110 protein-coding genes and 1 pseudogene (1 of these 111 only partly in view) are annotated in these 113,879 nt (G+C 70.6%); 50 read left to right on the forward strand and 61 right to left on the reverse strand.

Features of this window, described 5'->3' with window-relative positions:
* The first annotated feature begins 206 nt into the window (after positions 1-206).
* Positions 207-2,465 (forward strand): glycosyl hydrolase family 18 protein, encoded by a 2,259-nt coding sequence (locus tag JOD54_RS31805; RefSeq protein WP_204455623.1) that lies wholly within the window; start codon positions 207-209, stop codon positions 2,463-2,465.
* A 52-nt stretch (positions 2,466-2,517) separates the two neighbouring features.
* Here the strand turns inward: JOD54_RS31805 and JOD54_RS31810 are convergent, their stop codons facing one another.
* From JOD54_RS31810 to JOD54_RS31825, 4 genes are read right to left on the reverse strand one after another with little or no spacing between them, the layout of a single operon-like run.
* Entirely contained in the window at positions 2,518-2,664 is a 147-nt protein-coding gene (locus JOD54_RS31810) for a DUF397 domain-containing protein (RefSeq protein ID WP_204455624.1), read from the reverse strand.
* Positions 2,665-2,673: 9 nt separating this feature from the next.
* Positions 2,674-2,826, reverse strand: a complete 153-nt coding sequence (locus JOD54_RS31815; protein WP_204455625.1) for a DUF397 domain-containing protein — start codon at positions 2,824-2,826, stop codon at positions 2,674-2,676.
* A gap of 9 nt (positions 2,827-2,835) precedes the next feature.
* Positions 2,836-3,003: a DUF397 domain-containing protein gene (locus JOD54_RS31820; RefSeq protein WP_204455626.1), complete on the reverse strand. Its 168-nt coding sequence runs from the start codon at positions 3,001-3,003 to the stop codon at positions 2,836-2,838.
* Position 3,004: 1 nt separating this feature from the next.
* Positions 3,005-3,850 carry a helix-turn-helix domain-containing protein gene (locus JOD54_RS31825; RefSeq protein ID WP_204455627.1) on the reverse strand — a complete coding sequence of 282 codons (846 nt, stop codon included), beginning with the start codon at positions 3,848-3,850 and terminating at the stop codon, positions 3,005-3,007.
* A gap of 104 nt (positions 3,851-3,954) precedes the next feature.
* Between JOD54_RS31825 and JOD54_RS31830 the strand changes: the two genes are divergently transcribed.
* From JOD54_RS31830 to JOD54_RS31840, 3 genes are all read left to right on the forward strand, one after another.
* Entirely contained in the window at positions 3,955-4,155 is a 201-nt protein-coding gene (locus JOD54_RS31830) for a hypothetical protein (protein WP_204455628.1), read from the forward strand.
* A gap of 78 nt (positions 4,156-4,233) precedes the next feature.
* Positions 4,234-4,992 (forward strand): DddA-like double-stranded DNA deaminase toxin, encoded by a 759-nt coding sequence (locus JOD54_RS31835; protein WP_204455629.1) that lies wholly within the window; start codon positions 4,234-4,236, stop codon positions 4,990-4,992.
* Positions 4,989-5,405, forward strand: a complete 417-nt coding sequence (locus JOD54_RS31840) for an Imm1 family immunity protein (RefSeq protein WP_204455630.1) — start codon at positions 4,989-4,991, stop codon at positions 5,403-5,405. Before JOD54_RS31835 ends, JOD54_RS31840 begins: the two co-directional genes overlap by 4 nt.
* Positions 5,406-5,414: 9 nt before the next feature.
* Here the strand turns inward: JOD54_RS31840 and JOD54_RS31845 are convergent, their stop codons facing one another.
* Together JOD54_RS31845 and JOD54_RS31850 are read right to left on the reverse strand one after the other, a co-directional pair.
* Positions 5,415-5,837: an Imm1 family immunity protein gene (locus tag JOD54_RS31845; protein ID WP_204455631.1), complete on the reverse strand. Its 423-nt coding sequence runs from the start codon at positions 5,835-5,837 to the stop codon at positions 5,415-5,417.
* A gap of 134 nt (positions 5,838-5,971) precedes the next feature.
* Positions 5,972-7,105 carry a helix-turn-helix domain-containing protein gene (locus JOD54_RS31850; protein WP_204455632.1) on the reverse strand — a complete coding sequence of 378 codons (1,134 nt, stop codon included), beginning with the start codon at positions 7,103-7,105 and terminating at the stop codon, positions 5,972-5,974.
* 225 nt (positions 7,106-7,330) lie between these two features.
* Between JOD54_RS31850 and amcB the strand changes: the two genes are divergently transcribed.
* Both amcB and amcA read left to right on the forward strand, forming a co-directional pair.
* Positions 7,331-8,479: a cyclophane-forming radical SAM peptide maturase AmcB gene (gene amcB / locus JOD54_RS31855; RefSeq protein WP_204455633.1), complete on the forward strand. Its 1,149-nt coding sequence runs from the start codon at positions 7,331-7,333 to the stop codon at positions 8,477-8,479.
* Positions 8,421-8,612, forward strand: coding sequence for a multiple cyclophane-containing RiPP AmcA (gene amcA / locus JOD54_RS36120; RefSeq protein WP_372440373.1), 192 nt, complete (start codon positions 8,421-8,423; stop codon positions 8,610-8,612). Before amcB ends, amcA begins: the two co-directional genes overlap by 59 nt.
* A gap of 13 nt (positions 8,613-8,625) precedes the next feature.
* On the opposite strand, the gene JOD54_RS31860 is transcribed toward amcA, so the two are convergent.
* The 4 genes from JOD54_RS31860 to JOD54_RS31875 form a co-directional block, all read right to left on the reverse strand.
* Positions 8,626-9,282 carry a pentapeptide repeat-containing protein gene (locus JOD54_RS31860; protein WP_204455634.1) on the reverse strand — a complete coding sequence of 219 codons (657 nt, stop codon included), beginning with the start codon at positions 9,280-9,282 and terminating at the stop codon, positions 8,626-8,628.
* A gap of 371 nt (positions 9,283-9,653) precedes the next feature.
* The gene (locus JOD54_RS31865; RefSeq protein ID WP_204455635.1) at positions 9,654-10,952 is read right to left on the reverse strand and encodes a cytochrome P450; all 1,299 of its coding nucleotides are present in this window, start codon (positions 10,950-10,952) and stop codon (positions 9,654-9,656) included.
* Positions 10,953-10,974: 22 nt separating this feature from the next.
* Positions 10,975-13,548, reverse strand: a complete 2,574-nt coding sequence (locus tag JOD54_RS31870) for a fibronectin type III domain-containing protein (protein WP_204455636.1) — start codon at positions 13,546-13,548, stop codon at positions 10,975-10,977.
* 106 nt (positions 13,549-13,654) lie between these two features.
* Positions 13,655-14,806 carry a TetR/AcrR family transcriptional regulator gene (locus JOD54_RS31875; RefSeq protein ID WP_204455637.1) on the reverse strand — a complete coding sequence of 384 codons (1,152 nt, stop codon included), beginning with the start codon at positions 14,804-14,806 and terminating at the stop codon, positions 13,655-13,657.
* A gap of 144 nt (positions 14,807-14,950) precedes the next feature.
* Between JOD54_RS31875 and JOD54_RS31880 the strand changes: the two genes are divergently transcribed.
* Both JOD54_RS31880 and JOD54_RS31885 read left to right on the forward strand, forming a co-directional pair.
* The gene (locus JOD54_RS31880; protein ID WP_204455638.1) at positions 14,951-16,165 is read left to right on the forward strand and encodes an acetyl-CoA C-acetyltransferase; all 1,215 of its coding nucleotides are present in this window, start codon (positions 14,951-14,953) and stop codon (positions 16,163-16,165) included.
* 12 nt (positions 16,166-16,177) lie between these two features.
* On the forward strand, positions 16,178-18,328 hold the full coding sequence (locus JOD54_RS31885; protein WP_372440423.1) for a 3-hydroxyacyl-CoA dehydrogenase NAD-binding domain-containing protein: 2,151 nt from the start codon (positions 16,178-16,180) through the stop codon (positions 18,326-18,328).
* A 40-nt stretch (positions 18,329-18,368) separates the two neighbouring features.
* Here the strand turns inward: JOD54_RS31885 and JOD54_RS31890 are convergent, their stop codons facing one another.
* A complete protein-coding gene (locus tag JOD54_RS31890) occupies positions 18,369-18,926 on the reverse strand; it encodes a lipoprotein (protein WP_204455640.1) in 558 nt (185 codons plus the stop codon).
* A 100-nt stretch (positions 18,927-19,026) separates the two neighbouring features.
* On the opposite strand from JOD54_RS31890, the gene JOD54_RS31895 reads away from it, so the two are divergent.
* Together JOD54_RS31895 and JOD54_RS31900 are read left to right on the forward strand one after the other, a co-directional pair.
* Positions 19,027-19,440 (forward strand): 2-oxo-4-hydroxy-4-carboxy-5-ureidoimidazoline decarboxylase, encoded by a 414-nt coding sequence (locus JOD54_RS31895; RefSeq protein ID WP_204455641.1) that lies wholly within the window; start codon positions 19,027-19,029, stop codon positions 19,438-19,440.
* A gap of 432 nt (positions 19,441-19,872) precedes the next feature.
* Positions 19,873-21,819, forward strand: a complete 1,947-nt coding sequence (locus JOD54_RS31900; RefSeq protein ID WP_204455642.1) for an EAL domain-containing protein — start codon at positions 19,873-19,875, stop codon at positions 21,817-21,819.
* Between the two features lie 32 nt (positions 21,820-21,851).
* Here the strand turns inward: JOD54_RS31900 and JOD54_RS31905 are convergent, their stop codons facing one another.
* The 8 genes from JOD54_RS31905 to JOD54_RS31940 form a co-directional block, all read right to left on the reverse strand.
* Entirely contained in the window at positions 21,852-22,109 is a 258-nt protein-coding gene (locus JOD54_RS31905; protein WP_204455643.1) for a hypothetical protein, read from the reverse strand.
* Between the two features lie 185 nt (positions 22,110-22,294).
* Positions 22,295-23,293, reverse strand: a complete 999-nt coding sequence (locus JOD54_RS31910) for a LacI family DNA-binding transcriptional regulator (RefSeq protein WP_204455644.1) — start codon at positions 23,291-23,293, stop codon at positions 22,295-22,297.
* A 32-nt stretch (positions 23,294-23,325) separates the two neighbouring features.
* Positions 23,326-23,844: an ATP-binding protein gene (locus JOD54_RS31915; RefSeq protein WP_204455645.1), complete on the reverse strand. Its 519-nt coding sequence runs from the start codon at positions 23,842-23,844 to the stop codon at positions 23,326-23,328.
* A 339-nt stretch (positions 23,845-24,183) separates the two neighbouring features.
* Positions 24,184-25,491 (reverse strand): hypothetical protein, encoded by a 1,308-nt coding sequence (locus JOD54_RS31920; RefSeq protein ID WP_204455646.1) that lies wholly within the window; start codon positions 25,489-25,491, stop codon positions 24,184-24,186.
* Positions 25,492-25,623: 132 nt separating this feature from the next.
* Positions 25,624-26,217, reverse strand: a complete 594-nt coding sequence (locus tag JOD54_RS31925) for a TetR/AcrR family transcriptional regulator (RefSeq protein WP_204456913.1) — start codon at positions 26,215-26,217, stop codon at positions 25,624-25,626.
* A 22-nt stretch (positions 26,218-26,239) separates the two neighbouring features.
* A complete protein-coding gene (locus JOD54_RS31930) occupies positions 26,240-27,397 on the reverse strand; it encodes an acyl-CoA dehydrogenase family protein (RefSeq protein ID WP_204455647.1) in 1,158 nt (385 codons plus the stop codon).
* Positions 27,394-29,295 carry an acetyl/propionyl/methylcrotonyl-CoA carboxylase subunit alpha gene (locus JOD54_RS31935; protein ID WP_204455648.1) on the reverse strand — a complete coding sequence of 634 codons (1,902 nt, stop codon included), beginning with the start codon at positions 29,293-29,295 and terminating at the stop codon, positions 27,394-27,396. The genes JOD54_RS31930 and JOD54_RS31935 overlap by 4 nt, the downstream gene beginning before the upstream one ends.
* Positions 29,296-29,300: 5 nt before the next feature.
* Positions 29,301-30,899: an acyl-CoA carboxylase subunit beta gene (locus JOD54_RS31940; RefSeq protein ID WP_204455649.1), complete on the reverse strand. Its 1,599-nt coding sequence runs from the start codon at positions 30,897-30,899 to the stop codon at positions 29,301-29,303.
* A 128-nt stretch (positions 30,900-31,027) separates the two neighbouring features.
* On the opposite strand from JOD54_RS31940, the gene JOD54_RS31945 reads away from it, so the two are divergent.
* The 3 genes from JOD54_RS31945 (at position 31,028) to JOD54_RS31955 (ending at position 32,056) form a co-directional block, all read left to right on the forward strand.
* Positions 31,028-31,207, forward strand: a complete 180-nt coding sequence (locus tag JOD54_RS31945; RefSeq protein WP_204455650.1) for a hypothetical protein — start codon at positions 31,028-31,030, stop codon at positions 31,205-31,207.
* Between the two features lie 92 nt (positions 31,208-31,299).
* Entirely contained in the window at positions 31,300-31,632 is a 333-nt protein-coding gene (locus JOD54_RS31950; RefSeq protein ID WP_204455651.1) for a hypothetical protein, read from the forward strand.
* Between the two features lies 1 nt (position 31,633).
* A complete protein-coding gene (locus tag JOD54_RS31955; RefSeq protein WP_204455652.1) occupies positions 31,634-32,056 on the forward strand; it encodes a hypothetical protein in 423 nt (140 codons plus the stop codon).
* Here JOD54_RS31955 and JOD54_RS31960 read toward each other — a convergent pair.
* From JOD54_RS31960 to JOD54_RS31985, 6 genes are all read right to left on the reverse strand, one after another.
* The gene (locus JOD54_RS31960) at positions 32,035-32,202 is read right to left on the reverse strand and encodes a hypothetical protein (RefSeq protein WP_204455653.1); all 168 of its coding nucleotides are present in this window, start codon (positions 32,200-32,202) and stop codon (positions 32,035-32,037) included. The two genes, JOD54_RS31955 and JOD54_RS31960, sit on opposite strands and share 22 nt — an antisense overlap.
* Before the next feature lie 440 nt (positions 32,203-32,642).
* Positions 32,643-33,530: a polyprenyl synthetase family protein gene (locus tag JOD54_RS31965; RefSeq protein ID WP_204455654.1), complete on the reverse strand. Its 888-nt coding sequence runs from the start codon at positions 33,528-33,530 to the stop codon at positions 32,643-32,645.
* A complete protein-coding gene (locus JOD54_RS31970; protein WP_204455655.1) occupies positions 33,527-33,688 on the reverse strand; it encodes a hypothetical protein in 162 nt (53 codons plus the stop codon). Before JOD54_RS31970 ends, JOD54_RS31965 begins: the two co-directional genes overlap by 4 nt.
* 59 nt (positions 33,689-33,747) lie before the next feature.
* Positions 33,748-34,884: an acyl-CoA dehydrogenase family protein gene (locus JOD54_RS31975; protein WP_307860447.1), complete on the reverse strand. Its 1,137-nt coding sequence runs from the start codon at positions 34,882-34,884 to the stop codon at positions 33,748-33,750.
* On the reverse strand, positions 34,881-36,521 hold the full coding sequence (locus JOD54_RS31980; RefSeq protein WP_204455656.1) for an acyclic terpene utilization AtuA family protein: 1,641 nt from the start codon (positions 36,519-36,521) through the stop codon (positions 34,881-34,883). Before JOD54_RS31980 ends, JOD54_RS31975 begins: the two co-directional genes overlap by 4 nt.
* Positions 36,518-37,282: a TIGR03084 family metal-binding protein gene (locus tag JOD54_RS31985; RefSeq protein ID WP_204455657.1), complete on the reverse strand. Its 765-nt coding sequence runs from the start codon at positions 37,280-37,282 to the stop codon at positions 36,518-36,520. The genes JOD54_RS31980 and JOD54_RS31985 overlap by 4 nt, the downstream gene beginning before the upstream one ends.
* Positions 37,283-37,442: 160 nt before the next feature.
* On the opposite strand from JOD54_RS31985, the gene JOD54_RS31990 reads away from it, so the two are divergent.
* Positions 37,443-37,919 carry a GtrA family protein gene (locus JOD54_RS31990; protein ID WP_204455658.1) on the forward strand — a complete coding sequence of 159 codons (477 nt, stop codon included), beginning with the start codon at positions 37,443-37,445 and terminating at the stop codon, positions 37,917-37,919.
* On the opposite strand, the gene JOD54_RS31995 is transcribed toward JOD54_RS31990, so the two are convergent.
* From JOD54_RS31995 to JOD54_RS32020, 6 genes are all read right to left on the reverse strand, one after another.
* A complete protein-coding gene (locus JOD54_RS31995) occupies positions 37,916-39,268 on the reverse strand; it encodes a type I glutamate--ammonia ligase (RefSeq protein ID WP_204455659.1) in 1,353 nt (450 codons plus the stop codon). The genes JOD54_RS31990 and JOD54_RS31995 overlap by 4 nt on opposite strands.
* Positions 39,265-40,962: an IucA/IucC family protein gene (locus JOD54_RS32000; protein ID WP_204456918.1), complete on the reverse strand. Its 1,698-nt coding sequence runs from the start codon at positions 40,960-40,962 to the stop codon at positions 39,265-39,267. Before JOD54_RS32000 ends, JOD54_RS31995 begins: the two co-directional genes overlap by 4 nt.
* A gap of 41 nt (positions 40,963-41,003) precedes the next feature.
* A complete protein-coding gene (locus JOD54_RS32005; RefSeq protein ID WP_204455660.1) occupies positions 41,004-42,269 on the reverse strand; it encodes a lysine N(6)-hydroxylase/L-ornithine N(5)-oxygenase family protein in 1,266 nt (421 codons plus the stop codon).
* The gene (locus tag JOD54_RS32010) at positions 42,260-43,705 is read right to left on the reverse strand and encodes a pyridoxal phosphate-dependent decarboxylase family protein (protein ID WP_204455661.1); all 1,446 of its coding nucleotides are present in this window, start codon (positions 43,703-43,705) and stop codon (positions 42,260-42,262) included. The genes JOD54_RS32005 and JOD54_RS32010 overlap by 10 nt, the downstream gene beginning before the upstream one ends.
* Before the next feature lie 90 nt (positions 43,706-43,795).
* On the reverse strand, positions 43,796-44,752 hold the full coding sequence (locus tag JOD54_RS32015) for an LLM class F420-dependent oxidoreductase (RefSeq protein ID WP_204455662.1): 957 nt from the start codon (positions 44,750-44,752) through the stop codon (positions 43,796-43,798).
* A 146-nt stretch (positions 44,753-44,898) separates the two neighbouring features.
* The gene (locus JOD54_RS32020; RefSeq protein ID WP_204455663.1) at positions 44,899-46,971 is read right to left on the reverse strand and encodes a S9 family peptidase; all 2,073 of its coding nucleotides are present in this window, start codon (positions 46,969-46,971) and stop codon (positions 44,899-44,901) included.
* A 132-nt stretch (positions 46,972-47,103) separates the two neighbouring features.
* On the opposite strand from JOD54_RS32020, the gene JOD54_RS32025 reads away from it, so the two are divergent.
* Positions 47,104-48,048, forward strand: coding sequence for a S1C family serine protease (locus tag JOD54_RS32025; RefSeq protein WP_204455664.1), 945 nt, complete (start codon positions 47,104-47,106; stop codon positions 48,046-48,048).
* A 54-nt stretch (positions 48,049-48,102) separates the two neighbouring features.
* Here the strand turns inward: JOD54_RS32025 and JOD54_RS32030 are convergent, their stop codons facing one another.
* From JOD54_RS32030 to trpB, 3 genes are all read right to left on the reverse strand, one after another.
* A complete protein-coding gene (locus JOD54_RS32030; RefSeq protein WP_204455665.1) occupies positions 48,103-48,846 on the reverse strand; it encodes a GntR family transcriptional regulator in 744 nt (247 codons plus the stop codon).
* A 107-nt stretch (positions 48,847-48,953) separates the two neighbouring features.
* A complete protein-coding gene (gene trpA, locus JOD54_RS32035; protein ID WP_307860450.1) occupies positions 48,954-49,706 on the reverse strand; it encodes a tryptophan synthase subunit alpha in 753 nt (250 codons plus the stop codon).
* A complete protein-coding gene (gene trpB, locus JOD54_RS32040) occupies positions 49,703-50,893 on the reverse strand; it encodes a tryptophan synthase subunit beta (protein WP_204455666.1) in 1,191 nt (396 codons plus the stop codon). Before trpB ends, trpA begins: the two co-directional genes overlap by 4 nt.
* A gap of 318 nt (positions 50,894-51,211) precedes the next feature.
* On the opposite strand from trpB, the gene JOD54_RS32045 reads away from it, so the two are divergent.
* The 5 genes from JOD54_RS32045 to JOD54_RS32065 all read left to right on the forward strand — a co-directional run bounded on the left by JOD54_RS32045 (position 51,212) and on the right by JOD54_RS32065 (position 57,330).
* On the forward strand, positions 51,212-52,606 hold the full coding sequence (locus JOD54_RS32045; protein ID WP_204455667.1) for a CBM96 family carbohydrate-binding protein: 1,395 nt from the start codon (positions 51,212-51,214) through the stop codon (positions 52,604-52,606).
* Positions 52,607-52,686: 80 nt separating this feature from the next.
* Positions 52,687-53,931: an MFS transporter gene (locus JOD54_RS32050; RefSeq protein ID WP_204455668.1), complete on the forward strand. Its 1,245-nt coding sequence runs from the start codon at positions 52,687-52,689 to the stop codon at positions 53,929-53,931.
* Positions 53,928-54,902: a TolB family protein gene (locus tag JOD54_RS32055; protein WP_307860451.1), complete on the forward strand. Its 975-nt coding sequence runs from the start codon at positions 53,928-53,930 to the stop codon at positions 54,900-54,902. Before JOD54_RS32050 ends, JOD54_RS32055 begins: the two co-directional genes overlap by 4 nt.
* Before the next feature lie 125 nt (positions 54,903-55,027).
* Positions 55,028-56,260, forward strand: a complete 1,233-nt coding sequence (gene rocD, locus JOD54_RS32060; RefSeq protein WP_204455669.1) for an ornithine--oxo-acid transaminase — start codon at positions 55,028-55,030, stop codon at positions 56,258-56,260.
* 107 nt (positions 56,261-56,367) lie between these two features.
* Entirely contained in the window at positions 56,368-57,330 is a 963-nt protein-coding gene (locus JOD54_RS32065; protein WP_204455670.1) for a LysR family transcriptional regulator, read from the forward strand.
* Here JOD54_RS32065 and JOD54_RS32070 read toward each other — a convergent pair whose 3' ends face one another.
* Entirely contained in the window at positions 57,331-58,290 is a 960-nt protein-coding gene (locus JOD54_RS32070; protein WP_204455671.1) for a LysR family transcriptional regulator, read from the reverse strand. It abuts the gene before it with no gap.
* Positions 58,291-58,417: 127 nt separating this feature from the next.
* Here JOD54_RS32070 and JOD54_RS32075 point away from each other — a divergent pair, with 127 nt between their 5' ends.
* Complete coding sequence (locus JOD54_RS32075) at positions 58,418-59,422, forward strand: trypsin-like serine protease (protein WP_204455672.1); 1,005 nt, start codon at positions 58,418-58,420, stop codon at positions 59,420-59,422.
* Between the two features lie 205 nt (positions 59,423-59,627).
* Here JOD54_RS32075 and JOD54_RS32080 read toward each other — a convergent pair whose 3' ends face one another.
* Positions 59,628-61,262 (reverse strand): ABC-F family ATP-binding cassette domain-containing protein, encoded by a 1,635-nt coding sequence (locus tag JOD54_RS32080; protein ID WP_204455673.1) that lies wholly within the window; start codon positions 61,260-61,262, stop codon positions 59,628-59,630.
* 118 nt (positions 61,263-61,380) lie between these two features.
* Between JOD54_RS32080 and JOD54_RS35875 the strand changes: the two genes are divergently transcribed.
* A complete protein-coding gene (locus tag JOD54_RS35875; protein ID WP_204455674.1) occupies positions 61,381-62,070 on the forward strand; it encodes a phosphatase PAP2 family protein in 690 nt (229 codons plus the stop codon).
* 54 nt (positions 62,071-62,124) lie between these two features.
* Positions 62,125-62,298 carry a hypothetical protein gene (locus JOD54_RS32090; RefSeq protein ID WP_204455675.1) on the forward strand — a complete coding sequence of 58 codons (174 nt, stop codon included), beginning with the start codon at positions 62,125-62,127 and terminating at the stop codon, positions 62,296-62,298.
* Positions 62,299-62,306: 8 nt separating this feature from the next.
* Here JOD54_RS32090 and zapE read toward each other — a convergent pair whose 3' ends face one another.
* Complete coding sequence (gene zapE / locus JOD54_RS32095; RefSeq protein ID WP_204455676.1) at positions 62,307-63,332, reverse strand: cell division protein ZapE; 1,026 nt, start codon at positions 63,330-63,332, stop codon at positions 62,307-62,309.
* Positions 63,333-63,408: 76 nt separating this feature from the next.
* On the opposite strand from zapE, the gene JOD54_RS32100 reads away from it, so the two are divergent.
* The gene (locus JOD54_RS32100) at positions 63,409-64,125 is read left to right on the forward strand and encodes a pyrimidine reductase family protein (RefSeq protein WP_307860452.1); all 717 of its coding nucleotides are present in this window, start codon (positions 63,409-63,411) and stop codon (positions 64,123-64,125) included.
* Here JOD54_RS32100 and JOD54_RS32105 read toward each other — a convergent pair.
* Positions 64,076-64,666, reverse strand: a complete 591-nt coding sequence (locus tag JOD54_RS32105) for a DinB family protein (protein ID WP_204455678.1) — start codon at positions 64,664-64,666, stop codon at positions 64,076-64,078. The genes JOD54_RS32100 and JOD54_RS32105 overlap by 50 nt on opposite strands.
* A 50-nt stretch (positions 64,667-64,716) precedes the next feature.
* On the opposite strand from JOD54_RS32105, the gene JOD54_RS32110 reads away from it, so the two are divergent.
* On the forward strand, positions 64,717-65,814 hold the full coding sequence (locus JOD54_RS32110; protein WP_204455679.1) for an ATP-dependent DNA ligase: 1,098 nt from the start codon (positions 64,717-64,719) through the stop codon (positions 65,812-65,814).
* 341 nt (positions 65,815-66,155) lie between these two features.
* On the opposite strand, the gene JOD54_RS32115 is transcribed toward JOD54_RS32110, so the two are convergent.
* A complete protein-coding gene (locus JOD54_RS32115) occupies positions 66,156-67,691 on the reverse strand; it encodes an alpha/beta hydrolase (RefSeq protein WP_204455680.1) in 1,536 nt (511 codons plus the stop codon).
* Between the two features lie 116 nt (positions 67,692-67,807).
* Between JOD54_RS32115 and JOD54_RS32120 the strand changes: the two genes are divergently transcribed.
* On the forward strand, positions 67,808-68,671 hold the full coding sequence (locus JOD54_RS32120) for an EamA family transporter (RefSeq protein ID WP_204455681.1): 864 nt from the start codon (positions 67,808-67,810) through the stop codon (positions 68,669-68,671).
* A gap of 18 nt (positions 68,672-68,689) precedes the next feature.
* On the opposite strand, the gene JOD54_RS32125 is transcribed toward JOD54_RS32120, so the two are convergent.
* Positions 68,690-69,328, reverse strand: coding sequence for a DUF6319 family protein (locus JOD54_RS32125; protein ID WP_204455682.1), 639 nt, complete (start codon positions 69,326-69,328; stop codon positions 68,690-68,692).
* A gap of 114 nt (positions 69,329-69,442) precedes the next feature.
* On the opposite strand from JOD54_RS32125, the gene JOD54_RS32130 reads away from it, so the two are divergent.
* A complete protein-coding gene (locus JOD54_RS32130; RefSeq protein WP_204455683.1) occupies positions 69,443-69,679 on the forward strand; it encodes a hypothetical protein in 237 nt (78 codons plus the stop codon).
* Here the strand turns inward: JOD54_RS32130 and JOD54_RS32135 are convergent.
* Complete coding sequence (locus JOD54_RS32135) at positions 69,676-69,870, reverse strand: DUF8847 domain-containing protein (RefSeq protein ID WP_204455684.1); 195 nt, start codon at positions 69,868-69,870, stop codon at positions 69,676-69,678. The genes JOD54_RS32130 and JOD54_RS32135 overlap by 4 nt on opposite strands.
* A 202-nt stretch (positions 69,871-70,072) precedes the next feature.
* Positions 70,073-71,113, reverse strand: coding sequence for a DNA polymerase domain-containing protein (locus JOD54_RS32140; RefSeq protein WP_204455685.1), 1,041 nt, complete (start codon positions 71,111-71,113; stop codon positions 70,073-70,075).
* 89 nt (positions 71,114-71,202) lie between these two features.
* On the opposite strand from JOD54_RS32140, the gene hisS reads away from it, so the two are divergent.
* From hisS to JOD54_RS32170, 6 genes are all read left to right on the forward strand, one after another.
* Positions 71,203-72,456, forward strand: coding sequence for a histidine--tRNA ligase (gene hisS / locus JOD54_RS32145; protein ID WP_239575902.1), 1,254 nt, complete (start codon positions 71,203-71,205; stop codon positions 72,454-72,456).
* A 35-nt stretch (positions 72,457-72,491) separates the two neighbouring features.
* Entirely contained in the window at positions 72,492-72,839 is a 348-nt protein-coding gene (locus tag JOD54_RS32150; protein ID WP_239573575.1) for a hypothetical protein, read from the forward strand.
* Positions 72,840-72,873: 34 nt separating this feature from the next.
* Positions 72,874-73,317 (forward strand): peptide-methionine (R)-S-oxide reductase MsrB, encoded by a 444-nt coding sequence (msrB, locus tag JOD54_RS32155; RefSeq protein WP_204456928.1) that lies wholly within the window; start codon positions 72,874-72,876, stop codon positions 73,315-73,317.
* 158 nt (positions 73,318-73,475) lie between these two features.
* A complete protein-coding gene (locus tag JOD54_RS32160; protein ID WP_204455687.1) occupies positions 73,476-74,375 on the forward strand; it encodes a TIGR04222 domain-containing membrane protein in 900 nt (299 codons plus the stop codon).
* A gap of 49 nt (positions 74,376-74,424) precedes the next feature.
* Complete coding sequence (locus tag JOD54_RS32165) at positions 74,425-75,228, forward strand: MbnB/TglH/ChrH family RiPP precursor modification enzyme (protein WP_204455688.1); 804 nt, start codon at positions 74,425-74,427, stop codon at positions 75,226-75,228.
* The gene (locus JOD54_RS32170) at positions 75,225-75,560 is read left to right on the forward strand and encodes an SCO6045 C-terminal-like domain-containing protein (RefSeq protein ID WP_204455689.1); all 336 of its coding nucleotides are present in this window, start codon (positions 75,225-75,227) and stop codon (positions 75,558-75,560) included. Before JOD54_RS32165 ends, JOD54_RS32170 begins: the two co-directional genes overlap by 4 nt.
* Positions 75,561-76,008: 448 nt before the next feature.
* Here JOD54_RS32170 and JOD54_RS32175 read toward each other — a convergent pair whose 3' ends face one another.
* Positions 76,009-76,767 (reverse strand): VOC family protein, encoded by a 759-nt coding sequence (locus tag JOD54_RS32175; RefSeq protein ID WP_204455690.1) that lies wholly within the window; start codon positions 76,765-76,767, stop codon positions 76,009-76,011.
* Positions 76,768-77,045: 278 nt separating this feature from the next.
* On the opposite strand from JOD54_RS32175, the gene JOD54_RS32180 reads away from it, so the two are divergent.
* Complete coding sequence (locus JOD54_RS32180; RefSeq protein ID WP_204455691.1) at positions 77,046-80,231, forward strand: S8 family serine peptidase; 3,186 nt, start codon at positions 77,046-77,048, stop codon at positions 80,229-80,231.
* A gap of 48 nt (positions 80,232-80,279) precedes the next feature.
* On the opposite strand, the gene JOD54_RS34890 is transcribed toward JOD54_RS32180, so the two are convergent.
* The 8 genes and pseudogenes from JOD54_RS34890 to hemE form a co-directional block, all read right to left on the reverse strand.
* Entirely contained in the window at positions 80,280-80,510 is a 231-nt protein-coding gene (locus JOD54_RS34890; protein WP_239573576.1) for a hypothetical protein, read from the reverse strand.
* A gap of 10 nt (positions 80,511-80,520) precedes the next feature.
* Positions 80,521-81,591, reverse strand: coding sequence for a helix-turn-helix domain-containing protein (locus JOD54_RS32185; protein WP_239573577.1), 1,071 nt, complete (start codon positions 81,589-81,591; stop codon positions 80,521-80,523).
* Positions 81,592-81,981: 390 nt separating this feature from the next.
* On the reverse strand, positions 81,982-82,182 hold the full coding sequence (locus JOD54_RS32190) for a hypothetical protein (RefSeq protein WP_204455692.1): 201 nt from the start codon (positions 82,180-82,182) through the stop codon (positions 81,982-81,984).
* Positions 82,183-82,729: 547 nt separating this feature from the next.
* Positions 82,730-83,104, reverse strand: a pseudogene (locus JOD54_RS34895) (transposase); the annotation flags it as partial.
* Positions 83,105-83,615: 511 nt separating this feature from the next.
* Positions 83,616-84,872 (reverse strand): CoA transferase, encoded by a 1,257-nt coding sequence (locus JOD54_RS32205; protein ID WP_204455695.1) that lies wholly within the window; start codon positions 84,870-84,872, stop codon positions 83,616-83,618.
* 441 nt (positions 84,873-85,313) lie between these two features.
* Entirely contained in the window at positions 85,314-86,006 is a 693-nt protein-coding gene (gene hemQ, locus JOD54_RS32210) for a hydrogen peroxide-dependent heme synthase (protein WP_204455696.1), read from the reverse strand.
* Positions 86,007-86,025: 19 nt separating this feature from the next.
* A complete protein-coding gene (gene hemG, locus JOD54_RS32215) occupies positions 86,026-87,426 on the reverse strand; it encodes a protoporphyrinogen oxidase (RefSeq protein ID WP_204455697.1) in 1,401 nt (466 codons plus the stop codon).
* Between the two features lie 3 nt (positions 87,427-87,429).
* Entirely contained in the window at positions 87,430-88,497 is a 1,068-nt protein-coding gene (gene hemE / locus JOD54_RS32220; RefSeq protein ID WP_204455698.1) for a uroporphyrinogen decarboxylase, read from the reverse strand.
* A gap of 139 nt (positions 88,498-88,636) precedes the next feature.
* On the opposite strand from hemE, the gene JOD54_RS32225 reads away from it, so the two are divergent.
* A complete protein-coding gene (locus tag JOD54_RS32225) occupies positions 88,637-89,197 on the forward strand; it encodes a DUF3000 domain-containing protein (RefSeq protein ID WP_204455699.1) in 561 nt (186 codons plus the stop codon).
* A gap of 206 nt (positions 89,198-89,403) precedes the next feature.
* Positions 89,404-90,066, forward strand: a complete 663-nt coding sequence (locus JOD54_RS32230; RefSeq protein ID WP_204455700.1) for a fasciclin domain-containing protein — start codon at positions 89,404-89,406, stop codon at positions 90,064-90,066.
* Between the two features lie 26 nt (positions 90,067-90,092).
* On the opposite strand, the gene JOD54_RS32235 is transcribed toward JOD54_RS32230, so the two are convergent.
* A complete protein-coding gene (locus JOD54_RS32235; protein ID WP_204455701.1) occupies positions 90,093-90,530 on the reverse strand; it encodes a hypothetical protein in 438 nt (145 codons plus the stop codon).
* Between the two features lie 128 nt (positions 90,531-90,658).
* Between JOD54_RS32235 and JOD54_RS32240 the strand changes: the two genes are divergently transcribed.
* Complete coding sequence (locus JOD54_RS32240; RefSeq protein WP_204455702.1) at positions 90,659-91,429, forward strand: GntR family transcriptional regulator; 771 nt, start codon at positions 90,659-90,661, stop codon at positions 91,427-91,429.
* A gap of 53 nt (positions 91,430-91,482) precedes the next feature.
* Here JOD54_RS32240 and JOD54_RS32245 read toward each other — a convergent pair whose 3' ends face one another.
* Positions 91,483-93,936, reverse strand: a complete 2,454-nt coding sequence (locus JOD54_RS32245; protein ID WP_372440425.1) for a M14 family zinc carboxypeptidase — start codon at positions 93,934-93,936, stop codon at positions 91,483-91,485.
* 241 nt (positions 93,937-94,177) lie between these two features.
* Complete coding sequence (locus tag JOD54_RS32250; RefSeq protein WP_307860454.1) at positions 94,178-95,329, reverse strand: dipeptidase; 1,152 nt, start codon at positions 95,327-95,329, stop codon at positions 94,178-94,180.
* A gap of 257 nt (positions 95,330-95,586) precedes the next feature.
* Between JOD54_RS32250 and JOD54_RS32255 the strand changes: the two genes are divergently transcribed.
* Together JOD54_RS32255 and JOD54_RS32260 are read left to right on the forward strand one after the other, a co-directional pair.
* Positions 95,587-96,303, forward strand: a complete 717-nt coding sequence (locus JOD54_RS32255; protein ID WP_033400965.1) for a response regulator — start codon at positions 95,587-95,589, stop codon at positions 96,301-96,303.
* A 99-nt stretch (positions 96,304-96,402) separates the two neighbouring features.
* Positions 96,403-97,647: an HRDC domain-containing protein gene (locus JOD54_RS32260; protein ID WP_204455704.1), complete on the forward strand. Its 1,245-nt coding sequence runs from the start codon at positions 96,403-96,405 to the stop codon at positions 97,645-97,647.
* 9 nt (positions 97,648-97,656) lie between these two features.
* On the opposite strand, the gene JOD54_RS32265 is transcribed toward JOD54_RS32260, so the two are convergent.
* Positions 97,657-98,142: a nitroreductase family deazaflavin-dependent oxidoreductase gene (locus JOD54_RS32265; protein ID WP_204455705.1), complete on the reverse strand. Its 486-nt coding sequence runs from the start codon at positions 98,140-98,142 to the stop codon at positions 97,657-97,659.
* A gap of 151 nt (positions 98,143-98,293) precedes the next feature.
* Between JOD54_RS32265 and JOD54_RS32270 the strand changes: the two genes are divergently transcribed.
* The 5 genes from JOD54_RS32270 to JOD54_RS32290 all read left to right on the forward strand — a co-directional run bounded on the left by JOD54_RS32270 (position 98,294) and on the right by JOD54_RS32290 (position 103,512).
* On the forward strand, positions 98,294-98,959 hold the full coding sequence (locus JOD54_RS32270; RefSeq protein ID WP_204455706.1) for a TetR/AcrR family transcriptional regulator: 666 nt from the start codon (positions 98,294-98,296) through the stop codon (positions 98,957-98,959).
* A gap of 75 nt (positions 98,960-99,034) precedes the next feature.
* Complete coding sequence (locus tag JOD54_RS32275) at positions 99,035-100,261, forward strand: thiolase family protein (protein ID WP_204455707.1); 1,227 nt, start codon at positions 99,035-99,037, stop codon at positions 100,259-100,261.
* On the forward strand, positions 100,261-102,366 hold the full coding sequence (locus JOD54_RS32280; RefSeq protein WP_239573578.1) for a 3-hydroxyacyl-CoA dehydrogenase NAD-binding domain-containing protein: 2,106 nt from the start codon (positions 100,261-100,263) through the stop codon (positions 102,364-102,366). Before JOD54_RS32275 ends, JOD54_RS32280 begins: the two co-directional genes overlap by 1 nt.
* Positions 102,367-102,484: 118 nt before the next feature.
* Entirely contained in the window at positions 102,485-103,147 is a 663-nt protein-coding gene (locus JOD54_RS32285; RefSeq protein ID WP_204455709.1) for a DUF72 domain-containing protein, read from the forward strand.
* Positions 103,148-103,167: 20 nt separating this feature from the next.
* A complete protein-coding gene (locus JOD54_RS32290) occupies positions 103,168-103,512 on the forward strand; it encodes an HNH endonuclease (RefSeq protein WP_204455710.1) in 345 nt (114 codons plus the stop codon).
* Between the two features lie 158 nt (positions 103,513-103,670).
* On the opposite strand, the gene JOD54_RS32295 is transcribed toward JOD54_RS32290, so the two are convergent.
* Together JOD54_RS32295 and JOD54_RS32300 are read right to left on the reverse strand one after the other, a co-directional pair.
* Positions 103,671-104,798: a sensor histidine kinase gene (locus JOD54_RS32295; protein WP_204455711.1), complete on the reverse strand. Its 1,128-nt coding sequence runs from the start codon at positions 104,796-104,798 to the stop codon at positions 103,671-103,673.
* Positions 104,795-105,475 (reverse strand): response regulator transcription factor, encoded by a 681-nt coding sequence (locus tag JOD54_RS32300; RefSeq protein WP_204455712.1) that lies wholly within the window; start codon positions 105,473-105,475, stop codon positions 104,795-104,797. The genes JOD54_RS32295 and JOD54_RS32300 overlap by 4 nt, the downstream gene beginning before the upstream one ends.
* Positions 105,476-105,531: 56 nt before the next feature.
* On the opposite strand from JOD54_RS32300, the gene JOD54_RS32305 reads away from it, so the two are divergent.
* A complete protein-coding gene (locus tag JOD54_RS32305; protein ID WP_204456933.1) occupies positions 105,532-106,191 on the forward strand; it encodes a class II aldolase/adducin family protein in 660 nt (219 codons plus the stop codon).
* Here JOD54_RS32305 and JOD54_RS32310 read toward each other — a convergent pair.
* Both JOD54_RS32310 and dxs read right to left on the reverse strand, forming a co-directional pair.
* Positions 106,188-106,859: a hypothetical protein gene (locus JOD54_RS32310; RefSeq protein ID WP_204455713.1), complete on the reverse strand. Its 672-nt coding sequence runs from the start codon at positions 106,857-106,859 to the stop codon at positions 106,188-106,190. The two genes, JOD54_RS32305 and JOD54_RS32310, sit on opposite strands and share 4 nt — an antisense overlap.
* A 107-nt stretch (positions 106,860-106,966) precedes the next feature.
* Positions 106,967-108,871, reverse strand: coding sequence for a 1-deoxy-D-xylulose-5-phosphate synthase (dxs, locus tag JOD54_RS32315; protein WP_204455714.1), 1,905 nt, complete (start codon positions 108,869-108,871; stop codon positions 106,967-106,969).
* Positions 108,872-109,207: 336 nt separating this feature from the next.
* On the opposite strand from dxs, the gene JOD54_RS32320 reads away from it, so the two are divergent.
* From JOD54_RS32320 to JOD54_RS32340, 5 genes are all read left to right on the forward strand, one after another.
* A complete protein-coding gene (locus JOD54_RS32320; protein ID WP_204455715.1) occupies positions 109,208-109,852 on the forward strand; it encodes a hypothetical protein in 645 nt (214 codons plus the stop codon).
* A gap of 99 nt (positions 109,853-109,951) precedes the next feature.
* Positions 109,952-110,281 carry a hypothetical protein gene (locus JOD54_RS32325; protein ID WP_204455716.1) on the forward strand — a complete coding sequence of 110 codons (330 nt, stop codon included), beginning with the start codon at positions 109,952-109,954 and terminating at the stop codon, positions 110,279-110,281.
* The gene (locus JOD54_RS32330) at positions 110,272-110,637 is read left to right on the forward strand and encodes a hypothetical protein (RefSeq protein ID WP_204455717.1); all 366 of its coding nucleotides are present in this window, start codon (positions 110,272-110,274) and stop codon (positions 110,635-110,637) included. The genes JOD54_RS32325 and JOD54_RS32330 overlap by 10 nt, the downstream gene beginning before the upstream one ends.
* Positions 110,637-110,987 carry a hypothetical protein gene (locus JOD54_RS32335; protein ID WP_204455718.1) on the forward strand — a complete coding sequence of 117 codons (351 nt, stop codon included), beginning with the start codon at positions 110,637-110,639 and terminating at the stop codon, positions 110,985-110,987. The genes JOD54_RS32330 and JOD54_RS32335 overlap by 1 nt, the downstream gene beginning before the upstream one ends.
* On the forward strand, positions 110,987-111,322 hold the full coding sequence (locus JOD54_RS32340) for a hypothetical protein (protein ID WP_204455719.1): 336 nt from the start codon (positions 110,987-110,989) through the stop codon (positions 111,320-111,322). The genes JOD54_RS32335 and JOD54_RS32340 overlap by 1 nt, the downstream gene beginning before the upstream one ends.
* On the opposite strand, the gene JOD54_RS32345 is transcribed toward JOD54_RS32340, so the two are convergent.
* Together JOD54_RS32345 and JOD54_RS32350 are read right to left on the reverse strand one after the other, a co-directional pair.
* On the reverse strand, positions 111,319-112,536 hold the full coding sequence (locus JOD54_RS32345) for a class I SAM-dependent RNA methyltransferase (protein ID WP_204455720.1): 1,218 nt from the start codon (positions 112,534-112,536) through the stop codon (positions 111,319-111,321). The two genes, JOD54_RS32340 and JOD54_RS32345, sit on opposite strands and share 4 nt — an antisense overlap.
* Positions 112,533-113,879, reverse strand: partial view of an APC family permease gene (locus tag JOD54_RS32350; RefSeq protein ID WP_204455721.1) — the 3' portion only. The gene runs 657 nt beyond the window's last position; only the last 1,347 of its 2,004 coding nucleotides appear in the window; its start codon lies beyond the right edge, outside the window; its stop codon occupies positions 112,533-112,535. The genes JOD54_RS32345 and JOD54_RS32350 overlap by 4 nt, the downstream gene beginning before the upstream one ends.

Here is a 113,879-nt window from a genome sequence, read left to right on the forward strand (position 1 = left end):
GTGGACAACTACGCATTCGGCGCGCGGTTGGCACGAAGCGGTCATGACGCCCGAGGGGGCCGCGCAACCGCACCCCCGGAGAGCGCGACCAGGGCCAACTGGTGAATTCCGCCGGGTTATTGGTCTAGACCTAAACCGATTCACGCGCTAGATTCGAGTGTGGTCTAGACCACAGGGCCTACTCCGTCATCCCCTGGAGCCACCCCATGAGACGTACCCTCCGTCGTTTGTCCACCGTGGCGGCGAGCCTCCTGCTGGCCGCCTCCGCACTGATCGTCATCAACCAACCGGCCTCGGCGGCGGGCTCGCTGCGCGCCGCGCTCGTCATGACCGGGACCAGTGGCGAGTACACCGTCACCAACTCCGGCAGCGCCGCCGTCACCGGGTGGGCGATCACGTTCGAGGTCCCGGCGGGCGTGACCGCCACCGCGAACGCGAACGCGACCGTCAGCCAGACCGGTAGTCGCGTCACCCTCACCCCGGCCTACTACATCAACACGATCCAGCCGGGTCGCACGACGTACCCGTACAGCCCGTCGTTCCGGCTCAGCGCCGCGGCGACCCCCAGCAAGTGCCGGGTCGACAACGGCAACTGCGATGGCTCTCCCGACACCCCGCCCGCTGCCCCGGCGAACCTGCGCGCGACGGTGAAGACGACCAAGACCATCACTCTTGCCTGGGACGCCTCGGCGATGGGCTCGCTGCCGGTCGCGAACTACGAGCTCTACCAGGGCACCAGCCTGGTCGCGACCACGCCTGACCTTACGGCGAGCGTGAAGGACCTAACGCCGAACACGGCGTACACGTTCACCGTGAAGGCGAAGGACACCAATGGTCTCTCGTCAGCGGCCAGCGCGCCCCTGACCGTGACGACCAACAACCCGTCCGACGACACCCAGGCCCCCACGGTGCCCGGCGGTCTGCGCTCCACCGCGACCGACTCCGGCAGCGTCACCCTCGCCTGGAACGCCTCTACGGACAACACCGGCGTAGTCGCCTACGACGTCTACGTCAACGGCGCGGCAGGCCCCACCGTCACCACCACTACGACCAAGGTGACCGGCCTATCGCCTTCCACCGCGTACAGCTTCACCGTGCGCGCGCGGGACGGCTACGACAACGCGTCCGCTCAGAGCGCGGCGGTGTCGGCCACCACGAAGGACATCGTCGACGGGTACGCCCGCATCGGGTACTTCGTGCAGTGGGGCATCTACGGCAGGCAGTTCTTCCTCAAGAACCTCGTCACCAACGGGGCCGCGGCGAAGCTGACCCACCTGCTCTACGCGTTCGGCAACATCGACCCGGTCAACCTGACCTGCCTCACCGGCGTCACCAAGGGCACCACGGCCAACCCGCAGGACCCGAACCAGGGCGACGGCGCGGGCGACGCAGAGGCGGACTACTCGCGCCCGTTCTCCGCGGGCCAGTCGGTCGACGGGGTCGGCGACACCGGGTGGGAGACGCTGCGCGGCAACTTCAACCAGCTCAAGAAGCTGAAGGCGAAGTACCCGAACCTGAAGGTCCTGATCTCCCTCGGCGGGTGGACCTACTCGAAGTACTTCTCCGACGTCGCCGCCACCGACGCCGCCCGCAAGAAGTTCGTGGCGTCCTGCATCGACACCTACATCAACGGCAACATCAAGGCCTACGGCGGCGCGGGTGGCCCCGGCACCGCGGCGGGCATCTTCGACGGCATCGACATCGACTGGGAGTGGCCGGGCAGCGGTGACGGTCACCCGGGCAACCACTGGTCGCCCAATGACAAGGACAACCTGACGCTGCTGCTCAAGGAGTTCCGCGAGCAGCTGGACGCTAAGAGCAAGACCACCGGTAAGAGGTACGAGCTCCAGGCGTTCACCCCCGCGGACCCGGGCAAGGTCCAGTCGGGCTGGGACGTCCCGAAGATCTTCGACTACCTGGACGTCGCGAACGTGCAGGGCTACGACTTCCACGGTTCCGGTAGTGACAACTCGTGGGAGCCCAACCGCACCGGCCACCAGGGCAACCTGTACCCGGACGCGGAGGACCCCTACAACAACAAGTTCAGCGTAGAGGGCGCCATCAAGGCCTACACGGACAAGGGCGCCAACCCACGCAAGCTGACCCTGGGCCTAGCGTTCTACGGCCGAGGTTGGCAGGGGGTCCCCGACAACGGCAAGAAGGGCGAGTGGCAGTCCGCGACGGGCGCCGCTCCTGGCCAGTTCGCCGAAGAGGCGGGTACACGCGGGTACAGCAACCTGCTCGCTAGCGTGCCCAACTGCACCATCTACCACGACACAGCCTCTATAGCGACGGCCTGCCACACCGGCGGCACCAACGGCCAATGGTGGACCTTCGACGACGCGTGGTCGATCCAGCAGAAGATCACCTGGCTGAAGCAGAAGAAGCTGCTCGGCGTCATGGCATGGGAGATGTCCGGCGACCCGGGCGTGCTCATGACCGCGGTTGACAACGGCCTGAAGTAACCACCACCACTCGGATGGGGCTCCTCGTACGCGGGGAGCCCCATCCGCTGTGTTACTTGACGTGGCGAACCAGCGCGGCGACGTCGGCGGTGAGGAGGGCGCCGTGCGGGTTCTTGCTGTCCCGCAGGTGGCGGAGAGTGCTGGCCACCTCGACGCAGTCGGAGTTGTTGGCGGATCGGCTTGACTTCTTGAACCGCATGGTGCGCTCCTAGCGGGTCTTGGCGAACCTGATCAGGGCAGCAGCGTCGGCCGCGAGCGACGGCCCGTGGGGGTTCTTGCTGTCGCGCAGGCGATGAAGGGTGTTGGCGACCTCGACACAGTTCGAGTTGGCGGCAGAGCGGCTGGACTTCTTGAACCGCATGGTGCGCTCCTAGCGGGTCTTGGCGAACCTGATCAGGGCAGCGGCGTCGACCGCGAGCGGCGAGCCTGCGGGGTTCTTGCTGTCGCGCAGGTGGCGCAAGCTGTGTCCCACCTCCACGCAGTCGGAGTTGGCGGCGGACCGGCTGGACTTCTTGAACCGCAAGGGCTCGGTGGGCATGTCAATCTCCGAGAGGCAGTTGGTCGATCTCTCGCTTCAGCCTATCTCGGGTCTCCTCAGCCGACAAAGCATGCCTGAGCAGCCAGCGCTTTGCCTCGGTGTAGAGCTTGGTCTCCTGGTCGAACAGGAACGTCGACGAATCGTAGTGCTCGAACAACACCGCAGAGCCTGCGTGGTCGAAGTCCATCAGGTACCAGCCAGACACTGTCAGAACGGTCGGCTCCTCGACGATACGGAGCACAACGTTGTCCCGAAGGGACAAACGATGTAGATGCGCCAACTGGCTTGCAAACTCCTCGACCGCGCAGATCCTGTTGCGCAATGCGGCCACACCGATGAGTGCGATGTACTCGAAGTCATCTCGCGACAACAGACCCTGCCTCAGCTGCCGTGCCCGCAACCGTGGTGCGATCTCAAGCTCGGGCACTTCCCAGCCGCGTAGAGTCGCGCTCGCATAGGCCGAAGTCTGCAGCAGCCCGGGAATGATGGTTGGGCTCCAGTTCGTTGACCGGATCGCCTCGGCCTCGTAGGCCGCGAGGGCACCGAGTTCGCTCGGGACACCCGCAGGTGGCCGGTCCCACCACCCGAGGCTGGGTTCCTCCTTGGCCCAGGCGATCAGCCGGTCGCGGTCCTCGTGCGGGATCTTGTAGATCAACGCGAGTCCCATCACCGATTCGGGTGAAAGTCCGCGCAGCCCGCGCTCCACCCGGCTCAGCGTCGACTCCTTCCAGTTGAGCACCTCGCACACCGCCGCGAGGCTCATACCTGCGGCTTTGCGGATCGCGCGCAACTCCGCGCCCAGCGCGCGGTCCTTGGGCGACGCCGGTTTGTGGTTGCCGCTGAGCACGAATGTCCTCCTGGAGGTTTCTGTCACGGTGGGCAACGCCCTAGCTTCGGTGACCCGACGCGGAATGGCCGCGTTGTTGTGGCAAATAGTGAAGGGTCTCCCCAGTGACGCGCAATCCGGACATCGACGTCTACGCCACCATCCGCCCCGGCGCCGAAATCAGCTGCGAGGTAACCAAGACCGAAGTCCAGTTCCACTTCGGCAGCAAGGCCGACGGCTTCCACCTGATCATCGAAGCAGGCGCCCTGTCACAGTTTGTCACCCACATCCACAACGCCGCCGCACAGTACGCCCAAGCCGCCTGAGGCGCCGCTGGTGGGGACCGATCCGCGTCCCCACCCAGCCCCTCGGGCACCGCCCTGAACCCTTGTTAGGTTGCGCCAGTGCCGTTGCCCGATCAGATCGCACGACTGCGGCTGGCGCGGAATCGGCTGGTCGCACAGAAGGGGTGGACCCACGGGTTCGCGACCAAGATCGATGACGTTGCGGTCCAAGTGGTTGAACTACTCGGCCAAGCAGCCGGGCATGAGGGGATCTCAGCTTCTCTGGCGAGCGTGAGAAGCACTCTCGACGCGCTCCGCGCGGTGGTGACCGACGCGATCGCATTGCTGGACCAGTCGATCGCGCACCACTCAATGCCGCACAGCACGCCCCGATCGGCCACGCCTCCGGGACGGGACAGCAACACGCGCGCGAATCGCCACGGCGACCGCTATCCCGCAGAGGCTGTTCCCTACGACGATGCCCTCCCGCCTCGGGTACGCCGGGGCAAGCGAGATTCCCCACCGATGACCGGGTTCGTCATGCTCGATGGCCGGGACGCGGGTGAGATCACGGCCACGCGGACGGATATCTGGACGGATGAAGCTCGCGCGGGCCTAGTCGACTTGGGTCTGCTGCGCGCGAAGGGGTTGAGCAACCACGTGGAGATGAAGGCGGTGATCATGATGATCCGCACCGGAGCTACCGATGGACGCATCGTCATCAACCACGCGCCGTGCGGATCCGAACCGGGCGACCCCACCGGGTGTTCCGACGTGCTGCCCACCTTCCTACCTGAGGGTCGTAGGCTGACCGTCCTGGGAACCGACGTACGAGGCGCGCCGTTCAAGCGGACCTACCACGGAAGGGCATCGAGGTGACCGAGCCGCAATCGCCGCTCATCCACCGCGGCTTCATCGCCATGGACGAGATCCCGGCGGGAGTCGACCTGGTCGAGCAGGTGCGCGCGCTGAACGCGGCCGGGGTCGATGTTCCCTGGATGTGGTCGCTCAGCGGGACTCGGGTGGATCTGACCAGCACCGCCGCACCCATGCTGACCTTCGGCGTCAACAACACCGTCGGCATCCTGGAGTGGCAGGAGGGCACGTCGACGTTCACCCCGGCGGGTGGCGCGAACGAGGAGCGGCTGTCGTACTGGCTCGCCGGGTTCCACGAGACCGAGGTGGAGCGGTACACCGAAGTGCCGGTGGACCTGGTCTTCGCGGCGGTGGCCGAACACCTCCAAACCCGCGAACGCCCCACCTGCGTCGACTGGCGGGCATCGACCTCTTAAACCAGGCGCCTACTCGAACCTCGACAAGAGCGGCGCCGCCTCGACCCAGTCGACGCAGGTGGGGCGGGTTCTGGTGTCCACGAACTCAGCTATCGCGGCATAGACGGTGTCGAGCGGAACGTGCGCGTTCGGCGGTACATCGGCCGGGTGGGTCCCGGCGATCCAGTACTCGCTCCAGTCAGGGTGCACACCGCCAGCCGGAACGTGGCTGGTCCGGCCGTCGTTCCACTCCAGGATGCCGATGCCGTCGTTGACACCGAACGTGAGCGCGGGCCGCTCATCGACCTCCGGCAGCGGGCCACTGACAAGGTCCCACATCCACCCGATCGCGACCCCCGCGTCGTGATGCGCACGAACAGCGGCGACCAGGTCGAACCCCGGCGGGAGCTGATCCACCACGATCTGGCCGCGGTCCAAGACCGAATCAGTCACCTGGTCAGGGTACGACCTTGAGGCCGACGGTCCAGGATGACGGTGCGACACCCGGGCTAGTCGCCCGACCCCGGCAGGAGTCAACGCGTTGGCGCGCGGCGCGTCTGTCGCCTTCAGTCGTGAGCCCTCTAGATCTACGTGACCGTTCCGCCCACGGTTTCCTTCAAGGAAGCCAGTTGAGCCGTCACCCGTGTTGAACGAACGTCACGCAATGCCGCGTCTGCTTGGCTTGCGAGATCACGAGCCCGCTCACGTTCTCCCGTTGCTGCGTACACCTCGGCAAGGTCGATCATCCGCCCGGCCCGGCCTCGCAGTCGGTCAGTTCCCATGCGCGGCAACAGGTCTTCAAAGCGTCGGATCGCGTCGTGGTGTTCGCCGGCAGCCGCCAACGCCTGAGTGATGATCGAGTTGATGTGGTCCTGTGTCAGGAACCCCGCCCATTCGGGCACTTCTCCGCCACGAGACGCCAGCGTTTCCGCCTCCCGAATGTGTTGCAGAGCCTGCCCCCGGTCGCCAGAGCGAGCGAGATGCCCGGCCAAGCCCGCGTGGAGGTTCGCGCGCTCAAGGGAGCAGACGCGGCGGTCGGTGAGGGCGCCCTTGACCAGGTTCACGGCCTCGGACGGAAGCGCTTCCCCGATCTGCGCCGCGATGTTCAGCAGGACATGAGCGCGTAGGTCCGCGTCGGCGCCCGCGTCGGCGGTTCGCAGCGCCAAGGTCGAGAGCTGACGCGCGGAGTACGTCCGTCCCGCGTCGAAGTGCGTCCACGCTGTGCGATCTGCAAGCGCCCCAACGGCCCCGCACAAGGCAACTCGGGTGTCCTCGTGCATTCGGGCGTCTAGGAGGCTCACAGCCCACTTGAGGGCGCCTGCGGACAGGTCTGCGGCGACGGCGCCCCCAAAGCGCAGGTCCATCGTTGTGTAAACCGCTGTGGCTTGCTGGACGGCGGCCACCTCCGACCGCCCGACTATGCCGGGCTGGTCTGCTGTCGTCACGCCATCTAAGAGCCGCGCGAGAGGGTCTGTGGCCGAGGTGCCCGCGAGGACTGCTGCCGCCGCCGCGAGGAGTTCCCGTCGGTTCACGTCTTCCCCCAACCCTTGAACGCCAAGCGTTCGTTCGTAAGCGGCTATCAGGTCTGGCGTTGCTGTGCGCTCTCCAGTCTCGACCATGCCCAGCGTGGACTTGCTGTAGTGAACGCGGCTGGCGAGCGCGGACAGACTCAGCCCTGCGCCTAGTCGCGCTGCTCGCAGTACTCGCCCCGTCTCGTGCACGCGGACCGCTCCCCCTGGTTGTGGACGGCTGTGGACGCCCAAGCTCTACCGATGACACTCCGCAACAGTCACGCTACTCCCGGGGCGCAAGCCTCCCGGACGGGCTGGGGCCGGTGATCTCTCCGAATGCCGACCTCAGCCCCCGGCCATCCGATTCGGGTTGGCTATCCACTGGCCCGCTGGGGGTACAGCCGATGAGAACAACGGCCAGGTGAGGGGATCAGCGTGCGCACGACAAGAAAGGGTCTATTCCTTCGCCCGCGATCACTAATTCTGCAACCCGAGACGCTATGCAATCTCGATTGCGGATACTGCTATCTACCGTTTCGGCACGAGCGGAACACGATGCCCATTTCGGTGGCGCGGGCAGTAGCGGACTCCATTCGCCCTTGGGTCGCTTCTCGAACAGTCGATCTTTGTTGGCATGGCGGCGAACCGCTCGCAACAGGCAGGGACCACCTCGGAAGCCTAATCGACGCATTCGCCGGTCTGGACGTGAAGCACGGGGTGCAGACCAACGCCACCCTGATTGACAAGGCGTGGTGCGACTTCTTCAGCGAACATGACATGTACGTGGGTGTCAGTGTCGACGGATGGGCCTCAGACAATACGAACCGCGTGGATCGAGGTATGCGACCAGCATACGACAGGATCATGCGCGGGATTGAGCTCCTTCGCTCTCATGGACATGAAGTGTTTGCGATTGCAGTAGTCTCGGACCCATCTCCTGAACGTGCGCGTCGCCTCTACTCGTTCGCGGTCGACGCTGGAATCACATCGCTAGGCGTCAACATCGAAGAGCAGGAAGGGGTCAACTCGTCGGTAAGGGCGCACGACCGCCAGTCGGTAGAAGAGTTCTGGTCGGAGCTTCTGTGTGCATGGAAGGCCAATCCGGCGACCCGGGTGCGCGAACTGGACAGGGCGCTTGGCTACATTCGCGAAGTGATGGAAAGCGATACGGGGATTCGTCGCGAAAGGCCGTTCATAGACCCGCTACCAACCGTGGCCTATGACGGCTCGGTGACACTCATCTCGCCAGAGCTAGCCGGATTCAGTTCGGACGACGGAAGCTTCTCCAGCGGAAACGTCCTCACTGACACCCTGTCCGAGATAATCGAGCGGTCAGCCGCAGACACGCCCTGGATCTCCGCCTTCTCGCGAGGAGTTGACGGTTGCGAAAGGACGTGCCCCTACTTCGATTTCTGCGGAGGCGGGCATCCGGCAAACCGCTACTTCGAGCAAGGCCGCATGAGCGGCACCGAGACCGACTACTGCCGAAACAGCAAGATCGCACTATTTGAAGGGGTGCTGCAAGGTGTCCAACTCGATCCTGTTGGTACGTCGAATCCAGAGCCGCAGAACAGCGCTCGTTGACCTGCTGCGCCTGGCCGGTGCACTGCCCACGCCGTCCAGCAGATGGAACAACGATCCGACGTGGGACAACGTCACGGGGGGCGGCGGCTTCGACAATCGCCCCGGTTGGGACAACTGGAGCAACAAGCGGTAGCCATACGGACCGCCTAGGGCACGACGATCAGGCCGGCTTCTGTCGCAAGTTGAACTGCTAGGGCGCTGGCCTGATCGCCGTAGATTCGAGCTCCGTGTAGGGTAAGCAAGCCACGAACGCCCACCAGTCTTGATTCAGTGAGATCACAGCCGGTAGCGCGAGTGGCATCAAACTCGGTTTCAATTAGTTCGCAGTCGTCGAAGACAACATTGGACAAGTCACCCGCGAGTACGCTCTCACGAAACGAGCACCGTCGAAATATGACGGCGTTCTTCACTTTCTCGAACCTGACTGTTGCGTAGTCGAACCGACATTCCTCCGCGTACAAGTCAACTGCTTGGGCAATCGCGAGGCGAAGGCCGATCGCTTGCGAGCGGAAGATTTCCGTCCGCCTGGCGGTCTCCACGGAAACAGAAGCGTTCGAGAGATTGACATCCTCGCATCGGACATTTGAAAGTTCGACGGGGTCAAGCCGCGCCCCTGAAAGATCGATCTCCGACATGAGCACGGCCGACAGCGCCCCTTCACCGACAACGCCTGATTGGTCACTACGCGCGAGGCGCACATCCCGATAATCGAACTCTCCCCGAAAGTTGGGTGACTCATCGAGTAGGTCGTCGTCGATGGCCGCGCGCTGAATCGACTTGCCTGCGACTGTCAGGAACTCCATGCGGACAAGATAGCGCATCGTCGCCCCGCTCGGAGAGGTGACACGCGGCCGATACACAGAAAGGCCCTCCGCACATAGCGACCTTGGTTTCCGGGTAGTGACCCGTGGACAATGGCGGTGCCGCTAATTGTCGGGGAGCCGTTCCGGCTGTACATGCGAACTGCGGCAGGCCAGTCGCGCGTTCGAGTTCGTGAGCCAAAGGTGCCTTTCCGCTCGCCCAATGGCCGGTTCAGGTGGCCGGCTCCAATGCCGAGCGGATGACCTACTGGCTCGCCGGGTTCCACGAGACGGAGGTCGAGCGGAACACCTGCGAACCCGAGTGCGCCCCACCTGCGTCGACTGGCGCAAGAGCACGGGCGAGTAGTGCCCGGTCAGGTTCGGGTGAGGGTCATGGGGAGGTTGTCCATCGGGACGGGGAGGGCGGTGGGGTCCCAGCGAACTTCGTAGCCGGGGGGTAGGTGCCAGCGGCGGGACAGCAACAGCTGGTGCAGCAGGGTTTTCACCTCGTACATCCCGAACCGCAGGCCGATGCACTTGTGCGCGCCCGCCCCGAACGGCAGCCAGTTGTAGCGAGGGATCTCCCCGGCGAACCGCAGAGGATCGAAGCGGTGCGGATCCGGCCAGTACTCGGGGAGCAGGTGGTTGAGCCACAGCGTCACCGCGACCAGGGTCCCGGCAGGCACGAAGTGGCCCTGGATCTCGGTGTCGGCGATCGCCCGCCTGGCGGGTGACGGCACCGGGGTCACCAGGCGCAGGGACTCCCGGATGACCATGTCGAGCACCTCGAGCCGGTCGAGGTCGGCGACCGGCAGAGGGCCCGAGCAGACCGCGCGGGCCTCTTCGCGGGCCTGTTCCTGCCACTCGGGGTGCAGGCCGAGGTGGTACAGCACGGCGGTCGTGGTGATGGTGGCGGTGTCGTGCGCGGCCATCATCAGGAAGATCATGTGGTTGACGACGTCCTCCTGGCTGAACGTCGAGCCGTCCTCCAGGCGGGCGTGACACAGGGCCGTGAACAGGTCGTCGCCCACCCGCTCCTGGCTCATCCCGGCGCGGAAGTACTCCTCCAGCCGCCGCCTGCCGCGCAGCCCGGCCGACCAGCGGCCGCCGGGGACGGGGAAGCGGACGATCGAGGTGCCCGCGCGGACCACGCCGATGAACGCCTCGTTCAGCCGGGGATCGCTCGGCTCCCCCATGAACACCTCGGCGGCGACGTCCAAGGTCAGCGACTTGAGGGCGGGGTAGACGTCGAGGTGTTCCGGCCACGTCGGGATCTCCCGGTGGACGACCTCGGCGGTCCTGGCGACGTAGGCGCTGACGCGCGGGGCGGTGAACGCCTCCTGCATCAGCCTGCGGTGGAACAGGTGCTCGTCGAAGTCCAGCAGCATCAGGCCGCGGGGGAAGAACTTCTCCAGGAAGAACGCCCACCCGTCCTGCGAGAACGCCTTGTCCTTGTTGACGAACACCTCCCGCGCCGCCTCCGGCCCCACGGCGGCGACCATCTTGGTGCCGAACATGTTCGCCCACGACACCGGCCCGTACCTGCGGTACCGCTCGAGCTGCAGGTCCACCCCCCGCCGCAACATCGGCACCGTGTGCCCCAGCACCGGCCACCCGCTGTCCCCCATGACCGGCTTCAACCCGGCGGGCGCCACCGCCAGCTCACGCACCATCTCCCGAAACTAGCACCGACCGTCACGACCACACAGCGGGTGCGACGCTGAAGGAGCTGGAGCCGCTGGGGTTGACCGCGGCGATGCTGATCAGGCTTTCCGTGCCCAGGCCGAGCGCGTTGGCCACGGCCGCGGGCACCGTCATGCCCACGCCTGCCGCTCGGCCGAGGACGTACGGCAGGGGGCTTTCCTCGTTGGGGTCCGACACCACCAGCACGTAGCCGGTCACGGTGCCCGCGGGCGCCGTCCACGCGATCACGACGTCGCTGTTGGCGGCTCGGGTGACCGTCGCACCGGTGGGCGGCTCCGGGGCCAACGATCCTATATGGACAGTGGCGGTGCCCTCGGCGGCCGGGCAGTCACCGGTGGCGCTCTGCTTGACGACCACGTGGTCGACGGTGTGGGCGCCGCCCCTCGGTGGGGTGTAGCGGCCCGCGCTGTTGACGTTGCCCTTGCCGCCCGGGGCCAGTTCCCACCGCGTCGGCGGCCTATCCCCCGCACAGTCGGACAGGTGTCGGGAGGCGGTCAGCTGGACCGATCCGCGCGAGTCCGGTGCGACCAGCGTGGCGGGTGGGTCGACGGCCACGAGCGGGAACTCGCCGCTGGAGTGCCAGATGTTGTAGCTGGTGCTCCAGAGGTTCAGCTCGTACTCCAGCTTCACGATCTTGACGTCCAGCTTGAACTTGACCTTCGCGGCCAGGGTGAGGTCGATGGTGGCCCACGGGCTGGCCGTGGGCTCGGCGCGCAGGGTGAAGCCGGGTTCGAAGCTCAAACCCGGCCCCACCACACCGAACAGCAGCAGGTCGAGGCTGCCTTCGATGCCGAATCCAGTCTCGATCGAGCCGGTCATGGTCGGGTTGACCGCGAGTGCGGCGTCGGTGCCGAGCTTCTGGCCGTGCCAGGAGCCGTCGTAGGTCAGGCCGCCGCCGAAGGTCTGGTCGTAGGTCGCTTCGACGGAGAACGCGACCGAGGCGTCGAAGGAGGCCCGCAGTTCGACGGTCAGCGTCGGCACGAACACGATGGGCCCGATGGTGATCGCGCCGAGCCGCAGGTTCGCGATCGGCTTCTTCTCCGCGCCGACGTGCAGGTTGCCCTCCAGGTCGAACCCGACCGATGTCGCCACCCTGGTCGTGGCGGCGAACGACATCCGCGGCCGCAGCCAGCTGAACCACAGCTTGGCCTCGATGTGCGGCGTCAGGGTGTACTGCAGCACCCCCTCACCGGTGATGCCCGCAGACACCCCGCCGTCCTTGCTCTCCTCCTTGAGCTCGATGCCGAGGTTGACCGAGTGCTGGTACTCGGAGTCCTCGACCGTGACCCGCGCCCCGGGCAGCCGGGACTGGACCCGCACGTCGTCGAAGGACTCCTCGGGGATGGCGATGGTCATGTCGCCGTCGTCGATGGCGTCGTCGAGGCTCGCGTTGGCCGTGGTGAACGTCTTGCCGTCGGCGCTGACCGCGGTGACCGTGCGCAGGGCGCCGGTCGGCGCGTGGGTGGTCTCGCCGATCACCAGCACCTTGCCGACAGCGGGCGCCTCGGCGGGCGGCGCGGTGAACTCCACCGAGTTCGCGTTCAGGTCGACCAGCGTGGCCAGGGTCGCGTCGGACAGCACTACCGCGTTGTCGGTGTAGCTAAGAGCCGGACCTGCCGTGACGGTCTCGCTCGCGTCCCCTGCTCCTCGCGCGTCGGTCATAGGCGTGACGGTGATGGCGTAGTGGCCCGCCGGGGCGAGGTTGACGAGTTGGTAAGAGGTGGTGTCACGCCCGGACGCCGAGAACGATGCCTGCACACCGTTGTTGTCGGTCGTGTCGACGCGGTAGCCGGTGATGGGGGTGCCGCCGTCGTCCTCTGGTGGCACCCAGCTGACCTCGATCGTCTTGCCGTCGGTACCAACCGGGACGGCCATGACGTCGGTGACCGCCTTCGGCGTGTACGGGGTCGTGGGCGTGGCCTTGGGCCGGTGGTCCCGCAGCTGCGGTTTGCTGACGCCGACGTCGTTCTTGGCCTGCACGGTCACCGTGTACTCGGTGCCGTTCTCCAGGCCGGTAACGGTGGTCTCGTGCACGTCGCCCGCGGTGCCGACCAGGACGTGGCCCGGTTCGAGGATGACGATGTACTTGGTCACCGGGGAACCGCCGCTGTTGGCGGGGTTCCACCGCACGAACAGGCTCCGGTCGCGGCCGAACACGCTGTGGACGGTGGGCGCGAGCGGCTCGGTGGGCGGCCTGGGCTTGACGAACTCCGAGGGTTCCGAACTGGGCGACGTCACGCCGTAGCTGGTCTCCACGGCGGTGACCGAGTAGGCGGTGCTGTTGTCCAGGCCGGTGATGACGCCGTGCGCCGCGTCGACTCCGGGGTCGTTGACGCGCGCGACCGTGACCGTCTGACCGCCGGGTTGGGCGGTGAGCACGACCTTGGCCTCCGGGTCGGCACCCGCGCCGCGGACGAAGGAGACGTCCAGCGCGCCGTTGAGCGGGTAGACCTCGGTGATGGCGGGTGCCTGCACACCGACCGGCATGCCGGCCGCGACGGGAGCCGCGGTGAGCGGGAGGGCGATCGCGGCGAGTAGGCACAGGACGGTGCGGCTGGTGTGCACTGGAACTCCTTCGACGAGGATCCGGCACAGTCACCGTCGCGCGCCCGGGGTGCCCCGAGCGGGACCACCACCTGTCCGAGTGGTCAGAACCGCCCAACAGAGCCGGTCAAGCCTGGAGCACTGCGGCGACCAGGCCAGCCAGCTCAGCCGCGAGGCCGGGGCGGGTCGCGAGTCTGCCGGTTCGGGGGAGGTCGTTGACGATGGTTAGGGCGGCGTGGACGGTTACGCGGGCCGCCGCTTCCGACATAGGTCGGGTTTCTCGTAGTAGGCGGACCCATTCCGCTACATAACCCCGTTGCAGTGCGCGTAGTTCTTTGGCGTCGCGCTCGGAGAGGTTCATCAGTTGGGTCGTATAGACGGCGATGAGGTCGTCTGAGCGCATGACCGTGTCGACATAAGAGCGGGCGAGGCGTCTTAGGGCGTCGGCAGGGGTTGAGGCGGTTGAGAGGGAGTCCTCTAGGCCCCAGCGCAGGCGGTCGGCCATGCGGCGGCTGGCGGCCAAGAGGATGTCGGACTTTGAGGCGAAGTGCCTATAGACGCTCGGGCCTGCGATACCGGTCGCGGCGCCGATGTCTTCCATGCTCACCGAGGGGAAGCCGCGCTCGCGGAACAAGCGGGTCGCAGAGGTCAGCAGTTCTTCGCGCCGGGTTGGGGCTGGGCCGCCGCGCCAGACAGGGGCGGCTACTCCAACGGCTATAGGCGCTCGGATCACTGCTTCGGCAAGGGACGCCAAGAGCTCCGCGAACTCCTCAGTGGGCAGGTCGACCCGGTGGTCGCCGACGCTGCCGTACACGCTCAGGGCCGCGAAGCACAGGAGGTCGGCCTCGCCCGCGTCCAGTGACGGGCGCAACCGGCGGAGCCCGGTCATCCACTGGCCGAGCAGTGCACCCACCCGGCGGCGGATCTCTTTCTGGTCGCCTTGGTGCAGGTGTCGGCCCTGCCACCGCCACAGGGCGGTCAGCGCCCGTTGCTCGATCGAGACCTCGGCGGCGGTCAGCAGCAGCGGCCGCAGGGCCCGCTCCGGGTCGGCCTCGGCCAGCTCGACCGGTTCGGCGAGCCGCTCCGCGAGGCGGTCGATGCCGGTGAGCAGGACGAACCCGAGCACGTCCTGCTTGTTCTGGAAGTGCCGGTACAGCGCGGGCCCGGTCACCCCGGCCGCCGCGGCGATGTCGTTCACGCCGACCGCGTGGTAGCCGCGCTTGCCGAACAGCTCGGCGGCGGCCGAGGCGAGCTCGGCCTTGCGACTGCGCCGGGGCATCGGGCCTCCTCGCGGGGTTCGCGCTGGTCAGGGTGAGAGCGGAGTTACAACGGTAGGGCGAACCCCGATCGTTGACAACCAGTCGTTACCGGCGAGTATGTTAATAGGCATTAGCGCCAGTCAGCTCGAGAGAGGATCGGCAGAGTGAGTACCGAAGCCTTCATCTACGAGGCGATCCGCACGCCGCGCGGGCGCGGCAAGCAGAACGGCTCCCTGCACGGGGTCAAGCCCATCTCGCTGGTCGTCGGCCTCCTCCACGAGCTCACGGCCCGCCACCCCGGGCTGGACCCGGCCACCATCGACGACATCGTCCTCGGCGTGGTGTCCCCGGTCGGCGACCAGGGCTCGGTCATCGCCCGCAGCGCCGCGCTGGCCGCGGGCCTGCCCGACAGCGTCGCGGGCCTGCAGATCGACCGGTTCTGCGCGTCCGGCCTGGAGGCGGTCAACATCGCCGCCGAGAAGGTCCGCGCGGGCTGGAACCAGCTGATCGTCGCGGGTGGCGTGGAGTCGATGTCGCGGGTGCCGATGGGCTCCGACGGCGGTGCCTGGTTCAACGACCCCGAGACCAACTACGACACCTACTTCGTGCCGCAGGGCGTCAGCGCCGACCTCATCGCCACCACCGAGGGCTTCAGCCGCGACGACGTCGACTCCTACGCCGCCGAGTCGCAGCGCCGTGCCGCCGCCGCGTGGTCGGCCGGGTACTTCGCCAAGTCCGTGGTGCCGGTCCGCGACCGCAACGGCGTCACGCTGCTCGACCACGACGAGCACATGCGCCCCGAGTCGACCGTCGAGAGCCTGGGCAAGCTCAAGCCGTCCTTCGCGGGCATCGGCGACTTCGGCGGCTTCGACGCCGTCGCGCTGCAGCGCTACCACCACGTCGAGCGGATCGACCACGTCCACACCGCCGCGAACTCCTCGGGCATCGTCGACGGTTCCGCCCTGGTGCTCATCGGCAACGAGGCCGCGGGCCAGGCGGCCGGGCTGACCCCGCGCGCCCGCATCGTCTCCGCCGCGGTGACCGGTGCCGAGCCGACCATCATGCTCACCGGCCCCACCCCCGCCGCCCAGAAGGCGCTGCGGCTGGCGGGCCTCACCCCGGACGACATCGACGTCTGGGAGCTCAACGAGGCGTTCGCCGCGGTGGTGCTGAAGTTCATGCGGGACATGGGCGTCCCGCACGACAAGATCAACGTCAACGGCGGCGCGATCGCCATGGGCCACCCGCTCGGCGCGACCGGCGCGATGATCACCGGCACCGTCGTCGACGAGCTGGAGCGCCGCGGCGCCCGGCGCGGCCTGGTCACCCTGTGCATCGGCGGCGGCATGGGCGTCGCGACCATCATCGAGCGAGTCTGAGGAGCCATGAGCATGATCGGCTGGGACGTCGACGCCGACGGCATCGTCACGCTGACGATGGACGACCCGAACCAGGGCGCCAACACCATGAACGACCTGTTCCGCACCTCGTTCGCCGAGGTGGTGGACCGGCTGGAGGCGGAGAAGGACGCCATCACCGGCGTGGTCGTCACCTCCGGCAAGAAGACCTTCTTCGCCGGTGGTGACCTCAACCAGCTCATCCAAGCCCGTCCCGAGGACGCCACCGAGATCACCAAGCGCGTCAACGACATGAAGTCCGCGATGCGCCGCCTGGAACAGCTGGGCAAGCCGGTGGTCGCGGCGATCAACGGTGCCGCGCTCGGCGGTGGGTACGAGATCGCGCTGGCCACCCACCACCGGGTCGCGCTGGAGGTCAAGGGCAGCGAGATCGGCCTACCGGAGGTCACCCTGGGCCTTCTGCCCGGCGGCGGCGGCATTACGCGCACGGTTCGGTTGCTGGGCATCCAAAACGCGCTGCTCAACGTGCTGCTCCAAGGGCAGCGGCACAAGCCCGCGAAGGCGCTCGAGCTCGGTCTGGTCGACGAGCTCGTGTCGACACCGGAGGAGCTGCTGGCGTCCGCCAAGGCCTGGGTGAAGGCGAACCCGGAGGCCAAGCAGCCGTGGGACGTCGAGGGGTACAAGATCCCCGGCGGCACCCCGTCGAACCCGAAGTTCGCGGCGAACCTGCCCGCGTTCCCGGCGAACCTGCGCAAGCAGCTCAAGGGCGCGCCGATGCCCGCGCCGCGCAACATCCTCGCCGCCGCGATCGAGGGCGCCCAGGTCGACATCGACACCGCGACCCGGATCGAGACCCAGTACTTCGTGAACCTGGCGGTCGGCCAGGTCGCCAAGAACATGACGCAGGCGTTCTTCTTCGACCTGCAGGCGATCAACAAGGGCAACAGCCGCCCGGCGGGCCAGCCCCAGTACACCGCGCGCAAGGTGGCGGTGCTCGGCGCGGGCATGATGGGCGCCGGGATCGCCTACTCCAGCGCGCGGGCCGGGATCGAGGTCGTGCTCAAGGACGTCACCCAGGAGGCGGCGGACAAGGGCAAGGCGTACTCGGCGGGCATCCTGGCCAAGGCCGTGTCCCGGGGCAAGATCACCCAGGAGAAGGCCGACGAGGTGCTGGCCCGGATCACCCCGACCGCCGACGCCGCCGACGTCGCGGGCGCCGACCTGGTCGTGGAGGCCGTGTTCGAGAGCCCCGACCTGAAGAAGAAGGTGTTCGCCGAGGTCGAGGACCTGGTGGCGGCGGACGCGCTGCTGGGGTCCAACACCTCGACGCTGCCGATCACCGGCCTGGCCGACGGGGTGAAGCGGCAGGAGGACTTCATCGGGCTGCACTTCTTCTCCCCGGTCGACAAGATGCCGCTGCTGGAGATCGTGGTCGGCGAGAAGACCTCCGACGTCGCGCTGGCCAAGGCGTTCGACTACGCGCTGCAGATCAAGAAGACGCCGATCGTGGTCAACGACAGCCGCGGGTTCTTCACCAGCCGGGTCATCGGCACGTTCATGAACGAGGCGCTGGCGATGGTCGGCGAGGGCATCGCCATCCCGTCGATCGAGCAGGCCGGGGCGCAGGCCGGGTACCCGGCGCCGCCGCTGCAGCTGCTCGACGAGCTGACCCTCACCCTGCCCCGCAAGATCCGCGACGAGGCCCGCGCGGCCGTGGAGGCGGCGGGCGGCACGTGGCCCGCGCACCCGGCCAACCAGGTGCTGGACCGGATGGTCGTGGAGTTCGACCGCAAGGGCAGGTCCTCGGGGGCCGGGTTCTACGACTACGCCGACGGCAAGCGGACCGGGCTCTGGCCGGGGCTCGCGGAGGCGTTCGGGTCCGGCGGCACGGAGATCCCGTTCGCGGACATGCAGGAGCGGATGCTGTTCGCCGAGGTCCTGGAAACCGTGAAGTGCTTCGACGAGGGCGTGCTTCGGACGGTGCCGGACGCCAACATCGGCTCCATCTTCGGCATCGGCTTCCCCGCCTGGACCGGTGGCATCATCCAGTACATCAACGGCTACCCGGGCGGGCCCGCTGGCTTCGTCGCCCGAGCCCGCGACCTGGCCGCCCACTACGGCGACCGCTTCCTGCCGCCCGCCTCGCTGGTGGCCAAGGCCGAGAACGGCGAGACGTACGCGTGAGCGCGCGGGGTCCGGTCACCGCGGTGGCCGGGCCCCGTCGTCACGACCTGATCGACTTCTTGGCCAGCAGGTACACCGGCAGGACCGACTCCTCGTAGTTGTCCCGCTTGGCGCGGTCGACGAGCACCAAGATCGTCAGGTTGCCGTCGGTGCGCACGACGAAGGCGCGGTCGATGTAGTCGCCCACCCGCCACGTGGCCTCCGCCGCCGGGAAGCCGCCGATGGTGGCGTCGCGGATCTCGACGTCGGCGTGCTCGTAGCCCGAGTCGATGGTGTCGCGCAGGACCTCGCGCGGCTCCGGGTCCCCGGATCCCTTGTACACCTTGACTTCGCCGTCACTGAAGTTCCCGGTGCCGATCGTGCACTCGAGGTCGAGCCGGAACTGCCCGCCGCCCGACGAGTAGCTCTCCGGCCGCTGCGCCCGCCAGCCCGCGGGGACGTCGAGCACCGCCCCGCTCAGGCAGGACTCGGTGGTCCCGGCAGCAGCGGGGACGTCACCGTCGGCCCACGGATCCGGCGCGTCCGACCCGCACCCGGCGAGCACCACCCCGCCCACCACCAGCCCGACCACCGACAGCACGACAACAGCGGCACGCATACCGGCACCCTAGGGCACCAAGATCACCAGTGGTCGCCGGGCACCGATCAGCGCACTCGGGGGGCTCGATCCGCGCCGGTCGCGGGTGTCTACTGGGGGGATGGCGTCGCTGCTTGAGGTGGTGAACCGGGCGGATGAGGCCGATCTGCTGCGGTGTTGCGGGTCGGCGCGGTGGGTGCGGGAGGTGCGCGCGCAGCGGCCGTTCCGCTCGCTCGACGAGGTGGAGGAGGTCTCCGCCGCGGTGTTGGCCACTCTGGACTGGACCGAGGTGGTGCCGCTGCTCGAGCAGGTCACCCGGGTGCGGCGGCGGTGGCCGGACCTCGGCCGGGGCGAGCTGATCTACGAACACCGGTTCGGGCACCCGTTCGTCCTGTGCGCCGACCAGATGACCAGGGCCGCGGTGCTGGCCAGGCTGCGGCACCGCTCGGGCAACGGCCGGGCGGCGGAGCGGGCGGAGGCGGTCGCCGAATTGGCCAAGGTGGTCGCGGTCCGGTTGCGCGGCTTGGTGCTCTGACCGTCCACAGTGGCCCGTTCCGGGCCAGGTGGCGATCTGCCACGTGGCAGATGATGATCACTCTCGGTGCACCGGAACCGACCAAGGATGACCCGTTCGGACGCGGGGGTTTGTCAGTAATCTGAGGGGCACCATCGCTGAAGCAGAGGTGCTCTCCGTGGCCGAGTCCGCCAGATGGGTTCCCCCGGGCGTGAACGCCGAACCCGCACCGCCGCCTGTCCACCGCGCGCGACCGCCGGGGACACCGCGGGTAGTGCGGTCGGCGGCGTAGCACCGCCGGTGGTGGGGCGACCCACCCGTTTGGACTAAAAATCTCCGGGTTGACTTGGGCCGATGGGGTGGCGCTTGGTACACGTTCGGGTGCACAGTGGTACCTCTGATACCTCTCAGTCAGAACCGGTCGGAACGAATGCGGGCGAGGACTTCTCTGGCGTGGACCGGCTTGAGTTGGCCACCGAGTGGGCCGCCGCGTTGACCACGGTCGTCAGCGCGGGTCGGGCGATGCCCGCGCGCGAGCTCGACGAGCTGATCGCGGGCGTCGTGGCCGATCCGGCGCGCGCGGGCGAGGTCGGTGCGGCACTGGTCGCCGCCGGGTACCGGGACCCGAGGTCGCTGGAGGTCAGCGTGTCCGCGCTCGCCTCCGGCCTGCTCCGACTGACCACAGTGGACGCCACAGCGACCGCACTGGCCGCGTTGGCGAGCGGGTTCGCCGAGGCGGTCGCGGCCAGACCGTCAGACGCGCTGGTACTGGCCGACTTCGAGCGCGACCTGCGCGCCAGCGAGGGCCGTTTCCGAGAGCTGTTCACCACTTCCGCGCTGGGCATGGTGATCTCCGACCTCGACGGCGGATCGGTGCGGGCCAACGACGCGCTCGCGCAGATGCTCGGCCACCGACCGGGCGCGCTGGAGCCGGATTCGGTCGACGAGCTGTTCCACCCGCAGGACCGCGAGCACCTGCGCGAACTCTACGACGAACTCGCCGCTGGCGTGTGCGACTCGCTGCACGAGCGGACCAGGTTCGTCCGCGCCGACGGTGAGCCCACCTGGGTGCGCATCGGCGTGTCGCTGCTGCGCGACCGCGACGACCTGCCCGCGCACCACGTGACCATGGTCGAGGACATCTCCGACCTGTACCTGCTGGAGAACCGGCTCAGCTACCAGGGCACGCACGACCCGCTGACCGGCCTGCCCAACCGGCACGCGTTCCTCGGCAGGCTGGAGGAGGCGTTGAGCGCGGGCGCGGACGTGTCGGTGTTCCACCTCGGCCTCGACGACTTCGCCGTGATCAACGACGGGATCAGCCGGGACGCGGGCGACCACCTGCTGCGCGAGGTGGCCACCCGGTTGCGCGCGGTCGTCGGCGAGCACCCCGGCGTGGTCGCCAGGCTCACCGGCGACGAGTTCGGCATCATGCTCGTGCACGGCCCCGGCGACCTCGACGTCGGCACCTTCGCCGCCGAGATCAACGAGGTGCTCGCCGAAGCGACCTATGTGGACGGTGAAGGCGTCGCGGCGTCGGCCACCATCGCGGTGATGAGCCTGCCGTCGCCGACCAGCGACCCGGACGAACTGCTGCGCGCCACCGACATCGCCAGGCGCAGGCTGAAGCTGCACGGTCGCAGGCAGTGGTGCATGGTCGACCCGGAGCAGAACCTGCGCTACCGCGAGCACTACCGGCTGGCCGCGGGCATCCCCGGCGCCTGGGAGAACGGTGAGCTCGACCTGGACCTGTGGCCGCTGGTGTCGCTGGCCGACCGCGCGCCGATCTCCACGCAGGCGCTGCTGCGCTGGGAGCACCCCAAGTTCGGCACCCTGGGCAGCGACCGCCTCGAGCAGATCCTGCGCGACACCGGCCTGGGTGTCCCCTTGGGACACTGGGTGCTGCACCACGCCGCCCAGGTCGCCTCGGCCGCGTGCTCGGCGCTGTACCTGGAACTCACCCCGGAGCAGGCCGCCGATCCGGACCTGGTCATGGTGGTGCGCCGGGTGCTGGCCGAGACGGGCCTGGAGGCCGACCGGTTAGAACTGGGCATGCCGGTGCAGTCGCTGTGCGCCCCGGACATGCCCGCCGAGGAGAACCTCAACGTCCTGGTCGACATCGGTGTCCGCTCCGTGCTCACCGGCTTCGGCCGCAGCCGGGGCGACCTGGCCTGCCTGGAAGACCTCCCCATCCAGACCGTCCGGATGTCCGAACACGTGGTCCGCCGCCTGACCAAACCCGACCCGACCGCCCTGTTCACCCGGGCGACGCTGGAGCTGATCCCGATGGTGCGGGAAGTGGGGATCTCGGTCCTGGTGACCGGCTTGACCGACCCGGCCCAAGCGCAGTGGTGGACCCAGGCGGGCGCCGATCTGGCCTCAGGCCCGCTGTTCGCCTAGCGCCACGGGGAAAGTCGCGCGTGAAAGAATTGTCAGGCCGCGAGGACGACGCCGAGGGCGGTGGTGCCCGCGGTGGTGAGGGTCGCGGGGACGAGTTCGCCGAAGCGGCCGTGGGTGGCGGTGATCAGGCCGTCGTGGGTGAGCAGGTGTGCGGTGAACTGGTCGCAGCACGGCACGCCGTCGATGTAGAGGTCGGGCTCGCTGCCGCTGGCCAGGTGTCCCCGGCCCTCGGCGACCGCGCGCAGCATGGCGCGGGCCCGGTGGCTCAGCTGATCGGCAGGCTCACTCATGGTCTGTCATCCCCCTTGGCGGTGGAGTATCGGTCAACACCTCAGATGCTTGACCCCTTCACGGGGTTGCATCGGAATTGACCCCCACCGACGTTATTAACGTGACCTTATCGTGAGATAAGAGGAGGCAACCCGGCCGCTGGATACCACGTGACCGGTGGTGAACGGTCGCGTGCGGGGTGCGATCAGGTTGACGAGCGCTGCACCAGCTCCGTCGGCAGCAGCACCGACGGCGGCAGGACCTGTTCACCCGCGAGCTGCGCCAGCAGGTGCCAGGTGGTGGTGCGGCCCAACTCCTCGACGTCCTGGCGGACCGTGGTCAGTTGGGGGGCGGTGGTGGTGGCCAGGACGGAGTCGTCGAAGCCGACCAGGGCCAGGTCGTCGGGGACCCGCTTGCCGCGTTCGGCGAGGGTGCGCAGGGCGCCGACGGCGATGATGTCGGCCGCGGCGAAGACGCCGTCGGTGTCGGGGTAGCGGTCGAGCAGTTCGGCCATCGCGCGGGCGCCGCCGTCGACGCTGAAGTCGGAGTAGGCGATGCGGTCGGCCGGTTCGACCATCCCCGCCTGCCACCCGTTGAGCCGGTCGACGCCGGCCGCCATGTCCTGCGGGCCCGCGATGGTCGCGATCCTGCGCCTGCCGGAGCTGACCAGGTGCCGCGCCGCGGTGACCGCGCCGGTGAAGTTGTCGGAGTCGACGTAGGGGACCTTGACCTCACCGAGCGGTCGCCCGACGAGCACCACGGGTAAGCCCGCTTCGACGAGGCGGGCGGGCAGCGGGTCGCCGCGGTGCAGGCTGACCACGACGGCACCGTCCACGTGGCCGCCGCACAGGTAGGCCTCCAGGGCGCCGTCGTCGCGGTCCTGGTCCATCAGCAGCACCAGTTGCCTGCGGCTGCCCGCCATCCCGGCGTAGACGCCGCGCAGGATCTTGGCGAAGAACGGGTCGCTGAACACCCGGTCGCCGCGTTCGGACACCACCAGCGCGATCGAGTTGGTGCGCCGGGTGACCAGGTTGCGGGCGGCCTGGTTGGGCACGTACCGCAGTTCGGCGATGGCCCGGTCCACCGCCAGCTTCGCCCGCTTGCTCACCCCGGGCAGGTTGTTGATCACCCGCGACACCGTCGACCGGGACACCCCGGCCGCCCGCGCGACCGCCTCCAACGTCGGGGCCTGCGATCCTCGCATCCTCACTCCGATCAGTGCCCCACCCGTCCTGGTCAGCGGCGGTGCCGGTCCTGGGCTTTGTTGGCCAGGCCGAACAGGATCCGCTGCATCACGTCGTCACCGTCATCCGGGAGCGGGTCGCGCGCCGCCTCGATCGCCGCCGCGGGCGAGGGCCTGCGCTGCCGCCGGGGTAGCGGCACCGAGGACGCGCTCATGCCGCCCGGCAACGGGAGGCTCGCCCACAGCAGATAACGCCCGACCCCCAATTCGGTGACGCCCACCCGGGGGCCGTCCGGAATGGCCGGGGTGCGCACCACCCTGGGGGTCTCGATCTCGATGACCAGGTCCGGACCGGCGACCCTGATCCGCGCGGTGAGCATGCCCGGGTTGCTCGGGTCCGCGGCACCGACGACGGCTTGGGCCAGCGCCCGGCCCGCTTGCGCGGCGGCGTCGCGCATGGGGCGCAGGTTCCACTCGGTCGCCGAGAACCGCACGAACATCTCCGTGCACCCGACAGCGGTAGGCAGGGCGACCAGTTGCAGGTCGTCCATCTGTTCGGTCCGGTTGTTCATCGAGGCGTCCTTCCCGGTCCCCACGCGTGCGGAGATGGTGCCACGTCACCCATCGGTAGCGGCACCCCAGGTCGTCTCCTTTACGGAGAGTGCGCACAACCGGTCACGCGGTCACCCACCGCCGCGATCCCGGGCCCGCCAGGGGATGTGGGCCCGACTCCGCGCGTCAGCTCATCGACGACCGTACCGACAAGATCGGCCGGACTCCACGCTGTCCGCCCGCGACACCCCGAACGGCCGCGCGGATTCGTCGGCGCGGTCCGGTCTCGACACCGCCGTGAGACCTCGGGGGCGGCGGTTCCCGGCCCGGTGTCCCTTGCCCGGACCGGGAACCACCCCTCATCCCCGGGGCAGGTGGGCCCTCGGGTCGAGCGAGCCGGGGAACGGGCGGCCGCAGCCGAGTTCGTCGACGAAGCCCCAGTACCGGATCACCGCGCCGCGCGCGCACACCAGCCCGCCCTCGCCGAAGACCGGTGCCGCCTTCGCCGCCAGCGCCTTGGGAACCACGGTGTAGACGCCGTGGCCCAGGTGCGTCCGCTTGCCCGCCACCGGGTTCACCCCGCCGATCCGGCCGATCAGGGTCCGCGCCCTGGTGTCGTCGAACAGGGTGTTGACCTGGTCCACATAGGACTGGACGGAGAACGGGACGATGTCGCGGCGCCCGGTGAGCACGGTCCCGTCGTCGTGTTCGACGCCGCCGTCGCGCACGCAGGGGTAGACCGTCGACAGGTCGGGACGGTCCGGGATGCCCAGCCTGCCCAGGAACCCCTGCCGCACCCACGATCCGTACCGGGGCAGCACGGGGCTGTACGCGGTGTCCTGGCAGGTGTAGATCTTCCGGAGCTGAGCATCCGTCAGGTCTCGGTTGCCGCTCTCGTGCATGGCGTAGCTGATGGCCGTGGCCGGGATCTCCGGGTCTATCCGGACGCTGGAGATCTCGTCCAAGCGCCCGATGCCCGCGCCGCCGTTGTTGCCAGGCACAAGACCGTTGAGCTGGGCCAAGTAGCCCGGCACGCCATAGGGGATCAACTGGCTGGGCAGGGTCAGCTGCGCACCGTTGTTCTCCTCGATCGGCACGCCGTCAACGGTGTCCTGGATGCACGGGAATCGGGTCGTGAAATCGGGTCCGTCGTCGACGCCCCAGAACATCGACCGGATGAACTCGGTGCGGACGGTCGACCCGTAGCGCGGCAGCAGCGGCTTGTAGGGCGCGTTGGGGATCTGGCACTTGTATAGGGCGCCCAGGTACTGCGTGTGCAGGTCTTTCGGGACGATGGTGGTCTCGGCGGTCGCGTAGGTGATCGGGGCGAGGCCCATGGGGAAGTAGACGGCGTCCTCGGGGAGGGTGTTGTACGTCCCCGCCCGTGCAAATTGCAGGCAGCCGTCTTTGGCGGCGATGGTGTGGGTTCGCGGGACCACGCAGTTCGCGCGGGGAGTGATGGTGGGGCTACCGGTGGTGTCGTAGGACCCGATTATCTTGGTCCGGCTACGGGTAACCGCCTCGGAGAGGCCGTTGAACAGCCCTTCGGTCGCGGCGATCCCCGTCCCCGCCCACTCGCGGTAGGTCGGCGCGCCCACCGGGTCCGCCCCGGCGGCAGTGCTCGCCAGCAGAACCGCCGCCACCGCGACAAGAGCCGCCCTCTTCATGATCGCCTCCCCGGTCGGCCGCTCACGCTAGCGCCGTTACCAGGGGGTTTCCCGACGTGGGAAGAAGCTGCGCTGTTCACCGGACATACCACTGGCGCGTCCGGCCGCCCCACCACGGCAACCGGCGAAGGGCTACCCGTCGAGGGTCCTGCCCAACACGACCGCCCACTCGCCCAGGACCCGGCGCCTGCGCTTGGCGTCGTCGGTGAGCAGGTTGGCCAGGCCGAGCCCCCTGGCGAGGTCCAGGGTCGCCTGGACGACCTCCCGCACACCCGGGCGGGTCTCATCGGCCCCCAGGGCGAACACGGTCACCTGGTGCGCCTCGCGGCCAACCCTGGCCTCCAGCGGGACGACTTGGGCCAGCAACTGCTCGTCCGAGGCCGCCGCGACCCACAGCTGCAGGGCGGCCTTGAACAGCTTGCCCGCGTACATCTCACCGATCGCCTCGACCACGAACCGGGTGCGGTCCTGACCGGCGGGCAGGGTCGGCAGCGCGGAGCGCAGGAACGCCAACCGCTGGTCGGTCACGTAGCCGATGGCGGCGGTGAAGAGGTCCTCGCGGGTCGGGAAGTGGTGCTGCGCGGCGCCGCGGGAGACGCCCGCGCGTTCGGCGACCACGGCCACCGTGCTGCCGGTCCACCCGACCTCGGCGAGGCAGTCCACCGCGGCCTCCAGCAGCCGCTGCCGGGTGGCGCGGCTGCGGTCCTGGCGCGGTTCGCGACCCACCTCACCCACTGGCCCTCCTGCGCTAGTACGACTTGGGCAGCCCCAGGGTGAACTGCGCCACGAAGTTCAGGATCATCTCTCGGCTCACCGGGGCGATCCTGGTCAGCCGGGACGCCGCGACGAGCGCACCGAGACCGTACTCGCTGGCCAGACCGTTGCCGCCGTGGGTTTGCACGGCGGCGTCGACAGCCCGCACCACGGCCTCGCCCGCGGCGTACTTGGCCATGTTCGCCGCCTCGCCCGCGGCCATGTCGTCGCCCGCGTCGTAGAGCCAGGCCGCCTTCTGGGTCATCAGCTTGGCCAGGTCCAGTTCGATCCTGGCCTGGGCCAACGGGTGCGCGACGGCCTGGTGGGCGCCGATGGGCTGCTTCCAGACCTGCCGGGTCTTGGCGTACTCGACGGCCTTGTCCAGCGCGAAGCGGCCCATGCCGACGGCGAAGGACGCCGCCATGATCCGCTCCGGGTTCAGCCCCGCGAACAGCTGCATCAGCGCGGCGTCCTCGGACCCCACCAGGGCGTCCGACGGCAGCCGCACGTCGTCGAGGAACAGGCTGAACTGGTGGTCGGGGGAGACGATGTCCATCTCGATGCGCTGGTAGGTGAACCCAGGGGCATCGGTCGGCACGATGAACAGGACCGGCTTGAGGTTGCCGGTCTTGGCGTCCTCGGTACGGCTGACCACCAGCACGGCCTGCGATTCGTCAACGCACGAGATGTAGACCTTGCTGCCGGTGAGGAGCCACTCGTCCCCGTCGCGGCGGGCGGTGGTGGTGATGCGGTGGGAGTTGGACCCCGCGTCCGGTTCGGTGATGGCGAAGGCCATCCGCACGGTGCCGTCCGCGAATCCCGGTAACCACCGACGTTTCTGCTCCTCGGTGCCGTACCGGGCGATGATCGTGGCGCAGATGGCGGGCGATACGACCATCTGCAGCAGGGAAGCGCCTACGGCCGCGAGCTCCTCGCACACGGCGGCGAGATCACCGATGCCGCCTCCCCCACCGCCGAACTCCTCGGGCACGTTGACGCCCAGGTACCCGAGCGCGCCCGCCTCGTTCCACAGCTCGGTGGTGTGACCGCCCGACCGCGCCGCCTTGAGCACGTACTCGTGCCCGTACTTGCGGCCCAGGTCCCCGACCGCCTTGCGCAGCGCCTGCCGTTCCTCGGACTCGACGAAACTCACGACCCCTCCTCCACGACGGCCAGAACCCGACCCACGTCAACCTGGTCACCCGGGGCCACCGGCAGTTCGGTGACAACACCGGCCACCGGCGAGACCACCCGGTGTTCCATCTTCATCGCCTCCAGCCACAGCAGCGGCTGCCCGGCGGCCACCTGGTCCCCCGCGGCGACGGCGACCCGCACCACCGTGCCCGGCATCGGCGCCAGCAGCGACCCGGCCGCCACGCGCGTCGCCGGGTCGGGGAACCGCTCCGGCACCTCGAACGCGGCGGAACCCGCCGCTGTATCCACAAAGGACCAACCGGGTGCGCGGGCGACGGCGAAACTGTGCCGCACGCCGCCGACTGATAGTCGAACGAGATCGGGACGAGCCTCGACGAGGTGCACTCCGTCGAACCCGACCAGCTCGCCGCGGTCGACCCGGTAGTGGACCTCGTGCTCGCCGAACACCTTGACCTGCGGCTGCGAGGCGACGTTGCGCCACCCGCTCGGCAACCTGCCCAGCACACGCGCGCTCGCCCGGTTCGCCGCAGCGTCGGCGAGGGCCGCAGCGAGTGCGGCGAGTGCCTCGGCGTCGGGATCGAGCAGAGGCGCGGTGAGGTCGTGACGCGTCAGGAACGCGGTGTCGGTGTCGCCCGCGAGGAACGCGTCGTGGCGCAGTACCTGGACAAGCAGGTCGCGGTTGGTTCGCACCCCATGCACGCGCGCACGCGTAAGAGCTCCGGCGAGCACGCGGGCGGCGGTAGTCCTATTAGGAGCCCAAGCGATGACCTTGGCGAGCATGGGGTCGTAGTGCACGCCAACAACTGAGCCGGTCTCAACTCCAGAGTCGACGCGGACGTCCTCGGTCGGGATCTCGAACCTGTGCAGGGTTCCCGTTTGCGGACGCCAGTCGTTGGCGGGGTCTTCGGCATAGAGGCGGACTTCGATGGCGTGGCCGGTTGACGCAGGGGGCTCGCTGGGCAGGCGGGCACCTTCGGCGATGGTGAGTTGGAGGTGGACGAGATCCAGGCCGGTGACCATCTCGGTGACGGGGTGCTCAACCTGCAGGCGGGTGTTCATCTCGAGGAAGTAGAACCGGCCGGAGTCGTCCGCGAGGAACTCGACCGTGCCCGCCCCGGTGTACCCAACGGCCTTCGCGGCGGCCTTCGCGGCGTCGAACAGCCTTTCGCGCATTCCACCGATGCGCTCGACGAGCGGTGAGGGGGCCTCCTCGACGACCTTCTGGTGCCTGCGCTGGATGGAGCACTCGCGCTCGCCGACCGCCCAGACGGTGCCGTGCTGGTCGGCCATGATCTGCACCTCGACGTGGTGCCCGGTCTCCAGGTAGGGCTCGCAGAACACGGTGGCGTCGCCGAAGGCGGACAGTGCTTCCGAGCTCGCCGTGGCCAACTCGGCGTCCAGGTCCGCCAGGTCGCGGACGACCCGCATCCCGCGGCCACCGCCCCCGGCCGACGCCTTGATCAGCACCGGCAGGTCGGCCTCGGTCACCGGGTCGACCGCGGTCAGCACCGGCACGCCTGCCGCCTCGACCAGCCGCTTGGACTCGATCTTGGAGCCCATCCGCTCGATGACCTCCGGCGCGGGTCCGACCCAGGTCAACCCGGCGTCGAGGACGGCACGGGCGAACCCGGCGTTCTCCGAGAGGAACCCGTAACCCGGGTGCACGGCGTCGGCACCGGCGTCGAGCGCGGCCTGGACCAGCAGGTCGGCGCGCAGGTAAGTGTCCGAGGGGGCGGCGCCGGGCAGCCGGACGGCGGTGTCGGCCTCGATGACGTGCGGGGACTCGGCGTCCGGGTCGGAGTGCACGGCGACGGTGGTCAGGCCGAGCGTGCGAGCGGTGCGGAACACGCGACGGGCGATCTCGCCGCGGTTGGCGACCAGGAGGGAGCGGATCACGGCGCTCACATCCGGAAGACGCCGAAGCCGGTGGCGCCCTCGACCGGTCCGGAGTGGATGGCCGACAGGCACAGGCCCAGCACGGTTCGGGTGTCGCGCGGGTCGATGATGCCGTCGTCGTAGAGCATCCCGGACAGGAACATCGGCAGCGACTCCGCCTCGACCTGCCCCTCGACCATGGCGCGCATCGCGGCGTCGTGCTCCTCGTTGTAGGGCTGGCCACGGCGTTCGGCGCCTTGGCGCATGACGATGGACAGCACCCCGGCGAGCTGCGCGGGCCCCATCACGGCGGACTTGGCGCTGGGCCAGGCGAACAGGAAGCGGGGGTCGTAGGCGCGGCCGCACATGCCATAGTGGCCAGCGCCGTAAGAGGCACCAACCAGCACAGACAGGTGCGGCACCCGCGAGTTGGACACCGCGTTGATCATCATCGCGCCGTGCTTGATGATGCCGCCCTGCTCGTACTCCTTGCCGACCATGTAGCCGGTGGTGTTGTGCAGGAACAACAGCGGCGTGTCGGTCTGGTTGGCCAACTGGATGAACTGGGTGGCCTTCTGCGCCTCTTCGCTGAAGAGGACACCGCTGGCGTTGGCGAGGATGCCGATCGGGTAGCCGTGCAGCTGGGCCCACCCCGTGACCAGGCTGGTGCCGTAGAGGGGTTTGACCTCGTCGAAGTCAGAGCCGTCAACCACCCGGGCGATGACCTCGCGCGGGTCGAACGGGACCTTGAGGTCGGTCGGCACGATGCCGAGCAGCTCCTCGGGGTCGTGCACCGGCTCGGCGTAGTCGGCCGCGGGGGTGGGCCCCTGCTTGCGCCAGTTCAGCCGGGCCACGACACGGCGGCCCAGGCGGATCGCGTCCCGCTCGTCCTCGGCGAGGTGGTCGGCCAGACCGGACACCCTCGCGTGCATCTCGGCCCCACCCAGCGACTCGTCGTCCGCGTCCTCCCCGGTCGCCATCTTGACCAGGGGCGGACCGCCGAGGAACACCTTGGCCCGCTCGCGCACCATCACCACGTGGTCGGACATCCCCGGCAGGTAGGCGCCACCCGCGGTCGAGTTGCCGAACACCAGGGCGACGGTCGGGATCTTCGCCGCGGACTGGCGGGTGAGGTCGCGGAAGGTCCGCCCGCCGGGGATGAAGATCTCCTTCTGGGTCGGCAGGTCAGCCCCACCGGACTCCACGAGGTTGATGGTCGGCAACCGGTTCTGCGCGGCGATGTCGGCGGCCCTGAACCCCTTGCGCATGCCCCACGGATTGATCGCCCCACCCTTGACCGTCGGGTCGTTGGCGTTGACCAGGCACTCGACCCCCTCGACCACCCCGATCCCGGTCACCAGACTCCCCCCGACGGCGAAGTCGGTGCCCCAGGCCGCCAGCGGCGACAACTCGAGGAACGGCGAATCGGGGTCCAGCAGCAACTCGACGCGCTCCCGCGCGGTCAACTTCCCCCGCTCGCGGTGCCGGGCCAGGTACTTCGCCCCACCCCCGGCCACGGCCTTCGCCTGCTCAGCGCCGATCTCGTCGAGCTTGGCCAGCATGCCCTCGCGGTTCGCCTTGAAGTCGGCGGCACCGGGGTCGACCGAGGAGCGCAGCACTGTCACCACCCCACCGTGGCACGGGGGATCCCGCTTTTCAAGCATGCACGCTTGATTGTTTCCTGCGGGCGACCACGCGAACGAGAGCGCTCGGGTGCGGGCGGGACGAGCCCGCGCTGGCTTCGCCCTGACAGGTGTTCGCGCGCAGGTGCGCCGCGGCGTCGGCGACCTGCTCGCCGCCCGGTCGCTCGGCCTGCCCGCGGGGCAGGTTCGCGCACGTCTTCGAGGCGGCCGGGGACGTAGGCGGCCGCATGCGCACCTGCGCCGCCACCGAGATAATCGGGTGGGGCGACCACGCCCCGGAATCGGCCTGAGGCGTTCGCGCCCGCCGTGGGCGTGCGGGCGCGCAGCGGCGTCGGCGACCTACTCGCCACCCGGTCGCTCAACCCGCGCGCGGGGCAGGCCCGTGCACGTCTTCGAGGCGGCCGGGGACGTGGGCGGCCGCATACGCACCTGCGCCGCCACCGAGATAATCGGGTGCGGCGACCAGGCCAGGACGACCACGCCCCGGAATCGGCCTGAGGCGTTCGCGCGCGCCATGGGCGTGCGGGTGCACCGCGGCGTCTGCCTCGGCGACCTGCTCGCCACCCGGTCGCTCAGCCTGCGCGCACAGGACATGCCCGTGCACGCCTTCGAGTCGACCGAGGACGTCAACGGCCGCATACGCACCCTGCGCAGCCGCCGAAATGATCGGGTGCGGGCGGCCAGGCCGGACGACCACGCCCTGGTATCGGCCTGAGGTGTTCGCGCCGGCCGTGGGCATGCGGGCGCGCAGCGGCGTCGGCGACCTGCTCGCCACCCGGTCGCTCAGCCCGCGCGCGGGGCAGGTCCGCGCACGTCTTCGAGGCGGCCGGGGACGTCGGCGGCCGCATGCGCACCTGCGCCGCCGCCGAGATGATCGGGTGCGGGCGACCAGGCCCGGACGACCACGCCCCGGTATCGGCCTGAGGTGTTCGCGCGCCACAGGCGCGCAACTGCGCAGCGGCGTCGGCCCCGGCGATCTGCTCGCCGCCCGGTCACTCGGCCTGCGCGCGCGGGGCAAGTCCGGGCACGCCTTAGAGTCGACCGAGGATGTCGGCGGCCGCATGCGCACCTGCGCCGCCGCCGAGATGATCGGGTGCGGGCGGCCAGGCCGGGACGACTACGCCCCGGTATCGGCCTGAGGTGTTCGCGCGCCGTGGGCGTGCGGGCCGCGCAGGTGCGCAGCGGCGTCGACCTCGGCGACCTGCTCGCCGCCCGATCGCTCGGCCTGCGCGCGGGGCAGGTTCGCGCACGTCTTCGAGGCGGCCGGGGACGTCGGCGGGCGCATGCGGCACCCTGCGCCGCGGCGGGTAACTCGCCGACACCGACGCCGGGATGATCGGCCTCGCGGGCGGGCCGGGACGACCACGCACCGGTATCGGCCTGAGGTGTTCGCGCGCGCCGTGGGCGTGCGGGTCACGCAGGTGCGCCGCGGCGTATCTGCTCGCCGCCCGGTTGCTCGGCCGTGCGTGCACGGGCAGGTCCGTGCACGCAGGCCGAGGATGTCAGCGGCCGCATGCGGCACCCTGCGCCGCGGCGGGTACCTCGCCGACACCGGCGCCGGGATGATCGGCCTCGGGTGCGGGCCGCCAGGCGTTCGCGCACCTCGGCGGCGAACCCGGCGAGGTGATGGCGGCCCCCGGTCGCGGCTCGACGTCGCGTCGGGCTTCACGCCGGGGTCGGTGAAGGTGTGGCAAGCCCAGCCGAGGGGTGGATCGCCGGGCCGCGCTAGTGGTCGTGGCTGGATCGGGGGCCGGGGAGCTGGTCCGCACGGGTCCAGGCCTCCAGGGCGCGCCGGTGGGGGCTGTCGGGGATTTGGGCGAGGTGGGCGTGGGCTCGGTCGACGTAGTGCTCGGCCAGGTCGGTGGCCTGGTGCACGGCGTCGATGAGGACTTGGCCCCGGTGTTGGGTGAGCAGGACCGGCAGGGTCGGGCGGCGGGCTACCGCGCCGGTGGGGTGGTCGCCGTGGGGGCGGTGGGGGGCCAGGTCCTCGCGGATCTGCAGGGCCATGCCCAGCGCCTCGCCGAACCCGGCCAGCGCCGCAGTGCGCTGCGGGGCCGCCCCCGCGAGCAGCGCTCCCACCCGGCAGGCCGCCGCGGTCATTGCCGCCGTCTTGTAGTGGGCCATCTCCAGGTAGGTCGACACCGGGATGTCGGCCTCTTGGGCCATCGCCAGCTCCAGCGCGACCCCTCGGCACGCCAAGCGGCCCGCGTCGGCCTGCACCCGCATCACCTCGACCAGCGTGTCCGCGGCGGCCCCCGAATCGGCCAGTGCCTCGAACCAGGTGAACAGCAGCGCGTTGGCGGTGGCGATGGCCGTCCCCTCGCCGAAGCGGCTGTGCACGGACACGCGGCCGCGGCGGACGCCGCTCTGGTCGATCAGGTCCTCGTGGATCAGGCCGCCGACGTGCGCGCACTCCATCCCGACGGCGGCGGGAACGGCGTCCTCGACGGCGCCGCCGAGGGCCAGGGCGCCGCGCACGAGCAGCAGCGGGCGCAGCAGCTTGCCCGGCGGGAGCATGGCGTACCTGGCGGCGGTGGAGATCGGGTCGTCACCGGCCCAGCGGGCCGCGATGGCCGCCCACAGCCGCTCGGTCAGCTCCGCGTCGGTGGTCACCGGTACCACCGGCCCGCCGTGTCCCGGTGCCAGACCCCGCCGCGGCCGAACGCGCGGTAGCCGGGCGGGGCGGCCCGCTGCGGGTCGCGCCGCGCCGGGGAAACGCGCTTGGTCTCGGCTGCCGCCGGGGGCGGGCAGAACACCTTGGGATCGGCCACGTCCTCGATGGTTCGACGACGACACCCGCTCGTCGAGTCGAACCACCCGATCGGGAGGGTTACCCGGTGAGGCCGAGCCGCTTGGCCGCCAGCAGGGTCATGATCTCGGTGGTCCCCCCGCCGATGGCGAGGATGCGCATGTCGCGGTACTGCCGCTCCACCTCGGACTCGCGCAGGTACCCCTGCCCGCCGTGCAGCTGGACCGCCTCCCTGGCCACCCACTCCCCCGTCTCGACGGCGGTGTTCTTGGCGAAGCAGACCTCGGCGACGACGTCCTCACCGGCGAGGTGCCTGGCGGCGACCGACCGGGTGTAGGTGCGGGCGACGTCGATGCGGCGGGCCATGTCGGTGAGGGTCATCTGGACCGACTGGCGGGAGATGAGCGGGCGACCGAACGTCTCGCGGTCGCGGCACCACTGGACGGTGAGGTCGTGGGCCCGCTGGGCGGCGGCGTAGGCCTGGACGGCGAGGGTCAGCCGCTCGGCGGCGAAGTTGACCGCGATCTGGATGAACCCGGCGTTCTCCGCGCCCACCAGGTTGACCACCGGAACCCTCACGTCCACAAAGGACAGCGAAGCGGTGTCGGAGCAGTGCCAACCCATCTTCTCCAGTGTTCTGTCCACAGTGAACCCCGGCGTGCCCGCTTCGACCACCAGCAGGGAGATACCGTGCGCGCCAGGGCCTCCGGTGCGCACGGCTGTGGTGACGAAGTCGGCTCGGGCGCCCGAGGTGATGAAGGTCTTGGCACCGTTGACGATGTAGTGGTCGCCGTCGCGGACGGCGGTGGTGCGGATGCTCGCGACGTCGGAGCCGCCGTCGGGTTCGGTGATGGCGAGGGCGCCGATCAGCTCACCCGCCAGGGTCGGCTGGACCCAGCGGTCGAACTGGTTGGCCTGAACCAGGTGCGGCAGGGCGATTCCGCAGGTCAACAGGCCCGCGATGAGGCCGCCAGAACCGCCCGCGTAGTGCATCTCCTCGACCACCACCATGGCGTCGATGAGGTCTCCGCCACCGCCACCCGCTTCCTCGGGGAAGGCGACGCCGAGCAGACCAATCTTGCCCGCCGCCCGGTGCAGCGAGCGCGGCAGCTCACCTTCGCGCTCCCAGGTGTCCAGGTGTGGCAACACTTCCTCGGCCATGAAGCGGCGAACCGTCGCCCTAAGCTCACGGCGCTCGGGGGTGTCGAACGGGTTCACAGGAGCTCCTCCGGGACCTCGACGTGCCGGGAGCGCAGCCACTCGCCTAGGGCTTTTGCCTGCGGGTCGAACCTGGTCGACGCGGCAACGCCCTGGCCGAGCAGGTCGTGGATGACGAAGTTGACGGCGTTGAGGTTGGGCAGCAGGTGGCGGTCGATGGCGAGCTCCGCGGTCTCGGGCAGCAGCTCGCGCAGTCGATCGGCGGTCAATTCCGTTGCCAGCCAAGGGAAAGCGTTCTGATCGCGCACCCACACACCGAGGTTCGCGTCGCCGCCCTTGTCGCCGGACCTGGCGCCGATGACTGTCCCAAGTGGAATCCGCCTGGTAGCCCCGAACGTGACTCGGGGCGCTTCGACCGCCCGTTGCCGCGACGGAGAGCCTGGGGTCCAGGGGATCGACTGGCGGGTGCCGTCGGGCAGGACCGCGACGTGGTCGACCGCCTCCGGGGGGATGTGCACCGGGCGGTAGACGCCGACCGGGGTGCCGTCGGAGGGCGGCGCGGTGAGGGTAAACCCGGGGTAGCTCGACAACGCCAACTCGACCGTGGCGCGGGAGAACGCCTTCGCGATCGCCGGGTCGGGGGTCCTGATCGTGCCGTGCAGCAGCGCGCTCGCGGTCTCCTCGGTGTCGGCGTCGGGGTGGTCGGTGCGGGCGAGGGTCCAGGAGACGCCTGCGAACCCGATCTGCCGCTTGACGAGCTCGGCCTTGCGCTCGATGTCGAGTCCACAGAGGACGAAGGTGGCGCTGTTGCGGAACCCGGCGAGGGTGTTCACGCAGACCTTGACCGTCTCCGGCGGCGGCGCACCCCGGACGCCGCTGATCCGGACGCGGTCGGGGCCGTCGTCGGTGAGGGTGATCGTGTCGAACCGGGTGGTCACGTCGGGGCCGAGGTAGTCGGCGCCCTGGATCTCGTAGAGCAGTTGCGCGGTCACGGTTTCCCGGGTGACCGCGCCGCCGGTGCCCGCGTGTTTGGTGATCACCGAGGAGCCGTCCGCGTGCACCTCGGCGATCGGGAACCCCGGCCGGGTGGCGTCGAGCTCGGTGAAGAAGGCGAAGTTGCCGCCGGTGGCCTGCGCGCCGCACTCCAGGACGTGCCCGGCGACCGTCGCCCCCGCCAGCCGGTCGAAGTCGTCGCGCGCCCACCCGAAGTGCGCCGCCGCAGGCCCGACGACCAGCGACGCGTCCGTCACCCGCCCGGTGACCACGACGTCCGCCCCCGCGGCCAGGCAGGCCGCGATCCCCCACCCACCGAGGTAGGCGTTGGCGGTGAGCGCGTCCGGGAACTCAGGCCCCCGAAGGTCATCACCCTCCACATGCGCCACCCGCACGTCGAGCCCGCGATCGGCGGCCAACGCCCGAACGGCGTCGGCGAGCCCGGCCGGGTTCAACCCACCCGCGTTGGTGACGATCTTGACGCCCCTGTCCACGGCCGTCACCAACGACCGCTCCAACTGCCGCAAGAACGTCCTGACATACCCACCCGACGGGTCCCCGAGCAACTGCCGCCCCAGGATCAACATGGTCAACTCAGCCAGGTAGTCCCCGGTGACGACGTCGAGCTCACCCCCCGTCACCATCTCGTCGAACGCGTCGAACCGATCCCCCCAGAACCCAGACGCGTTCCCGATGCGGATCATGCCCTGCTCCTCCCCGCCCCCGGCGGCCCAGCGAAGGCCTGCGCGATCCCCAACCACACCTCAGCATCCACACCCACCGCCACCAGCGCCGTGTCCGCCCGGTGGACCCGCTGCGTGACCAAACGGCAGAAGTCGAGGGCGGGGCCGCGAACGCGTTGGGCTGCGTCCGGAGGTCCCCAGGTCCACACGCCGTCCGGGCCGGTCAGTTCGATGTGGAACTCCTCCACAGGCACCGGACGGCCCCGGACCAGGTAGGCGAAGTTTCGGGTTCGGACGCCGAGGTGGGCTATGTGGCGGAGGCGGGGGGTGGGGGTTCGCCGGATGCCCAGGGCGTCGGTCACGTCGCCTGCGTGGGCCCAGGTTTCCATGATCCGGGCGGTGGCCATCGAGGTCGCGCTCATCGGGGGGCCGTACCAGGGGAGCTTGCCCGTGGCGCGGGACAGGGCGATGGCCAGGCGGTCTCGGGAGGTGCGCCAGCGGTGGAGCAACTCCGCAGGCGGGAGTGCGGCGCCCGCCTCCGCGGACTCGTCGACGATGCCTGCGGTGAGCTGGCCCAACTCGGCGGTGAACGCGTCGGGGTCGGTCGCGGCGAGGAGGGCTCGGTCGTCGGTCCAGGTCAGGTGGGCTATCTGGTGGGCGACCGTCCAGCCGGGGGCGGGGGTTGGCGTGGTCCACGCGGCCGCGGGCAGGTCACCGACGGCGGCGTCCAGTTCGGCGCCCTCGGCCCGCAGGTCGGCGAGCAGGGCGGACAGGTCGATCACCACCCCACGGTGACACGGGCGACCCACCTTTTCAAGCATTCATGCTTGATTGTTTCGCTGGCCGCGGTGACCGCGTGGATCAGCCGATCGGGTGGCCCTGACCGCCTGGCGTTCGCCTGGGCGACGGCAACCGGACACCCGGTGTCGCCAGGATGGCGGTATGTCGGTTCGGGAGACCAGGCGCGCGGAGCGCGGGGAGCGGTTCGCCGCGCTGATGGCGGCGGTGGTGCGGCGGCTGCCGTTCGGGTTGTCCCGGGTGGTGCCGCCGAGCCTGCTCGGGTTCGCGGTGATCAACGGGTTCACCTTCGGCGTGGACCTGGCGCTGTTGACCGTCATGCGCAGCGGGTTCGGCTGGCCGCTGCCGGTGAGCATCACGATCGGGTACATCGCGGCGTTCGGGCTGAGCTTCGTGCTGAACCGGGCGCTCAACTTCCGCTCGCACGCCGATGTGGGGCCGCAGGTCGGCAAGTACGTCGTGGTGGTGACGATCAACTACCTCGCCTGGATCCTCGGGGTCGGCAGCGGGCTGGCCGCGCTCGGCGTCGACTACCACTTGGCCCGCCTCGCCGCGGGGGCGTGCGAGGCGGTCTACATGTACGTGTGCATGCGGTGGATCGTCTTCCGCGAGAAGCCCTAAGAGCGCAGATCACCTCGCTCGCGCTGCCACGACGAGACCGCCTCTAGGCCCGCATCCAACTCCTCGCCGAGCATCGCCACACGGTTGTCGACCACCTCTTGCCCCAAGAGGGCCACCGCGAGCTTGGATGTCGTTAGGCGTTGCAAGGCCTCCCACGGCGTCCGCGCCAGGTCGCCGACCAACTTGTTCTCGGGCGGCGGCGCCAAACGTTCCTCTACACCGGAAACACCAGCAGCGATCAAGGCGGCGACTACAAGGTGCACCTGGGCGTCCGCGCCCGCGAACCGGGCCTCCATCCGCAGCGACGGCCCATGCCCAGCGAGCCGGACGGCGGCAGTGCGGTCATCACTCCCCCACCGCAGCGAGCGGGGCGAGAACGGTGACGTGCGAAGGCGGACGTAAGAGTTCCAGGTAGGCGCCCAGAACGCGGTCAGGTCCGGTGCTGCGCGCAGGACACCCGCGAGGAAGTGGCCGAAGAGGGTCGACACCTGCCCTGGCTTCGCCCCCGCCACCAGCGACACACCGGACGGGTCCGATATGGACAGGTGCACATGGCAAGACCCACCGGTGCCGGAGGACTCCGCCGCCAAGTACCCCGCGCGGACACCGTGCTCAGCAGCGACCCGACGGACTACGAGTTGGTGCAGCATCGCGTCGTCGCACGCAGCCAAGGCGTCTCGATGTCGCTGCACAACCTCGTACTGGCCGGGGTGGCACTCGCCGCGCGCGGACTCCACACCCAACCCGAGGTCGTATAGCGCCGACCGAACGTCCTTAAGGAGGCCGGAGAGTGGCGATAGGCCACCGACCGCGTAGTCGAGGCCTCCTCCTGTAAGAGGAACTCCCTCGGGCGTAGTGAAGGTGACCTCGTGCTCGATGCCGACCGACGGGACGAGCCCCAGTTTCTCGGCCATCACGACCTGGTCGCGCAGGGTCGACCGCGGCGCCTCGGGGATCGACCGGCCGTCCGGCCACTCGACGTCGCACACCACCAGCCACGTGTCCGGGCCGTCGGGGGTGAGCGTGGCGAGGTCGGGCCGGATGCGCAGGTCGCCGTAGCCGCCGAGGAACTGGTCGACGGCCGGGGCGTTGACCGCCTGGCGGGCCGGGTTCCAGCCGAAGACGTAGGCGCACATGCCGTAGCCGCCGGTCAGGACGCTGTCGACGAAGAAGTCCGCCGCCAGCTCCACCGAGGCGAACCGGGCGTGCGGGTCGGGCACCAGGCACACGACCCGGCGCACCGACCCGGCGGCGACGGCGCCGCGCAGCGCCCCGGACAGCGCCGAGGCGGCCTGGGCGCGCTCGGCCAGGGTCCGGGGGCCGACCGGCCTGCGGTGCTCGACGCTCACCAGGCACCGTCCGGGTCGGGGGCGGCCAGCGGGTTGAGCGCGCGGCCGAACCGCACGTCGAACTCGTCGTCGCGGTCGACCTTGTCGAAGCCCTGCCCGGCGAGGTGCTCGCGGTTGAGGCAGACCCGCTCCACGTCCGGGGCGAACAACCGGCAGGCGTCGAAGCGCGCCGCGGTCTCCGAGTGCCCGTCGCGGTAGGCGGAGACGATCTCCCGCACCAGCGCCCACAGCCGCGGCCTGGCGAAGCCGAGCTCCTCGTCCAGGATCTCGGCGAGGAAGCGCAGCTGACCGGCGAACACCGAGCTGAACAGGGACTGGGCCAGCAGGTGCGCGGGCCAGCGCAGCATGTCGGCACGGGCGGCCTGCCCGAGCCGGTCGTAGCCGGGCAGCGGCTCGTCGAGCAGGTCGACGCCCTGGGCGAAGTCCTTGATGGCCACGTGCTTGGGTGCGCCCCGCTCGCCGACGACCAGGATCAGGTTCTGCCCGTGCGGGCAGAAGCCGACGCCGTGGGCGAGCAGCCAGTGCAGCAGCGGGGTGAGCAGGATGTCGAGCAGCCCGCGCACCCAGTCCTCGGTGGACAGACCGGACCCGGTGATCAGGTGCGCGATCACCGAGACGCCGTCGGCACCGCGGTAGGGCAGGGCGGCGAAGGAGATCGCCCGCTCCCCGTCGGCGAGCCGGGTGCGGATCGGCTCCCGCCACAGCGCGCCGAGGGTCTCGTGGAACCGGTAGGGCAGCTCGTCGACCGCGCCGAAGAGCGGGTGGCGCACCGAGACGCTGGCGACCTCGCCGAGCAGGTCGAACCGGTAGCGGTCGCGCAGCAGCTCGTCGCCCTCGTGCACCCCGCGCAGCCAGGTCGTCACCTCGGGGGCGGCCAGCGTCGCCGCGGCCGCCAAACCCCGGTACACCAGGGTGTTGCGCACTGACACCGCGGTCTTGACGTCGAGCCTGCTGGGGTGCGACGCGTTGGCCAGCGTGCGGACGGTCTGGTGCGGGCGGTAGCGGTCGGTGCTCTCGCCGACCGCGACGACGGCCCCGGTGGCCAGTTCCTTGGCGTAGAGGGTGCCGATGACCTCGTCGAGCTGCCAGGGGTGGACCGGCATCAGGACGTAGTCGGCGGGGTTGGCCAGCTTGGCGCGGAAGGAGGCGAGTTTGTCGGCGCCGAGCTCGGCGGTGAGCAGCTTCTCCTCGGTGAGCGTGCCGACGCAGGCGAAGGTGGCGTGGTCGCGGTGCACGGCCAGCCAGGGCAGCGCGAACCCGGCGCCGGACTCGGGGGCGTACTTGGCCCTGTCGTGCGCGGAGAACCCGACCCGCCCCTTGTTGAGCACCAGCCTGGGGTGGCCGGTGAGGTGCCCGTCGGCCTCGTCGTAGTCCAAGGTGGACAGTTCGGCTGCGGTGGGCGCGTGGCCGAGGCGGGCGGCCTCGTTGGTGACGGTGGCGGTCAGCTCGGCGAGCACGTCGGCCAGCCGCAGCCCGGTCAGGCCCAGCTCAGCGCGGGCGTCGACGACGAGGGTGCGCGGGTCGTCGACCGGTTCGCCGTCGCGGGTGGCGCTGCCGGGGCGCACCGCCCACGACTCGAACGCGCCCCGGCGCGCCTGGAACCGGTAGCCGACCTCGCCCAGGCGCAGCAGCCACCAACCGGGGCCGTCCGGTTCGGGCCGCAGCAGGCCCTCGTAGCTCAACTCCCCCAGCATCTTGTGCGTCACCAGTGCTCCGGCGTCCCGCCAAGCAGCCGTCACGTCGCCCTCCTTCTCTCCCGCACGAGCCCGAACGTGGTGAACGCGGTGCGCTCGGGCAGCGCGTGGACGGCGCGCCCGGTCACGGCGTTGAGGATGGTCGCCGACCGCCAGGCGGTCAGGCCCAGGTCGGGGGCGCCGACGCCGTGGGTGTGGCGCTCGGCGTTCTGCGCGAAAACCGACCCGGTGATGCCCTCAGCGAGGCCGACCCGGAACTCGGCGTCGACGGTGAAGCGGCCCGCCGCGTCGCGTGGACCGATAAGCGGCCCCAGCAGGCGCGCGGCGTCGCGTTCGGCATAGCCGGTCGCGCACACCACTGCGTCGGTGCGAATGGTGGCTGTGGCCCCTTGGTGCCTGTGGCGCAGGGTCAATTCAATCGCCGCGTCGGCTCTATAGGCCGCTGTGACCTCTACGCCGGGGGTGAGGGAGACATCTGGCCAACCACCGCCGACAGTGCGGTCATAGAGCTCGTTCTGGATGTCGGCGATGGTGTCCGCGCTGATCGCCTTATAGAGCTGCCACTGCGTGGGGACGAGGGCGTCGCGGGTGGGTTCAGGGAGGCCGTGGAAGTAGCGGGTGTAGTCCGGGGTGAATTGCTCCAGCCCGAGCTTCGAGTACTCCATGGGCGCGAAGGCTGGGGTGCGGGTGAGCCATCTCAGTCCGCCGCCCCGTCTGCGTAAGAGGTCGAGGAAGACCTCCGCACCGGATTGACCGGAACCAACGACCGTGACGTCGTCGAGGCCTAAGAGGCTGTCGCGCACGCCTAAGTACTCAGCGGAGTGGTACGCGACGCCTCTTAGCGGTTCGGGGATCACGGGCTCGGTGCCGATGCCCAAGACCACGTTGCGGGCTAGGACGGTCTCGGCCTCGGTGACGACTTCAAAGGCTTCTTGCGCCGCGGACCACCGAACCGCTGTCACGTTCTGCCCGAAGGAGCAGGAAGGCAAACGTTTGACAGCCCACCGGCAGTAGTCGTCGTACTCGGCGCGCGGGATGTGGAAGCGCTCGGCGAAGTAGAACGGGAACAGGCGGCCCTTGTCGCGCAGGTAGGCCAAGAACGACAGCGGGTGGGTGGGGTCCACCAGGGAAACGAGGTCCGCGAGGAACGGGACCTGCAGGGTGGTGCCATCGATGAGGAGGCCGGGGTGCCAGTGGAACGCGGGCGCGCGGTCGAAGAACCGCGCGCGCACGTCGACCCCGGACGCGAGCGCGGCCAGGGACAGGTTCGCCGGTCCGATTCCGACCCCGACCAGGTCTAGCGGCACTGGTCCGCCTTGTCCGCCACCAGGTCGAGCAGCGGCAGGTAGTGCTCCGGGGTCGCGTGGGGGTGCAGCAGCGTCAGCTTCAGCCAGAGCCGGGGGGTGCCGTCGGCATCGGGCATCGCCGCCCGGCCGAGCACGGCGACCCCGTCGTCGAGGAGTCCTCTTCGGACAGCCGCGACCAGCGCGTCGCCGTCGTCGGACTCGTCGGCCGCGCGCGGCCGCAGCAGGACCGTGGACAGTGTCGGCTCTCCCCACAGCCGGAGGCGGGTGTGCGCGGCGACGGCCCGGGCGACGTCGGTGGCGGTGTCGCAGCAGCGGTCGACGAGTTCACCGAGCCCCGCGGTCCCCAGCGCGCGGGCGGTGACGGCGATCTTGAAGGCGTCCGGCCTGCGTGAAGTGCGCAGCGAACGGCCGAGCAGGTCGGGCAGGCCCGCTTCGGTGTCGTCGTCGGCGTTGAGGTAGTCGGCGCGGGTCGCGAGCTTGGCGGTCAACTCCGTGTCGCGGCAGGCGATGATCCCCGCCGCGATCGGCTGCCAACCCAGCTTGTGCAGGTCCAGCGCGATGGAATCCGCTTGATCGATACCCGCGAGCCGCGCCCGGCGGCAAGAGCTGAACAGCAGCGCGCCGCCGTAGGCCGCGTCCACGTGCAGCCACGCCCCGGCCGCGCGGGCGACCTCGGCGATGGCCGGGAGGGGATCGATCGCGCCGGAGTTCGTGGTTCCGGCGGTGGCGATGACGACGGCGGGCCGGTCGAGGGTCGCCAGGGTGGCCGCGAGCCGGTCGGGGTCGAGGCGGTCGGCCTCGGTGCGGACGGTGATCGGGCGGGGCAGGCCGAGCAGCCAGGCGGCACGGGCCACACTGTGGTGGGCGTTGTCGCCGCACACCACGACCAGGTCGGGACCGAGGGTTTCGCGCGCCAACAGCACAGCCGTCAGGTTCGACTCGGTGCCGCCGCTGGTGACCAGCGCGTCCGGTCGCTCGGCTCGCGGGTAGCACAACCGGGCCACGCGGTCAGTCAGCGCCCGCTCCAGCGCGCTCGCGGCGGGCGCCTGGTCCCAGGAGTCCATCGAGGGGTTGAGCACGCTCGCGACCAGGTCCGCGGCGGCGGCGACCGCCAGCGGCGGGCAGTGCAGGTGCGCGGCGCACCACGGGTCGACCGGATCGGCGGACCCGGTGGCCAGCACGGCCGAGAGCTCCGCGATCGCGGCCTCGGCGCCGATCCCGGTCACCGGCAGCGGGTCCAGGGTGGCGATGGTCCGCTCGACCGCGGCCGGTCCGCCCGCGGGCAGCGGCCCCCCGCGTTCACGCACCCCGGCTCCGAGCGCGGCCAGCGCGACCCCCACCAGTCCGCCCACCGTCTCCGCCCCCGCCAGCGCGGCGGTCGTGTCACCGACCCCGGCCGGTACCCAGTCGAGCCCGTTCGCGTGCACCCGGACCATCCCCGCGCCTTTCTTAGGTTTGCCTATCCTTACTTACGATAGTGGGCGGCCACCTTTCCCGATCGAGCGACACTGGGGATCTTGCTTGGCTCAGCCCTTCGGCGCCAGGGTGCGCACGACCTCGGCGGGGTCTTCGCCGGTGGGCAGCACGGACAGGATCGGAACACCGACCCCGGCGTCCACATAGGAAGCGACCCGCTCACGACACTCATCGGGGTGCCCGTGCACGATCAGCTCGTCCACCACCGAGTCCGGAATCGCCGCATTCGCGGCGGCTCTATCACCGCGCGCCCACGCCTCGTGCATCGGCCGGAGCGCCTCTCCCCTGCCGAGCCACTCGTGGAAGGCCGCATAGACGGGGACCGTCAGGTAGCTGCTGATCAGGAGCCTGCCTAACGCCCGCGCCGCGTCCTTGTCCTTGGTCGGGCACACGAGAATCCGCGCCACGAGTTCCGTGTCGGGCGTCAATTCGGCTCTTACGGCCGCGACGTCGGTTGGGGCCACCCAGTTCGTGATAGCTCCATCACCGAGCCTTGCGGCCAACCGGAGCATGCCCGGCTTCAGCGCCGCCACCATGATGTCCGGGGGCGTGACCGGCGGGCGGTCCAGCCGGAACCGCGAAATGGAGAAGGTGTCGTAGTCGGCACTGACCTTCTCGCCCGCGAGTGCGGCACGCAGGAAGACAAGCGTGTCCCGAACGCGCCTATAGGGGTGATGGAACACACCCCCGTTCCAGCCCTCGACAATGGTGGCCGAGGACGAGCCAATGCCCAGGGTGAACCTGCCCGGGGCCAACTCGGCGATCGTCGCGGCGCTCATCGCGAGCAGAGCGGGCCCTCTGGTGAAGACCGGCGCGATGGCGGTACCGAGGTGCAGCGCTGGCGCCCACTCGGCCGCTAGGGCCAACGGGGTGAACGCGTCGGTACCCGCGGTCTCGGCGGACCAGAGGTCCGTGTAGCCGAGATCGGGCAAGGAACGGACCAGGTCGCGGTGCGCGGGGAGCGGGATCCCGCTCAACGGCAGTGAAAGCCCCCACCTCGATGCCATGCCACCCCTCCCAACCAGCCACAACCGTCGCCGGAGGGTACCGGCGGTGCTCAGGGGTGGAGGTGGGGCGACACACGGGTTTCGCCGGGGAACTTGGACAAACCGCCGCTGGGGTGCGGCCCCGATCGGACCGCACCCCGGTCCGGCTACGCCACGCCCAGGGCGGACTTCAGCCAGCGCACCTGCAGCAACAGGAAGTTCTCCGCCACGTCGTCCTCCTGCGGCGTCATGTGCGTGACCCCCGGCAGCGGCAGCAGCGCGTGCGGGCGCCCGGCGGCCACGAGGGCGCTGGACAGGCGGATGGCGTGCGCCACGACCACGTTGTCGTCGGCGAGGCCGTGGATGATCAGCAGCGGCCGGTCGAGCTTGGGCGCGTCGTCGATCAGGGAGTTGTTCGTGTAGGTCTGGGGGGATTCGTCGGGGTGCCCCAGGTAGCGCTCGGTGTAGTGGGTGTCGTAGAGGCGCCAGTCGGTCACGGGGGCGCCCGCGATGGCGGCGTGGAAGACGTCGGGCGCCCGCAGGACGGCCAGCGCCGAGAGGTAGCCGCCGTACGACCAGCCCCGGATCGCCACCTTGGTGAGGTCCAGGTCGGGGTGGTTGGCGGCCACGGCGTGCAGCGCGTCCACCTGGTCGGTGAGGGTGGGGCCCGCGAAGTCACCCGCGATGGCGCGCTCCCACTCGGGACCCCGCCCGGGGGTACCGCGGCCGTCGGCGACCAAGACCGCGAAGCCCTGGTCGGCCAGCCACTGCGGGGCCAGGAACGCGTTGCGTGTGGAGAGCACCCGCTGCGCGTGCGGGCCGCCGTAGGGGTCCAGGAGGACGGGCAGCGTGCGGCTGCCGGGGACGTGGCCGGTCGGGTACAGCAGGGCCACCCGCAGGTCGCGCTCGCCGACGGTCAGCAACTGGACGTTCGGGGTCACGCCGGGGTCGACCGCGTGGCTGGCGACCTCGCCCGCCGCCTGCCCGCCGCGCAGCACCTGGACCCTGGGGCCGGACCAGTCCAGCGACCACGAGGTCAGCACGACGACGTCGCCGGACCTGGCCGCCGAGTGCACGCCGTCCACAGTGGACAGGCGGCGGTCGCCCGCGTAGACGTGCACCTGGGTCGGGTCGTCGGCCGACGCGGTGTAGAGCACGTCGTCGGCAACGTCGAGGACCGCGCGGACCTGCAGGTCGCCGCTGACCTCGGTGTCGCCGACGACCAGGCGGTTCGCGCCGTCGCGGGCGGTGACGCGGACGAGCTCGCCGGACGGGGTCCACGCGGGCACGCCGGGGGTGATCTCGACCCAGTGCTCGTCGGTCTCGGTGTGCAGGAGTTCGGTGACGCCGGTGTCGGGGTCGACCGCCAGGACCTGGACCTCGCGCTGGTCGCGCGACTGCACCGCGATCAGCGGCTTGCCCCCGGTCGACCAGTGCGCGGTGACCAGGTACGGCAGGTCGACGCCGTCCCAGTCGACGTCGACGCGGGTGCCGTCGAGGCCGATGACCGCCAGCGAGACGTACACGTTCGGGGTGCCCGCGGCCGGGTAGGCCACGACGGCGGGTTCGCTGCCCGGGTTCGCCGGGTCCGCGATGTGCCAGCGCTGGACCTCGCGCCGGTCGGTGTGCGCGACCAGCAGCCTGGTGCCGTCGGGGGACCACCAGTAGCCGCGGGAGCGGTTCATCTCCTCGGCCGCGATGAACTCGGCCAGGCCCCAGGCCCGGTCCTCACCCTCGGGGGTGGCCAGCGCGCGGTCGTCGGTGCCGTCGACCGCGACCACGCGCAGCGCGTTGTCGGCGACGTAGGCCACGTGGGTGCCGGTGGGGTTCGGCCGCGGGTCCACCACCGGGGTGGCGACGGGCAGTTCACGGGTGTCACCGGTGACCGCGTCGGCGGCGAAGAGCCTGCCCGACAGCGCGAAGGCCGCGACCCGGGCCGCGCTGTCGGTGGCGACGCCCACCACACCGGCGCCCTGCTCGCGGCTGCGCTCGCGCCTGGCCCGCTCCTGGTCCGAGAGCTCCTCCGCGCCGCCGAGCAGCACCGCCGGGTCACCCAGTCGGGTCTCCTGGCCGGTGCCGAGGTCCTGCCGCCACAGGAGGTGGGTGCGGTCCTCGCCGGAGCCCGACCGCAGGAACAGCAGGTGACCGCCGTCGGGGGCGATCCGGAACTCCCTCGGCGAGCCGAGGGTGAAGCGCTGGGTCCTCGCCTGTAGGCGGAGGAACGAGTTCTCACTGGTCACGCGGACAACCTAGCCGCAGCGGGCCCGCCGCGGCAGCCCGTGCTCCCGGCTGGTGGGCGCCCGCGCGGGTTTCTTGGCCAACCCCTTGGGATTCCACAGGTTCCTCACATGCGCGGCGCCGACAGTAGTGGCATGGACGGATACCCCCAGCCCCAGATCCCGCACCAGCAGCAGCCGGTTCCCGGCCACGGACCGTTTCCCGGACCGGTCCACGGATCGATCCCCCCGGCGTTCCTGCCCCGTCCCGGACTCCCAGAACCCCCGCGCGGCAAGGTCCGGCGCGGCACGGTGGCGCTGGTGGCCGCCGCCGTGCTGGGGGCCGGGGTGCTCGGCGGGGCCGCCGGGGCGTACTTCGGCTCGGACGGGGCCAGCACCCCGTTCACCACCGTCAGCGCTTCGGCGCAGACCGTGTCGGCCACCACACCGACCGATGTCAGCGCCGTGGTGGCGAAGGTCATGCCGACCGTCGTCGAGATCACGACCCGCACCTCCACCGCGGAGGGCATCGGCTCTGGCGTGGTCCTGACCGCCGACGGCCGCATCCTGACCAACAACCACGTGATCGACGGCGCCCGGGAGATCACCGTCACCTTCTCCGACGGCACGACCGCCACGGCCAAGGTCGTCGGGACCGACGTCAGCGCCGACCTCGCGGTCATCCAGGCCGACGGGGTGAGCGGCCTCACCCCGGCCGTGCTGGGCGACTCGTCGCAGGTCAAAGTCGGCGACGAGGTCATCGCCATCGGCTCGCCCGCCGGACTGCAGGGCACGGTGACCACCGGCATCGTCAGCGCGCTCGACCGCGACGTGTCGATCCCGTCGGAGTCGAGCTCACGCGGCATGCGCGGCAGCGCCGCCACCACCGGCGCGGTGTCCTACAAGGCGATCCAGACCGACGCGTCGATCAACCAGGGCAACTCGGGCGGCCCGCTGTTCGACACCCTCGGCAGGGTCATCGGCATCAACTCGGCCATCTACTCGCCGGTGTCCAGCATGGACGGTTCGGCGGGCAGCGTCGGCATCGGGTTCAGCATCCCGATCGACACCGCGAAGGAGGTGGTGACCCAGATCAGCTAAGAGAACCTCGGGGAGCTGGGCCGCGCGATCGGGGTCGCGCGGCCCTTACCCGTGTCAGTCCTGAGTGGAGCTGCCTACGCGGTAGCGGAACTCCTGTGTGGTGGTCTCCCGCTCTATGGTGACCTCCATGCGGTCGCTGACGAGGATGGCCTCGTCGTCGACCAGCGGGGTGGAATCGCGCTCTAGCGTCAACCGGGTACTGCGCAAGCACAGGGATCCCTGCGGTACGGCTAAGAGGGTCGCGAGTTCCGCGTTCACCGCTATAGGCGCGATGGTCTCCGTGGCGCGGGCTGGGACCTTGCCGCAGAGTTCGGTCAAGAGGTGGTAGAGCGACTTGGTGCGGAAGTCGGCGTCCACCAGCGCGCCCCCCAACGGGTTGGGGATGCGCGAGAGCTGGTGCACGACCGGCCGGGAACCGACCAGTCGCAACCGTTCCACCTCCAGGACCCGGTCCGCGCGCAGCCGCCGCGCGATGTCCGGTGACGGGGTCACCACTTCCGCGCGCAACTGGACCGTGGTCATCGCGATGCCCTGGGCCGCGAGGTCGTCGACGATGCTGCCCAGGCCCGCGGCCAGGTAGGGCACCCGGTGCGCGCGCACGAAGGTGCCCTTGCCCGCGACCTGCTCGACGATCCCCTCGTCCTCCAACGCGCGCAGCGCCTGCCGCAGGGTCATCAGGCTGACCCCGTACTCCTCGCTGAGCTCCCGCTGCGGCGGCAGCGGCCTGCCCGCGCGGAACTCCGCGGTGGCGATCCGGCGCACCAGGTCGTCTTGGATCGCGACGTACTTCGGCGGCAAGCCGGACCTCCCGCTCGTGGGAAACGTGGGTGTCCCACCGTACCGCCGGGGGAGATCCACTCTGGACCCCGTCCACGACCGGGGTCCACGACCGGGTGGCCCGATGATCAGCCCAGTGCCGACCGGAACCCCGCCACCAGGTCGCCCACGGACCCGCCCTCGGCGATCCGCCGCATCACCGGAGCACCGATGATCACACCATCGGCGTGCTCGGCGAGCGCGGCGGCGTTGTCCGGCGTCGAGACGCCGACCCCCACCAGCACCGGCTTGTCGGCCACCGCTTTGACCCGATCGGCGGTGGTGCGGGCGGAATCCGCGAGGACGGCGCGCTCGCCGGTGACCCCCATGACGCCCATGGCGTAAACGAACCCCTGGCTGCGCGCGCACAGCTCCTCCAGGCGACCGTCCGGTGTGCTGGGAGCCGCCAGGAGCACTGTGGCGATACCGAACTCTTCGGCGACCTCAGTCCATTCAGCGGCTTCTTCCATCGGCAGATCCGCGAGCACAACACCGCCTACGCCCGTTTCGGCGAGCCTGCGCGCGAAGGCAACGTGGCCATACCGGTGAACGAGGTTGTAGTAGGTCATCACGACAAGAGGCACCGAACCCCTATAGGCGGCCAAGTCCTGCAGGACCGTGTCCGGCGTGGTTCCACGCTCTAGGGCCCGCACAGACGCAGCTTGGATGACCGGACCATCGATCACCGGATCACTGAAGGGGATTCCGATCTCTATGGCGTCCGCACCGGCGTCCACCGCCTCGTGGACGTAGTCCAACCAGTTCTCGCTAACGCCCCCGGTGACATAGGGCATCAGTACAGGTCGGCCTACCTCGCGCAGGCTCGCCTCGAGGGTGGTCACTGGGTCTCCTTGGGGTTGGCCAGCAGGTCGCTGATCTGCTCCATGTCCTTGTCGCCGCGGCCGGACAGGTTGACCAGCACGGTTGAGCCGTACGGGATGGACCCGCCCGCTTCGCGGAGCAAGTACGCGAAGGCGTGCGCGGACTCCAACGCGGGGATAAGACCCTCGGTCCGGCTCACTACGCGAACGGCGTCCATGACCTCGTCGTCGGTGACCGACGGGTAGCTCGCCCGCCCGATGTCGGCGAGGTGCGCGTGTTCGGGTCCGATGCCGGGGTAGTCCAAGCCAGCCGACACCGAGTAGGCCTCTAGAACCTGACCTGCGTCGTCCTGCAGCAACATGCTCTTAGAGCCGTGGACGACACCGACGAGATCGCCGCCAATGGCAGCACCACCGGCGGCCTCCACCCCGATCAGCTCAGCGTCGGTGTCGGCGAAGCCCGCGAAGATCCCCGCCGCGTTGGATCCGCCGCCAACACAAGCGAGGACGTGGGTGGGGATGCCGCCTTCGAGCATTTCGGCGCACTGCGCGCGGGCCTCGTCGCCTATGACGCGCTGGAACTCGCGCACCAGCCACGGGTAGGGGTGGGGTCCCATGACCGAACCGATGCAGTAGTGCGTGTCGGCGACGGTCGCGACCCAGTGCCGCAAGGCTTCGTTAACCGCGTCCTTGAGCGTCCGGCTGCCGGAGGTGACCGGGACGACCGTCGCGCCGAGCAATTCCATGCGGAACACGTTGAGCCGTTGTCTGGCCACGTCGACCTCGCCCATGTAGACGACGCACTCGAGGCCGAACAGCGCGCAGGCGGTCGCGGTGGCCACCCCGTGCTGCCCGGCCCCGGTTTCCGCGACCACCCGCCGCTTGCCCATCCGCTTGGCCAGCAGCGCTTGGCCGAGGACGTTGTTGATCTTGTGTGAGCCGGTGTGGTTGAGGTCCTCGCGCTTGACCAGGACCCGCACGCCGAGCAGGTCGCCGAGGCGGTGGCACTCGGTCACCGGGGACGGCCGCCCGGCGTAATGCCGCAGGTGGGCGTCCAGTTCGGCGCGGAAGTCCCGGTCGGCCCAGGCGTCGGTGAAGGCGGTCTCGAGCTCCAGGCAGGCGGGCATGACCGGCTCGGGGACGAACCGGCCGCCGAAGCGCCCGAAGAACCCCCTCGCCGAGGGCGGACCCATCGTGGTGTTGGTCATGACAGCGATACTCATCGAGCCGGGTCGGCGAAGTCAAGACATTTCTGTTCTAGAACTCTTGTGATACAAGTTCTAGAGCTGAGCAGAGGTCACGGAGCGTCTCGCGGCACGGAACCGCAAGGCCCTGACGTGGCGGTGGCCGGTTTCCGCCGCTGTACCGGGGGCGCCGAGAAGCCCAAGCGGACTGTTCACCCACCGGCCATCTGACGGTCCGGAACGCCGTGGTGATCGTTCGGCGAGTGCCAGAAAGGTGGTGATCCCGAACGGACTACCGAACCAGGGAAAGGCTTGGACATGTCCAGTCGCAAGGCCAGTCGGATGACGAGGACCGCAGGGGTGGTGACCGCGGTGGTGGGCGTCGTCGCGGCAACCGCCGTCGCGGTGCTCTCCGCCCCCACCGCCACCGCGGCCACCAGCACGTTCACCCCGGTCGCCGACACCTACGTCGACAACGGGAGCACCGGCACCAACTACGGCACCTCCGGCCAGCTCGGGGTGGACGGTTCCCCGGTCAAGCGGATCTTCCTGCGGTTCACCGTCAGCGGCCTGACCGCCCCGGTCACCGGCGCGACCCTGCGGGTGCACACCGACGACGTCAGCGGGTCCAACAGCCCCGCAGGCGGCACGGTCAAGGGGCTCAGCAGCACGTCGTGGTCGGAGACCGGCACCACCTGGTCGAACCAGCCCGCGATCGACGGCGCCACCCTGGCGACCCTGGGCTCGGTCAGCCGCAACGCCTGGTACGAGGTCAACGTCGGCTCGCTCGTCACCGGCAACGGCACCTACAGCATCGCGATCACCTCGACCAACAGCGACGGTGCCGACTACGACTCGCGCGAGTCGGGGTCGTCGACCGCTCCGCAGCTGGTGGTCAGCACGGACACCCCCACCACGACCACCCCGCCGACCACCACAACACAGCCCTCGGGTGACCCCGTGCTCGTGGGCGCCGGTGACATCGCCGACTCGGGTTCCGGTGACACCGCCACCGCCGCGCTCTTGGACAACATCGCGGGCACTGTGTTCACCACCGGCGACAACGTCTACACCAACGGCACCGCGTCGGAGTTCACCACCTACTACAACCCGACCTGGGGCAGGCACAAGGCGCGCACCAAGCCGTCCCCCGGCAACCACGACTACAACACCTCCGGCGCCACCGGCTACTACAACTACTTCGGCGCGCAGGCGGGCCCGTCGGGTCGCGGTTACTACTCCTACGACCTGGGCAACTGGCACGTCGTCTCGCTCAACAGCGAGATCAGCAAGTCGACGGGCTCGGCTCAGGAGCAGTGGCTGCGCGCTGACCTGGCCGCCAACACCAAGCCGTGCACCCTCGCCTACTGGCACAAGCCCCGGTTCACCTCCGGGTCCAACCACGCGCCGGACACCTCCGCGGGCCCGCTGGTGCAGGCCCTCTACGACTACAACGCCGAGGTCGTCGTCACCGGCCACAACCACCAGTACGAGCGGTTCGCGCCGATGAACCCCAGCGGCACGGCGGACTCGGCGCGCGGCATCCGGCACTTCGTCGCGGGCATGGGCGGTGCGGGCTTCTACGGCTTCGGCACCATCCAGCCCAACAGCGAGGCCCGCAACAGCAACACCCACGGCGTCCTCAAGTTCACCCTGCACGCCAACAGCTACGACTGGCAGTTCGTCCCCGAAGCGGGAAAGACCTACAACGACAGCGGCAACACCGCCTGTCATTAGGAACTGCTAGGCGCTAAGTCGTTGTGCTGCCGGGTCGGGGGCTTCCCTGGCCCGGCGGCACTCCCCCATGGAGGTCGCGGGTGTACCTGTCCACGGTTAGCCGACCAGAGGTGGCCGAGGAGTCGAGCCGGCGAAGGCGCCGGGTGAGCGGCAACGTCATCGCGCTGGGCTCGGTCAGCCTCATCACCGACATCTCCTCTGAGATGGTCACCGCCGTCTTACCGCTGTACCTCGTGGTGGGCCTAGGTTTGAGCCCACTCGCCTACGGCGCTCTAGACGGTCTCTACACGGGAGCCACCGCTCTGCTCAGACTCGTCGGTGGCTATGTCGCCGACCGCACTCGACGGCGTAAGGCCGTCGCGGGCGTTGGCTATGGTCTTGCGGCCATAGCCAAGCTGGGACTCATCGCCGCCGGGAACTCCGCTGCGGCGATTGGGGCGGCCATCACCGCGGACCGGGCGGGCAAGGGTTTGCGCACCGGACCCCGGGATGCGCTGATCACGCTGTCGACCCCTGAGGACCAACTGGGTCGCGCGTTCGGGGTGCACCGCTCGATGGACGCCATGGGCGCGTTCATCGGTCCGCTGGCAGCGGTCGGTGTACTCGCGTGGGCGGGGTCGCAAGAGTTCGATGCGGTGTTCTTCGTCAGCTTCCTGGTCGCCGCGTTCGGTGTTGTTGTCCTCGTGCTGTTCGTTCGGGATAGGCGAGAGGACATCGCGCCCAAGGCAGTGAACGTCCGAGCTGCTGTGGGGCTGTTGCGGCACAAGGGCGTCGGGAGTCTCTTGCTGGCGGCATCCTTGCTGGGACTCGTAGTGGTCGGCGACGGGTTCGTGTACCTGCTGCTTCAGAAGCGCGGGGACCTCTCTATGGGTTGGTTCCCCCTCTTGGCCGTAGGTACGAGCCTGGTCTACCTGCTGCTGGCGACCCCTCTAGGCGTGCTGGCCGACAAGGTCGGTCGCGCGAAGGTCATGCTTGGTGGCTATAGCGCGCTCGCGTTGGTCTACCTGGCACTGGTCAGCTCTATAGAGGGCCTACCGCTGATCATCCTTGTCCTGGTGCTCTATGGCGTCTTCTACGCCGCGACCGATGGCGTCCTGATGGCACTGGCGGGTCGAGTCCTGCCGAAGTCGCTGCGCGCTACCGGTATGGCCTTGGTGCAGACCGGGCAAGCGTTGGCGTACCTGGGTTCTTCAGTCTTGTTCGGCCTCTCGTGGCAGCTGTGGGGCCCCACCGCGGCCTGTGTCGCCGCCGCGGTCGCTGTCGTCGTCGCCATTGTCGTGACCGCGTTGATCTTCGCGCGGGTGAACCGGAGCGTGCAGTCATGATGAGTATCAAGAACCGAATCCTCATCGCCCTCGCCGCGGCGGCGGTGTTGGCGGGCGCGGCGGTGTTCTACGTGGTGCGATCGGCCCCGGCCGACACGCCATTGGCGAGCAACCCCGGTCCCCTGCGGGAGGTTGACCACAGCAACCTCCAGGTCCTCACCAACGGCGTCGTTTCCGTGGTCTCGGCGACCAACCCGAGCGCTCCGAGGTCGCTGAGCGACCGCCGCTGCGACCGCGCCTATGTCGCTGCGCGGACCAACGTGTGCCTTCTGCCTGTGGACGCCCTCGTAGGCACCAAGCTGGTAGTGCTGGACGACAAGCTCAACGAGCGTAAGACGCTGCCGCTGACCGGCTTCCCCAACCGGCTGAAGGTGTCCTCTAGTGGCCGGATGGTGTCGTGGACGGTCTTCATCGACGGTCACTCTTACGCGACCACCGGGTTCTCCACACAAACCGGCATCCTCGACACGAAGACCGGAGCTGAGGTGCACTCACTAGAGGAGTTCTCCGCGACTGTCGAAGGCAAGCCCTCCCAGGCCGTCGACTTCAACTACTGGGGTGTCACGTTCACCTCCGACGACAACCGCTTCTACGCGACCCTCGGCACCGGCGGTAAGCGCTACCTGATCGAGGGTGACCTGGCTGCACGCACTGTGCGGACGTTGACCACCAATGTCGAGTGCCCGTCGCTCTCGCCAGACGGCAAGCGCATCGCCTACAAGTCGGCCATCGACGCGGACCCGAAGAAGGGGTGGCGTCTGTCGGTGATGGACCTGTCGACGCTGCGCAGCACTCCCCTGGCCGAGGCGCACAGCGTGGACGACCAGGCCGTCTGGTTCGACAACGACACGGTCGGGTACGGACTGCAGCGCGACGACGGCGTGAACGACGTATGGTCGGTCCCGGCCGACGGCACCGGCAGGCCCACCCTGGTCGCCGAGGGCGCGAACTCGCCATCCCCGTTGAGCTGACTCGTTCACCAGATCGGGGTGTCGCTTAATGAATCACCCCATCTGTGTGTGATGGCGCAACGAACAGCCGCTACAAGCAATGCCCAGCGGATGAAATCGACGTGGCCTGGTCTTAGCCTGGGTTCATGACCTCCACCGTCTCTCCCGCCACCGGCTCGCGCACCCCGGCTGACTTCATCGACCTCGACAACCGGTGGAGCACGCACAACTACCACCCGCTCCCGGTGGTGATCGCCGAGGCCGAGGGCGCGTGGGTGACCGATGTGGAGGGCAAGCGGTACCTGGACTTCCTCGCCGGGTACTCCGCGCTCAACTTCGGCCACCGCCACCCCGCCCTCGTCGCGGCCGCCGTCGACCAGCTCGGCAAGGTCACCCTGACCAGCCGGGCGTTCCACCACGACCAGCTCGGGCTGTTCTGCCGCGAGCTGGCCGAGCTGACCGGCACCGACCTGGTGCTGCCGATGAACTCCGGCGCCGAGGCGGTCGAGTCCGCGCTCAAGGTCGCCCGCAAGTGGGCCTACCAGGTCAAGGGCGTGCCGCAGGACACCGCGGAGATCATCGTCGCCGGGTCGAACTTCCACGGCCGCACCACCACGATCGTGTCGTTCTCCACCGACGCCGTCGCCCGCGCCGACTTCGGCCCCTTCACCCCCGGCTTCACCTCGGTCAAGTACGGCGACGTCGAGGCACTCGCCGCGGCCATCACCGACCGCACCGCCGCGATCCTCGTCGAGCCGGTGCAGGGCGAGGCCGGGGTCGTCGTCCCGCCTGCCGGGTACCTGCGCGAGCTGCGGCGGCTGTGCGACGAGCGCAACGTGCTGCTGATCGCCGACGAGATCCAGTCCGGCTTGGCCCGCACCGGCACCCTGTTCGCCCTGGACCACGAGGGCGTCCGCGCCGACCTCTACACCCTCGGCAAGGCACTGGGCGGCGGCATCCTGCCCGTGTCGGCCGTGGTCGGCCGCGGCGACGTTCTCGGCGTGCTCAAGCCGGGCGAGCACGGCTCCACCTTCGGCGGCAACCCGCTGGCCTGCGCGGTCGGCCGCGCGGTCATCCGGCTGCTGGCCACGGGCGAGTTCCAGGAGCGGTCCCGGGTGCTCGGCGACCACCTGCACAGCGCCCTCAACGAGCTGGTCGGCCGCGGGGTGGCCGAGGTGCGCGGCCGCGGGCTGTGGGCGGGCGTGGAGATCGCGCCAGGCGGCCCCACCGGCCGCGACGCCTCCCAGGCCATGATGGCGCGCGGCGTGCTGTGCAAGGAAACCCACGACAGCACCCTGCGGGTCGCGCCGCCGTTGGTGATCACCACCGCCGAGATCGACCGGGGTGTCGAGGTCATCGCCGAGGTGATCGCGCACTGAGCTCCGCATGGCGGCCGGGCACGAGGGCTCCGGCCGCCACGCGGTCACCGCGATTCTGTGTAAACCAGTGCTTCCAGTGGGCCGACCGCCACGGCATAGTGGTCCGGATGGAGCTGGAGGTGCGACACCTGCGCTACCTCGACGCCGTGGGCTGCGCGGGCAGCGTGACGCAAGCCGCCGTGGCGCTCGGGCTCTCGCAGCCGTCCCTGACCGCGCAGCTGCGCCGGATCGAGCAGGTGCTCGGCGGTCCCGTGTTCGACCGCGGCAGGCACGGGGCGCGGCCGACGACGCTGGGCCGGGTGCTGCTGCCGCACGCGCGCGAGGTGCTGGTCGCGCTCGATGAGCTGGGCCGGGCGCTGCGCGAGGTCGGCGCCGAGACCAGCACCCCGATGCTGCGGGTGGGCGCCCGCTCGACGGTCCTGGCGTCGCGGTTCTGCGAGGTCGTCGGCGAGGTGTTCGGCGACAGGGTGATCGACCTGACCGTGCTCGACCGGCAGGTGCCCTGCCTCAACGCGCTCGCCAACGGCCTGGTCGACCTGGTGCTGCACGTCGACTTCCCCGGCAGGGAGACGGTGCCGCCGCCGGGCACCCGGTTGACCGTGGTCGGCATGGAGCCGATCTTCGTGCTGCTGCCGGAGACGCACCCGGCCGCCGCGCGGGCCGAGGTGGACCTGCGGGACCTGGCCGACCTGACCTGGCTGCTGTGGGCGAGCGGCGACGACGAGATGAACCGGCACCTGGTCGCCGAGTGCGACCGGGCGGGGGCGGGCAAGGTCACCATCCGCGAGTTCGACCAGCTCGTCGCCGCCCAGCTCATCCGCCGCGGCGACCCCGTCGTCTTCCCCGTCCAAGCCTTCACCAGCGGCGTCTCCCTCCCCGGCGTGGTCCGCCCCCTGCGCGCCTCCCCCCTCCGAGTCCGCCACGTCCTCCTCCACCCCGCCGACGCCCTCCCCCAAGACCACGTCGACCAGGTCCGCGACAAGCTCATCGACACCTACCGGGCCATGATCCCCGCCCACGGCCGAGTCCCCGGCTGGTGGACCGCCAACCCCGGCTGGCTCGGCTCCTAGTCAGCGCTGCTCCGGGGTGGTGGTCCACTCGGGGTGTTCGGCCAGCCAGTCCCGGTACAGCGGGGTCTGTTCGACGATCCGGTGTTGGGCTTGGGTCAGGTGGGTCCACAGGAGATCGATGGCCTCGGGGGACAGGGGGCCGTCGGCGTGCCAGAGGAGGCTGGTGGTGCAGCGCAGGGGTGTGCCCGCGAGGTGGATGTTGGCCAGGCCCGCGCGGGGGCGTGAGCCTGCGAGGGCGACCAGCACCGCCTCGCCGAGTTCGGCAAGTTGCAGGGCGGTCGTGTAGTTGAGGCCGACGCGGATGTCCACTGAGGTCTGACCGAGGGCCCCGACCAGCAGTTCGTGCAGGCCGTCGTCGTCGGATTCGGCTATGCACCAGGTTTCGCCTGCCAGGGCGGTGATCGGGACCTCGGGCAGGCCCGCCAGCGGGTGGCCTTCGCCGACGGCGACGAACAGGGGTTCCACGGCGACGACCCGGCGTTGGACGCGGGCGGGCAGGTCGGCTCGGCTGTGCGGGTGTTCGACGACGAGGGCCGCTTCGACCCGGTGGTCGGCCAGCAACTCCAACTGCGGGGCGATGTCGGCGAGGGTGCGGATCGACAGGGGGGCGCCGAGTTCGTCCGCGGGCAGGACCGAGAGGCTGGCGACCAGCATCCCCGGGGAGCAGGCGACCCGGATCTCGGCGGGCAGGCGGGTGGGGTGGCGCTCGGCGGCCGCGGAGAAGCGTTCCATCGCGTTGAGCACCGCACCGGCGTGCGCCAGGACGACCTCGCCGAGCCGGGTGGGCAGCGCGCCCGCCGGACCGCGTTGGAACAGCGGGCCGCCTGCGATCCGTTCGGCGCGGCGCAAAGACTCGCTCACCGACGGCTGGGTGACCCCGAGCCGCGCGGCAGCCGCGGTCAGCGAGCCGGCCTCAGCGATGGCCAAGACAGCACGCAGGTGGCGCAGCTCCATGTCCATAGACGAACCCTATGCAACGTTGGGATTGTTTCGGAAGTTCACGCGCCGCACATAGTTGATCCCACGCCCGGTCACCCCGGCTCCGGGCGGGAGAAGATTTCACCCTGCGTCAAAAGGAAACCTCCTCATGAAAATCCGCACCTTGCTGCGGGCTGCCCTCATCCCGGCGGTGCTCACCGCCGCGGCCGTGGCCATGCCCAGCGCGCTGGCGGCACCGCCGCCCGCCGAACAGCCCACCATGTCACCGGCGATCGTCGGCGGCAGCCAGGCCACCGAGACCTACTCGTTCATGGGCTCCATGCAGGTCAACGGCCGCCACGGCTGTGGCGCCTCGCTGGTCGCGTCGCAGTGGATGGTCACCGCGGCGCACTGCGTCACCGGGCAGGGCGGCCAGGTCATGCCCGCCTCGCAGTTCCAGATCCGGATCGGGTCGACCAACACCGGCAGCGGCGGCACGCTCGCCTCGGTGTCCCAGGTCGTCCGGCACCCGTCCTACAGCGGCCAGGTCGGCCCGGGTGACATCGCGCTGTTCAAGCTGAGCAGCGCCGTGTCCCAGGCGCCGATCACCATCAACGACTCGTCGCCCGCCGCGCAGACCTCGACGCGGCTCATCGGCTTCGGGCAGACCTGCCCGCAGCAGGGCTGCGGTGGCGCGTCGCCGACGCTCAAGCAGCTCGACACCCGGATCAACCCGGACAACATGTGCTCGCAGAGCTTCAACGCCAGCACCGAGCTCTGCGTGTACGGCACCAGCAGCGCGACCGCGTGCTACGGCGACTCCGGTGGTCCCGCGGTGGTCAAGTCGGGCACCACGTGGCGGCTCGTCGGCGCGACCAGCCGCGCGGGCGGCAGCGGCAGCACCTGCGGTGGCGGTAGCGCCACCATCTACACCGACGTGACCGCGTACCGCTCCTGGATCAACCAGTACGTCGGTGGCACGGGCCCCGGCCCGGGTCCGGACCCGGAGCCGCCGGGCTGCTCCGCCGCGGCGTGGAACCCGTACACCCAGTACCCGCCGGGCTCGACCGTGACCTACCAGGGCTACGAGTGGCGCAACAGCTACTGGAGCTACCGGGAGGTCCCCGGGGGCAGCTACAACTGGCAGCGCACCGCTACCTGCACCCGCCGCTAAGAGCGGCCTAGAGGTTGGCCGGGGGACACAGGCACCTGTCCCCCGGCCACACCCGGGTCGGCCCGGGTGCCCTCAACCCGCTCGGCTCACCCGAGTTCAGCGGATTACCCGGGAGCACTGGCCCGGAACAACTGGCAGCGCGTCGGCCCGCGCTGTTCAGGGGATAGGGAGCCGGGTGGGGCGGGTGCAGGAACGCCCCACCCGGTTATCGCCGTTCGCGCACGACCCGCTTCTCGTCCCACACCGGCCGGTCCACTTCGGACACCTGACCGTCGGAGCGGAAGACCAGGAACCGGTTGAAGGAGCGGGCGAACCAGCGGTCGTGGGTGACCGCGACGACCGTGCCCTCGTAGGCGGCCAGCGCGTCCTGCAGCGCTTGCGCGGAGTGCAGGTCGAGGTTGTCGGTCGGCTCGTCGAGCAGGAGCAGCGTCGCCCCGGACAGCTCGAGCAGCAGGATCTGCAGCCGGGCCTGCTGCCCGCCGGAGAGCGTCTCGAACCGCTGGTCACCAGCGGCCGCCAAGCCGTAGCGGCTCAGCGCGGACGCGGCGGCGCCGCGGTCGAGACCGGCCCGGGTGTCGTCGCCGTGCCAGAGGATGTCGGCGAGGGTGCGACCGACCCACTCGGGGTGCTGGTGGGTCTGGGCGAACAGCCCCGGCGAGACGCGAGCGCCGAGCCTGCAGACACCGGTGTGCCGCACTGAGTCCAGATCGGACAGCAGGCGCAGGAAGTGGCTCTTGCCGGAACCGTTGGAGCCCAGGACCGCGAGCCGGTCGCCGAAGAAGACCTCCGCGTCGAACGGCTGCATCAGGCCGGTCAACCCCAACTGCTCACAGGTGATGACCCGGACGCCGGTACGACCACCGGTCAGCCGCGGGGTCACCTTCTGCGGGCGCGGCGGCACCGGCGGCGGCCCGGCCTCCTCGAACTTGCGCAACCTGGTCTGCGCGGCCCGGTACCGGCTGGCCATGCCGTCGCTCATGGTCGCCGCGCGCTGCAGCGACCGGACGAGTTCCTTGAGCTTCTCGTGCTCCTCGTCCCACCGCCGCTGCTGCTCGGCTATCCGGTCCCACCGCGCCTCCCTGGCCTCGTCCCAGGTCTCGAACCGGCCCGCGTGCGTCCACGCCGTCCCCGCCTCGACCGTGACCACGTGCGTGGCGACCGCGTTGAGCAGCTCGCGGTCGTGGCTGATGAGCAGCACGGCCTTGTCGGACTCGGCCAGCCGCTCCTCCAGCCAGCGCTTGCCGGGCACGTCGAGGTAGTTGTCGGGCTCGTCGAGCAGGAGGACCTGCTCGCGGCCGCGCAAGAGCGCTTCGAGCACGAGCCGCTTCTGTTCGCCACCGGAGAGGGTGCGCACCTCGCGGAACCTGGCCGTGTCGTAGGGCATCCCCAGCGCGGCGGTGGTGACGGTGTCCCAGAGGACCTCGGCGGTGTAGCCGCCCGCCTCGTCGTAGTCGGCCAGCGCGGCGGCGTAGCGCAATTGCGTTGGCTCGTCGTCGGTCTCCATGAGCGCCAACTCGACGGCGTCCAACTCCTGCGCCGCCGCGCGCAGGGGGACCGGGGCGACGGCCAGGAGGAGGTCCCGCACGGATCGGTCATCGCGGACGGACCCCACGAACTGCGGCATGACGGCCAAACCGCCACGCACGGAGACGGACCCGTCCGGCGCGGCGAGCTCACCGGCGATGATCCGCAGCAGCGTCGTCTTGCCGGCGCCGTTCTCCCCGACCACCGCGACGACCTGGTTGGTGTTGACCTTGAGACCGGCGTCGCGGAAGAGCACCCGCCCGTCCGGCAGGGTGTACGACAGTCCTATCGCCTCAAGGTGGCCCACGCCGTGCATGGTCGCTCACCACGGGCGGTGTCGGCGAGTGACTTTCCGTTGGGCGACGCGCGCGTTGTGCCCGACCGGGCCGCGATGGGCATAGTGGGGCGAGAGGCTCGGGTGGGCGGGAGGGTGTGTGGGTAAGAGGGTGGCCAGCCTGGAGGCGCACCGGTTGATGCCCAGGTTCATGGTGCTGCCCGCGGTCGGGGTGGCGTCGGCCTGCTATGGCGCGGTTGGCCTGGTCGGGCGCGAGGTGTCCGGGCCGACCCCGGAGATCGATTCGCTGGGGTTCGAGGCCGCCGACCGGCTCTTCACCGCCGTGCCGGGGATCGCGGTGCCGCTGTCGTACGCGACGCACCCGGTCGCGGTGGTCGGTGTGATCATGCTCATGGCGGTTGTGGCCCATCGGGTGAGCCGACCGCGGGTCGCGTTACTCGCCGTGTTCGGCCCGCTCGCGGCGGTGGCGGTCAACAGCTGGGTGCTCAAACCGGTTGTCGGCCGCGAACTCGACGACTACCTGGCCTACCCCAGCGGCCACACCACCGCCCTGGTGTCGATCTTGACGGTGTTCACGCTGGTCACGGCGTCGAACGCGGCACCGGGTCGGCGGCTGCGGGCGACGGCGGGCACGGCGGCGCTGTGCCTGGTGTTGATCGCCGCCGCGGTGAGCGCGATTGTTGGCCTGCGGTACCACTACCTGACTGACACGGTCGGTGGTTTCTGCTGGGCGGTCGCGGCGGTGATCACCGTCGCCGCCGTGCTCGACCTGGTGCCCGGCGGGCACCCGGCGCTTCGCCACCGGCGCGCGGGGGCGTACCGTGCGTAACCTGGCAGTGTTTCCCGGTGGTGCGGTGCCTTCGGGCCAACGGAAAGGATGGCGGTGACCGACACACCCATCTACGACCAGATAAGCCAGGAGCTGCGCGCCCAATCCGAGGAGTCCCAAACCCAAGGCGGCAAGCGCGGCCAGCCGGAGTCCGGCACCGGCGTCTCGGTCTGGGCGCTGATCGACGAACACCGCACAACCGACAAACCCGGCCGAAGGCGCGCCTAGCCCCGGTTCTAGAGCGAGGCGTCGCGCGAGAGGGCCACGAGCCTGCTGACCGCGCGCAGGTACTTCTTGCGGTAACCACCGCGCAGCATCTCCGGCGTGAACAGTGCCGACAACGGTTCCCCGGAGACCACCACCGGGATCGCGCGGTCGTAGAGCCGGTCCGCGAAGGCCACCACGCGCAGCGCGACGTCCTGACCGGACAACGCCCGCACCCCCTTCAGGTGCACCGCGCTGACCCCGTCCACGAGCGCGCCGTAGCGCGACGGGTGCAGGCGGGCCAGGTGCGCGCACAACGCGTCGAAATCGTCCACAGTGGACCCTGGACGCGCCTCGGCGGCCGCGGTCAGCTCGGCGTCGGACACCGGGGGCGGCGCGTCGGGCAGGCCGCGGTGGCGGTAGTCGGGGCCGTCGACGCGGACCACGGTGAACCGGGCGGCCAGGGCCTGGATCTCGCGCAGGAAGTCGTCGGCGGCGAAGCGGCCCTCGCCGAGCTTGTCCGGCAGCGTGTTGGAGGTGGCGGCGACGGACACGCCCGCCTCGGTCAGCTCGGCCAGCAGCCGGGTGACGAGCATGGTGTCCCCGGGGTCGTCGAGCTCGAACTCGTCGATGGCCAGCAACCGGTGCGCGCTGAGCCTGGCGACGGCCTCGCGGAACCCGAGCGCGCCGACGAGGTTGGTCAGCTCGACGAACGTGCCGTACGCCTTGGGTCCTGGCACCGCGTGCCAGACCGACGCCAGCAGGTGGGTCTTGCCGACCCCGAACCCGCCGTCGAGGTAGAGCCCCGGCTTGCCGCTCGCCTTGCCGCCCGCCTTGGAGCTGCCGAACACCCGCCGCAGCAACGACGGCTTCTCTGCCCCGACGACCCCACCCGCGAACGCCGCGCACGCCGCCACGGCCGCCGCCTGCGACGGTTCGTCCGGGTTGGGCAGGTAGGTGTCGAACCGGACCCCGCCGAACCGCGGCGGCGGCACCAGCTCGGCGACCAGTTCCTCGGCGCCGACCACGGGCTCCCGGTCGACCAGGTGAGCGGACATGCGGGCGAGCGTAACGGCGTGCTCTGATGGTGGCGTGCACAGGCTGTATCCCCCACCCCCGTTTTCCTCACCCGATGTGGTGGACGACACCGAGCTGGAACGGCTCTACGACTACCCGCCCGCGCTGACCCGCGCCTGGGTGCAGACCAACTTCGTCACCAGCACTGACGGCGCCGTCTCCGTCGACGGCCGCTCAGCGGGCCTGTCCAGCCCCGGCGACAAGCGCATCCTGGCCCTGGGCCGCGACCTCGCCGACGTGATCCTGGTCGGCTGGGGCACCGCCCAAGCCGAGCACTACCGCGGCGTGAAGTCCACGGAAGTCCGCGCCGCCCGCCGCGAGCGGCTGGGCCTGAGCCCACTGCCACCCATCGCCGTGGTGACCGCCAGGGGGTCGGTCGAACCGGACTCCCACCTGGTGCGCGACACGGTGGTCCCACCCCTGGTGATCACCACGGAACTGGCGCCGGAGTCGCGGCGGTCGGAATTGGCGGACGCCGGGGCTGACGTGATCGTGGCCGGGGAGACCGAGGTGGACCTGGGCGTGGCACTGGCGGAGCTGTCGGCCAGGGGCCTGCGCCGGGTGAACTGCGAGGGCGGGCCGACCCTGCTGGGCTCACTCATCGCGGCGGACCTCGTCGACCAGATGTGCTTGACGGTGTCGCCGGTACTGGCGGGCGGCACTTCGGGCCGAGCAGCGATCGGGCCGACGGGGGTACCGGTGGCGCTGTCGCTGGCCTCGGTGCTCACGGACGAGGGATTCCTGATGCTGCGCTACCGGCGGCAGAAGGACTGAACACCTCCGCGATCCGCTCGATCTCCGCGCGCCTGGCCTCCCGCTTGGCGACATCGGAGGCGCTGGGTGGAGCGGTTTCGGCTCCCACCGCGCCGTCGAGGTGTTCTCGGAGGATGTCGGCGTGGCCTGCGTGTCTGCTGGTTTCGGTGAGCAGGTGGATGAGGACCTTGAACAGGGTCACGTCGGGGCTGGGCCACCACGGCACGTGGCCGGGGGCGTCGAGGGCGAGGGCGGTGATCGTCGCGTCCGCGTGGGCCCAGACCCGCCGGTACAGGTCGGTGATCTCGGCGCGGGTCTCGTGCTCGGTGGCCCACATGTCGGCGCCCGGCGAGGGCAGGGGTTCGGGGAACGGGCGCGCGAACACCTCGCCGAGGTAGCGGGCCTCCCAGGTCGCGAGGTGCTTGACCAGGCCGAGCAGGTTCGTCCCGGTGCCGGTCATCGGGCGGCGCAGGTCGTGGTCGCCGAGGCCGTCGAGCTTGGCGAGCACCGCGGCTCGGACCTCGCGCAATTCGTCGTGCAGGTGGGTCTTGGTGCTGGTCACCCGGCCGAGCCTGCCCCAACCGGCGGCGCGACGGGCTCTGACGGGGCAAGATGGCGGGCGTGGCGCTACCGCTGACCCCGCCGGTCCAACCGATGCTGGCCAAGCCCGCGAAGTCCATCCCGGACGGAGCAGGGCTGGTGTTCGAGCCCAAGTGGGACGGTTTCCGCTGCCTGGTGTTCCGCGACGGGCCGGAGATCACGCTGCAGTCGCGGTCGGGCAAGCCGCTCAACCGGTACTTCCCGGAGGCGGAGGTGGCGTTGCGCGCCGCCCTGCCGGACCGGGTGGTGATCGACGGTGAGCTGGTCGTCGACCTCGACGGCAGGCTCGACTTCGACGCCCTCGCCGAGCGCATCCACCCGGCGGCCAGCCGGGTCACCATGCTCGCCGAGAAGACCCCGTCCCGGTTCATCGCCTTCGACCTGCTCGCCCTCGACGACGACCTGTTCCTCGAGTCGTCCGGCTACGACCGCAGGCGGCTGCTGGAGAACGCGGTCACCCCGACCGACCGGGTGCACCTGACCCCGGCGACCATGGACGCCGCGCTGGCCAGGCAGTGGTTCACCATCTTCGAGGGCGCCGGGCTCGACGGCGTGATGGGCAAACCGGCGGGCGGGCCGTACACGCCGAACAAGCGGACCATGCTCAAGTTCAAGCACTCCCGCACCGCCGACTGCGTGGTGTCCGGCCTGCGCTGGCACAAGGGCAGCACCCCCGGCGAGGCGGTCGGCTCCCTCATGCTCGGCCTCTACGACCGCTCCGGCGGCCTCAACCACGTCGGGGTCGTCGGCTCCTTCACCGTCGCCAACCGCCGCGCCCTCGCCGCCGAACTGGCCGACCTGATGGTCGGCGGCGGCTCCAACCACCCCTGGGTCAGCGGCGCGCAGACCGACCAGGCCCGGGTCCCCGGCGCGATCAGCCGCTGGCGCACCACCGAACAACCCTGGGTCCCGCTACGCCTCGAACGAGTCGTCGAAGTCGCCTACGAACACACCGAAGGCGGCTACCCGAGCCGGTTCCGCCACACGGCCCAGTTCATCCGCTGGCGCCCGGACCGCACCCCGGACTCGTGCACGTACGAACAGCTGGAAGAACCCGCCAACTACGACCTGTCCTCGGTCCTGCGCGGCGAGGTCAAGGCCCGCAGCTAACCCGCGATCACGGCGGGCAGACGGTGCCATCGCGCGGGACCGTGCCGTCCAGGAGGAGGGCTTGGGCGGCTTCAGCGGCGCGGGGAACTACCCGGCGCACCGTGCCCGATACGCCGCCGGAGATCGGGCTGCCGCCGCCAACCGCCGGTCAGCGGCGTGGAAACCGCCCCGATCACGGTGGGCAGACGGTGCCATCCCGCAGGACGGTGCCGTCAAAAGAAGGGGCTCCAGGGCCCAGGACCGCGCAGCCCCAAGGCATCATGTCCGCTGCCCAGCCAGGAGATCAGCAAGGCCGTCGCCAACTGCACATAGGTGCCGTCAAGCGAGCCGTGGCAGCCAGATCACGGCGGGCAGACGGTGCCGTCGCGCGGGACCGTGCCGTCAAGGAGGAAGGCTTGGGCGGCTTCCGTCGCGCAGGGTGAGTAGCCCAGTGCGCCGTGTCCCGTGCCCTGCCAGGAGATCAGCACTGCTGTCGCCAGCTGCTGTGCCGCTCGTTCGGTGCCGCTGAGCGGAGTAAGTGGGTCGACTGCGGTGGCCAGGACCACCAGCGGTGGGGCTGTGCGGGCGGTGGCCGTGGGCACCGGGTGGGAGGGGACGGGCCAGGGGCTGCAGACGGCTAGCCATTCGGCGGTGAGGGCGCCGAAGAGGGGGTAGCGGGTGTTCCAGTCCTTTGAGGCCGCGGTCAGCGCCTCTGTGGACAGTCGCGACTTGGTGTCGTTGCAGCGGGTCACCAGGGTGGCGTCGAAGGTCGCGGGCACGTCCTCTGACTCCAGCACCAGCGGTGTGACCGCCGCGGCCAGCCGGGTCGGGTCGCCGCTGCGGGCGTTGGCCAGGGCTACGGCCAGGGACGGCCAGTTGGCGCGGTCGGCGAGGCCGTGTTGGACGGCGCGCAGGACGAGGCCGGGGGTCAGGTCGATGTCGTCGGTGACGAGGGGGGAGCTGGCGGCTCGGTCCAGGATCTCGGTGAGGGCCTGCCGGGCGTTGGCGCCCAGTTCGCACGCCCGCTTCGCGCAGTCGTCGGCGAACGCCGCGAAGGTCGCGTCCGCCCCGGCGGCCACGCCCTCCAGCGCGACCACGGCGTCCTCGTTCGGGTCCGGTGCGCCGTCGAGCACCATCCGGCCGACACGGTCGGGGTAGCGCTCGGCGTAGACCGACAGCACCCGCGACCCCTCGCCGTGGCCGATCGCGTGCAGCTTGTCCATGCCCAGGCTGATCCGCAGCGATTCGACGTCGCCCGCGGTGCGCCAGGTGTCGATGGCGGGCAGTCGCGTCTCGAGCGCGATCGAGCACTGCTGGCCCGCTGTGCGCGCCTGGTCGACCAGGCCTTCGAGGTCCAGGGCCCGCGGGTCGGCGTCGAGCAGGCCGAAGCGGACCTCCTCGGGCACGCAGCGCACCGGGTCGGAACTGCCCGTCCCCCGGCGGTCGAGGCCGACCAGGGAGAACTTGGCCAGCAGGTCCGGTGGCAGCTTGGCGGCCAGCGCGGCGGCGTAGTGGGTGCCGGGGAGGCCGTCGACCTCGTTGACCACCACGAGCGGGATCGGTCCGGTGCCCGCGCGCAGCGCCTGCAGCCGGATCCCGCCCCGGCCGGGCGCGTACGGGGAGTCCAGTGTCCCGGTGACCTTCCCGCAGGTCAGATCGATGCCTGGGGTGGTCGTGATGCCCTGGAGGACCTCGGGTGAGCACGGCCCCCAGATGCTGCGCCCCGGGTTCGGCTGGTTCAGCGGCGGCAGCGGCGCGGGGCCTGGCTCGGAGCTCGCGGTGGTGACCGGTTGGCCACCGCCGTCGTTGACGACGATCCCCGGTCGCACCGACGGACCCGCCGTGCAGGCGGCGAGCAGGACGAGCGGCAGCAGGACGACACCGCGACCAACCCTCACGCCCGCGCCATCCCTCTCCCTCGCCGATCCGACTCCCCCACCTTCGCACGCCGTGGGTGAGAACCCGGTGAACGCCCCGCCACCAGGGCAATCGGGCCGCGGGTAGCTTTGCGCGCATGGGGGCGACGACGCGGTGGGACCTGGCGGGCAGAACACCGGCGGTACCGCCGACGGTGCGCGTGCTGGTGGCCATCGTCAGCGTCCAGGTCGGGGCGGCGCTGGCCAAGCAGCTGTTCGCGGTGGCGGGCACGGCGGGCGCGGTGACGCTGCGGTTGGTGTTGGCCGCGACGGTGCTGGTGCTGCTGTGGCGGCCGTCGATCAGGGCCAACCGGGGCGCGATCCCGGTGATCCTGGCCTACGGCGTGGTGCTGGGTGTCATGAACCTGTGCTTCTACGCCGCGATCGAGCGGATCCCCCTGGGCATCGCGGTGACCGTGGAGTTCCTGGGCCCGCTGGCGGTCGCGCTCGGCGGGTCGCGGCGGTTGCTGGACGCGCTGTGGGCGCTGCTGGCGGGGGCGGGCGTGGTCCTGCTGGCCAACACCGGCGGGGACGTGTCGGTGGTGGGGCTGCTGCTCGCCCTCGCCGCGGGCGTCTGCTGGGCCGGGTACATCCTGCTCAGCGCCGCGTTGGGCAGCCGGACCGAGGACGGGTCGGGGCTGGCGCTGGCGGCGGTGGTGTCGGGGCTGCTGGTGGCGCCGTTCGGGATCGCGGACGCGGGGGCGGCGTTGCTGCAGCCGTGGGTGCTGGCGGCGGGCCTCGGGGTGGCGCTGATGTCGTCGGTGATCCCCTACTCGCTGGAGCTCACCGCGCTGCGCACCATGCCGCCCCGGGTGTTCGGCGTGTTGATGAGCCTCGAACCGGCGGTCGCCGCGCTCGCCGGGCTGGTGGTGCTCGGCGAGGCGCTGCGGCTGCCGCAGTGGATCGCGGTCGGGTGCGTGGTCGTCGCGTCGGCCGGGGCGACCAGGTACCGCCGCGAGTGAACCGACCACAGTGGACGGTCAGCCCAGGTCGCGCAGCGCGCGTTGGGCGGCCTCCAACTCGGCCTTGAGCTGCTCGACCCGGCGCGTCTGGCGCTCGCGGGCGGTGGTGATGGCGACGCCGATCGCCTCGCCGACCTCGGCGGGCAGCAAGCGCCCGACCTTGGCCACGTCGCCTGCGGGGACCGGGACCCAGCGGACCGTGCGCTTCTTGCCGACCAGCACGTCCACGCTCCACTCCCCCTCCGGCGTGGAGTGCAGGGTGACCGTGATCTCCACCGGCTGCTGGGGCTGCCTGCGCTGCCGGGGCTTCGGCTCGGCATCGCCGCCGGGTTCGATGCCCTCGACGACCGGTGCGGGCGCCTGCACGGGCACGGCGGCGGGGGCCGCCACCGCCTTGGGGCGGGCAGGCGGTTTGACGGTGGTCAACTCGGCCGGGGAGAAGCTCAGCACGTCCCGCGAACCGTGCGGCCGCACCTGGATGAAGTCGCCCTCCGCGGGCTCGTCGAAGGCGATGACCTTGGCCTGCTGGCCGGTCTCGACGCCCACCGCGGCCGAGGTGAACCACACCGGGGTGGGTTTGCCCTCGGCCAGCGCCGCGCGCAGCCGCTCGATGTCCGCTTCGTCGAGGGCCTTGACCTCGGCCCGTGTCCCCGCCATGCGCTTCCCCTCCGTCGCACCAACCGGGTGCCGAGTGTGCCGGGTGGCACCGACAGTCACTCGTTCGGGCGGCCCGAGGTGCCACCGCGGGCGGCGGGACCTAGCTTCTCGGTGATGAGCGTCCGGTACCTGTGGTGGCGAAGCTGCTACGACGGTGTGCTGCACGCCTTCCCGATGGCGGCGGGCGCCCGGCTGACCCACCAGCACTACCGCGCCTCGTGCACCCACGCCGCGCCGCCGGACCTCGCAGGCGACACCGGGGGTGCCGCGCAGGGGCCGCGCTGCGAGCTGTGCCTGCTCATCATCGGCGGCGCGGCGAGCGCGCGGCAGGCCGTCGGTCAGTCCATTTAGGACTCGCGGAGCCGGTACTCGCAGCCGTACTCCAGCGCGTACTGCAGGTCGTAGTGGTGCACGATCTTGGGGCCACCGTGCAGGTGCACGTGGGTGACCGTGGAGCGCGGGTCGACCGGGACGCTGGCGAGGGTGTCCACCCGCCCGTCGAGGGGTCCGCCGACGTAGCGGACGAGATAGGTCTCCGCCATGGTGCGCCCCTTCCGCTCCGCGCCTCTGCGGGCAGTGTAAGTGCTCGGACCGACGTTTCCGCCGGTCCGATTCCGGCGATCGCGGTGCGGTCAACCGGATGGAGCAACCTCGGTGCGGCACCGCGGATTCCCGCGTACTGTGGTTGCCCCGCCTGCGGGGCGGAAGCCGAGTGGACGGCCACAGTGGACCGGGCAGGACCGCTCAGTCGCGCGCCTTGGACGGCTGCACCCGCTTGGGTTCGCCCGCCATCTTCGGGTACTCCGGCGGGTAGGGCAGGTCACCGAGGCCGTGGTCGCGCTCGTCGCGCTCGACCATCTCCAGCAGCGGCTCCAGCGAGTACGCCCGCTCGGCCACACCCGCGTGCAGGTCGCCGACCTCGGCGAAGCGGGCGGGCATGGTGAGCACGCTGAAGTCCTCCGGGTGCACCGAGCCCAGCTCGTCCCAGGTCACCGGCGCGGACACCAGCGCGCGGGCGGTGGGGCGGATCGAGTAGGCCGAGGCGATGGTCCGGTCGCGGGCCATCTGGTTGTAGTCGACGAAGATCCGGCTGCCGCGCTCCTCCTTCCACCAGCTGACCGTCACCTGCTCCGGCATCCGCCGCTCCATCGCCCTGGCCAGCGCGATCAGCGCCCGCCGGGCCTCCACGAAGGTCCACCGGGGCTCGACCGGGATGTAGAGGTGCACGCCGCGACCGCCGGAGGTCTTCGGGAAGGCGTCCAAGCCGAGCGACTGGAGCAGGTCCCTGGTCTCGAACGCGACGGCGACCGCGTCGTCGAAGTCGGTGCCCGGCTGCGGGTCGAGGTCGACGCGCAACTGGTCGGGGTGGTCGACGTCGCCGCGCGAGACCGGCCACGGGTGGAAGGTCAGCGTGCCGAGGTTGGCCGCCCAGGCCACCACGGCGAGCTCGGTCGGGCACACCTCGTCGGCGGGCCTGCCGCTGGGGAAGGTGATCCGCGCGGTCTCGACGTAGTCGGGCGCCCCCTTGGGGACGCGCTTCTGGTAGAACGCGTCGCCGGTGTGGTCGCCGCGGGTGGAGAGCTTGGCGCCCTCGAACACCCCGCCCGGCCAGCGCTCCAGCGTGGTCGGGCGATCACGCAGCGCACCGAGGATGCCGGGGCCCACGGCCAGGAAGTACTCCACCACCTGCCGCTTGGCGATCCCCAACTCGGCGAAGTACGGCTTGTCCGGATTGGACACCCGAACCGACCGGCCGTCGACCTCGATCTCCACCGCTGGCGCCATGGCCACCAGCCTACGGGCGACCGGTAAACCCCGCGCACGGCTCGGTAACGTGGTCACACCACAACAGCGAAGGACCGCACCCGGTGAAGATGGACAACAGCCCCGCCAGGGGCACCCGTGACCTGCTGCCCGCGACCGTCGCCGTGCGCGACCACGTGCTGGCGAGGATCACCGAGGTCTACCACCGGTACGGCTACCAGCGCATCGAGACGCCCGCGCTGGAGGGCATCGAGCGGCTCACCGGCGGCCAGGGCGGTGAGAACGAGAAGCTGATCTACCGGGTGCTGCGCCGCGGCCTCGACGAGGCGGTCGCCGCCGGGACACCGCTCTCGGAGCTGGTCGACCTGGGGCTGCGCTACGACCTGACGGTGCCGCTCACCCGCTTCTACGGCGCGAACCAGGCGAGCTTGCCGCAGCCGTTCCGGTCGTTCCAGTTCGGGCCGGTGTGGCGGGCCGAGCGCCCGCAGAAGGGCCGGTACCGGCAGTTCTACCAGTGCGACATCGACATGCTCGGCGAGGAGAGCGTGCTCGCCGAGGTGGAGCTGATCGAGGCGACCACCGAGGCGCTGGCCGCGGCGGGCCTGAGCGGGGCGACCGTGCGGGTGTCGGACCGGCGGTTCCTCTCCGCGCTGGCGGCGTCGGTCGGTCTGCCCGAGGAGGCCTGGACCGGTCTGTTCATCACCCTCGACAAGCTCGACAAGATCGGCTGGGACGGGGTGCGCGCCGAGCTGCCCGGCCGCGGGCTCGACGACGCCGCGATCGACCGGCTGCAGGAGAGCATCACCGGCCTGCAGGGCGGCGACCCGGCGACGCTGGGCAAGCGGCTGGCCGAGGCCGTGCCGGGTCTGCCGGACGAGGTCCTCGGCGACCTCACCGAGACCGCGTCTGCCCTGTCTGCGCTGCGCGACCTGCGCTGGGAGTTCGACCCGACCCTGGTGCGCGGCATGGGCTACTACACCGGCCAGATCTTCGAGATCACGCACCCGGCCAGCTCCAGCTCCATCGCGGGCGGCGGGCGCTACGACAAGCTCATCGGCCGCTCCCTGGGCCGCGACGTGCCCGCGTGCGGGTTCTCCATCGGCTTCGAGCGGATCGTCGACCTGATCGAGGGCGCGGGCACCCGGGACGCGGTCGCGGTGCTCTACGAAGCGGACGTGCCACTGGGCGTGGTCACCGGGACCGCGCGCGAGCTGCGCCGCGACGGCCGCTCGGTGTCGCCGGTGCGCAGGCGCGGCAAGTTCGGCGCCCAGCTCGGCAAGCTGCAGGAGTGGGGTTTCACCTCGATCGTGCACCTCAAGGACGCCGAAACCCCAGGCGAGGAGCGTCCGCTCGGCGAGAGGTAAGCCGCGTCACTGGACCGCCGGGTTACCGTTGGGGCATGGTCACGGGAACGTTCGGGGACCGGGGCGACCCCAGCGGCGAGGAGCCCGACGGCGCGCGCCGCCGGGCGGCCGACGACCGGTTCACCGAGGACCTGGTCGGGCTGGACCCGGCCGACCCGGAGGCGCGCGCGTTCGCCGAGCACCTCGACCGGGTCGAGAAGGTCCACCCCAGCTACACCGTCGAGGGCTACCTGGGCGGGGTGCGCGACTTCGCCGAGTCGGCCAACCGGCTCGGCGGGCACCACCGGCTCACCGCGGGCATACTCGCGGCGCTCATCTTGTTGGGCGTGGTGGTCGCCGCGTGGGACGCGCTCGTCTTCATCGTCGGCGTCCTGTTCGCCTGAGCGGCCCCAGAAGGAGAGAAGACCAACCGTGGCTATGGAACCCGTGGTCGGCGCGACCCCGCGCGTGGTGAAGTCCGAGCAGGAGTGGCGCACGCAGCTCAACCCCAAGGAGTTCGCCGTGCTGCGCCAGGCGGGCACCGAGCCCGCGTGGACCGGCGAGTACACCGACACCAAGACGGCCGGGGTGTACCGGTGCCGGGCATGCGGGGCCGAGTTGTTCCGCAGCGACACCAAGTTCGAGTCGCACTGCGGGTGGCCGTCGTTCTTCTCGCCGCTGGCGGGCGAGAGCGTCGTGCTGCGCGAGGACCGGGCGCACGGGATGGTCCGCACCGAGGTGCTGTGCGCGAGCTGCCACAGCCACCTGGGCCACGTGTTCGAGGGCGAGGGCTACCCGACGCCGACCGATCAGCGCTACTGCATCAACTCGGTGTCGCTGACCCTGGTGCCCGACACCTCAAGTCCTGGTCAAGAAGCCTAAATCCCGCCAACGGGACCCCTAAATCTTGCTCAAGCACGCTTGTGCCCCCGGTCACACCGCGCGGAGCATGGTCGCCAGCCGGGACACCGAACCCGGTGGCACAGGGGGGAATCCGGTCGCGGTCAGCCGCGGCGGGCCTCCCCCGGGTAGGGGGAGCGATGGATCAACCATGGGGTGTTTCCGGACCTGATTTCCTGCGGGCGTACCTGATCGCCGCGGCGTTCGCGGTGTTGCTCGCGGCGGCTGCGCGGATCACGGCACGTACGGGCAAGGCCGTGGAAGTGGGCGGGGTCGGGCTGACCGAGTTGGCCTACCTCGCGGGCGGTCCGCGGCGGGTGGTGGAGCTGTCGCTGGCGCGGCTGCTCGACCGCGGCGCGCTGCGGGTCAACCGCGACGGCCAGGTCCAGGCGGTCGACGGGGTCCGGGTCGGCGGTGACTCGGTGGACCGGGCGGTGGGCGTGGCGCTCACCAAGCGCAAGGCGCGGGCGGCGACGCTGGTCGTCGGCGATGTCGCGGGGAGCGCGGCGGTCACCGCCGTTGCCGAGGGGATGGTCCGGCGGGGGCTGTTGGTCGCCGGGCGGCGGCGGTGGGCGCGGTTGTCGGCCCTGCCGATGGCGGTGGTCTCGGCCGTCGGCCTGCTGCGCTGGCTGCAGGAGCTGCGCCTGGCCGACGACACCGGGTGGCTCACGGTCGCGGTGATCGGCACCTTCGGGCTGACCGCGCTGATCTGGACCAGGCCGATCCCACCGCGCACGTACGCAGGGGAGAAGGCGCTGGTGGAGTTCCGACGCGGCGGTCCAGCCGCCCCGGACATCGCCACCAAGACCGCGCGCGACGGGCTGGCCGGTCACCCGGACTTCCCGGCCGAGCGGCCGGTGCGGCGGCAGGCGGCCAAGCGGGTGCGGTCGGGGCAGCGCGCGAGCTCGAGCGCCGCGGCGTACGGGGCTGGCTGCGGCGGCGACTTCGGCGGTAGCAGCTGCGGGGGCAGCAGTTGCGGTGGCGGCGGGAGCAGCTGCGGCGGTGGCGGCGGAGGGTGTGGAGGTGGCGGGGGGAGCTGAGCGCCCCGGGGGTGGGGAGAACTGGGGGGCGAAGGGGGAGGATGACGGCATGGGTGAGCACCTGGGAGTGGGCATCGGCTGGCGGTCGGAGATCGACCTGACCGTCGAGCGGATGCAGGGGGTCGACTTCGTCGAGGTGGTCGCGGAGAACGTGCACCGCGACCACCTGCCGGAGTCGCTGCGCTTGCTGCGCGAGCGGGGACTCCCGGTGCTCCCCCATGCCGTCTCCTTGTCGCTGGGCGGCGCCGAGCCGCTCGACACCGACCGGGTCGAGCACCTGGCGGCGGTGGCCGACCTGCTCGACGCGCCGCTGGTGAGCGACCACGTGTGCTTCGTGCGGGCCGGGGGGCTCGACTCGGGGCACCTGATGCCGGTGCCGCGGACCCGCGCGGCGCTGGAGGTGCTGGTGGCCAACGTGACCCAGGCGCGGTCGATCCTGGGGCGGCCGCTGGCGCTGGAGAACATCGCGGCGCTGCTGCGCTGGCCGGACGCGGAGCTGACCGAGGCGCGCTTCCTGACCGAGCTCGTCGAGCGCACCGACTGCCTGCTGCTGCTGGACGTGGCGAACATGTGGGCCAACGCGCTCAACCTCGGCGAGGACCCGGCCGAACTCCTCGACGGCCTGCCCCTGGAGCGCCTGGCGTACGTCCACGTCGCGGGGGGCGTCGAGATCGACGGGGTCTACCACGACACGCACGCCCACGCCGTGCCCCAGGGCGTGCTGGACCTGCTCGGCGAGCTGTGCGACCGGGCGACGCCGCCCGGCGTCCTGCTGGAGCGCGACGACCGCTACCCGGCAGACGCGGTCCTGGCCGACGAACTGGCGGCGATCCGCGCGGTGGTGTCCCGGTGAGCCGCGAAGAACTGGCCGCGGCCCAGGGAGAACTGCTGCGCGCCCTGCTCGCGGGCGGCGCCGCACCCGCCGGATTCGATCATCAGGCGCTGCGCGTGGAAGCGGACGCACTCCTGTCGAAACGGCGTCGAATCGTCAGCCAGATCGACCCGGAAACGGCCGAGAATCTCGGCGAACGATTCAAGGAATTGTTCAATTCCTACGCCTTGGCGAATCCCAGGCAGACCGGTTCACGATTTCGCGACGACGCCAGCGCATTCGCCGAGTGGGCGGTCCGCGGCGGTCACCTCACCGCACCCGGCGAGCGCCGGTGGTGGCGCCGCAAGGGGTAGGCGGGGTGGACAACGGCCCGGTGGCGCCACCCCCGAGGGGTGGCCGGCAGGTGGCGCCACCGGGCCGGGTGGGCCCGGCTCCCCCCGGATCGCGCGTGAGCCCCTGCCGAACCACGAAGCGATCAACGCGGGGTGCCCGCCCTGGTCGCAGGCGCTACCGCCGCCGGGGCTGGAAGATGCAGACCAGACGGGCCGCGGGGCCCCGGTCGGGGGCCGGGGGTGGGGTCGACCACAGGGACGTGATGGACCAGACGACCTGTCTTCGGGGTCGCTCGCGCCCGGGAACCGCTGCGCGACAACCGATCCACTTGCTCATCGGTACCTCCTCGCCACTGGCCCACCGCCCTGGGCACGGGCGGTGCCGCCGACCTGGGATCGCGCGGTCCCCGGCGAGCCCGGCACGCGGTGGACGTCACTGGGGGGACGGCCACCGCCTGCCGGTCGAGCGTCAGGACCGGGGTGAGGTGATCACCACGAAGCGCGCTCCCTGGTCGTCGGTCACCACCGCCTGCCTGCCGTATGGGGTGTCGGTCGGCTCTTGCTGCACCGCGCCGCCCAGCTCGATGACCTTGGCCGCGGCCGCGTCGGCGTCCTCCACCTCGAAGTACACCGTCCAGTGCGCCGGGGTTCCGGGCTCGGCGGCGCCGAGGCCCGCGACCGGCTCGTCGGCCTCGCCCAGGTGCACCGTGGCGTAGCGCGGTTCGGCCGAGACCTCGCGGTGGGTGTGGCCCGCCACCGCGCCGTAGAAGGCGGCCGCCGCGTCCGGGTCGGCGCTGAGCTGGTCGCTCCAGGTGATCGACCCCGGCTCGCCCGCCAGGTTGGTGCCGGTGTGCGCGTTGGACTGCCACAGGCCGAAGAAAGCCCCGGTCGGGTCGATGCCCGCGGCCATGGTGCCCTGCTCGGCAATCTCCATCGGCGGCACGACCACCTGCCCGCCCGCGGCCTGGACCTGGGCCGCAGCGGCGTTGGCGTCCTCAGTGGACAGGTAGACGACCCAGGCGCTGACCTGGCCCTCCTGCAGCGGGCCCAGGCCCGCGACCGGGTGCTCGCCGACGAAGCAGTTGGCGTAGCCGCCGAACTCGGCCGCGCCCTTCTCCACCCGCCAGCCGAACAGCGCGGAGTAGAAGGCGGTGGCGCGGTCGACGTCGGTGCCGATATCGACCCAGCAGGGCGCGCCCGCCGGCCAAGGGGTGGTACGGGTGACCATGGGAAACCTCCGGGGTTGGTGGTGCCCGCACCGAGCGCGGACGCCGCCACGGTAGACCGGCGCACCGACACCCGCGCTCCGGCGGATTTCCCGCGAATTCCGCGGTGGACCGCTCCAGGCCCGGTGAATGGATCAGTCAATCGGCGGATTGCGGCCCGGCGGCGGTGTGGATAGCTTCGTCGGCACTGGGGCCAGACATTCGACGTTCCTTTTCCTCGTGCCGGTGTTCCGGCCCTTCAGTGCATCCCCTCATTCCCATCACGGACCGGGGTACATCCATGCGAAATAGAATTCCAGCGGCGCTGACCGCCACCGCGCTCGTCGGTGGTCTCGCCATCGCCCTCAGCCCACCGGCCGCCGCGGCACCCACCGCGGCCCCGGCCGAGCCGACCACGGTCGTCACCCTCATCACCGGCGACCGCGTCGGCCTCACCAAGGCCGACGCCACCGGCACCCGCAGGCCGGTGCTGATGCCGGACACCCGGCGCCGGGGCGGCTTCCGCGGCTTCACCGTCGGCGAGCACGTCTACGTCATCCCGCTCGACGCGCTGCCGCTGGTGGCCTCCGGGCAGCTCGACCGGCAGCTGTTCGACGTGGCGGCGCTGGCCGACGCGGGCTACGACGACCGGCGCGGGGACCTCCCGCTGATCCAGACCGGGCCGAGCACCCGGGCGGCGGGCGTGCGGACCGTGCGCGAACTGCCGCTCAGCGGTGCCCGGGCCCTCGCGGCGGACAAGTCCGCGCTGGCGGGCTCGTGGCGGGCGCTGACCGCGGCGGGCGGCAAGGTGTGGCTCGACAGCAAGGTGGCGCCGTCGCTGGACCGCAGCGCCGCGCAGATCGGTGCGCCCGCGGCCTGGCAGGCGGGGGTGACCGGCGCGGGCGTGACGGTCGCCGTCGTCGACACCGGCGTCGACCAGACCCACCCGGACCTGGCCTCGCGCGAGATCGCCCAGCACAACTTCACCGACGAGCCGACCGACGCCGACGTCGTCGGGCACGGCACGCACGTCGCCTCGACCATCGCCGGGACGGGCGCGAAGTACCGCGGCATCGCGCACGGCGCCAAGATCCTCGACGCCAAGGCGCTCGGGATCGCGGGCGGGCAGCTGTCGTGGATCATCGCGGCGGTCGAGTGGTCGGTGGCCAACGGCGCCGACATCGTCAACATGAGCCTCGGCGCGGACGACACCCCCGGGATCGACCCGCTCGAGGAGGCGGTCAACCGGCTCAGCGCCGAGACGGGCACGCTGTTCGTGGTGGCCGCGGGCAACTCCGGCAGGCCCAAGACCGTCGGGACACCCGGCACCGCGGACGCTGCCCTGACCGTCGGTTCGGTGGAGCGCGACGACTCGCTCTCGCCGTTCTCCAGCCGCGGCCCCCGCATCGGCGACGCCGCGGTGAAGCCGGACGTCACCGCGCCCGGTTCCGGGATCGCGGCGGCCAAGTCGGCCGACGGGCTCCTCGGCGACCCGGTGGAGCCGGGCTACGTCGCCATGTCGGGCACCTCGATGGCCAGCCCGCACGTGGCGGGCGCCGCGGCGCTGCTGGCGCAGAAGCACCCCGACTGGACCGGCGCGCAGATCAAGGCGGCCCTGACCGCCTCCGCCAAGCCCACCGCCGGGCTCTCGGGCTACCAGCAGGGCGCGGGCCGCGTCGACGTGGCCAAGGCGTTGGCGCAGAACGTGACCACGAGCCCGACGACGGTGAGCTTCGGGGCGCAACTGTGGCCGCACAACGACGACAAGCCGGTGAGCACGGAGTTGACCTACAAGAACTCCGCGAGCACACCCGTCAACCTGGACCTGGCGGTCGACGCGCTCGGGCCGGACGGCAAGCCCGCGCCCAGCGGTCTGCTCACCGTCAGCCCGGCCAAGGTGACCGTGCCCGCGGGCGGCAGCGCGAAGGTCACCGTCACCGGCGACACCCGGCTGGGCAGCCTCGACGGGCACTACAGCGGGTCCGTGGTCGCCACTGGCGGCGGGCAGAACAGCCGCACGCCGATCGGTGTCGACCGCGAGGTCGAGAGCTATGACGTGACGCTGAAGTTCTTGGGCCCCAACGGGAAGCCGTCCGCGGACTGGCTCTCGACGGCGCTCGGCGTCGACAGCGAAGGCTTCGAGTTCATCATCCCGGAGGCGGACGGGACCGCCAAGACCCGGCTGCCCAAGGGGCGCCACATCCTCGACAACGTGTACACCGCGCCCGCGGGTACCGAGTTCCGGCACCTGGCGTACCCGGCGTTCGAGGTCACCGGCGCGACCGAGGTCGTGTTGGACGCGCGCAAGACCAAGCCGGTGCGGGTGACCGCGCCGACCACGGTCGCGCCGCTGTTCGGCTTCACCGGCTACGAGGCCCGCTTCGGCGACCGCTGGGCAGGCGCCGTGCTCGGCGTCGACGACCTCAACACCCTGTGGACCGGGCAGATCGGCCCCGACCTGCCCGCCGACGTGTTCACCTGGACCGCCAACCAGTTCTACTGGGACGGACCGGGGACCGACTTCCACGCCCTGGCCTGGTTCCAGGAGAAATCCGTGCCCACCGGCTTCACCAGGGTGGTCACCCGCCGGGACCTGGCCACGCTGCGCACCACCGTCGGTGTGGGCAGGGCGGGCGGCACGGCGGGTCGCACACTGGGCGCCACCTCGCTGACCGGCCGCGCGGGCCTGGTCTTCGTCGGCCGCGTGGCCGACCACGAGATCACCGACTACGTCAACGCCGAGAACGTCCAGTGGGAAGGCGGCGTCGACGTCGGCAGCCCAGAGGGCCTCGACTCGTACTACATCGCCGAGCCGCTGCGCCCGCGCGCGGGCCAGACCTACCGGCTGCGGGCGAACTACGGGATCTTCGGCCCGGGCCTGCCCCGCGCGAGCTCCCCGTGGGCCTCGCGCGACAACGACACCCTGCGGGTGAACGTGGGCCTGTGGAGCGACGGACCGGGCAACTGGGGCCTTTCGCTCACCGACTCCGCCAGGACCACCCTTTACCGCAACGGGAAGAAGATCGGCGAGTCCAGTGCAGCGGGCAGCGGCCAGTTCCCGGTCCCCACGGCCGCGGCCGACTACCGCCTGGAAACCGAGGGCACCCGCCCCGCCGACTTCCAGGTGAGCACCAAGGTCTCCGCCACCTGGACGTTCCGCTCCGACCCGCGCCAAAGCGCCCTCCCGCTGTCCGCGGTCCGCTTCGACGCCAAACTCCGCCCCGACAACTCCGCCGCACCCGGCCGCTTCACCATCCCCGTCACCCTCCAACTGGAGGACGGCAGGCACACCAAACCCCGCACCCTCTCCGTGGACGTCTCCTACGACGAGGGCAAAACCTGGCGCTCCACCCACATCCGCGACGGCGCCATCCACCTCGACCACCCCCGCACCGCGACCTCGGTCTCCTTGCGCGCCAAGGCAGAAGACGGCCGTGGCGGAACAGTCAAGCAGACCATCATCCGCGCCTACCTGATCAAGAAGTAGACCCTTGGCGGCGGCCCACCCTGGTGGTGGGCCGCCGCTTCGGGTCACCTAAGCGCGCATCAGCGCCTGTTTGATCGGCTCGGTGACCGACTTGGCGACGGGGTCGTTCGGGAACAGCCGCTCGGCCTCCGCGCGGAGTTCGTCGGCGACCATGGCCAGTGAGTCGAACGACTTGCGTTCGGCAGCCAGTGCCGTCGTCGTCCACTCCGCTGCTTCGGCGACATCCCCTTGGCGCAGTGCGACAACAGCCAACGTCAGGCGTGCTTCGGTGGCTCGCATGGGACTCCGGTCAGAGCCGTCCGGCCGCCGCGAGATTCGCAGGACTTCCTGGGCGTGTTCCGCCGCGCGCCGGTCCTCGCCCACGATCCGGTAGCAGTCCATCGCGTAGAAGTCCCACTTGGTCGGGTCGATGACGAAGTGGTTGTCCGGCCGTGTCGGGCGCTCGTTGGCCGAGGAGCCGGTAGCCCTGATCGAGGATCTTGGTCACCGACTCCCGCCGACCCATCCGAGCAGCAGCCTTGGCGGCCTGCGCTGATAGCTGGACCGCCACCGACGAGTTCGGCGCCGCCGCCGTGCCAGCCTCACAAGCAGGACCAACCGCGTTGAGTCGTCCCTGGGTGAGCGCGAACCACGCACTCATCTCGAACGCCCACGCGATGATCTCCCCGTGCCCGGTCTCCTCACCCACCCGGAACGCCGACGACCGGTCAAGCTCAGCCTGCCGGTAGTTGCCCATGTCGTACTCGATGCACCCGGTCAGCAACATCAACCACCCAGCGGTGACCAACAGCTCCCGATGCTCCACCAACGAGCACGAACCAGACAACAGGGTCGAGATGCCCTGCAAACACCTCCGAGCCTCAGCCTTCAACTCCCCCGCATCACGCCACGCATACTCACAACACAACTCCTCAGTGAAGACCTGAAGCTGCTCAACCGTCCTAAGCCCGACATCCGACCGGTTCAACCCGCGCACCAACTCATCCCACGGAGCATCAGAGTCCACCCCGACCTGGGCAGACACCTTCCCGAGCTGGAACCACAGATACGGCTGCGGGATACGCAACGCCCGCGCCCAAGCCTCGAGCTTGTTCAAGTCGTGGACAGGCGTACGCGACGACTCCAACCTGCTGACCTGCGGCTGCCCCAACCCCAACCAACGACCCACCGCAGCCTGCGTCAGAACCGGGCGGTGCTCCAGGCGATACGCGTTGATGACATAGCCGATGTGCTTCGACCGCAAAGCCTCACGCAACGCAGGCCGACGCCAAAACTCATCCGGCTTCTCCTCAGCAGGCGACGCCGGACCGACCCTGCGGGCACAGGATGCACAGAACCGCCCGCTGTTGTCCGAAGCCATCGGGCGACGGCACATGTCGCACGCCTTCAAGATCCACCTCCCGCACGGTCGTCCACCCGAGTGTGGAACCGTTCGAGAACACGCAACGGCGAATATGCCTGGCGCGCATATGTTTCGTTGCCAGCGGCCGCCCCCCTGTTGGTGAGCCGCCGCTTCGATTCGGCGCGGTTCGCCAGCGACCATCACCAGTTCGTTGAACGACTTACGTTCGGCAGCAAGCGCCGCCGAGGTCCATTCCGAAGCTTCGGCGACACCCCCTTGGCGCAGTGCGACAACCGCCAGCGTGCTTCCGCCGCCCGCATCGAACTGCGATCACGACCGCCCGGCCGCCTCACCAGCATGACCAACCGCGTTCAGCCGCCCCAAGTCAGCGCGAACCACGCACTCATCTCAAACGCCCACGCGACGATCTCCGTACCCGATCTCCTCGCCCACGCGGAACCCCGCCGCCCGATCGAGCTCAGCCTGCCGGTAGTTGCCCATGTCGTACTCGATGTACCCGGTCAGCAGCATCAACCACCCAGCGGTGCCCGCATCACGCCACGCGTACTCACAGCACAGCTCCTCGGTGAAGATCTGAAGCTGCTCCACCGTCCTAGGCCCGACATCCGACCGGTTCAACCCGCGCACCAATCCCGGGATCCCTCCCGAGCTGGAACCACAGGTGCGACTGCGAGCCCGCACCCAAGCTCCCAGCTCGTTCAGAGCGTGCGCAACGACCTAGGCCCGCAGAACCGCGCTTGCCCCAGCGCCGACCAACCGCAACGCCTTCCGTCCCCGCAGCTCGACCACCGCCCTCGCAGGCCCAGCGGCCCGCACGCGCCCCTCGCCACCGCCGAACGCTCGTTGCCGCGCCCCACCGAGCGACGTCCAGCCCCCACCCTCTCCGGGGGCAATGCCGCTTACTTAGGTCTTTGCGCTGTTTAGTGGGGTGTGTTGCGAGGTTTTTGGTGCGGGGTTTGCGGATGACGATGCGTGGAGGTGTGTCGTAGCGGGTGCCTGCCTGGTCGGGTTTCTTCTGTTTGTATCGGCTACGTGCTTGTTTGACCGCTCGGGGGTGGCTGCGTTCTCGCCGTGGCGGGTTGGGTCGTTCAACGATTTCGCTGATCGTCTCGGTGATCGCGGCGGTGAGCCTGTTGGGGGGATACGCCGCCTGGTCGGAGACCTGGCGGCGTATCGCCTGGAACGAGCGGACGAACGACAAGCGATCATCATCGATGCCGACGTGTTCGGCGGCTTCGTGCATGAGATGTCGGACCGCGTAGTGTGTCAGGAACAATGCCCAGATTTCTTGCCGCACGGTCTCTGGATGTTTGGATCGCAACACCACGTCCGACCCGCCACGCATCCGTGTCTCTATCTCGTCGAACGTCGACTCGACTTCCCATCGCTCGTGATAGATCACCGCCAACTCGCCCGCGAGTGCGTCGATCGGCTCCAGCAGGTTGGTGATCAGTCGAATGACATCTTTCTTTCCGTCTCGATTCGGGATCTCGTACTCCACCACCCGCACTTCAGTCAGGTCGCATCCGCGCTTTCGAGATCGCCCCGACGGTCGGGGCCGTCCGCTCTTTCCGCCACGACCCCACGGTCTGCAACCCGTGCGCTAGTTTCCGCAGGACTTCTTCACAGCTCGTACCAAAGAACATCGCCCGGGCGGGCAACAATCGCACCCGTTTCTCCCGACGATCCGCCGCATCGACAACCAGGTCTCGAGTCAACAATCGTGTCAACACCCCGATACCGATCGCGTCAGTCAATTTCTCATGATCCGACACAATCGGCCGCAAATTGCCCATCACACCCACGCACGAACCCTGCAACACGCACCGCTAAGATCACTTCGGCGCCGCGCCCACCTCCCGTAGCCCCCGCTAAGTAAGTGACATTGCTCCGGGGAGGCGTCCCTGGAGCAGTCTCCTGGGCCCCGCCGACAAAGGATCTTGAAAAGGCCCGCCGGAGATCCACATGTGGACAACTTCTGTCGCCGGAACGGGTGAACATTCAGCGCCAAGAGCCAGTGTTCACCAGGTCGCGGGGTCGGAACCAGGGACGTGGGGGCCGTGGTCCCAGCGGGGTGGGGAGCCGGGCAATGTGCCGGGGACAAGGACGTGGCGGATCAGGCCCAGTTGGGTGTCCATTTCGGACAGATAGGGGTCAACAGGGGCGGGAGACTCCGCGGAGTCGATGCGGCCGAGGGTGGTGAGCCAGTGGGCGGTGCGGGCGAGCGACACCCGGACGTGCCAGGTTCCGCCTTCGGTGGAGCGGCGGTGTAGGGCTGCGAGTGTTCCCAGGGCGGCTAGCCAGCCGGTGCCGTGGTCGAGGGCTTGGGCGGGAAGGGGGACGGGGGCGGTCGAGCCGCGGTGTGCGATTCCGGTGGCCAGTTGCAGCAGGCTGTCGAAGCCTCGCCGTCCGCGCCAAGGGCCTGTGTGGCCGTAGGCGGACAGCGACACCAAGACCGTCCCTTGTGGAGCATCAGCCGGACCGAAACCCTTGGCGGCAAGAGAATCTGGTCGATATGACTGCACCATGACGTGCGCGTCAGCCCACAGTTCGCGCAGACGGGAGGAATCCTCGGGACGGCGCAGGTCGAGCCAAGCGCTGCGCTTGCCGAAACCGGTGTCCACCAACACCGGCCGCATGACCGGCAGGTGCTCGGCGCCGATGTGCAGGACGTCCGCGCCGTGGGCAGCGAGGGTGCGACCACACACCGGGCCCGCGATCACATGGGTCAGGTCCAGCACCCGAACCCCGGCCAACGGCCGATCAGCCCGCTCCAGCGGCCGCCGCGGCCCATCGCCGATCCGCTCCACAGCCACCACCGGCTCCGCGGCGACCGCCCGCCCCTGCGCGTGATCAGCCCACGCGGCAGGCGACCGCAAAGCCGCAGCCGCGCCACCAGCGGCCAACACGGAATCAACCACGTCATCCGCCGCACGAGCAGCCACCCCAGCGGCAACGTCCTCGCCGAGCACCGACAGGACCGCCGACGCGTGGTGCGGGTAGTTGCAGTGCAACCGAACCCACCCGTCCCGCGCCCGGTAGTCCCCGGACAACGGCGCCCACAGATCACCAACCGGCGCACCGTCGAGCAGCAGGTGCCGTTCGCTGCGAAACGCCTCCACCGCATGCCGAACATCCACCGACACCGGCCCCGGCTCCACGCCCCGCGACCGCAGCAGCACCCCCGCCGCCTCGGTCACCAACCCCACACACCGAGCAGCCAGGTGCGCCACCCGATACGGCCCCGCGACCACCCGCTCATCGCCCACCAACTTCACAGCGGACTCCCGACCAACCCGGCACCCGCCTCGAACGAGCAACCGCGCCCCAGCCACGGGACCACCGATGCGGCACGGCAGGCACCACTCACGACCGCGCTCCTCCCACGCTCACAAACGCACGTCAGCCCCGCGCGGGCTCGACTCGCTCCGGCGGCGGGCGACTTCCCGATCGGTGCGGTCGTTTTCGCCCAACGGTGCACAGTTGGCCGAGGTGCACGCCGAGGTTCTGGCCGCCAGCACCCACGAAAACTCCCGGGCGGCCAGCACATGCGCGCCCCGACCGGCGAGCACGATGCCGCCTCAACGGAGAACAGCGAACTCGTCCCCGCGCGGACGCGCGATCACATCCAGCGCCGAACTCGCCACGATCCGCCTAGGCGCCACCGCCTCAGCCAGCACATCCGAACAATCGCCAGCACAGCGGGCGCCGCTCACACCTCACGGCAAGTTGGCGACCAGTTCCGCGGGCACTACCCGCGTACCCGTGTAGAACGGGATCTCCTCCCGGACGTGCAACCGCGCCTCAGTCCCCCGCAAGTGCCGCATGAGGTCGACGATGCGGTGCAACTCGTCCGCCTCGAACGCAAGGATCCACTCGTAGTCGCCCAAGGCGAACGAGGCCACCGTGTTGGCCCGCACGTCCGGGTAGTCGCGGGCCTCTTTGCCGTGGTCGGCGAGCATCTTGCGGCGTTCGTCGTCCGGGAGGAGGTACCACTCGTAGGACCGGACGAACGGGTACACGCAGATGTACTTGCGCGGTTCCTCACCGGCGAGGAACGCCGGGATGTGGCTGCGGTTGAACTCGGCGGGGCGGTGGAGGGCGACCTGGCTCCAGACCGGGGTGGACGCGCGGCCGAGGGCGGTGTGGCGGAACCCGGTGTAGGCGGCCTGGACCTGCTCGACCTCCTCGGCGTGCCACCAGATCATGTAGTCGGCGTCGGCGCGCAGACCGGCCAGGTCGTACACACCGCGGACCACGACCCCCTTGCCCGCCAAGGCATCGAGGTACTCGGTGGTCTCGGCGGCGGCGGTGCCCCGGTCGTCGGGCAGCCTGCCCGGCTCGATCCGGAAGACCGACCACATGGTGTAGCGGATGGTGTCGTTGAGCTCGGCGTAGTTCAGGCGGGCCATGCCCACCATCGTCGCACCCTCACCCGGTGCGGTGGCGCGCCAGGTGGGCAGCGACACGCCGGGCCGCGGTGTCGCCGGTGGCGATGCAGGCGGGGATGCCGACGCCGTGCAGGGACGCGCCCGCCACGGCCAGCCCGGGTTCGGCGGCGACCGCGCGTTCGATCTCCGCGACGAGCGCCGGGTGGCCGGGTCCGTACTGGGGCAGCCCGCCGCCCCACCTGGTCACCACCGCGTCGACCGGAGGCGCGGTGACCCCGGTGAGCTCGACGAGGTCGGCGCGCACCAGGCGGACCAGTTCGTCATCGTCGGCCTTGAGCGCGCCGGGGTCGCCGAAGCGGCCGACCGAGCCCCGCACGATCACGGTCTCACCGCCGAGATGGGCCCACTTGGACGCCGAGAAGGTGAACGCCTTCACCGCGAACGGCCCGCCGCCGAGGCGCCGCTCCCCCGCGCCGAGCAGCACGCCGGACGTTCCGGGCAGCTCCGTGCCCTCGGGCAGCGCCAGCGCGACCACGGCCATGGACGCGACCTCGACCCGCCCGTACGCGGCGGCCGCAGCAGGCACGACCCCGTCGAGCAGCTTTCGCGCGGCGGCGGCCGGGACGGCGAGGACGACGGCGTCGACGGCGAGCACGGGGTCGGGCGGCTGGTGGGCGGCGGCGTTGGCGCCGAGGGTGAGCCGCCAGCCGGTCGCGGTCTTGGTCACCTCGCGGACCGGGACACCGAGGCGGAGGGTGGCGGACTCAGCGAGCCGGTCGACCAGGCTGCCGAGACCGGAGCGCAATGTGCCGAAGACCGGCTGACCGGTCGGGGTCGGCAGGCAGCGGGCGGCGGCCTCGGTGAGGGACGTGGCGCCTGCGTCGAGCGCATCGGCGATGGCGGGCAGGGTCGCGCGTAGGCCGAGACCGTCGACGCTGCCCGCGTAGACGCCGCCGAGGAGGGGGTCGACCAGGCGTTCTGGCAGCTCGTCGCCGAAGCGGGACCGCAGCAGGGGGCCCAGGGCCTGGTCGCCGTCGAGGGTGAGCGGTGGCAGGTCGGGTTCAGCGGCGACCAGGGCCAGGCCCTCGGGGGTGAGCAGGTCGGCGACGGCGGCTGCGCGCGCGGGCACGCCCATGACGTGACCACCGGGGATGTGCCGGGTGACGCCGCCCGCGCGGACGGTGGAGCGGGCTTTGGTCGGGTGCGTGACGTCGGCGATGCCCAGCTCCGCGAGCAGGGCGGTCACCTCGGGGCGGCGGGTCAGGTAGGCCTCGGCGCCGACGTCGAAGCGGCGACCGGCGAGCTCAGTGGTGCGGATCTTGCCGCCGAGCCGGTCGGACTGCTCGACGACGGTGATCTCGGCGGTCGGGCCGAGCAGTGCGCGCAGGCGGTGCGCCGCGGCCAGCCCGGCGATCCCCCCGCCGACGACCGCGACCCGCACCGGTCAGCGCCCGGTGGGCAGGCTGTGCGCGTGCGCGACGGTTCGGGTGATCACGTCCGGGTCGGTCTGCGGCAGCACCCCGTGGCCCAGGTTGAACACGTGCCCGGCGGCCGCCCGGCCCTCCGCGACGATCCGGTCGACCTCGGCGCGCACCACGTCGTCACCGGCGAACAGCACCGCCGGGTCCAGGTTGCCCTGCACGGCGGCGCCGGGGACGGCGCGCGCGGCCACGTCGAGCGGGGTGCGCCAGTCGACCCCGACCACGTCGGCGCCCGCCTCGCGCATCGCCCCGAGCAGGTGCCCGGTGCCGACGCCGAAGTGGATCCTCGGCACGCCCGCGTCGGCGAGTCCGCTGAGGACCTTCGTCGAGTGCGGCAGCACGAACTCGCGGTAGTCCCGCAGCGACAGCGCGCCCGCCCAGGAGTCGAACAGCTGCACGGCGTCGACACCGGCGCCGAGCTGCGCGCGCAGGAAGGTCAGCGCCGTGTCGGCGAGGTGGTCGAGCAACGCGTGCCAGGTGTCCGGCTCGCCGTGCATCAGGGCCTTGGTCCGCTCGTGGTTGCGGCTCGGACCGCCCTCGACCAGGTACGACGCCAGGGTGAACGGCGCGCCCGCGAACCCGATCAGCGGCGTGTCGCCCAGCTCGCGGGTCAGCATCCGGACCGCCTCGGCGACCGGCTCGACCTGGTCCTGGTGCAGGCTCGGCAACGCGCGCACGGCGGCCGCGTCGCGCACCGGGGTGGCCACGACCGGGCCGGTGCCCGCGACGATGTCCAGGTCGACCCCGGCGGCGACCAGCGGCACCACGATGTCGCTGAACAGGATGGCGGCGTCGACGCCGTGGCGGCGGACCGGCTGCAGCGTCACCTCGGTGACCATGGCCGGGTCGAAGCAGGCGGCGAGCATGGCGGTCCCGGCGCGCAGGGCCCGGTACTCCGGCAGCGAGCGGCCCGCCTGGCGCATGAACCACACCGGCACCCGCTCCGGCACGCCACCGCGCGCGGCGACCAGGAACGGTGCGGACGGCAGGCTCCGGCGGCGCGCGGCGGCCGGGGTGATCAGTTCAGTCATCGCTCCCCCATGCTCCCACGACCCCCGGTGTCCCCGTTCGCGTGGGCGCAAGCTCACACTGTCGGTGGCCCGATCCCGGGCCGCACCCTCGGCGCGCCCTACCCCCTCACCGACTCGGGTGGTCCTACAGTTACCAGTCGTGACTGGAACGTCGACCGCGCCTGAACTCTTCACCCAGGCCGTCCAGGCGCTGAAGTCGCTGCGCCCCCGGCCAGAGCTGCAGCTGGCCGAGGTCCGCCCGCCGCAACGGCTGGCCCCGTACGCGTTCGCCCTCACCGCCGAGGCGCTCGGCCCGGCCGAGGTCCAGGCCACCGGCAGACTCATCCTGCTGCACGACCCCGAGGGCCAGGAGGCCTGGGCCGGGGTGCTGCGCGTGGTCGCCTACGTCCGCGCCGAACTCGACGCCGAGCTGGCGGACGACCCGCTGCTGCCCAGCGTGGGCTGGTCGTGGCTGACCGACGCCCTGGCGGCCTCGGGGGCGGCGTTCACCGCGCTGGGCGGGACGGTGACCGACACGTCCTCGGCGCGCTTCGGCGACATCGCCGGGCCGGAGCGCACCGACGACCTGGAGCTGCGGGCGTCGTGGACGCCGACCGGGGAGCTCGCGCCGCACGGGGAGGCGTTCCTCGACCTGATGGCCAGCGTCGTGGGGTTGCCGCCGGTGGGGGTCGCGCTGTTCGAGCAGCGCCGGGGCGAATAGTCCGGCGGAATGCGCCCCGAGGTGGTAGTGGGGCGAATTCCGTTCGCGTGGTGACCGCTTTCGCGCGGTAGCGGGAATTCGTCCTCGATGGCGCCAAACCGGATCGCCCGCGGCGGCGAATCACCGGTGAGAGCACGTCAGTCCGGCCGGACCGAATCTCCTTCCAGTCCTCAGTGGACCACCAAGCTCGGGAGTTGACACCCGCTATGCACAACAAGATCCGCACGGCCGTCGCCATCACCGGGATCAGCGCGCTCGCCCTGCTCGCCTCGGCCTGCGGCGGCAGCGACAACTCGGCGACCGGCTCCACCGCGATGACCACGACCACCAGCGCGGCCGCGCCGATGACCACCACCTCCGCGATGGCCGACCCGGCCGCCGACCTGGTCGGCCCCGGCTGCGCCGACTACGCCAAGGCCGTCCCCAGCGGCGCCGGATCCGTCTCCGGCATGGCCGCCGACCCCGTCGCCGTCGCCGCGGGCAACAACCCCCTGCTCACCACCCTCGTCGCCGCCGTCTCCGGCAAGCTCAACCCCAAGGTCAACCTCGTCGACACCCTCAACGGCAGCGAATTCACCGTCTTCGCCCCCGTCGACGACGCCTTCAAGAAGATCGACGCGGCGACCATCGAGAAGCTCAAGACCGACGACGCCCTGCTGACCAAGATCCTCACCTACCACGTCGTCGCAGGCCAGAAGTCCCCGACCGCGGTCGTCGGCTCCCAGACCACCGTGGAAAAGGGCACCGTCGAGGTCACCGGCTCCGGCAACAACCTGAAGGTCAACGACGCCAACGTCATCTGCGGCGGCGTCAAGACCGCCAACGCCACGGTGTACCTGATCGACTCGGTCCTCATGCCCAAGAGCTAAGCGGTTCCCGGGTTGTGTCCGCCGCGCTACTCCCGCGCGGCGGATACAACCCGCTCGGCACGAGCGCGAAGCCAAACCATTGCCCTGTCGCCAACTTCACTGCGCTCGACACCCACCACGTGCTCTTCGGCCAGCGGTGCGACCACGGTAGCAGGCGTGCCCTCGTAGAGCCGACCGAAGATCATTGCCTTGGGCTGCTGGGGATCGGCCTCGATCTCCAAGCACGAGGATGCCCGCGTCAGCGTGTCCCGCCAAGCCAACAGCCGCGTGCAGGCCAGTGCCAGATCGCCGGGAACGTGGACCACCACACGCCCAGGGCCGAGATCGGTGGTGAACACCTCCACGCTGGCCACCACAAGTCCGGGATGTCGCCCGATATGCGCGTGCGCGACCTCCGCCAGTCGAGGAAGTTCGCGCCACATGTCCACACGGGACAGACAGCTTTTCAGGGTCGTCGTTGTCATACCTATGCCCTCTGTGTGCCTCTCCGAGCGATCCCCACCACCGTCGCAGATACCTAGAGATCTGTCAACTTGGCTAGTTATGCTCCTATATCTTTAGGCCTGCGGTCGAGGCGGCTAGCATGGTTGACATGCCTAGAGAAGACGAGACGGAAGTCAAGGTTGGGGTGAACGCCGCGGATATCGCGCGTGATCTGCGCGGTGCGATCACGCGGGGCGAGTACCAGCCGGGCGATCGGCTCCCTGGCGAGAACAACCTCATGCAGCAGTACGGCGTTGCCCGGATGACCGCGCGGACCGCCGTGTCCACGCTCCAGAACGAGGGGCTCGCGGTCGCCCACCAGGGGCGCGGCGTGTTCGTGCGCGAGCGGCGGCACATGCAGCGGCACGGAACCGAGCGGTACGCCCGGAGTCGTTGGCAGAAAGCTGTTCTGGGCGCGGAAGCGGCGGAGCAGAACCGCAAGGCGAGTCGGGTGGTTCGACTGCTGGCCACGGTCCCGGCTCCGGAGAAGGTCGCCCAGCGGCTCGCCCTCCCGGCCGACACTCCCGTGTGGACACGGCAGCGTCTGGTGTTCCTGGACGACCATCCCATCCAGATCGCGGATTCCTACTACCCGCTCGACGTGGTCGAGCGGAGCACGCTGCGGGAGACCGAGCCTGGCTCCTCGGACTTCGCGCAACTGGACGCGGTCGGGCACACCCCGACGCGGATTCGCGAGGAGTGGTCGGCGAGGATGCCTTCTCCCGACGAGGTTTCCGCGCTGAGCCTGCTCCCGGGCACGCCGGTCCTGGAGTTCGTGCGCACGATCACCGACCAGACCGGTCGGCCTGTTGAGGTGATGCTGTCCCTCATCGCGGCGGACAGCGCGGAGATGGTCTACGACTTCCCCGTTCCCGACTGAACGACAACGGGCCGCTCCCCCGAGTGGGGAGCGGCCCGTGTGCCTGGAGAGACTTACCGCTTGCGTTCCTTGTTGGAGCGGGCCGAACGCTGGCAAACGTCGCCGACGTCGATGGTTTGGCCGCGGTCCACGTACACGTCGGAGAGGCCGACCAGGCGGCCGCGCTTGTCCGAGCAGGTGAGCTGGTAAGGCTCCTTCGGGCCGTAGGTGGTCGGCAGCGGGGAGGCGAACTCCACCTTCAGGTCGGCCCAGTCGTCGGTCGTGGGGCCTGCTTGGGAGTAGTTCACGATCGCCGCGGTGTAGTCGCCCGCGGGCGGGTCGAACAGGACGGCGCGCTCGGAGTTGGTGCCGCCGCTGGCCGAGGAGGTCACGACGTTGCCCGCGGCGTCGAAGATGTACAGGTCCCAGTCGGTGGCCGGGTTGGCCCAGGCGATGGAGACCTGGAGCTTGCCGTTGTCCACCTTGGGCAGACCATCCACGTGGAACGACACGCGCTCCGCGGTCATGTCCTCCGGGAAGTTGGTGTTGGTCGCCGGAACCCCGGCCGGGTTGGGCAGGGTGATGTTGGACTGGGCCGGGCCCTTGGGGTCGCGGCCGTAGCGGCCCGCGACGTAGGGGCGGGTGGAGGGGTTGACGGCCCAGCTGAAGCGGCCGCCGGTGGCGGTGAGGTTGGAGGTCAGCGTGTCCGCCACGTACAGCGGCTGGCCGACCGTGCCGTCCGGGTTGACCACCGGGGAGGTGGGCGTCTGGAAGGCCTTGCGCAGCTGCAGCTGGTACCCCTTGGGCGCCGAGCCGATCAGCGTCGAGTGCGCGGCCGGGTCGGCGGCGTTGCCCAGCATGTCGATGAACGCCTGGCGGTTGCCGCCCTTGCCAGCGCCCGCCGCCGGGGCGGTGCCGGTGTACTCGGCGACCACGCCCGCCTCGAAGGTCGGGTGGAACTCGTTGGGGCCGATCTCGAAGGTGAAGCCGAACCCGCCGGTGGCGAAGTACGACCAGTCCTCAGTGGACCCCGTGGTGTCGTAGAGCATCCACGACGGCTGGCTGGTGTACCCGTTGCGGGAGGCCATCTTGTCGCCGAGCGCCTTGTACACCGGCTCGTCGAGCGGCGGGCGGACGTCGGCGACGCCGGGCACGCGCAGGACCAGGTTCGAGTACGTGTGCAGGGTGATCAGGTTGGTCACCTGGCGGGTGGACACCAGCGAGCGGATGTTGCGGGTCTCCGGCTCGGAGAACGGCGCCGAGCCGCGGTAGGTGTCGCTGCTCCACGCGGTGGACGCGCCTGCGCCGCCCCAGAAGCCCGCGTAGTTGCGGTTGGGGTCGGTGCCGCGCTGGCGGCCTGCCGGGTTCGCCTTGCAGACGCCGGTGCGGAACGCCTCCGGCGAGTCGTTGACGTTGCAGTTCTTGCGCTTCATCTCGTAGTCGAAGCGGGTGAAGTCGCCCTTGGGCTCGGCCTCGCGGGAGATCGAGAAGCCGTCCGCGTTGACGATCGGGATGACGATGTTGCGGGTCTTGCCCACCAGCGACCGCAGTTCTCCGCCCGCCCGGTAGCCCTTGACCAGCTCGTGCGCCCACTCCATGGCGTGCTCACCCGCGGGCCACTCGCGCGCGTGGTGCACACCCATGAGCACGTTGACGGCCTTGCCGTCGGCGGCGTTGTCGACGTCGGTGGCGATCTCCAACGCGCTGACCTCGCGGCCCTCCCAGGTGGCGTTGGGGAGGGTGAAGGCCTTGACCAGCCCGGGGTTGCGCCGAGCGAGGTCCTTGACCTCGTAGTCGTACTCGTAGAGGTGCCGGTAGGTGGTCCGGCCGGAGGGCAGCGCGGAGGCCTTGCCCTTGGCCGCGTAGTCCTTGTCCCGCTTGGTGTTCTCGATCGAGCGGGCGGTCAGGTCCGCCTGCACCACGGTGGACCGCAGTCCGCTGTCGGCCAGGGTCTTGCGGTCGGCGTCGTCGGCGAGCACGACCTCGACGCCGGTGGCGTCGGCCTTCTCGGTGACGTCGAGGTCCAGGGCCAGCAGGCGGTCCTTCTGCTGGCGGGTCGGGGTCTCCACGCGGACGATCTCCGCGCGCGGGACGGCGGTGGAGCCGCCCTGGTTGTTGATGGCCAGGAAGTCCACGCCCAGCTTCACCGTGCGCGAAGTCCCGGCGTAGCGGCACGCCTGCACGACTAAGCGCTGGTCCTTGGTCACGAAGCTCTCCGCGAGCTCCGCGCTGCGCAGCGCGGCGGAGGCGGCCACGACGCCGCCGGTCGCCTTGTCGAACACCGCCAGGTCCCAGTCCCCGGCGCCCGAGCCGGTCTGGCTCAGCCGGGCCTGCACCAGACCGTTGACCGCGCTGGTGACCTCGCGGTGCGCGGTTCCCCTGGTGCCCGCGGGCAGCAGCCGCTCGAAGCAGGAGCGGGCCACGTCGGCGTCGGCGCGCAGGATGTTGTCCGCGGCCGCCGCGGTGGGCGCGGTGGCCGTGGTGAGGCCGAAGACCACGGCCCCGCTCAGACCGACCGCGGCGAGCACCCGTGCGGCCGGAACGCGTCTGGTTGGTGAGCTCAAGCTCGTCTCCTCCCGAAGCTCGCCCGCGCACGCGCGAGGGCGACGAGCGTGACGCTAGCCACGGATGGATACGGCGAAATGCGTTACCGGTTGCCAGTTGGCCGACAGCGCAACGGCGTTGCGCCGATGGGGCCACGACGGGAATTGGCCGATTCCAGCGCGCTGTCCGATTACCGGACGCTCAAGACAAATTACCTTTTGCCAGTTATCCGACGGTGCCCGCCACCTCTTCGGCGCAACGGAGGACCCGCAGGACGTTACGCCCTGCAACCTTCGCGCAGTCGTCCTCGCTCCAGCCGCGGTCGAGCAGCGCGCCCAGCAGCGCCGGGTAACCGCTGACGTCGGTGAGCCCGGTGGGCATGTCGGGGCAGCCGTCGTAGTCGCCGCCGATGCCGATGTGGTCGATCCCGACGACCTCGCGGGCGTGCTCCAGGTGCGCCACGACGTCCTCCAGGGTGGCCTGGGGCTGCTCGTGGCGGCCCTCCCAGGTCTCGAAGAACCGCTCGCGCACGACCAGGTCGGAGTGCTTGAGGCCCTGCGCGGCCATCGCCTCGGCCATCCGGTCGTCCCAGGCGGCGATGGCGGGCGAGACGAACCGGGGCACGAAGGTCACCATCAGCACGCCGCCGTTGCCGGGGAGCCGTTCGAGCACGTCATCGGGCACGTTGCGCGGGTGGTCGGCCACCGCGCGGCACGACGAGTGGCTGAAGATCACCGGCGCCGTGGTCGCGTCCAGGGCGTCGCGCATGGTCGTGTCCGCCACGTGGGACAGGTCGACGAGCATGCCGAGCCGGTTCATCTCGGCGACCACCTCGCGGCCGAACTCCGAGAGCCCGCCGACGCCGGGCTCGTCGGTGGCCGAGTCCGCCCACGGCGTGTTGTCGTTGTGCGTGAGGGTCATGTAGCGGACCCCGAGGCGGTGCAGGGCGCCGAGGGCACCGAGCGAGCTGGCGATGCTGTGGCCGCCCTCCGCGCCGATCAGCGAGGCGATCCTGCCCTCGGCGAAGGCGGATTCCACCTGGTCAGCGGTGGTGGCCAGGGCCAGGTCCGCCGGGTAGGCGGCGATCAGCCGGTGGACGAGTTCGACCTGTTCGACGGTGACCGTGACCGCCTCGTGCTCGGCGAGCGAGCAGGGCACCCACACCGACCAGAACTGGGCGCCGACCCCGCCGTCGCGGAGCCTGCCCAGGTCTGTGTGCAGGCCGGGCAGGGTGCTGGTGAGGTCGCTGAGGGCGGCGGTGACGGCGGGAACGCTCCCATGGCGGTCACGCAGAGCCCAGGGGAGGTCGTTGTGTCCGTCGACAAGAGGGGTGCGGCTGAGCAACGCTCGAGCCCGGTCTACCGAGGGGTTGTGCACTACCCGTGACTCCATTTCATCGCGTAGCGGGGGCTGCCCGTTACGTCACCGTTCGGGGACTCACCCAATCGTGTGACATCGACGGCCCTCAGTCACAACCCGATCGGATACTTACCCGATTGATCGTCCCGCTAACCCGCTTGGGCGGCTAGGCTGCCTTCGTCGACACCACTTTCGGTCCAACGGCGGCGCGGCTGTTTGGTCGAAAGTCCCAGTGCCGGTCGGGGGGCAACGACCGACTCCAGGGAGGTAGTGACGTGGCTGCCGTCGGCTTAGGTCAGGCCGTTCGAACCACGCCAGCCGGCGCCTTGCCGGCGAACATGGTCCCGCACCCGCGGGAGGAGCTGTTCTCAGTGCTGGTGGTTGACGACCACCCACTGTTGAGGGAGGCGATAGCGGCTCGGCTCACACAGATGGGCGCGGGCACAGTGCACGAGGCCGCCACGGTGGCCGAGGCGAGGGCGCGAGCGCAGGCCACCGGGCCGTGCGACCTGGCGATCCTCGACCTGGGTCTGCCTGACGGTAGCGGGATCGAGCTGGTCACGGAACTGCGCAGCCACGGTTGGCCGCGCATCGTCGTGCTGGCATCGTCCGACGACCCATACGCCGTTCGATCGGCCTTCCAGGCGGGCGCTCAGGCCTACCTGCTGAAGTCCGCGTCGCCGGTGGTGGTGACCGACGGGGTCCGCCGGGTGCTCGAGGGTGGCGTCTACGCCGACCCGAGTGTCGCCCCGGTCCTCGCCACGGGCACCAGGGTCCCCGGCACCGACAACACCCCGCGCGAGCTGTCGGCGCGCGAGGTCGAGGTGCTGCAACTGGTCGCCGACGGCCAGTCCAACAAGGAGATCGGCGAGGCGCTGAACCTCTCGGCGCTGACGGTGAAGTCTCACCTGTCGCGGATCGGCCGCAAGTTGGGCACCGGCGACCGGGCCCAGATGGTCGCGCTGGCCATGCGGGCAGGCGTCATCAGGTAGACAACAGCAGTCGTGTGGCTGGGCTGGGCATGGCCCAGCCACACGACTGCTGCTGATCTGACGGCGGGTGTCACCGGTCGTGCCGTAGGGTCATCGGCCGTGACGACCACCGGCTCAGGACCCAGCGCTGTCGAACCGCCTGCTCCGGTCCTGCTCACCGAGCCCGAAGAGGGCACCCCCGACGTCGTGGTGGACCTGACCGCGCTCGAGCGGGCCGCCCACCGCATCGCCGCGGGGCACGGACCCATCGCCGTCGACACCGAGCGCGCCTCGGGGTACCGGTACTCCCAACGCGCCTACCTGGTCCAGGTGCGCCGCCAGGGGGCCGGGACGTTCCTGATCGACCCCGTCGCCGTGGACGACCGGGTGGAGGCCCTGGTGGCCGCCCTGGACACCGGCGAGTGGGTGCTGCACGCGGCCTCCCAGGACCTGCCCTGCCTCGCCGACCTCGGCCTGCGCCCCGGCAAGCTGTTCGACACCGAACTCGCCGGGCGGCTCGCGGGCTTCGAGCGGGTCGCGCTCGGCACGCTGGTCGAGCTGCTGCTGGGGTTCCGGCTGGAGAAGGGCCACGGCGCCGCCGACTGGTCCCGCCGCCCGCTGCCGGTCGACTGGCTCAACTACGCCGCGCTCGACGTCGAGCTGCTCATCCAGCTGCGGGACGCGCTCGAGGCCGAGCTGCGCGAGCAGGGCAAGTTGGAGTGGGCGCTGGAGGAGTTCGAGGCGCTGCGCACCGCCGAGCCCGCCCCACCGCGCAAGGAACCGTGGCGCCGCACCTCCGGCATCCACAGCGTCCGCACACCGCGGGGGCTGGCCTCGATCCGGGCCCTGTGGGAGGCGCGCGACGCGATGGCCAAGGAGCGCGACATCGCGCCCGGCCGGGTGCTGCCCGACAGCGCGATCATCCAGGCCGCGTCGGTGAACCCGCAGGACGAGCAGGCGCTGCTGCAGCTCCCGGTGTTCAAGGGGCGCGCGCAGCGGCGGCTGTCGAGCACTTGGATGCGGGCCCTGCGCACCGCGGCGGCCCTGCCGAAGTCCGACCTGCCGGACCCGGCTCCCCCCGCCGAGGGCCCGCCGCCCGCCAACCGCTGGGCCGACAAGGACCCGGAGGCGGCCGCGCGGCTGAGCGCGGCCCGGTCGGCGCTGAGCAAGATCGCCGAGGCGCACCGGGTGCCGGTGGAGAACCTCCTGCAGCCGGACCTGGTGCGGCGCACCTGCTGGCAGCCGCCCGCCGATGTGGACAGCGCGTCGGTCACGGCGGCACTGCGGGCCGGTGGCGCCAGGGAGTGGCAGATCGGGTTGACCCTGGACCCGCTGTGCACGGCCCTGAAGGCGACGGCGGGCTAGTCCGTCCTCTCAGTCCTCGATGGACACCTGGAACACGGGGTGTCCTGGAGCTACCGCCCGGAGCTCGTCGTCTGTGGACCGCGCGGTGACGCCCTCGAAGAAGGCGCCCACCTCGAATGCCCAACGCTTGAGGTAGGCGCGCAGGACCTCGGGCTTGGCGTCATCGGCGAGCTCGCGGGCGGTGAAGCGCTGCACGCGCTTGCCGACGGTCAGCTCGCCCTCACCCGCGACGCGCAGGTTGCGGACCCACTGGGTGTGGCCGCGCGGGGACACGAGGTACTGGACGCCGTCGACGGTGAGCAGGTTGACGGGGGTGCTGCGCGGCTCGCCGCTCTTGCGCCCCTTGACCGACAGCACCCGCGCCCCCCAGACGCTGAAGCCGCGCCGCACGAGGAACGCCACGACATCGTTGAACCGCAGCACCCGCATGAGTCGTCCAGGACGCAGGTAGCGGGCCTGCGCGCCCTCGGCGGCGGGTCGGTCGGTGGTGGCCATGAGCCGGACTCCCTCGTAGATGCGAGAGCGGTGCTCTCGTTTGTGAGCGGTGCACTCTGTTGTGAGCAGTGAACACGAGAGCACTGCTCTCGGTCAAGAGCACTGCTCTCGAATTTGTGCAGTGCTCTTGGCGCCGGCAGAATCGCCCGGCATGAGCGCAGGTCGAACGGCACGGGACAAGGCCAGGCACGAGCTGACCCAGGAGATCAAGGACGCGGCGCGCGCGCAGTTGGCCACCGAGGGTGCGCACCAACTGTCGCTGCGGGCGGTGGCGCGGAGCCTGGGGATGGTCTCGTCGGCGCTCTACCGGTACTTCCCCAGCCGCGACGACCTGCTCACCGCGTTGATCATCGACGCGTACAACGCCCTCGGCGACGCCGTCGAGAAGGCCGACCACGGCGCGACCCCCGCCGAGCGCTGGCGCAACGCGTGCACCGCGATCCGCACCTGGGCGCTGGCCCACCGGCACGAGTACGCGCTGATCTACGGCTCCCCCGTCCCCGGCTACCAGGCCCCGAAGGCCACCGTCGCCCCGGCCGTGCGGGCGCCGACGGTGCTGCTCGGGATCGCCCTCGCGGCGGAGGCGCCGGACAGCGGGCTGCCGGAGAACCTTTGGGAGCAGCTCAACGGGGTACTCGGCGCGATCGCGGTCGAGCTGCCGACGGGCGCCATGGCCAGGGTCATGGTTGCCTGGACCCAGCTGTTCGGGATGGTCAGCTTCGAGTTGTTCGGCCAGCTCGTGGGCAGCGCGGACCCGGCGGATGAATTCTTCGGGTACGCGGTGGACCGGATGGCCGAGTTCGTCGGCGTGCAGTGATTACCCGCCGGTAACAAGCGGTAGAGTGAACCCGGGTTACCGTCCGGTAGCCCGGTCCCGACCCGAGGAGCACCCGTGGTCGCACCCGCTGCCCCCGCAGCCGCGCGCGCCGTCCGCGACGTCGTCTTCGTCGACGGCGTGCGGACGCCGTTCGGCAAGGCGGGCCCGAAGGGCATCTACGCCGAGACGCGCGCCGACGACCTGGTCGTGAAGGTCATCCGCGAGCTGCTGCGCCGCCACCCCGAGCTCCCGCCGGAGCGGGTGGACGAGGTGGCGATCGCGGCGACCACGCAGATCGGCGACCAGGGCCTGACCATCGGCCGCACCGCCGCGCTGCTGGCCGGGCTGCCCAAGTCGGTGCCCGGGTTCGCCATCGACCGGATGTGCGCGGGCGCGATGACCGCGGTGACCACCACCGCGAGCGGCATCGCCTTCGGCGCCTACGACGTGGTGATCGCGGGCGGGGTCGAGCACATGGGGCGGCACCCGATGGGCGAGGGCGTCGACCCGAACCCGAGGATCGTGGCCGACAAGCTCGTCGACCCGACCGCCCTGGTGATGGGGCAGACCGCGGAGAACGTGCACGACAGGTACCCGCACCTGACCAAGGCGCGGTGCGACGCCTACGCCGCGCGCAGCCAGGAGAAGTTCGCCGACGCGGTGAAGGCGGGCAAGATCGGGCCGGAACTGGTCCCGGTGGCGACGCGGTCCGCCGAGCTGGGCTGGGGTCTGGCCATAGAGGACGAACCGCCGCGACCGGGCACCACGGTGGAGACGTTGGCGGGCTTGAAGACCCCGTTCCGCCCGCACGGCAGGGTGACGGCGGGCAACGCGGCCGGGTTGAACGACGGCGCGACCGGCTGCGTGCTGGCGGCGGAGTCGACCGCGCGGGAACTGGGCCTGCCGATCGGGATGCGGCTGGTCGGGTACGCGTTCGTCGGCGTCGAGCCCGAGGTCATGGGGGTCGGCCCGGTTCCGGCGACGGAGAAGGCGCTCGCCAGGTTCGGTCTGTCCATTTCGGACATCGGGCTGTTCGAGCTGAACGAGGCGTTCGCGGTGCAGGTCCTGGCCTTCCTGGACCACTTCGGACTCGACGACGACGATCCCAGGGTCAACCAGTGGGGTGGTGCGATCGCCTGCGGCCACCCGCTCGCCTCCTCCGGCGTGCGGCTGATGACGCAGCTGTCGCGGCAGTTCGCCGAACGCCCGGACGTGCGCTACGGGCTCACCTCGATGTGCATCGGGATCGGCATGGGCGGCACGGTCATCTGGGAGAACCCGAACTGGGACGGGGGCAAGTGATGCTGACGCGCCAGCAGGCCGAGAAGGCCTTTCCCGACGAGGTCGTGACCAAGGCCGTCACCAGGGTGGTGCGGGTGGCCGGGTTGGCCAAGCCGGTCGCCCTGATCACCATCGACAACGGGCTCGACCACACCCGCCCGTCCACCTTCGGCCCGCAGGGCCTGGTGAGCCTGAACGCGGCGTTCGACGAGGCGCTGGCGGCCGATCCGGCGGCGATCGCGGTGACGGGCAAGCCCTTCATCTTCGCCGTCGGCGCCGATCTGTCCGGGGTGGAGCAGGTCGCGGACCGCGAGACCGCCCTGGACATCGCCGGGACCGGGCACGACGTGTTCCGCCGGTTCACCGAGTCGCCGGTGCCGACCTTCGCGTTCATCAACGGCGCGGTGATGGGTGGCGGCCTGGAGCTCGCGCTGTCGTGCCACTACCGGACGCTGTCGGACAACACGGCGGCTATCGCGTTGCCGGAGGTGTTCCTCGGCCTGTTCCCGGGATGGGGCGGCACGCAGCTGCTGCCGAACCTGATCGGTCCGGACGCCGCGGTCACGGTGATCTTCGAGAACGCGTTGAGCCAGAACCGGATGCTCAAGCCCCAGCAGGCGGCGGACCTGGGCATCACGGACGTGCTCCTCGGGTCGGCCGACTTCATCGAGCGGTCCTTTGCCTGGCTGTCCGATGTGGTCAATGGCCAGATTTCCGTTCCCCGCAAGGAGATTGATCGGGGAGCGGGCTGGGACGCGGCGGTCGAGCGCGCCAAGGGCATCGTGCACGGCCGCACCAAGGGTGCTTCGCCTGGCGCACTGAAGGCGTTGGAGCTACTGGAGTTGGCTCGCGCCAACGATCTCGACACGGGCTATGCGGCCGAAACCGAAGCGCTGGCCGATGTGTTGATGAGCGATCCGCTGCGGGCGGGCCTGTACTCGTTCAACCTGGTGCAGAAGCGCGCTCGACGGCCCGCTGGCGCCCCGGACAAGTCGCTGGCCCGGCCGGTGACCAAAGTCGGCATCGTCGGCGCGGGGTTGATGGCCAGCCAGATGGCGCTGCTTTTCGCGCGGCAGCTCAAGGTTCCCGTGGTGCTGACCGATATCGACCAGTCCCGTGTGGACAAAGGCGTCGGCTATGTGCACGACGAGATCGACAAGCTCGGCGCCAAGGGCAGGCTGACGGCCGACGGCGTGAACCGCTTGAAGGCACTGGTGTCCGGCTCGCTGGACAAGGCCGCTTTCGCCGACGCGGACTTCGTCATCGAGGCGGTGTTCGAGGAACTCGGTGTCAAGCAACGGGTCTTCGCCGAGGTGGAGGCGCACGTCAGCGCGGAGTGCGTGCTGGCGACCAACACCTCGTCGCTGTCGATCACCGAGATGGCGGCCGGGTTGACCCACCCCGAGCGGGTGGTCGGCTTCCACTTCTTCAACCCCGTCGCGGTGATGCCGCTGCTGGAGATCGTCCGCGCCGAACGCACCGACGACGCCACCCTGGCCACGGCGTTCGCGGTCGGCAAGGCGCTGCGCAAGTCCTCGGTGCTGGTCAAGGACGCGCCCGCGTTCGTGGTCAACCGCCTGCTGACCCGCTTCATGGGCGAGGTCGTCGCCGCGATCGACGAAGGCACCCCGTTCGAGGTCGCCGACCGCGCGACCGACCCGCTCGGCCTGCCCATGAGCCCCCTGGTGCTCCTGCAACTGGTCGGCCCCCCGGTCGCCCTGCACGTCGCCGAGACCATGCACCGGGCCTACCCGGACCGGTTCGGCGTGAGCGAGAACATGCGCCGCTTCGTCGAAGCGGGCAAGACTGCGGTGTGGACCTGGGACAGCACAGGCACCCAGTCGGTCGACCCGGAAGTGGCCGAACTGTGGCAATTCGGGTCGAACCCCCTGACCGCCGACCAGGTCCTGACCCGAGTCCTCGACGGCGTGGCCGAAGAGATCCGGATCATGCTCGACGAAGGCGTGGTGGCCGAAGCCCAGGACATCGACCTCTGCATGATCCTCGGCGGCGGCTGGCCCTTCTGGCTCGGCGGCATCACCCCCTACCTCGACCGCACCGGCGTCTCCGAACGAGTGCACGGCAAACCCTTCCTCGCCCCCGGCGTGGCATCGGTCCCGGCCTGACCACGCCGGTGCCCCCTGGTCCGCCAGGGGGCACCGGCGTGCGGGAGTTGATCAACTCCGTCACAGCCGGAACGCGGCTGCGGCTGCGATCTCCGCACGCGAGGCGGAAGATGGATTCGTGGCAGGCAGAACGCGGGTTGGGACGTCGGGGTGGGTCTATCCGCCTTGGCGGGGGGTGTTCTACCCGGAGGGGCTGGCCCAGCGGCGGGAGTTGGAGTACCTGTCGCGGCGGGTCGATTCGGTGGAGATCAACGGGTCGTTCTACGCGTTGCAGAAGCCGGAGAGCTACCAGCGATGGCGGGAGGAGACGCCGGAGGGGTTCGTGTTCTCGGTCAAGGGGCCGCGGTTCGTGACGCACATGAAGCGGTTGAAAGACGCGGAGGCGGTGGAGGTGGGGCGCGGGCACGATGAGCGGATGAAGGGTCGGGAGTGGCTGCGGACCGACCAGGACCGGCCGATCAGGTATGCGATCGAGGTGCGCAACCCCGACTTCGGCGCGCAGGGGTTCATCGACCTGCTGCGGGACAAGGGGATCGCGCTGGTGGTGGCGGACACTGCGGGGAAGTGGCCGTACTTCGAGCAGGTGACGGCCGATTTCGTGTACGCCAGGCTGCACGGGGACAAGGAGCTCTACGCCAGCGGGTACTCCGACGAGGCGTTGGACCGGTGGGCGGCGAAGGTGCGGGACTGGCGGGAGCGCGGGGACGTGTTCGTGTACTTCTACAACGACGTGAAGGTGAAGGCGCCGGGGGACGCGCAGGGGTTGGCGCGGCGGCTGTGAACATCGGGCGGGTTGGGCGGATGGAGCTCATCCTCGTCCGCGACGGACCGACGTGTGTGTGGTGTGCTCGGGAGTTCCGCGGTCAGGCGGTTCCCACCACCGACCACCTGGTGCCCAGGGTGAAGGGCGGGCCTTCGTGGGTGGAGAACGAGGTGGCGGCTTGTCGGGGGTGCAACCGCTTGCGGGGCCACGTCAGCCCGGTGGACTGGCTCGGGGAGTGCCTGCGGCAGGGTCGAAAGCCTGACACAGAGCGGGTTTCCCGGGTGTTGACGCTGTTGGGGGCGGCGATTGTGGAGCGGGGTGGGCAGCGGCGGGCTCGGGCGTACGTCGAGCGGCAGTTGCGGCGGTTGGCCAAGCCCGGCTAGTGGTGCGACCCAGAATGTTGGCCGTGTATCGGCCCGTCCACGGCGTGGCTGGCAAGGCGCCGGAACGGCCTCGTACTGGGCGTACTCGGTCGTTTCGGCAACGCAGCCAGGCGCGTCGTGGGCGGGCCGAGACATGGTCAAGGTTCTGGGTCGTGCCACTAGATCGAGGGGAGGGCGACCACCACGCGCAGGCCGCCGCCGGGGACGGGGGTGGCTTGGACGGTGCCGCCGTGGGCTCTGGCCACGGCTCGGACGATGGACAGGCCGAGGCCGGTTCCGGTGTGCGAGGTGCGGTCGACGCCGCCGCGGCGGAAGGGTTCGAACAGTTCGGGGACGCGGTCGGGGGCGATGACCGGGCCGGAGGAGGCGACCTCCAGGGAAGTCCACTGTGGACCGCTGGTGGTGCGGACCTCGATCCACCCGCCGTCGACGTTGTGGCGGACGGCGTTCTCCAGCAGGTTGCCCGCGACCCGCTCCAGCAGCGCGGCGTCGCCGGTGACGGTGGCGTGGTCGTGGTGGAAGCGGGCCGTGATGCCGCGGCGTTCGGCGTCGGACTTGGTGGAGCGCCAGGCGCCCGACACGACCACCGGGAGCTCGACCGGTCCGGTGGCGCCGACCCCGAGCCCGTCGGTGCGGGCGAGGACGAGCAGGGCCTCCACCAGGTCGCCTGCGCGCAGGGTCGCGGTGCGCACGACTTCGGCCATGCGGCGGAGTTCGGCGGCGTCGGCGTCCGGATCGGACAGTGTGACGTCGAGTTCGGTGCGGATCACCGCGAGGGGCGTGCGCAGCTCGTGGCTGGCGTTGGCGACGAACTGCCGTTGCGCGGAGAACGCCGCCTGCAGCCGGTCGAGCATCGCGTCGAAGGTGTCGGCGAGTTCGGCCACCTCGTCGCGGGCGCCCTGGTGGCCGATCCGCTGCCCCATCGACTCGACCGACAGCCGGTGCGCGGTGGCCGTCACCTCGCGCAGCGGCCGCAGCACCCGCCCGGTGATCACCCACGCCAGCAACGCGGTCGCGGCCACCACGCACACGAACGCCACGGACCCCGCCAGCAGGACCCGGTCCCGCGCGTCGTTGGACAGCGCCTCGGCCAACTCGTCCGCCTCGACGCGGATCCCGCCCACGACCACCGTCGTCCCGGTGGGCAGCGCGGGGACCGAGGCCACCACCTCACCGGCCAGGACCCACCCGAGCCACAGCAGCAGCACGCTGACCACCGCGACGAGACCGGTCGCCAGCAGGGTGACCCTGGCCCGCAACCCCAGGCCGCGCCCGCGCTCGGTCACACCCCCGTCGCACCCGCGGACGCCGGGACGCGGTACCCGGACCCGACCACCGTGTCGATGACCCCGGGGTCGCCGAGCTTCTTGCGCAGGGTCATCACCGTGACCCGGACCGTGGTGGTGAACGGGTCCGCGTTCTCGTCCCACACGCGCTCCAGGAGTTCCTCGCTGCTGACCACCGACCCGCGCGCGGCGAGCAGCACCTCCAGCACGCCGAACTCCTTGCGGGTCAGCTCGACCGGTCGCCCGGCCCTGGTGACCGTGCGCCTGGCGGGGTCGAGCTCGACGTCGCCCGCGACCAGCACCGGTGGCGTCACCGGGGTCGCGCGCCTGGCCAGCGCCCGCACCCTGGCGACGAGCTCCGGGAAGGCGAACGGCTTGGCGAGGTAGTCGTCGGCGCCCAGCGAGAGGCCCTCGACCCGGTCGGCGACGGCGTCGCTCGCGGTGAGCATCAGCACCCTGGTCAGCGCCCCGGACGCGACGATCTCCCGGCACAGCTGGTCGCCGTGCATGCCGGGCAGGTCGCGGTCGAGCACGACCACGTCGTAGCGGGTGACCGAGGCCTTCTCATGGCCCTCGTCGCCGTCCAGGGCGATGTCGACGGCCATACCCTCGCGCCGCAGGCCCCTGGCGACCGCCTCGGCGAGGGCGGCCTCGTCCTCCACGATGAGAATCCGCACCCCACCACGGTGCCACACGCCCCGGCGGGCCCCTTCGTTCGGGCATGATCAGCGCCATGATGCTGCGGTCGCTGCGCGAACAGGTGGCCTCCCACGCCCGGCTGCTCGCCGGGTCGGGGCTGGTGCTGGGCACGGCGGGCAACCTGAGCGCCAGGCAGGGCGACCTCGTCGCGGTCACCCCCACCGGCGCCCGGCTCGCGGACCTGCGCGCCGAGCACGTGACGGTGGTCGACCACCGCGGCGAGGTGGTCGAGGGCCGCCTCGCCCCGACGTCCGAACTGGACCTGCACCTGGGTGTCTACCGGCGCTACCGCGCGGGTGCGGTGGTGCACACGCACGCCCCGATGGCCACCGCGCTGTCGCTGGTCCTGCACGAACTGCCCTGCGTGCACTACCAGCTGGTCGAGCTCGGCGGCACGGTCCCGGTCGCGCCCTACCGCACATTCGGCACACCAGAACTGGCCGAGGCCGTGCTGGACGTCCTCGAAGGGCACACCGCCGCGCTGATGGCCAACCACGGCGCGATCACCTACGGCGCCGACCTGGAGACCGCGACCACCCGGGCGCAGCTGCTCGAGTGGGGCTGCGAGCTGTACTGGAAGGCCGCGCAGCTGGGCAAACCGCGTGAGCTCGACCGCGCCGAACGCGCCGACTACGACCGCCAGGTCGCCCGGCTGCGCTACGGGGTGACCCGCGAGCTGGACCAGCCGGGCTAGACCGTCACGACCTCGTTGACGAACGGGGCGTTCTTGATCTGCGACCCGCGCACGTCCCACTTCTTCACCACCGCGCCGTCGACGGTCAGCTGAGCCACGAAGTTGCCGGGGCCGAGCTTGTTCTCCGCGACCACGACGAAGGTGTTCTCCCCCGCCAGCTTCGCGGTCAGGTCCGCGACGACCTTCGGCTGGTTGCCGCGCAGCAGGCCGTTGGAGAACACGACCGCGTCGTTGACGCGCACGCTCGCGACGTCGTCGATCTCGGTGCAGGTGAGCACGACGACCTTGGTCGGGGCCGGGGTGCTGACCTGGTAGTCGAACTCGAAGGTCTCGTCGACGAACACGCCGTGCTTGCCGCCGTCGTCGGGCAGCCGCCACTCGCGCACGACCTGGCCGTCGGCGGTGAGGGTGGCGGTCAGCCCGGCGACGCCCGGCCCGTTGGTTGCGGTGAACACCAGGGTGTTGCGGCCGGGGACGAGCTTGCCGGTGAGGCTCACCGCGACCTTCGGCTGGGTCACCCGCAGCAGGCCGTGGGTGAACGCCTCGGCCCCGTTGATCGTCACCCGCACCGAGTCGTCGACGTGGGCAAGGGTCAGCTCGAGGTGCTGGGCAACGCGGACCGGGTCGGCCACTGGGACTTTCTCCTCACCGTGGAAGCGGGTGACCACCGCGAGATGATCACCATTGGTGTCGAGATCGACCGTTGCGCGCCGAACGTTTCACCTAGGGCAACGAACCCGGATCCGCAGGCGGGGCGGATCCGGGAGCGCACTCGTCAGGCGCGGTCGACCGCGGGTTCGGCGACGGTGCCGATCAGGTCGGAGGCCCAGCCGGTGACCTTGCGCGCGATGTGCTGCGCGGTGAGGCCGAGGCGGACCAGCACCTCGTCGCGGCTGCCCTGGGTGTGGAACTCGTTGGGGATGCCGAGGTCGCGCAGCGGCACGTCGACGTCGGCGTCGCGCAGCGCGGCGGCGAGGGCCCAGCCGAAGCCGCCGTGGCGGCCGCAGTCCTCGACGGTGACGACCAGCTTGTGGCGGCGGGCCAGCCCGGCCAGCTCGGCGGGCACCGGCGCGACCCAGCGCGGGTCCACCACCGTCACACCGATGCCCTGGTCGGCGAGCCGCTCGGCGGCGGCCAGGCCCAGCGCGGCGAAGGAGCCGACGGTGACCAGCAGCACGTCCTGGTCGGCGTCGCGGCGCAGCACGTCCACCGGGCCGATCCGCTCGACGGCGGGGATGTCGTCGCCGACGGTGGCCTTCGGGAAGCGCAGCACCGACGGGCCGTTGTCGATGGCGACCGCCTCGCGCAGCTCCTCGCGCAGGGTGGCCGCGTCGCGCGGGGCGGCGATGTGGATGCCGGGGATCATGCCCAGGATCGACAGGTCCCACATGCCGTGGTGGCTGGCGCCGTCCGGACCGGTGATGCCCGCGCGGTCGAGCACCACGGTCACCGGCTGCTTGTGCAGCGCGACGTCCATCAGCATCTGGTCGAAGGCGCGGTTGAGGAAGGTCGAGTAGATCGCGACCACCGGGTGCAGCCCGGCCATGGCCATGCCCGCGGCCGAGGTGATCGCGTGCTGCTCGGCGATGCCCACGTCGAACACCCGGCGCGGGAAGCGCTCGGCGAACGGCGCGAGGCCGGTGGAGCGCAGCATCGCGGCGGTGATCGCCACCACGTCCTCGCGCTCGGCGCCGATCGCGGCCAGTTCCTCGGCGAACACCGAGGTCCACACGGTGCCCTTGGACTTGCGGGGCTTGCCGGTGACCGGGTCGATCGGGTCGGTCTGGTGCATCTGGTCGAGCTCGTCGTTCTCGGCCAGCGGGTAGCCGTTGCCCTTGCGGGTGACCGCGTGCACGATCACCGGCCCGCCGAAGTCCTTCGCCCGGCGCAGCGCGACCTCCAGCGCCTCCAGGTCGTGCCCGTCGACCGGGCCGAGGTACTTGAGGCCGAGGTCCTCGAACATCGCCTGCGGGCTCAACGCGTCCTTGATGCCGCGCTTGGCCGCGTGCAGAGCCGCGTATAGAGGCTTACCGACGACCGGGGTGCCTTGCAGGACCCTCTTACCGCCCTCGAGCGCGCGCTCGTAGCCCGGTCGCAGGCGAAGCGTGGCGAGGTGGTCGGCGAAGCCGCCAATGGTCGGCGAGTACGAGCGGCCGTTGTCGTTGACCACGATGACTACGGAACGGTCCGTGCCCGCGGCGATGTTGTTCATCGCCTCCCAGCACATGCCGCCCGTAAGAGCGCCGTCGCCGACGACAGCGACAACGGTGCGCTTCTCGCCGCGCAACTGGTGCGCCTTCGCCATGCCGTCGGCGTAAGAGAGCGCGGTGGACGCGTGGCTGTTCTCCACCAGGTCGTGCTCGCTCTCGGCCTGGCTCGGGTAGCCGGAGATGCCGTCCTGCTGGCGCAGCTCGTCGAACCCGTCCCGGCGGCCGGTGAGGATCTTGTGCACGTACGCCTGGTGGCCCACGTCGTAGATCAGGCCGTCGGCTGGCGAGTCGAACACCCGGTGCAGCGCGATGGTCAGCTCGACCACGCCCAGGTTGGGCCCCAGGTGCCCCCCGGTCTTGGTGACCTTGTCGACCAGGAACGACCGGATCTCCACCGCGAGCCGGTCGAGTTCCTCGTGGGTCATCCGCCGGAGATCGGCCGGTCCGTGCACGGAGTCCAGCAGGGTCACGCGTCGTCACCTCGTCAGAGAGCGGTGTCGTGTGGGTGGGTTGTGCAGTCGGCTCTTCGGTCCAGTCTACGAGCGGTGGGCGGTACCCGACTTCCGGTATCGGCGCGCGGACGCCGCACGGTGATCGCCCATCCGGGTCACCCGGCCCGGCACCGGGGTGCGGTGTTCCCGCTGGACCTGGCCGTGCGCGTCGCCCCGATTGGGTAGGGTTCGCGGCACATCGGGGGTCGGACAGGGGGCTGTGGCAGTGGTGTGGGGAACAGCTGTGCCCGGGGCTTTCCCGGCGGGGGCACGGGTGGCTGTGGCGTTGGTGACAGCACCACCGCGGGGGGTGTCGTGAGCGAACCGGTGGCCGGGCAGGCCGAGCTGGACCGGATGACCAAGGCGGTCGGCCGGGCGATGGTGCGCGCCGCGGGCGCCGGGTGGACCCGGGTGAGCGCGCGGTACCGCTCCGTGGGCAGGCACATCGAGGTGGACCTGCACGTGACCGGGCCGGACGGGGTGCCCCGACCGGTCCGGCCGCCCGCCGAGGTGGTCGACGGCCTCGGCCGGTTGCGCGCCGGGATGTACCGGCCGGGTCGGGGGACCTGGATCGGCGCCGTCTACGACATCGAGCCACCGGGGACGTTCACCTGCGAGTTCGAACCGGACCTGGAGCCGGTGTGGCGCCGGGTGCCGCCGCCGGTCGGCTTCGTCGACGAGCTGCGGACCTTCCCCCGGTCGGAGGAGTTCATCCCGGACTGGTTCCGGGCCCGCGCGGGCATGCCCCCGGCGGTCACCCCGGAGACCCAGGCGGCGGGCACACCGCCGCACGGGATCCCGGTCCCGCAGCCCGCGCCGGGTAGGCACGCCGCTCCGCCACCGCCGTGGGAGAACCCGCCGCCCTCAGGTGGACCGGGCAGGCACGCCGCGGGGCCTGGTCGGCCGCCGCTCGGTGGACCGCCCGGGTTCGGTCCACCCGCTGGCCCGCGGCAGCCCTGATCGGCGGTATTTGGCCTGGTCAGAACCCCTGTTGCGGGCTCGATCAGTTTGGCCCCAACGGCCGATTTCCGCGTTGCCCGCGGTGGTTACGGTCGATCCATGAAGAAGCCTCTGGTGATCGCCGTCACAGCCGTGGCGGCGCTGGGCCTCGCCGCACCCCCGGCGAGCGCCGTCACCACCGCGAACGTGTGGTGCGAGACGGCCTACACCTACTACACCTGCACGGTCGGCCACGACGCGACCGCGCCCTACACGATCCGCTGGGCCGTCAACGGCTCCCCGGCACCGTCCTTCGACAACGCCGAGAACACCCCGCTGACCCGCTGCAACGTCCGAGTCGTGCTCACCATCGACGTCACGGTGACCGACGCGACCGGCTCCAGGTCGGCCTCGACCCGGTCGCGCTGCAGCTCGGGGCCGTGGCCGTGAGCCGCGCGCGCAAGACCCTGCGCGGGCTGGCTGTCCTCGCTGCCGCAGTGGCCCTAACCGTTCCCGCGCCGGGTACCGCGACGGCGTGGACGAACTCGCTGACCTGCGACAGCGGCGGCTACAACCACGCAGGCGGCTTCCAGTGCTGGGCCTACGCCACCGGCGCGTTCCCGCTGCAGAGCGTGAACTGGATGATCAACGATTGGTACTACCCGGCGTTCGACGGGCAGCTGTTCCCGCCGCTGTTCACCTGCGCCCCGGGAACCGCCTACTTCTACATCGTCATCGTCGACGCCAATGGCGCCGTTCAGGTCATCGACGAACCGGAGATCTGCCGCACCGGGGAGTGGAACTGATGGGCAGACCAATGCGGGCACTCGCCGCGGCGGTGGCGGTGGCGGGCATGGCTGTTCCAGGCGCGGGCACTGCGGGCGCGTGGACGAACTCGCTGAGCTGCGACAGCGGCGGCTACAACAACACGGGCGGCTTCCAGTGCTGGGCCTACGCCACCGGCGTCCGCCCGCTGCAGAACGTCAACTGGTGGATCAACGGCGCGCGGGACCACCGGTTCGACGGGCAACTGTTCCCCGACCTGTTCGAGTGCAGCCCGGGGACGGTGCGCTTCTTCATCATCATCGTTGACGCCAATGGCGCCGTTCAGGTCATCGACGAGCCGGAGATCTGCCGGACTGGGGAGTGGAACTGATGAGCAACCGCGTTCGTGTCCTGGTCACCGCGGTGGCGGCGCTGGGTCTGATGGCCCCGGCGACCGCCGCCACCGCGACACCGGACTACCTGGTCTGCGACAGCGGCGGCAGCAAGTTCCAGTGCGTCGCCTACCCCAGCGGGCCCCGCCCGCTGCAGAGCGTCCAGTGGACCGTCAACGGCAACTACCGGCCGTCTCTCAACGGCATCACCCACACCCCGGTGTTCGGGTGCTCGCCGGGGTCGACCCAGTTCGTGATCACGATCGTGGACGCGAACGGGGTCACCCAGGTGATCGACGACTACGACTTCTGCCGAACGGGTCCGTGGACTTAGCGTTCGAGCAGGGCAACGCACTCCACGTGGTGGGTCATCGGGAACGTGTCGAAGGCCCTTAGCGCGGTGAGCGTGTAGCCGTGGTCGGCGAAGGTGGCCACATCGCGCGCCAGGGCGGCGGGATCGCAGGCGACGTAGACGACGCGGGCTGGCTCGCGGGCGGCTATGGCCTCGACGACCGGCTTTCCCGCCCCCTTGCGCGGTGGGTCCAGCACCACGACGTCCGGGGCGGGGAGGTCGCCGTCGGCCAGGACGTCCTCGACCTTGCCCGCGAAGATCCGGACCTGCGGCAGGTCCGCCAGGTTCTCGGCACCGTCTTCAGCCGCCCGGCGCGACGACTCGACGGCAACCACCGCTCCGCCCTCGCCCACCTGACCGGCCAGGACCGCGGCGAACAGGCCGACACCCGCGTAGAGGTCCCAGGCCGCCTGACCGGCCACCAACCCGGTCCAGTCGGCGACGACCTCGGCGAGCACGTCGGCCGCGTCCGGGTGGACCTGCCAGAACCCGTGCGCGTCCAACCGCCACTCGCGGCGCGCGGCCTGCTCCACCGCGATCGACGAGCCGAGGACCCGGTGCGGGCGCAGCACGGGCTTGCCGCTGCGCAGGCGCCCCTTGTCCGGCAGGAGCTCACTCGCGTGGGTGCGGCCTGTGGCGTCCACGGACACCTCTAGCTCGGCACCCGGGGTCCACTCCTGGGTCGCGAGTACGTCGACGGTGCCCGGGGCGGCGATGACGCAGTCGGCGACCGGTACGACCCGGTGGCTGCGGTGTGCGCGGAACCCGATGTGGCCCGCGCGGTCGACGGCCAGCCTTGTGCGCGTGCGCCAGTGCTCGAGCCCGCCCGCGAGCTCTTCGACCTCAACGTCCCATGTGACATCAGCAAGCCTCTTAAGCTGCTCGGTCACTACGGCCGCCTTGAGCCGCCTCTGTTCGTCCGCGGAGGCGTGCTGCCAGTCGCACCCGCCGCAGCCGCCGGGAGCGGCCAATGGGCACGGTGGCACGACCCGCTCCGGTGACGCTGTCAGCACCTCGACAGCATCCCCTCGGCAGAACGAGCCGCCCTTGTCCTCGGTGATCGCGACGACAACGCGCTCACCCGGCAGCGCGTGCCGGACGAAGACAACCCTGCCTTCGGCTCTCGCGACGCAGTGCCCGCCGTGGGCCACTGCGCCGACCTCGACCTCGAACCGCCGTCCGGTCCAATCCGTCACTTATGTGCGTCCTTGCCGGTAAGACCGCGGCGGATGGCACCAGGAGCGACCAGGTCGCGTTCGGCGACCTTCTCCGACGACGCCAACTGCCACGGCACGCTTGTCACCATCACGCCGGGTTGGAACAGGAGCCTGCCCTTGAGCCGCAACGCGCTCTGGTTGTGCAGGACCTGCTCCCACCACCGGCCGACGACGTATTCGGGGATGAAGACCGTGACCACGTCGCGCGGGTTGTCCGTGCGCACGCGCTTGACGTAGTCGAGCACCGGTTTGGTGATCTCCCGGTACGGGGACTCGATGACCTTGAGCGGCACCGAGAAACCCTCCTTCTCCCACTCGCCCACCAGCTTCTTGGTGTCCACGTCGTCGACGTTGACCGTGATCGCCTCCAGCAGGTCCGGCCGGGTGGCCCTGGCGTAGGCGAGCGCGCGGCGGGTCGGCAGGTGCAGCTTGGACACCAGCACGATCGAGTGGATCCGCGAGGGCAGCACGAAGGCGTTCTCGCCCTCGGCGCGGGCCAGCTCGTCGGCGACCCGGTCGTAGTGGCGGCGGATCCCGGTCATCACCAGGTAGATGCCCGCCATCGCGGCGATCGCGATCCAGGCGCCGAGCAGGAACTTGGTGATCAGCACCACCACCAGCACCGAACCGGTCATCGCCAGGCCGAACGCGTTGATCGCCTGCGAGCGGCGCATCCTGCGCCGCTCGACCGGGTCGCTCTCGCGGGCCAGCTGCCGGTTCCAGTGCCGGATCATGCCGGTCTGGCTCATCGTGAAGGACACGAACACCCCGACGATGTAGAGCTGGATCAGCCGGGTCACCTCGGCGTCGAAGGCGATGACCAGCACGATCGCGAACCCGGCCAGGCCGATGATGCCGTTGGAGAAGGCCAGCCGGTCGCCGCGGGTGTGCAGCTGGCGGGGCAGGTAGCGGTCCTGGGCCAGGATCGAGCCGAGCACCGGGAAGCCGTTGAACGCGGTGTTGGCGGCCAGCACCAGGATCAGCGCGGTCACGATCGTGATGAAGAAGAAGCCGACCGGGAAGCCGTCGAACACCGCGCCCGCGATCTGGGCGACCATCGTCTTCTGCTCGTAGCCCGCCGGGGCGTTGACCAGCTGCGTCGCCGGGTCCTCGGCGATGCGGACCTGGGTCAGCTGGGCCAGCACGATCAGGCCCATCAGCATGACCACCGCGATCAGGCCCATCATCAGCAGCGTGGTGGCCGCGTTCTTCGACTTGGGCTTGCGGAAGGCGGGCACGCCGTTGCTGATGGCCTCCACGCCGGTCAGCGCCGCGCAGCCGGAGGAGAACGCGCGCAGCACCAGGAACACCAGCGCCAGGCC

The sequence above is a fragment of the Actinokineospora baliensis genome, from assembly GCF_016907695.1.
Lineage (GTDB): Bacteria > Actinomycetota > Actinomycetes > Mycobacteriales > Pseudonocardiaceae > Actinokineospora > Actinokineospora baliensis.

Excerpts from the sequence above, each read along its gene's own strand:
- JOD54_RS31980 (WP_204455656.1), bottom strand. The coding sequence starts at position 36,521 with ATGATCCGCATCGGGAACGCGTCTGGGTTCTGGGGGGATCGGTTCGAC.
- JOD54_RS32340 (WP_204455719.1), top strand. The coding sequence starts at position 110,987 with ATGAGCAACCGCGTTCGTGTCCTGGTCACCGCGGTGGCGGCGCTGGGT.
- JOD54_RS31915 (WP_204455645.1), bottom strand. The coding sequence starts at position 23,844 with ATGAACAACCGGACCGAACAGATGGACGACCTGCAACTGGTCGCCCTG.
- JOD54_RS31875 (WP_204455637.1), bottom strand. The coding sequence starts at position 14,806 with ATGCCCCGGCGCAGTCGCAAGGCCGAGCTCGCCTCGGCCGCCGCCGAG.
- JOD54_RS31810 (WP_204455624.1), bottom strand. The coding sequence starts at position 2,664 with ATGCGGTTCAAGAAGTCAAGCCGATCCGCCAACAACTCCGACTGCGTC.
- JOD54_RS31960 (WP_204455653.1), bottom strand. The coding sequence starts at position 32,202 with ATGCGCCCGCCGACGTCCCCGGCCGCCTCGAAGACGTGCGCGAACCTG.
- zapE (WP_204455676.1), bottom strand. The coding sequence starts at position 63,332 with ATGTCCGCTCACCTGGTCGACCGGGAGCCCGTGGTCGGCGCCGAGGAA.
- JOD54_RS31905 (WP_204455643.1), bottom strand. The coding sequence starts at position 22,109 with ATGAGTGAGCCTGCCGATCAGCTGAGCCACCGGGCCCGCGCCATGCTG.
- JOD54_RS32000 (WP_204456918.1), bottom strand. The coding sequence starts at position 40,962 with ATGCTGGGGGAGTTGAGCTACGAGGGCCTGCTGCGGCCCGAACCGGAC.
- JOD54_RS32325 (WP_204455716.1), top strand. The coding sequence starts at position 109,952 with ATGAAGAAGCCTCTGGTGATCGCCGTCACAGCCGTGGCGGCGCTGGGC.
- trpB (WP_204455666.1), bottom strand. The coding sequence starts at position 50,893 with ATGACCAACACCACGATGGGTCCGCCCTCGGCGAGGGGGTTCTTCGGG.
- JOD54_RS32130 (WP_204455683.1), top strand. The coding sequence starts at position 69,443 with ATGAGCGTCCGGTACCTGTGGTGGCGAAGCTGCTACGACGGTGTGCTG.
- JOD54_RS32230 (WP_204455700.1), top strand. The coding sequence starts at position 89,404 with ATGCACAACAAGATCCGCACGGCCGTCGCCATCACCGGGATCAGCGCG.
- JOD54_RS32015 (WP_204455662.1), bottom strand. The coding sequence starts at position 44,752 with ATGGCATCGAGGTGGGGGCTTTCACTGCCGTTGAGCGGGATCCCGCTC.
- JOD54_RS32180 (WP_204455691.1), top strand. The coding sequence starts at position 77,046 with ATGCGAAATAGAATTCCAGCGGCGCTGACCGCCACCGCGCTCGTCGGT.
- JOD54_RS32065 (WP_204455670.1), top strand. The coding sequence starts at position 56,368 with ATGGAGCTGGAGGTGCGACACCTGCGCTACCTCGACGCCGTGGGCTGC.
- JOD54_RS31865 (WP_204455635.1), bottom strand. The coding sequence starts at position 10,952 with ATGGTGCGTGAGCTGGCGGTGGCGCCCGCCGGGTTGAAGCCGGTCATG.
- JOD54_RS32305 (WP_204456933.1), top strand. The coding sequence starts at position 105,532 with ATGATGCTGCGGTCGCTGCGCGAACAGGTGGCCTCCCACGCCCGGCTG.
- JOD54_RS32175 (WP_204455690.1), bottom strand. The coding sequence starts at position 76,767 with ATGGTCACCCGTACCACCCCTTGGCCGGCGGGCGCGCCCTGCTGGGTC.
- JOD54_RS32335 (WP_204455718.1), top strand. The coding sequence starts at position 110,637 with ATGGGCAGACCAATGCGGGCACTCGCCGCGGCGGTGGCGGTGGCGGGC.
- JOD54_RS32010 (WP_204455661.1), bottom strand. The coding sequence starts at position 43,705 with ATGGTCCGGGTGCACGCGAACGGGCTCGACTGGGTACCGGCCGGGGTC.
- JOD54_RS32150 (WP_239573575.1), top strand. The coding sequence starts at position 72,492 with ATGGTCACGGGAACGTTCGGGGACCGGGGCGACCCCAGCGGCGAGGAG.
- JOD54_RS32135 (WP_204455684.1), bottom strand. The coding sequence starts at position 69,870 with ATGGCGGAGACCTATCTCGTCCGCTACGTCGGCGGACCCCTCGACGGG.
- JOD54_RS31890 (WP_204455640.1), bottom strand. The coding sequence starts at position 18,926 with ATGCGTGCCGCTGTTGTCGTGCTGTCGGTGGTCGGGCTGGTGGTGGGC.
- JOD54_RS34890 (WP_239573576.1), bottom strand. The coding sequence starts at position 80,510 with ATGCGAGCCACCGAAGCACGCCTGACGTTGGCTGTTGTCGCACTGCGC.
- hemQ (WP_204455696.1), bottom strand. The coding sequence starts at position 86,006 with ATGGCCCGCCTGAACTACGCCGAGCTCAACGACACCATCCGCTACACC.
- JOD54_RS32045 (WP_204455667.1), top strand. The coding sequence starts at position 51,212 with ATGACGAGGACCGCAGGGGTGGTGACCGCGGTGGTGGGCGTCGTCGCG.
- JOD54_RS32110 (WP_204455679.1), top strand. The coding sequence starts at position 64,717 with ATGGCGGGCGTGGCGCTACCGCTGACCCCGCCGGTCCAACCGATGCTG.
- JOD54_RS31910 (WP_204455644.1), bottom strand. The coding sequence starts at position 23,293 with ATGCGAGGATCGCAGGCCCCGACGTTGGAGGCGGTCGCGCGGGCGGCC.
- JOD54_RS31990 (WP_204455658.1), top strand. The coding sequence starts at position 37,443 with ATGTCGGTTCGGGAGACCAGGCGCGCGGAGCGCGGGGAGCGGTTCGCC.
- JOD54_RS32080 (WP_204455673.1), bottom strand. The coding sequence starts at position 61,262 with ATGCACGGCGTGGGCCACCTTGAGGCGATAGGACTGTCGTACACCCTG.
- JOD54_RS32265 (WP_204455705.1), bottom strand. The coding sequence starts at position 98,142 with ATGGCCACCACCGACCGACCCGCCGCCGAGGGCGCGCAGGCCCGCTAC.
- JOD54_RS32075 (WP_204455672.1), top strand. The coding sequence starts at position 58,418 with ATGAAAATCCGCACCTTGCTGCGGGCTGCCCTCATCCCGGCGGTGCTC.
- hisS (WP_239575902.1), top strand. The coding sequence starts at position 71,203 with ATGGACAACAGCCCCGCCAGGGGCACCCGTGACCTGCTGCCCGCGACC.
- JOD54_RS32185 (WP_239573577.1), bottom strand. The coding sequence starts at position 81,591 with ATGGCTTCGGACAACAGCGGGCGGTTCTGTGCATCCTGTGCCCGCAGG.
- JOD54_RS31805 (WP_204455623.1), top strand. The coding sequence starts at position 207 with ATGAGACGTACCCTCCGTCGTTTGTCCACCGTGGCGGCGAGCCTCCTG.
- JOD54_RS32140 (WP_204455685.1), bottom strand. The coding sequence starts at position 71,113 with ATGGCGCCAGCGGTGGAGATCGAGGTCGACGGCCGGTCGGTTCGGGTG.
- JOD54_RS31815 (WP_204455625.1), bottom strand. The coding sequence starts at position 2,826 with ATGCGGTTCAAGAAGTCCAGCCGCTCTGCCGCCAACTCGAACTGTGTC.
- JOD54_RS32240 (WP_204455702.1), top strand. The coding sequence starts at position 90,659 with ATGCCTAGAGAAGACGAGACGGAAGTCAAGGTTGGGGTGAACGCCGCG.
- JOD54_RS32160 (WP_204455687.1), top strand. The coding sequence starts at position 73,476 with ATGGATCAACCATGGGGTGTTTCCGGACCTGATTTCCTGCGGGCGTAC.
- JOD54_RS32025 (WP_204455664.1), top strand. The coding sequence starts at position 47,104 with ATGGACGGATACCCCCAGCCCCAGATCCCGCACCAGCAGCAGCCGGTT.
- JOD54_RS32290 (WP_204455710.1), top strand. The coding sequence starts at position 103,168 with ATGGAGCTCATCCTCGTCCGCGACGGACCGACGTGTGTGTGGTGTGCT.
- rocD (WP_204455669.1), top strand. The coding sequence starts at position 55,028 with ATGACCTCCACCGTCTCTCCCGCCACCGGCTCGCGCACCCCGGCTGAC.
- JOD54_RS32270 (WP_204455706.1), top strand. The coding sequence starts at position 98,294 with ATGAGCGCAGGTCGAACGGCACGGGACAAGGCCAGGCACGAGCTGACC.
- JOD54_RS31860 (WP_204455634.1), bottom strand. The coding sequence starts at position 9,282 with ATGGAGTTCCTGACAGTCGCAGGCAAGTCGATTCAGCGCGCGGCCATC.
- JOD54_RS32120 (WP_204455681.1), top strand. The coding sequence starts at position 67,808 with ATGGGGGCGACGACGCGGTGGGACCTGGCGGGCAGAACACCGGCGGTA.
- hemE (WP_204455698.1), bottom strand. The coding sequence starts at position 88,497 with ATGACTGAACTGATCACCCCGGCCGCCGCGCGCCGCCGGAGCCTGCCG.
- JOD54_RS31885 (WP_372440423.1), top strand. The coding sequence starts at position 16,178 with ATGATCGGCTGGGACGTCGACGCCGACGGCATCGTCACGCTGACGATG.
- JOD54_RS32280 (WP_239573578.1), top strand. The coding sequence starts at position 100,261 with ATGCTGACGCGCCAGCAGGCCGAGAAGGCCTTTCCCGACGAGGTCGTG.
- JOD54_RS32055 (WP_307860451.1), top strand. The coding sequence starts at position 53,928 with ATGATGAGTATCAAGAACCGAATCCTCATCGCCCTCGCCGCGGCGGCG.
- JOD54_RS32125 (WP_204455682.1), bottom strand. The coding sequence starts at position 69,328 with ATGGCGGGGACACGGGCCGAGGTCAAGGCCCTCGACGAAGCGGACATC.
- JOD54_RS31895 (WP_204455641.1), top strand. The coding sequence starts at position 19,027 with ATGGCGTCGCTGCTTGAGGTGGTGAACCGGGCGGATGAGGCCGATCTG.
- msrB (WP_204456928.1), top strand. The coding sequence starts at position 72,874 with ATGGAACCCGTGGTCGGCGCGACCCCGCGCGTGGTGAAGTCCGAGCAG.
- JOD54_RS32165 (WP_204455688.1), top strand. The coding sequence starts at position 74,425 with ATGGGTGAGCACCTGGGAGTGGGCATCGGCTGGCGGTCGGAGATCGAC.
- JOD54_RS31820 (WP_204455626.1), bottom strand. The coding sequence starts at position 3,003 with ATGCCCACCGAGCCCTTGCGGTTCAAGAAGTCCAGCCGGTCCGCCGCC.
- JOD54_RS32070 (WP_204455671.1), bottom strand. The coding sequence starts at position 58,290 with ATGGACATGGAGCTGCGCCACCTGCGTGCTGTCTTGGCCATCGCTGAG.
- JOD54_RS32235 (WP_204455701.1), bottom strand. The coding sequence starts at position 90,530 with ATGACAACGACGACCCTGAAAAGCTGTCTGTCCCGTGTGGACATGTGG.
- JOD54_RS31920 (WP_204455646.1), bottom strand. The coding sequence starts at position 25,491 with ATGAAGAGGGCGGCTCTTGTCGCGGTGGCGGCGGTTCTGCTGGCGAGC.